Here is a 112,136-nt window from a genome sequence, read left to right as displayed (position 1 = left end):
GACCAACTCGCCGGCGAGATCATCGGCGGGACCGATCCGCTGGTGGCCGATCAGGTGGTCGATGCGTTGCTCAACCAGGAAAGTTCGTTCTTCCGCGACGCCGCCGTGCTCGACATGGTCGGAGCGGCGATCCAGGAGATGCGTGCGCAATCGCCGACGCGCAACGTCCGGGTCTGGTCGGCCGGCTGCTCGATGGGGCAGGAGCCCTTGTCGCTGGCAATGCTGTTCGCCGAACAGGTCGAGACGCATGGTGGTCGCATGCCGGAAATCGTCGCCACCGACGTGTCGGAAGCGGCGCTGGCGCGTGCGCGGATCGGGCGCTTCTCGCAATTCGAGATCCAGCGTGGCCTGCCGATCCGGCGCATGATGCGCTGGTTCGATGCGGACGGCGGGGATTGGGCGGCGAAACCCGAACTGGTGCGGCAGATCAGCTTCCGCCGGCTCAATCTGGTCGCCGATCCGCTGCCGGTGGGGAAATTCGACGTCGTGCTGTGCCGCAACGTTCTGCTCTATCTGTCGCCGACGCTGCGCCGCCAGGTGCTTGACCGGCTGGCGAGCGTGATGCGGCCGGGCGGATTGCTGGTGCTGGGCGCCGGCGAAACGGTGATCGGGCAGACCGAGGCGTTCCAACCCGCGCCCGAGCATCGTGGCCTGTACGAGATGATCGCGGGCTAGAACGACCTTCAGCATTTCGCCGTCACCCCGGACTTGTTCGGCGCTTATACCTCTCGAGCAAGTATGAAGCCGTCATCCCCGCGACGGCGGGGATCCATAAGCTCTGACGCCGCTTACGAAGCGAACGGTAAGCCAGTATGGATTCCCGCCTGCGCGGGAATGACCAATATTTGTTCGAAGGGTATAAGCACCGACGCGTTCCGGGGTTCACCGTGCCGCAAGCTCGGTATTCTGTTCACTATCCGTGTCGAAAGCCCTCTGGTGGACCCCGGAACACGTCCGGGGTGACGGTGAGTGGATGCAAAAATCCGCTCCAACCGCTGAGTAACGATCGCCCCTAAGCGTTTACTTTGCGGACCGGCCGTCGCAAGCGGTGGTCGGTGACACAGGCTTCCTCTCCACGCGGTTTCACCCTGCACGATTTTCTCGTCGTTCTGGTGATGAACGTGATGTGGGGCCTCAACATCATCGCGGTGAAGATGGCGGTGATGGCGATCTCGCCGCTGACCGCGGGTTTCCTGCGCCAGGCTCTGGTCCTGCTGGTGTGCGGGACGTGGCTGAAGATCGTGCCGGGGCGGATGCGCGCGCTGACCGCGCTCGGCATCCTGTCAGGCGGAGTGTTCTATATCCTGGTCAACCTGTCGCTGGCGGTGTCGGACAATGTCGGGGCGCTGGCGATCGCCGGGCAATTGGGCGTGCCCTTCTCGATGATCCTGGCGATCATCATCTTTCGCGAGCGCATCCGCCTGCCGCGCATGGCCGGCATCGCGTTATCCTTCGCCGGCGTGGTGCTGCTGGTGTTCGATCCGGCGGCCGCGAACGAGATTCCGGGACTGGCGCTGACCGCCGGGGCGAGCTTCATCTGGGCGATGGGATCGATCATCCAGCGCTATCTGATCGGCGTGCCGGTGCTGACGATCTACGCCTGGATCGGCTTCTGGGGATCGATCGTGCTGGGACTGCTGGCCTGGCAGGTCGAGCCTCGGGCGATGGCGGCGATCCCGGATCTGCCGCTGCACACGCTCGGCTGGGTGGCGTTTTCCGCGATCGGATCGACGGTGATCGGGCAGGGATCGATGTCGTATCTGTTGCAGCGCCATCCGATCAGCATCGTCACGCCGCTGACGCTGGCGGCGCCGGTGATCTCGGTGTTCGCGGCAGCCTATTATTTCGGCACGCCGCTCACCGCACTTATGCTAACCGGCGGAGGGATCGCGATGCTCGGCGTCGCGATCGTGACGATCCGCACCGCGCGGGCAGGGGACAATGCATGACATTATCGGCAAGAACGGTTCGGGCATGGGCATGATCGACACGCCGTCTCCCAATTTCGACGATCGCATGCTGCCGATCACGATGATCGTGCTGCATTATACCGGCATGCCGGACGCGGAGGCGGCGATCGCAAGGCTGACCGATCCGGCGGCGAAGGTCTCCGCGCATTATCTGATCGCCGAGGACGGCACCGTCTTGCAGATGGTCGACGAGGCGAAGCGCGCATGGCATGCGGGCCAGTCGCACTGGCGCGGCATCACCGACGTGAACAGCGCGAGCATCGGGATCGAGATCGTCAATCCGGGGCACGAATTCGGCTATCGCCCGTTCCCGGACCAGCAGATCGACGGCTTGTTGCCGTTGGTCGCGGCGATCAAGGACCGCTACGAGATCGGGCGCGGCAACGTGGTCGGCCATTCCGACATCGCGCCGAAGCGCAAGCAGGATCCGGGCGAGCTGTTCCCCTGGAGCCGGCTGGCGAAACTGCGGCTGGCGTTGCCGCGACCGACCAAGAATTTGATGGATCCGGGCTGGACCGAAGGCGGCTTCCTGCTCGCGCTCGAACGCTTCGGGTACGACGTGTCGGACAAGCTGGCCGCGACGGTCGCGTTCCAGCGGCGCTTCCGCCCCGAACTGATCGACGGCGAGATCGACATGGAATGCCGCTGCATCCTGCTCGCGTTGCTGCTTCCCAAACCGACGGGGGATGAGTAGAGCGCTCCTCGCCAGAGGGTCGGGCGACCGCGGGTGTCTTCAGGATGCGCGAGGAAAGTCCGGGCTCCACGTAACGACGGTGCCGGGTAACGCCCGGCCGGGGTGACCCGAGGGAAAGTGCCACAGAGAGCAGACAGCGAACCGCTTCGGCGACGCGAAAAGTGAAAGGGTGCGGTAAGAGCGCACCGCGCGCCTGGTAACAGGGGCGGCACGGCAAACCCCACCGGGAGCAAGACCGAATAGGGGCGGCACATGAGCATCGTTGCTGCTCGTCGCCCGGGTTGGTCGCTTGAGCCTGTATGCGAGTGCAGGCCTAGAGGAATGGTCGCCCATCCCGCCTCGGCGGGGGGACAGAACCCGGCTTACAGACCCTCTGGCGCTTATCCTCGTGATATAGGATGGTCGGCTCCTGACGAGGGATGGGGGCGGACGATGGTGCAGTCGCGGATGATTCTGCTTGGGGCGGCGATTGCGGTGGCCGCTCCTACGCTGGCGCAGCAGGCGGCCAGGACGACGGTGCAGCAGGAGTTCGACGCCGCGACCGCATTGCAGGACAAGCGCGATTTCGTCGCGGCGCTCGCGGCCTGGACGGCGCTGGAGGGTCGGGTCAAAAATCCCCGGACCCGCGCGCTGGTGCTGGCGCGCAAGAGCGGCGCCTTGCTGTCGCTCGATCGCAAGGACGAGGCCGCGGCGGCGGCGCGCGCCAGCCTGGCCGGTCTGCCGGCCGGCGATGCCAGCGTGCAGGAGGACCGCTTCAACGCGTTCATCGCGCTCGGCCGGATCGCCGAAGCCGCGCTCGATTATGCCAGCGCGGCGCAGGCGTTCGGCGAGGCGGAACGGATCGCGCAGGACCCGGTCGCGAAGATCGTGGCGGGACGGGGTCTGGTCCAGACGCAGACGTTCGTGGATCCGGCGGCGGCGGCGCAGGCCCTGACCCGGCTGGACGGCGCGGTCGCCAGCGTGCCGACGGACGCCGGGGTCAAGGCGACGGTGCAGAAACTGCGCGGCCAGCTGCTGCTCAACCAGGGCGCGTTCGCCGCCTCGCGCCAGGCGACGGGCGAGGCGGTGAAACTGCTCGGCGGGCTGACCGCCAAGACGAACCTGGACGATGTCGAGGTGCGATCGAACTATGCGATCGCGGCGTTGCTGGAAGGGCGCAAGGACGAAGCGCGCCAATATATGGCGATGACCGGGGCGGGGCGGATCGAAAAGGGCAGCTTCGACCCCGGCCCGCAAATGAAGGTGCCGGAATGCGGCGGCGAGGCGGGGCTGAAGCCGGCCGATGTCGCGGTGGTGGACTTCAACATTGGCGATGACGGCGTCGTGCGGGACAGCGCACCGGTCTATGCCGCCGGCGGCGGGCAGGTCGCGCTGGAATTCGCGCGCGCCGCGCGCAACTGGAGCTGGACGCCGGAGCAGGTGACGAAGATGCCGCGCTTCTTCCGCTATCGCGTGCGGGCGGAACTGCGCTGTTCGACGGCGTTCGAGCGACCGTCGATCGCCAGCTATCTCGATGGCGAACTCGGCGCGTGGCTGGAGCTGAAGAAGGTCGCACCGCCGCCGATGCTGACCGGATCCGACGCGGCGATACTGCCGCAGCTTCGCGTGCAACTGGCCGAGGTGGAGCGCGCGGAGGGCGGCAGCGCGCTGGCGCTGGTGCCCATCCTGCATCAACTCGTCGCCAACAATGTCGTCGGGCGGGAGGAGGCGGGCCAATTCGCCCGGCGCGAACTGGCGATCCTGATAGCCAACGGCGCCCCTCCGGTCGCGCGATTGTCGATCGAGCCGGCGACGTTGCTGGCCGATACGACCGAAGGCTGGAAACCGGCCGTCTACGCGCGGATCATCACCCCGCTGCTGACCGCGCAGCCCTATGCCGCCGACCCGGAGGCGCGATCGGCGATCCGGCTGATGATCGCCGACAAGGTGCGCGAGGATCGGCCGCGCGCGCGCCTGCTGCTGGGCGAGGTCGGGGCGGAGTCCGCCTTGCCCCAGAACCATCCGTTCCGCGTGGGTGCGCTGGTGCGGCTCGCGTCGCTGGAACAGCAGGCCGGCGATTCGGCCGCCGCCACGGCGGCGTTCGCGAAATCCGGGCTGTCGGCGCAGCAATGCGCGCTGGTAGATTCACAGCCGCGCATGCTGGGCTACAATGGCAGTGGCGACCAGTTCCCGCTTGAAGCGCAGATGTGGGGGTTCGAGGGCTGGACCGCGATGCAGTACGATATCTCGGCCGAAGGCAAGGTGGTCAACCAACGCGTCGTGGTCGCTTATCCGCCATTCGTGTTCGGCGATGCCGGATTAGGCCTGATCAAGACCGCGCGTTACGAGAAAAGCTATCGCCCGGACGGTGGCCTGGGGTGCGGCGGCAGCAGCCTGCGGGTCAATTTCCGCCTGCCGCACTGACCGCCGCGCTTGCGCTCTCGCCCCCGTCGCTTATGTCGGGCCGATGGCGCGTTCCTCGACACGATCTACCGACTGGGGCTTCCCCCGCTGGCGCGCTTATGGCGAGGCGGGCAGCGAGGCGGTGACCGTGCGGTTGTGCGACCGGCACGGCTGCACCGAGAAGGGCGATTGCCCGGCACCGAAATCCCCCAACAGCCCGGAGCGCTGGTATTTCTGCCAGGATCATGCCGGCGAATATAATCGTGGTTGGAATTACTTCGAGGGCCTGACCGCCGAGGAAGCCGCCGAGCGCGAGCGGGCGGAGACGCAGACGGCGGAGGGCTATACCGAATCCCGCCACAACCAATGGGCCGGGCCGGGCGATGGCAGCCGGTCGCGCGACGAGATGCGCGCGCTCGAGGTGCTGGGGCTGGATCCGGACGTGGATTTCGCGGCGATCAAGCTGGCGTGGCGGAAACTCGCCAAGGACAGCCATCCCGATCTCCGGCCCGGCGACGCCGAGGCGGCGAAAAGGTTTCAGGCGGTGCAGGCGGCATATGACGTGTTGCGCGCGGCCGAAGAGATGCGCGAATGGAAGCCGACCGTTTGACGTCCGCCACGTGAGATCGGTCGTATGAAGGTCGTCCGGTCGGATTGGTCGCGGGCGCTGCTGGTGTGCGGCAAATGCTCGAAGAAACTGGACGGCGGGTTCGGGCCGAAGGGCCGCGAGAGCCTGGCCAAGGCGTTGCGCCGGCATCTCGGGCTGGAGAAGGGGCGGAGGGCGGCGATGGGGGTGATCGAGGTGAAATGTCTCGGCATCTGCCCGAAGCGCGCGGTGACGGTGATCGATGCCGACGATCCGCATGCCTGGAGGTTGGTCGACGAGGGGGCGGATCTCGATGCGGTCGTGGAAACTCTGGGCCTGATCCGGCGTTGAACGAACGCGGGCAGGGCAGAATTCAGGCTATATTCACGCCGGTTCTGCGATCCTGCCGGCTTATCGAGGAATTCGCCATGAAGCTCGTTCATCTCATCGTCGGCAGTGCTCTTCTGATGGGCGCTGGCATGTCCCAGGCACGGACGCGGCTGACCCCCGAACAAAGGCTGGAGAAGATCACCGCAGGCCGGACCGCCGGCAAGCCGGTGAATTGCATCTATCTGCGCGATATCCGCTCGACCGAGATCATCGACCGGACGGCGATCGCGTACACCACCAACAATGGCACGGTGTATGTCAACCGGCCGAGCGGCGCGAGCTTCCTCGACGACGATGATATTCTGGTGACCAACACGTTCGGCAGCCAGTTGTGCAGCATCGACATCGTGCAGCTGGTCGATCGGAGTACTAGATTCCCGAGCGGTTCGCTGGGGCTGAGCGAATTCGTGCCGTATCCGAAGCCGCCCAAGGTGAAGGCCGCCTCGTAGGATTACGCGGCGTAGCGTTTCGCGGTGTCGCGGATCAGTGCGATCATGTTCGGAATGCCCTGCGTCCGGTTCGAACTGAGCTGGTTCTTCAGGTCGAATGGCGCGAGCGCGTCCGGAATGTCGGTGTCGAGGATTTCGGCTGGCGCCTGATCCTGTACCGTCAGCAGCACGAGCGCGATGATCCCCTTGGTGATGGCGGCGTTGCTGTCGGCGAGGAAGTGGAGATGCCCGTCGTCGCGAACGGTGGGGTAGACCCAGACCGAGGCGGAGCAGCCGCGGACCAGCGTGGCGTCGGTCTTGAGCGGCTCCGGCATCGGTTCGAGTTCGCGGCCGAGATCGATCAACAGGCGATAGCGATCGTCGGCGTCGAGGAAGCCGTATTCGTCCTGCAGATCGGTGAGGCTGGGCATGGGGGGGCTATAGCGCTGCTGCGGCTCATGCCAACCTTTCCTAGTTCATCCCAAGGTAGCCTTGGTCATCCCGGGCTTGATCCGGGATCCCGCTGCCGTGCCCCGCACTCAGAAGAAGAAGCGGGATCCCCGCTTTCGCGGGGATGACGCGGGGGGCGGCGGGTCGCCTTAAAGATCCACACCCGCCGCGATCGCTTCCAGTTTGCGGATGCGTTCCTTGAGGTCGGCGATCTCGATCCTGGCGCTGGCGTTGGGCAGCGCCTGGACCGGGCCGACATCGCTGCCCGCTTGCAATTCCTGGTGCTTCAGGGCGAGCCAGCCGCGCCAGCCGGTGAGGCCGGCGAAGGTGACCATGCCGATCGCGCCTAGGCCGGCGGCGGCAAGGGTGATGTAAAGGTTCGGGTCGATCATCATGATCCCAACTCCTCTTGCGGGTCAGCTGCGGTCGCGGAGCCGGTCGATCTCGCGATCGAGGCGGGCGCCGCTGTCGTTGTTGTCGGTGGCGATGCGTTCCAGCACGGCCAGGCGTTCCTTCATCGCCTTCACTTCGTCGCGCAGCAGCCGGTTCTCGGCTTCGATCGCGGCGTCGTCGTTCTGGCGGTAGCTGGTTTCGTTGCCGAACTTGTCCTTCACCACGCCGTACTTCGCGCGCAGGACGCTGCCGATCGTGACGATGACGACGATGGCGACGACCATTTCAAACGGGTTCATCGACATATCTCCCTTATTATAGTTTTTGCGAAAACGAGTGGTTCAGAGCGCCCGGCGGGCTTCGCGTTCGAGCCGTCGGGCCGGGCGGTCGACCCGCTCGGTCAGCCAGGTGCCGATCGCGGCGATGCTGACCATGACACCAAGAAAAACGATCATCGGTCCTTATCCTTCAGTTGAGAGGCGCGCGGTCGTCGCGCAGCCGTTCGATTTCATCCGCGACACCGATGCCGCGATCGGTGACGATCCGTTCGAGTACCCGGACCCGCTGTTCGAGCCGTTCGGTCTGGGCGGCATATTGCGCCGCCTTTTCCGCAGTCTGGGCATTCAGGGCCTCGCCCATCTTCTCCCGGTGGCTCAGCCAGCGCTTGAACATGCTGCTGCCGATTCCGAGGATCACCGGCAAACCGATGACAACGAAGGTCAGCATGAAGATCGTGAAGCCGCTTTCAGTTTCCATGGTCGTTCTCCCTCAGCGGTCGCGCAGCGCTTCGATGTCGCGCGCAGTGCGCTCGGCGGGATCGGTGGCGATGCGTTCCAGCACTGCGATCCGCTCCTCCAGCCGGCCGATCTGACCGACCAGCCGCTCGTTCTCGCTGGAGAGCAGGCTGATCTTGCGTTCGGCGCCGGCGTCCACGTCCCGGCGGCTGCTCTTGCCGGACCATTCGTCTTCCAGCGGATAGCCGTGCCGGGCACGGATCCAGTTGTTGACGATCCATCCGGCGTAGGAAATCGCGATGATCGCGATGACGAAACCCGGTCCACCCCAATTCATTGCCCGTCTCCCTGTTGGGCAGCCTGCGTCTTAGCGCAGGCTGTCGATCTCGTTGGCCAGGCGGCTGTTGCGGCTGGTGTAGAAGGTCTCGATATCGGCCAGCCGGCGATCGATGTCGCGGAAGCTGGAGCGAATTTCCGCGGTCGAGCGCCTCGGGTTGGAGCGTACGCCCTGCCAGAACTTCTGCTCTTCGGCATTGTCGTACAGGCCGTAGGGCTTGGCGTCGGCCATCCAGTTGACCAGCCAGTAGGCGAGGATCGTCCAGGGGAAGCCCCCGGCCACGGTGAGGATCACCGCGCCGACCCGGACCCAGGTGACGTCCACCCCGGTATAGTCGGCGATGCCGGCGCAGACCCCGAGCCATTTCTTGTTCTGCTTGTCGACGTAGAATTTGGTGCGGCTGGCGGACATTTCAGTTCCTCCTCGTGCTGTAGTCGGTGGACTGGACCGCCGGCAGGCCGGGCTTCCAGTCGGGATTGTCGGCGGCGACGATGCGTTCGACGGTGTTCAGGCGGTCTTCGAGACGGCGCGAGAGCGAGTAGAGCTCGTCGAGCAGGCCTTCGTCCTCCTGCGTGATCTTGGGCGCGGTCCTCCACTTCGTGACGTAGTGGAGGATCAGCCAGGGCAGGGCGATGAAGATCGACGTGATCGGCACCGCGATGGAGATGAAATCGTCCATCTTACCCCTCCCGGCCGATACGAGCCTTCATCGCGGCGAGTTCGGCATCGACCTTCTCGGCCGACTTCAACTCGGCGATTTCCTCGTCCAGCGTCTTCGGCGCACCACCCAGGCCGGCAGCCTCGGCGCGGCCCTCGGCCAGATCGACGCGGCGATCGAGAATGTCGAAGCGCGAGAAGGCGTCCTCGACCTTCTGGCCGGCATACATCTCGCGGACCTTGAAGCGGTTGTGCGCGCTTTCCAGGCGGGTGACGATCTGGTTCTGCCGGGTGCGGGCCTCGCTCAGCTTCTTCTGCAGCTTGGCGATATCCTCTTCCGAGCTGCGCAGCGCGTCGTCGAGCACGGTGATCTCGGTTTCGAGCTGGACGGCCATGTCGGCGGCCTTCTGCTTTTCGACCAGAGCGGCCTTGGCGAGATCCTCGCGATCCTTGGAGAGCGCCAGCTCGGCCTTCTCGGTCCAGCTGTCCTGCAGCTTGTCGAGCTTCGAGATGTGGCGACGCATTTCCTTCTGGTCGGCGATGGTGCGCGCGGCGGAGGCGCGAACCTCGACCAGGGTCTCCTCCATTTCGAGGATGATCATGCGGATCATCTTCGAGGGATCTTCCGCCTTGTCGAGCAGGTCGGAGAAGTTGGCGGCGACGATATCGCGGGTGCGGGAGAAAATGCCCATTGGAGGACTCCTGTTAGAACTGGGGCGAAGGGGGCGCCGGGACGGGCAAGGGGTTGGAGCGCCGTCCCGGCTTCGTGCTGCCGTTACGCTGCAGCGACGATTGCGGGGGCCGAGAGGTGCGCCGGGCCGACGGCGGCCAGCACGGTGACCGTGCTGAACATGACGGCGAAGAACATTGCGGCGACGTTGCGGCGGAGATTGCTAGTCTGTGCGTACATGGTGGAAACTCCCTGTTTCGTGTCTCGATGCTCGTCGTTGCGACGATTGCCTTGGGTATTGCAGGGAGCGTGCCAGTTTCGAGAATGGCGGAAATGCGCGGCTTTTGCGTATTTTGGGCGGGGCGGGCGATTTTCTATCTTGCGAAGGCTTGGGAAAATACGCCAAGCATTGGGAATGGATCGCACCTCCCAGGTCATCGGCCAATCGAACGTCTTTCTCGACGTGCTGGAGCGCGCCAGCCGCGCGGCGGCGCTCGATCGCCCGGTGCTGGTGATCGGCGAGCGCGGGACGGGCAAGGAACTGGTCGCGGAGCGGCTGCATCGGCTGTCGCCGCGCTGGGATCATCCGCTCGTCGTCATGAACTGCGCGGCGCTGCCCGAGACGCTGATCGAGGCGGAACTGTTCGGGCACGAGGCGGGGGCGTTCACCGGCGCGACCAAGGCGCGGGTCGGACGGTTCGAGGAGGCGGACGGGGGCACGTTGTTCCTCGACGAGCTCGGCACGCTGTCGATGGGCGCGCAGGAGCGATTGCTGCGCGCGGTGGAATATGGCGAGATCACGCGGATCGGATCCTCGCGGCCGATGCGCGTCGATGTGCGCATCGTCGCGGCGACCAACGAACATCTGCCGGCGAAGGTGGAGCGCCACCAGTTCCGCGCCGATCTGCTCGATCGGTTGAGTTTCGAGGTGGTGACGCTGCCGCCGCTGCGGGCGCGGCCGGGCGACGTGATGGTGCTGGCGGATCATTTCGGGCGGCGCATGGCGGCGGAACTGGGGCGCGACGCATGGGCCGGGTTCGGCCGCCACGCGATCGATGCGCTGGTCGACTATCAATGGCCGGGCAACGTGCGCGAACTGCGCAACGTGGTGGAACGCGCGGTGTATCGCTGGGAACAGGCCGGGCCGATCGAGCATATCGAGTTCGATCCGTTTCATTCGCCCTATCAGCCGGCCGGGATCGCCTCCGCCGCGCCGGTTGCGGCGACGGTGGCGGAGGCCCCCGCCGCGCACTGTCCACCGGCTACGTCAGGCGATTTCAAGACGCGGATCGCGCGGTTCGAGTGCGAGTTGCTGGAAAAGGCGCTGGCGGAAAACCGCTTCAACCAGCGCGCCACGGCCGAGGCGCTGGGGCTGAGCTACGACCAGCTGCGTCATGCGCTGAAGCGGCACGGGTTAATTTCGGCGGGGGTTTCCGAATCGGTTGCGTAACGAAGTCGGCGGACCCATTTCGACGGGCAGGCGTTGCCCAATCATCCCGAAATTCACAGGAGAAGACTCATGGCTTTCGAACTCCCACCGCTGCCTTATGCCTATGACGCGCTGGAACCGACGATCTCCAAGGAGACGATGACCTTCCATCACGACAAGCACCACGCGGCCTATACCGCGAAGCTGAACGAAGGCGTGGCGGCGGACCCGAAGCTCGAGGGCAAGACGATCGAGGAGATCCTCGGCATGATCTCGTCGCAGCCGCCGTTGGTGCGCAACAATGGCGGCGGGTTCTGGAACCACGCCTTCTTCTGGAAGATCATGGCGCCGGAGGGCTCGACCAAGCCGTCGGGCAAGCTGGCCGAGGCGATCGAGACCTATGGCGGGCTCGACAAGCTGAAAGAGGATTTCAACGGCAAGGGCGCGGGCCAGTTCGGATCCGGCTGGGCGTGGGTGATCGCGGACGACAGCGGCGCGCTGAAGGTCGTCTCGACGCCGAACCAGGACAATCCGCTGATGGACGACGCCAAGGACAAGGGCACGCCGATCCTGGGCAACGACGTGTGGGAGCACGCTTATTACCTGACGTACATGAACGACCGGCCGGGCTATCTGAAGGCCTGGTGGAACGTCGTGAACTGGGACGAGGCCGGCAAGATCTACGACGCGGCTGTCGGCTGATATCGAGAGGGGCGGGTGCGATGATGCATCCGCCCCTATCAATTATTCATCGATGCGGTCGAGCCAGTAGAAAACGGCGAGCGGTATCGACGGTGACGCGATAAGTACCCAGTTCAACGGCGACTGAAAGAATGGGTACTCGGAAAACACTGCGATGAGCAGCGAGAGAAACAGCGCGATCATCATCCAGACTACCGATGCGATCATCGCCACTATCTTCAACGTGCCGAGCATCACCCCTCCGGTGGGACCGGCGTATCTTCCGCCACCGTCAATCCATGGCGCAGCAGCATCGGGATGTTCGCGAAGGCGAACAGCAAGGTCAGCGGGATCGCGCCCCACAGTTTGAAGCCGACCCAGAAATCCCAGCTGGTCGATCGCCAGACCAGCTCGTTGAGCAGCGCCATCGCGCAGAAGAACAACGCCCAGTTCCGCGTCAGCTTGCGCCAGCCCACCGCGTTGAGGCCGGGATAGGCGGTTTCCAGCAGCGATTGCAGCAGGGGGCGGCCGGTCAACAGACCGAAACCCAGAGTGCCGCCGAAGATCAGATACACGAAGGTCGGCTTCATCTGGATGAAGCGCGGGTCGTGGAAATAGAGCGTCAGGCCGCCGAACACGACGACCAGGATGCCGGAAATCCACAGCATCGGCGAAATGCCGCCGAGCTTGACGCGCGAGAGGATCATCGCCGCGATCGTGGCGATGATGAAGGCGATCGTGGCGACGACGACCTTGGCGACGACCAGCGCGGCGACCTTGTCGACGCCGTCGAGGAACGGCGTGGTGCGCGCCACCAACTGCATCGCGAGCGGCGCGGGGAGCAGGAAATTGGTCGCGAAGAAGACGATCAGCGGGCCGTAATCGAGCGCGAGGCGCATGCCGGGCGACGCGGGCGTCTTGTGGGTGGTGGTGGTCATCACAGCGCCCCTTCCACGCCGGCGATGATCCGCGCAACCTCGTTCGGATCGAACGGCCTGAGGTCGCCCATCTGCTCGCCCACCCCGATGGCGTGGATCGGCAAGCCGTATTTCTCGGCCGCCGCGACCAGCACGCCGCCGCGTGCGGTGCCGTCCAGTTTGGTCATGACGAGGCCGGTCACGCCGGCATCCTTGCTGAACACCTCGATCTGGCTGAGCGCGTTCTGGCCGGTGGTGGCGTCGAGCACGAGCACCACGTCGTGCGGCGCGGCGGGATTGAGGCGGCCGAGAACGCGGCGGATCTTGGACAGTTCGTCCATCAGCTCGCGCTTGTTCTGCAGGCGGCCGGCGGTGTCGACGATCAGCACGTCGGTGCCGATCGCGGTCGCCTGCTTGACCGCCTCGTAGACGATCCCGGCCGCGTCGCCGCCTTCCTTGCCGCTGATGATCGGCACGCCGACCCGCTCGGCCCAGGTGGCGAGCTGCCCGATCGCGGCGGCGCGGAACGTGTCGCCGGCGGCCAGCATTACGGCGTAATCCTGCTCCATCAGCAGATGCGCGAGCTTGGCGATCGTGGTCGTCTTGCCAGAACCGTTGACGCCGATGACGAGGATCACCTGCGGGCGCGGAAACGCCTCGATCTCGAGTGGCCTGGCGACCTTGGCGAGGACCTTCTCGATCTCCTCGGCGACGATCAGGCGGATGCCGAGTTCCTCCATGTTGCGCTCGAAGCTGCCCTCGGCGAGGCGGGCGCGGATGCGCGCGGCGGTCTCGGGGCCGAGATCGGAGGCGATCAGCGCTTCCTCGATGTCATCGAGCTGAGCGTCGTCGAGGCGCGCCGCGCCCAGGCCGGCGAGGTTGCCGATCAGGCGATCGGACGTGCGCTTGAAGCCGCCGAGCAGCTTGTTGTGCCAGGCGGTGCTCATGCCAAAGCCTCCCGCTTCGCGTCACCCCAGCGCAGGCTGGGGTCTCGTGGGGTGGGCGTCAACCTCGCCTCATCGAGATCCCGGCCTTCGCCGGGATGACGATGGTGGGTGGAGAGGGCCTTGGCGAGGAGATGGGTGTCGGTCATTCCGGTGATGCTTACTTCCTGGATGCTGCCGACGGCGAGGGTGTCGCAGCGCACTTCGGCGAAATTGGGGGTGTGGCCACGGTCGCCGGGCCGCTCGATCAGAATCTCTTGTGTCGTGCCGATCATGCCCCCCAGCCACGCCGCCCGACGTTCGGCACCGGCCGCGCGCAACCGGGCGGCGCGTGCCTTGCGCACCGGGATCGGCACTTGCGGCATCCGCGCGGCGGGCGTGCCGGCGCGCTCCGAATACGGGAAGATGTGCGCGTGAACGATGTCGCAATCGTGGATCAGCGCCAGCGTGTTGGCGGCCATCGCATCGTCTTCGGTGGGAAATCCCGCGATCAGGTCCGCGCCGATCGCGATCTCCGAGCGGGCGGTCTTGAGCCGTTCGACCAAAGCCACCGATTGCGCGCGGGAGTGGCGGCGCTTCATGCGCTTGAGGATCATGTCGTCGCCCGCCTGAAGCGACAGGTGGACATGCGGCATCACGCGCGCCTCTCCGGTCAGCAGGTCGAACAGCCGGTCGTCGATCTCGATCCCGTCGAGCGAGGACAGGCGCAGGCGTTCGAGGCTCGGCACGTGGCGCAGGATGCGTTCGACCAGCAGGCCGAGCGTCGGTGCGCCGGGCAGGTCCGGGCCGTAGCTCGTCAGGTCCACGCCGGTCAGCACGATCTCGCGGTGGCCGGCATCGACCAGACCGGCGATGCGATCCACCACCGCGCCGGCGGGCACCGAACGGCTGTTGCCGCGCCCGAACGGGATCGCGCAGAAGGTGCAGCGATGATCGCAGCCATTCTGCACCTCGACAAAGGCGCGGGCATGCGCGGCGAACGCGGCGGCGAGGTGCGGGGCGGTATCGCGCACCGCCATGATGTCGCCGACGATCACCGCTTCGCGCGAGGCCCAGGCGGCGGGGGTCAGCTTTTCGGCATTTCCGACGACGCGGTCGACCTCGGGCATCGCGGCGAAACCCGCCGGATCGATCTGCGCGGCGCAGCCGGTCACCACGATCTCCGCGCCGGGCCGATCGCGCCGCGCCTTGCGGATGCGGTCGCGAGTCTCGCGCACGGCATTGTTGGTGACGGCGCAGCTGTTGACGACGACCAGGTCGCGCCCGGACACGAGCGCGCGGATCGTTTCGCTCTCCGCGATGTTGAGGCGGCAGCCGAGACTGATGATGTCGGGATCGGCGCCTGTTGCAGCCGGGGAGATGGACATGGCCGGTGATCTAGTTGCGAACCCAGGCGAAGTCCACGACGACGCCCTCGAGGTGATCGACTTCTGGTTCGGGGAAGTTCCGGAAGACAAGTGGTTCGCCCGCGACGATGCGCTCGATGCGGCGATCGCGGATCGATTCGCGCGCGTCCGCGACGGAATCGTGGCGAGCCGGGCGGAGGGATGGCGCGGCGATCCGGAGACGCTGTTGGCTGCCGTGATCGTCCTCGATCAATTCTCGCGCAACCTGTTTCGCGGGCAGGCCGAAGCGTTTGCCGCCGATCCGCTGGCGCTGGACCTGACGCGGATGGCGATCTCGAAAGGCTGGGACCGCAGCGTGCCGCCCGAACAGCGCGCATTCCTCTACATGCCGTTGATGCATGCCGAGGATGAGGAGGCGCAGGCGGAGAGCGTCGCGTGCTTCACCGCGCTGGGTAACGCGAACAACCTGAAATATGCGCGCGACCATGCCGACGCGATCGCGCGGTTCGGGCGGTTTCCGGGGCGAAACGCGGCGCTTGGCCGGGTGTCCACCGATGACGAAACCGCGTTCCTGGCCAGCGGGCAGGGGGATTGGTAGCGGCGGGTCAGCCGGTCCGGCGCTGGTCCGGCCGCATGGTCTCGCCGGCGGCATCGCCACCGGTGCGCAGCAGGCGCTTCTCGGCGAGCAGGCGGCGGACGTTCGAAACGCTCATCGGCCGGCCGTAGAGATAACCCTGGCCCTTCGCGCAGCCCAGCGCGCGCAGGCGTTCCTCGACGCTCGCTTCCTCGATGCCCTCGGCGGTGATCGGCAGGTTCAGGCTGTCGCCCAGCCGGGTGATCGCGTTGACGATCGCCGCGCTCTCGGCATTGTCGTTGATCGACATGATGAAGCTCCGGTCGATCTTGATCCGGTCGAACGGCAGCGCGCGGAGATGCGCGAGGCTGGAATAGCCGGTGCCGAAATCGTCGAGCGCGAGGCCGATGCCCTGGTTCTTCAGGCTGCCGACGATCGACTGCGCCAGTGCGAGATTGTCGAACAGCGCACTTTCGGTGATCTCGATCTCCAGCCGGTTGGCGGGGAAGCCGGTTTCGGTCAGCACCTTGATGATCTTCTGCGCCAGCCACGCGTCCTTGAGCTGCCACGGCGAGATGTTGACCGACAGCGACAAGGCGGGATCCCAATCGCGCGCGGCCAGGAACGCCTGGCGCATGATCGACAGCGACAGATCGGCGATCATGCCGGTTTCCTCGGCGATCGGGATGAAGCGATCCGGCAGGATCAGCCCGCGCACCGGATGTTCCCAGCGCGCCAGCACCTCGAAGCCGCTGAGGCGACCGGTGGTGAGATCGATCTGCTGTTCGAAATAGGGCACGATCTCCTGCCGTGGGATCGCCGCGCGAAGGCCGCTTTCCAGATCGTTGCGCGCCTGCAGGTCGCGCTCCATCGACTGATCGAACCAGGCGAAGCGGTTGCGGCCCGAATTCTTCGCCGCATACATCGCGATATCGCCCGAACGCATCAACGCGTCGATGCTGCCGCAGTCGAAATCGGAGCGCGCCACGCCGACCGAGGCGGAGATGTGCACCTGCAGCCCATCGACATGCAGCGGCTGCGCGATGCGGCTGATCAGGCGTTCGGCGACGCGCTCGACCGTATCGGGATGTTCGGGATCGAACACGAACGCACAGGCGAATTCGTCCCCGCCGAGCCGCGCGGTGAGCGCGACCGAGGGCATGGCGGCGGCGATCTCGTCCGCCACCAGCTTGAGCAGGGCGTCTCCGGCGGCGTGGCCGTGCATGTCGTTGACGGTCTTGAAGTGGTCGAGATCGAGCATCATCAGCGCCATCGCCTTGCCGCGCTTTTCGGCGCGGACGAACATCGCGGCCCCCTCCTCGGCCAGGCAGCGGCGGTTGAGGAAGCCGGTCAGCGGATCCTTGGAGGCGAGGGTCTGCGCGCGTTCCTCGGCGGCGGTGCGCACCGTCACCTCCTGCGCCAGTTCGTGATGGCGGCGCCAGCCGAACAGGATCAGCGCGACGTTCAGCAACAGGGCGATGACCAAGGTCTGGTCCGGTCCGTTCTGACCGGCGAAGTAATTGCGCAGCATCATCGACAGGACGGCGGACCCGGTGCCGACGAACAGCAGGATCGCCGCGACGGTGATCGCGCCGTTCAGGACGTCGCGGCGCGCGGTGGTGCGGGGTGGCGGGCTGCCGGGCAGATCATCTGGGTCTAACGCCATGCGGTTGCGTGCCTTATGGTCGGTGAAGCGTGTTCTGTGCGGCAGGCAGAGTATAGATGGGGTTAAAGCGGGTGGAGGTTGCGCCCGCATCCGACTTCCGCTAACAGCCGCCGCGACCGCTTGTCCCCGGACAGAAGCGTGAAAGGCAGCCCAAGGGCTACGCCGGCCGACGAGGTTTCGTCCGCCGGCGTCTTTTGCGTTCGATCGAAGACGGGTGGATCGAAACGAAAGGTTCTTGATGTTCGAAAGCCTGAGCGACCGTCTTGGCGGTGTGTTCGATCGGTTGCGCGGCCGCGGTGCGCTGACCGAGGCGGACGTGCGCGCGGCGATGCGCGAGGTTCGCGTCGCTCTGCTCGAGGCGGACGTCGCGCTGCCGGTGGCGCGCGACTTCGTCGAGAAGGTGACGGAACAGGCGATCGGCCAGAACGTGTTGCGCTCGGTCACGCCGGGGCAGCAGGTCGTCAAGATCGTCAACGATGCGCTGGTCGAGATGCTCGGCTCGGATGCGTCGGAACTGGAACTCGGCGTCACGCCGCCGGCCGTGATCATGATGGTCGGCCTGCAGGGCTCGGGCAAGACGACAACGACCGCGAAGATCGCTTTGCGGCTGAGCGGGGGCAAGGCTGGGCGCGAGCGCAAGAAGGTGCTGATGGCGTCGCTCGACGTCAATCGCCCGAACGCGCAGGAACAGCTCGCCGTGCTGGGCACGCAGGCCGATGTGCAGACGCTGCCGATCATCACCGGGCAGCAACCGGTGGAGATCGCCCGCCGCGCGCTGCAGGCGGCGAAGCTGCAGGGCTATGACGTCCTGATGCTCGATACCGCCGGCCGACTGCATGTCGATCAGGCGCTGATGGACGAGATGCGCGCCGTCGCCGATGTCGCGCAGCCGACCGAGATCCTGCTGGTCGTCGATGCGCTGACCGGCCAGGACGCGGTCAACGTCGCGAAGAACTTCTCCGATCAGGTGCCGCTGACCGGTGTCGTGCTGACCCGGATGGACGGCGATGCGCGCGGCGGCGCGGCGCTGTCGATGCGGGCCGTGACCGGCAAGCCGATCAAGTTCGCCGGCATGGGCGAGAAGCTGGATGCGCTGGAGGCGTTCCACCCGTCGCGCGTGGCGGGCCGCATCCTCGGCATGGGCGACGTGGTCGGGCTGGTCGAGCGCGCGGCGGAGGCCGTCCAGCAGGACGAGGCCGAGGCGATGGCGGCGAAGCTCGCCAAGGGCCAGTTCGACATGAACGACCTGCGCAGCCAACTCGCGCAGATGCGCCGAATGGGTGGGCTGGGGGCACTGGCCGGCATGATCCCCGGCATGGCCAAGGCCAAGGCGGCGATGGCCGGCGGCGGCGTGGACGAGAAGATCCTGCTGCGCATGGATGCGATGATCACGTCGATGACGCAGAAGGAGCGGACCAAGCCCGATCTGATCAACGCCAAGCGCAAGATCCGCATCGCCAAGGGCAGCGGCACGACCGTGCAGGACGTGAACAAACTGCTCAAGATGCATCTCGAAATGTCCTCCGCCATGAAGAAGATCCGCAAGATGGGCGGGCTGAAGGGCATGGCGGCGATGTTCGGCAAGGGCGGTGGTGGTTTCGGCGGCGGTGGCATGGGCGGGGCCGGTGGGCTTGGCGGCCTAGGCGGCCTCGGCGGTGCCGGCGGCGGGGGCCTTCCCGGCCTCGGCGGCGGTCAGGCCAAGTTGCCGCCCGGCTTCGAAAATCTGCTCAACAAGAAGAAATAACCCCCAGCCGCTGTCGTCATCCCAGCGCAGGCTGGGATCTCAAACGGCAATGGCGCGACCTACAACCCAAAGACCCCAGCTTTCGCTGGGGTGACGAATAGAAGAAGAAGGAAGTAAAATGGCAGTCAGCATTCGCCTTACCCGTGGCGGTTCCAAGAAGCGTCCGTATTACAAGATCGTCGTCGCCGATGCCCGCGCACCGCGCGACGGCAAGTTCATCGAGAAGATCGGCACCTACAACCCGCTGCTCGCCAAGGACGACGAGAAGCGCGTCGTGCTCGATTCCGATCGTGCCAAGCATTGGCTGAGCGTCGGCGCGCAGCCGACCGATCGTGTCGCCCGCTTCCTCGACGTCGCCGGCGTCCGTGAGCGCGCGGCCCGCGTCAACCCGAACAAGGGCAAGCCGGGCGAGAAGGCCACCGAGCGCGCCGAAGAGCGTGCGACCAAGCTGGCCGAGGCCGAGGAAGCCAAGACCGCGGCACAGGCTGCCGAGGCCGAAGCCGTCGCTGCCGCCGAAGTCGAAGCTGCGACCGCAGAACCGACCCCGGAAGCCGAAGCGGTTGCCGAAGCCGCCGCCGCCGAGCCGACCGCGAACGAGGCGACCCCGGACAGCGATGCCGGTGACACCGCCGACACCGCAGAGGGCAAGTCGGCCCAGGCACCGGCCGAGGGCTGATGCAGCCTGAAATCCCTTCCGCAAGCGGAAAGGGTGGGGATTCCCCCGTTACGCTCGCCGTCGTGATCGGCGCGCATGGCGTGACGGGGGAAATCCGTCTCAAGCTCTTCACCGAGGACTTGAGCGCCTACAAAAGCTTCAACGGCGGCACGCTGACGTTGAAGAGCACGCGCCATGGCAGCAACGGGACGATCGCGCGCATCGCCGAAGTCAGCGATCGCAACGCCGCCGAGGCGATGCGCGGTACGGAACTGACCGTGCTGCGATCAGAGCTACCGCCGCTGGCGGAGGGCGAATATTACCACGCCGATCTGCTGGGCCTGTCCGTAGTGTCGACCGAGGGAGAGGCGCTCGGCACCGTCGTGGCGATCGACGATTTCGGGGCGGGGGACGTGATCGAGGTCGAGCGGCCGTCGGAGGGCGGCAAGGCCGGCAAACGCTTCATGGTGCCGATGAATGCCGATGCGGTACCGGACTGGAACGGGGACCGGCTGGTGGTTGACGGGGCGTATATCGTCTAGTATATACATTGCGTGTATACGGAGGCCGTCATGGGTGACGAATATCTCGGTAGGACGTTCAAATCGGGCAATTCGGTCGCTTTGCGTCTGCCCAAGGGCATGGGCATCGCCGAGGGCACCGAATTGCGCATGATCCGCGAAGCTCCGATGTCGTTCCGGATCGAGCCGGTCGAGGCCCCCAGGCGCAAGGTGGATCTGACCGGGATCTGGGGATCATGTCCGGGTCTGGAACCGCTTTTGCGGGAGGATCGCGTGTTCGATCACTCGCCGCGCGGCTGGGATGATCCGGACTGGCAGGGGTGGTCGAACGACCGGAAATGAAGTTCCTGCTCGATTCCAATACGATCATCGATCTGTTGATCGGCACCAAGCCCGCCTTGTTTACTCGCGTGACGGCGTGCGAGGCGGGCGACCTCGCCGTATCGACGATCAGTCTCGGCCAGGTGATACAGAATTCTGTGCGGCGTAAGGCACCGCTGATGGAAGTGCTGGAGACTTTTCTGCGCGAAGTAGCGCTGGTCGAGTTCGATCGCGATTCCGCGCTCCGCTATGCGACATTGCCGTTCAAACGCAACAGCTTCGATCGCCTGATAGCCGCACATGCCTTGTCGCTCGGCCTCACGCTAGTCACTAACAACGTTCACGATTTCGCCGATATCGCCGGTCTTCGGGTCGAGAATTGGACCGTGTGACATCGGCTGACACCCTGTCGGCTCAACAATGAAGGAATTGGCGATGGACCTGATATTCGGCTTGATCATCATTGCGCTCGCCCCCGTGATCAGCCTGGGCGTCCGGCGCTTCCGGCCGCTCTGGCCGCCGTTCAAGATCGGTTGGGTGTCGGCGGCGATCCTGCCGGGGATCATCCTGCTGTTGTGCGCCTTCGTGTTCGCCTCCGCCAGCATGGCGAGCCCGGAGCGCTGCGCCGGGAATTCCTGCAAGCAGGCGATGGCGATGGCGTTCGTCTTCGCGATCGCGGCTGTCGTCGAGTTCCTGCTCGGCTGGCTCGCAACCTTCTATTTCCAGCGGTGGCTGGCGCGGCGATGACCTTCGCGGCGACCGTCCTGACGCTGTATCCGGAGATGTTTCCCGGACCGCTCGGCACGTCGCTGGCCGGGCGGGCGCTGGGCGAGGGGATCTGGAGCCTCGATGCGGTCAACATCCGCGACTTCGCGACGGACAAGCACAGCACGGTGGACGGCACGCCTGCGGGCGGCGGGGCGGGGATGGTGCTGCGCGCCGATATCCTGGCGGCGGCGATCGACAGCGCGCCGGCGGGTCGCCCGATCCTGGCCATGACACCGCGCGGCATTCCGCTGACGCAGACGAAAGTACGCGATCTTGCGGCGGGCGAGGGCGTGACCATCCTGTGCGGGCGGTTCGAGGGGTTCGACGAGCGGATCTTCGAGGGGCGGGCGGTCGAGCAGGTGTCGATCGGGGATTATATCCTGTCCGGTGGGGAGATGGGGGCACTGGTGCTGCTCGACGCTTGCATTCGGCTGCTTCCCGGCGTAATGGGCGCGGCTTCCAGCGGCGTGGACGAGAGCTTCGAAGGGGGCCTGCTCGAATACCCGCAATATACCCGACCATATGAATGGGAAGGGCGCACGATCCCCGAAGTGTTGCGATCGGGGGATCATGCGAGGATCTCGGCATGGCGCAAGTCGATCGCCGAGACCGACACACGGCTAAGGCGGCCGGATCTTTGGGAGCGTCATGAGGGCGCTCGGGTCCAGTCGCCCTCTGGCGCGCGACGACGAATGAAGGACGAATGAGATGAATCTCATCCAGACGATCGAAGCCGAGAACATCGCGAAGTTTCTCGAGACCAAGAAGATCCCCGACTTCCGCCCCGGCGATACGCTGAAGGTCGGCGTGAAGGTGGTCGAAGGTGAACGCACCCGCGTCCAGAATTACGAAGGCGTGTGCATCGCGCGGTCGAACAAGGGCATGGGCAGCAACTTCACCGTGCGCAAGATTTCGTTCGGCGAAGGCGTGGAGCGCGTGTTCCCGCTTTATTCGCCGAACATCGACAGCATCGAAGTCGTCCGCAAGGGCGCCGTGCGTCGTGCCAAGCTGTATTACCTGCGTGGCCGCACCGGCAAATCGGCACGTATCGCCGAGCGCCGCGACACGCGCCCGGCCAAGGGTGCCGCCGCCGCCGAGTGATTTCAGACGCGGTTTCGCTGAGATAAGTGAAGGGCGTCGGGACTACGGTTCCGGCGCCCTTTTCGCTGCCAACGATTCCGCGCGTGGCGCGTTGGGCCCGTATGAGCTTTGCCCAATCCGGCAGGAAAGACCGTGTCAGGGGTGCGATCCTGGCGATCGTCGTACAGGCGGGGTTAGGCTATGCGTTGATTGCCGGGCTGGCGGTGCATTTCCCGCAGGTCGCGCGCGACAGCCTCGCGGCGTTCAACTTGCTGCCGCCGCGACCGCCGCCGCCGAAGGAAATTCTGAAACCGCACAAGGTCGTCAGTCGCAAGGCCGAAGGCGCGGCCTCGCCCCCCAATCTGCGATCCAAGGCGACCGAGGTGGTCGCGCCGCAGCCGATCATTCCACCGCCGGTGCCGCCGCCTATCCCGGTCGCGGAAAAGCCCGGCGTGGGCAATCAGGCGACGGCCGGCAAAGCCAATGTGATCGGGCCCGGCACGGGCAGTGGCGGGCAGGGGGATGGCACCGGCAACGGCCGATCCGGCGACGGCGATGGCGACGGCGGGCGCGAAATCCCGCCGCGTCAGACCAAGGGCGAGATCGGACGTGGCGACTGGCCGTTCGACATCGCGGAAGCCGGAATCGGCGGGAAGGTGTCGGTGCGCTACCTCGTCACCCTGTCCGGCCGGGCGGCGAACTGCGTGGTGACCCGATCGAGCGGCAGCCGCGAGCTGGATCTGCTGACCTGCCGGCTGATCGAGCAGCGCTTCCGTTTCAAGCCGTCACGCGACGCGAACAACCGTCCGGTCGAATCGCAGATCGTCCAGGACCATTACTGGATCAACCAGCCCGGCGAGTGATCAGGTCACCCGCCAGACGATGCACAGGATGGTGACGATCATCGCCGGGGCGGCGGCGAGGGCCAGGCGATCGCGCGACACTGGGGCGCCACCGAACACGTCGGAGCCGGCGATCACGACCGCGATCGCCGCCGCGAGCAATGTCCAAAGATGATAGCGCAGTTCGGCGGCCACGCTGAACACCCCGTAGCCGAGCCCGTACAGCAACGCCGATAGCGCGACCGGCACGACGATGCGCCGCGATGGCAGGTCCAAGGCGATCGTCAGCACGCCGAAGGCCAATGCGATCCACACGATCGGCCAGCCCAGCGGGGTATGCGCGCTGGCCAGCGTCGCCGCGTCAATCGCCGACAGGATCGCGTTGGGCGTGACGTGATAGCCCCAGTCGTTCGGCGGACCCTCGACCTGGACGGGGCGTTCGATTTCGTCCGCCACGAGGAAGCGCGTGTTGATGTTGAAGTGCGCCAGCCGGTGTTCGGCATAGGCGAGCGGATGCGCGAGGATCGCGCGAACGTGGAAGGCGTAGGGGCCGATATGGCGCGCCTTCAGCGCCGCACCGACAGTCTCGAACCCGATCGGGCAGGGATCTTCGACCCACCAGGCATAGGGATCCCATTTCACCGGAGAGTAGCAACGATGGTTTACCGCGACGGGATCGGAGATGCCGGGAAGCGCCGGGAAGGCATCCACGCCGCTATGGTCGGTGATGCCGCCGAGATCGAAGATCACCAGCGACAGCTCCACGCCGCTCGATCGCGCGCCGATCAGGCGGTTGGCGACGGGCAGGGCGGCCAGCAGGATGGCGGTCGCGACGAGCGAGGTGGCGGCCAGGCGAAGCTTCGTACGTCGCGCCGCTTCGGGCATCAGCGCGACGAACACGGGAGCCCCGGCGAGGAAGGCGTTGAAGCGCAACGTCGCGGTGGCGATCAGCAGCAGCAGCGCGAGCCCGGCGAGGATCGCTGCGCGATGTCCGCGCGCCTCGATCCGCCACGCGAGCAGGCCGGTGACGGCGAGCAGCGTGCCCGCCATCAAGCAATCCTTCAACACCGCGCCCATCAGCGCCAGACACAGCGGCACCATCCCGCAGGCGACCAGCGCCACCGCCAGCCCGCGGCGCTCGCGTCGCAAGGCCCAGGCCGCGAGCATGGCCAGCCCGCCCCAGAACAGTGCCAGTTGCAACGCCAGCATCGGTGCCGGCCCGGCATGGAGCGGCACGAATTGCCGCCACAGCCATTCCATCGCCGGCGGATGCCAGTCGTCGAACTCGCCGCTCAGCGCCTGATCGTATTGGCGGATCGCATCCCAGGTCATCAGACCGGGACGATAGGCCAACGCCGTCGCGCCGGCCGCGCACACCATCGCGCAGGCGAGCAGGATCGCCGGCCCGGCCTCGCGCTTCAGCCAGCCGGTGGCGGACTGCTCCCGCGGCGGGGCGATCGTGGTTTCCTGCTCCATCGCGCTCGCCAATGCCCTATAGGCTTGCCGTCCGCCAGAGCCGCATATCGGCGGGGAGAGGGAAATATCATGACCCGAACGCGCTGCCCCTGGGCGGAGTCGACACCGGTGATGCAGGCCTATCACGACGAGGAATGGGGCGTGCCGGAGCGCGACAGCCGGGCGCTGTGGGAAAAGCTGCAACTCGACGGGTTCCAGGCCGGGCTGTCGTGGAGCATCATCCTCAACAAACGCGATGCGTTTCGCGAGGGGTTCGCCGGCTTCGATCCCGAGAAGGTCGCACGGTTCGACGACAGCGACGTCGCGCGGCTGGTGGTCGATCCGCGTATCATACGTTCCCGTGCGAAGATCGAGGCGGTGATCGGCAATGCGCGCGCCTATCTCGCGATGCGGGACGCGGGCGAGGATTTCTCCGCCTTCGTCTGGGGCATGGCCGGCGGCGCCCCGATCCGCGGCGACGGACTACATGCGCCGGCCAAGACGCCACTGTCGGAAGAGATGTCCAAGGCCCTGAAGGCGCGCGGATTCAAGTTCGTCGGGCCGGTGATCGTCTATGCGTGGATGCAGGCGTGCGGAATAGTGGACGATCATGTCGCCGGTTGCTGGCGACGCTAGGATGCAGTGGTCAATTGGAGCAGTTTGAGGCGCTCCGATCGTCACCCCGGACTTGTTCCGGGGCCCACCAAGCGGCTTTCGACACTTATCGAAATGTAGTCGGCGTGCTGCCGGCACAGTGGGCCCCGAAACAAGTCCGGGGTGACGATATATGTATTGTCTTGCCGGATACGTTATTTTTCGCGGCATTCATCGCCACCATTGCGGGGTCGTACCGATTTTGATTATCTTTCGATCACGAGATTTGCGGGGGGATACGCGATGAACGACGTGACGATGACGACGGCCACCGAACCGGACGGCGCGCCGCGCGTCGCCGGGCTGGATATCCTGCGGGGGATCGCGATCCTCGGCATCCTGTTCATGAACATCAACGACATGGGCGGATCGCTCTGGGCGTCGTTCGACGACCCGCGCCATCTCGGCTGGAGCCAGGCGGATCAGGTCGCGTGGTTCATGCGCGACATATTCGCCAACGGTACCGCGCGCTGCATGCTGGAAATGCTGTTCGGCGTCGGCATGGTGATCCTGACGGATCGCGCGGCGGGTGCGCTGCAGACGTCGGCGGAGCGACCGGACGGCTGGTTCCGCACGTCGCTGCATGTCCTGTTCGGCGACTGGGCGGTGATGCGCAGCTATTATGCGCGCAATCTGGTGCTGTTCCTGTTCGGGCTCGTGCACATCTTCATCCTGCTCTGGCCCGGCGACATCCTGCACACCTATGGCATCGCCGCCCTGGTCGCTTTCCTGTTCCGCCGGCTGGGGCCGAAGACTCTGCTCGGGCTCGGGCTGATCATGGCCGTGATGCAGTTGTGCGGCGGCGGGTACAGCATCTATCAGGCGCAGACGCGCATCGCGATGTCCGCGCAGTTGCAGGCCAAGCGCGACGCCGGGCAGAAGCTGACGCCGAAGGAAACCAAGGACCTCGCCAAGGCGACCGAAAAGAAGACGGAGCGCGCGAAGAACAAGGCGGAGACCGCCAAGCGCGTCGGGCTGGAAGACAAAGCGCGTCTGGACGCCACCGGCACCTTCATGACCTGGGCCGCGTCCGCCTGGGGCGTGATCCTGTTCATCTGGGGCGTCGGCGACAGCGTCGGGCCGGGCATGTTCCTGGAGCCGTTGTTCGTGTGGGAAGCGGCCAGCACGATGCTGATCGGCGCGGCATTGTTCAAATGGGGCGTCATCCAGGGGCAGCGATCGCGCGGCTTCTATCTGTGGACGATGCTGATCGCCTATGCGGTCGGCTTCGGCGGGCGCGCCTATACCGCCTATCTGACCACGAGATGGGACGATTACCCGCACATGATCTATTCGACGGGCGAGGTGACCCGCCTGTCGACCACGCTCGGCCATATCTCGGCGGTGTATCTGCTGCTCGGCACCGCGTTCGGCGCGAGGCTGCTCAAGCCGTTCGAGGCGGCCGGGCGGACCGCGCTGACGATCTATATCGGTCAGACGATCATCTGCCTGTGGGTCCTGTACCCGCCGTTCGCGCTCGGCCTGTATGGGCAACAGGGGTGGATGGCGCTGATGCTGACGGCGCTGGCGGTGAACGCCTTGCTGCTGCTGGCGGCGAATTGGTACGTGCGCAACTACGCGATCGCGCCGGTCGAATGGGCGTGGCGATCGATCATCGCGCGGCGCGTGCTGTCGATCGGCAAGCGTCGTAAAACAGGCGACAATCCCTTGCCCGGCGCTATACCCGCGAGCTGAATAGAGCTGCACGGGATTGGAGATGAGGGATGGCGAAATCATGGATCGTGGCGGGGGTGATGCTCGCCGCGATGGGATCGCCGGCCTTGGCTGCTGAGACCGCAGCGTCCGCCCAGCCGCAGACGCAGGGCCAGAAGCTGACGCTGAAGCGCGTGTTCGGATCACCCGATCTGTCGGGGCCGCAGCCGCAATCGCTGAAGCTGTCGCCCGACGGGACGTTGCTCACGTCGCTGAAGCCGCGCGCCGACGAGAAGCAGCGCTTCGACCTGTGGGCGCTCGATACGCGCACCGGCAAGGAACGCATGCTGGTCGATTCGAAGAAGGTCGGCAGCGGCGCGGAACTGTCCGAGGCCGAGAAGATGCAGCGCGAGCGCGATCGCAGCATCAGCGGCAAGACCGGCATCGTGTCCTACGAATGGTCGCCGGACGGCAAGACGATCCTCGTGCCGATCGACGGCGACCTGTATCTTGCGACATTGGACGGCAATGTGACGCGGCTGACCGAGAATGTCGGCGGCGCGCTGAACCCGAAGATCAGCCCGGCGGGCGGATACGTCTCCTATGTCCGCGACCAGAATCTCGTAGTCCAACCGCTGGGCGGTGCGCCGCGCGCATTGACCGAGGATGGCAGGGATACGATCCATTGGGGTGAGGCCGAATTCGTCGCGCAGGAAGAGATGGACCGGCGCACCGGCTATTGGTGGGCGCCGGGCGACACGCGGGTGGCGGTCGAGCGGTTCGACGAAGCCCCGGTCGGGGTGATCACCCGCGCGGCAATCGGCGCGAACGGGACCAAGACGTACAACCAGCGCTATCCCGCCGCCGGCACGCCGAACGTGGCGGTCGAGCTGTACGTGATGAAGCCCGATGGCACAGGCCGGGTGAAGGTCGATCTCGGTAGGGAGACCGACATCTATCTGGCGCGTGTCGACTGGGCGCCGGACGGCAGCGTTTTGTACGTGCAGCGCCAGAACCGTGCGCAGACGGTGCTGGACATGCTCAAGGTCGATCCGGCGACGGGCAAGTCCAGCGTGTTGTTCAGCGAGAAGGCGCGGGCGAACTCCTGGGTCAACCTGAGCAACGCCTATCAGTTCCTAAACGACGGCAGCCTGATCTGGACGTCGGAACGCGACGGTTTCGCGCATCTGTATCGCTTCAAGGCGGGCAAATGGACGCAGCTGACCAAGGGCGACTGGGTGGTGATGGACCTGGCCGGAGTCGACCAGGCCAAGGGTCGCATCTACTTTACCGCCAACAAGGACGGGGTGCTGGAAAAGCATCTCTATGCGATCGATCTGGCCCATCCCGCCGCGCCGGTGCGGCTGACCGAGCCGGGCTGGTGGAACGGCGCGACGATGGACAAGGCGGCGTCGCGGATCATTGTGTCGCGCTCCAACCCGGATCAGCCGACCCAGGTGTATCTGGCGGATACGAGCGGCAAGCGGCTGTCGTGGATCAACCAAAACGCGCTGGTCGCAGGGCATCCGTATTTCCCGTTCCTCAAGCAGCATCAGGCGACGAAGTTCGGCACGCTGAAGGCGGCAGACGGCAGCACGCTGTATTGGGAGATGATCACGCCGCCGCTGGAGCCGGGCAAGAAATATCCGGTGTTCTTCGAACATTATGGCGGGCCGCATTCGCAGACAGTGTCGAGGAACTGGGGCGGGGCGCTGCACCAATATCTGGTCGATCAGGGCTATATCGTGTTCATGATCGACAATCGCGGATCGGCCAATCGCGGCGTCGCGTTCGAAAGCCAGCTTTATCGTGCGGCGGGCACGGTCGAGGTCGCGGATCAATTGGCCGGTGCGAAATGGCTGAAGGAACAGCCCTTCGTCGATCCCGCCAAGATCGTCACCTATGGCTGGTCCTATGGCGGGTACATGACGCTGAAGATGCTGGAGGCGGCGCCGGGCGTGTTTGCCGCGGGCGTGGCGGGCGCGCCGGTGACGAAGTGGGAACTCTACGATACGCATTATACCGAACGCTATATGGGCGACCCGAAGAAGGACGCGAAAGCCTATGCCGCGTCCAGCGCGCTGACCGATGCGCCGAAGATCGCCGATCCCATGCTGCTGATTCACGGCATGTCGGACGACAATGTGTTCTTCGAGAACTCGACCGCGCTGGCGGCACGGATGCAGGCGGCGTCCACGCCGTTCGAGATGATGTTCTATCCCGGCTTCACGCACCGCGTCGGGGGCCCGGTGGTAGGCGAGCATCTGTGGACGACGATCCTGGATTTTTATGGACGGCACATGGGGAAATGGGGTTGCCCTAGCCAGATGCACTAACCGTCATCCCGGGCTTGATCCGGGATCCAACGTGCAACAATCGACGCCATCGCAAGTGGTGAGTTGCACCCCGGATCAAGTCCGGGGTGACGGTTTCGGATGGGGTAGCGGGGTCAGGCCCCCGCCGCGCTCAGCCGATCGAGCTGGTCCGCACTCAACTCCAGCGTGATCGCGCCGAGCAGGTCCTCGACCTGCTTGACGCTCGTCGCGCTGGCGATCGGGGCGGTGACGCCGGGTTGTGCGGCGAGCCACGCCAAGGCGATCTGCGCCAGGCTCGCGCCGGTGTCCGCAGCCACCGCGTCCATCGCCGCCAGCACGTCCGCGCCCTTGCCTTCGAGCAGGTCGCCCATCCGGCCGCCGCGCACGCTCTGGCCGAGATCGTCCTTGCTGCGATACTTGCCGGTGAGGAAACCGGAGGCGAGGCCGTAATAGGGCACCACGCCGACATTGTTGGTGATGCAATAATCCTGCAACTCGCCTTCGAACTTGTGACGGCTGACAAGATTATATTCCGGCTGGAGCACCTGATAATGCGGCAGACCGTGCGCGACCGCGGCATCGTGCGCCGATTTCAGGCGCCTGGCGTGAAAGTTCGATGCGCCGAGCGCGCGGACCTTGCCGGCGTCGATCAGCTTGGCGAAGGCGGCGAGCGCATCCTCCTGCGCGACGGCATCATCGTCCTGATGCGCGAAATAGAGGTCGATCGTCTCGACGCCGAGCCGTTTGAGCGAAGCGTCGCAGGCCGCCGCGATCCGCGCGGGGGCGAGCTTTTCGCCACCCTCGCCGGGCAGCATGCCGACCTTGGTGGCGATCAGCACGTCGTTGCGCTTGCCGCTCGATTTCAGCCAATCGCCGATCATGCTTTCGGACTCGCCGCCCTGATGGCCCGGCACCCAGGCCGAATAGACGTCGGCCGTGTCGATCATCGTGCCGCCCCCGGCGACGAACGCGTCGAGCACGGCGAAGCTCGCATCCCTGTCGGCGGTCCAGCCGAAGACGTTGCCACCGAGCACCAGCGGCGCGATGTGCAGATCGGTCGCGCCGAGGCGCCGGTTGGTCGTCATGGGATGAAATACCTTGATGAGAGCAGGGTCTTTAGAGTGGCTTATCGCGGCTGAGCCTCGTTTTCGCCTCCGATCGCGACGGCGTTGGCATCCACGCTGTTGGCGTCGAGCATCGCCGCCGCGTCGTTCAGGGACTGTGCCTCGCTCGCGCTGACCGAGCCGGGCGCGTCGCTATGCGATCCGCACGCGGCGAGCAGCAGCACCGGGAGCAGGGGGGCGAGGCGCATCATCCGATCGATCCGCGCCACCTCAATCCTCGATCGCGTTGCCGGCGTCCTTCAGTGCGGCACCGGTCTTGTCGGCGGCCTTGTCCGCTGCATTGCCGATCGCCGCGCCGGCATTGTCGAGCTTCGCTTCGGCCGAGCCGAAGGCGCGATCGGCGGCGGCATCGGTGTCGTTGACGGCGGCGCTCATCGTCGCATTGGCGTCGGCGGAGATCTGGTCGGCGGCCTCGGCGGTTTCGTTCTGAGCGGCGGGCGAGCAGGCGGCAAGCATGGCGACGGTTGCGATGGCGACGAGCGTCTTCACGGATAATTCTCCTGGAAGTTGGCAAAGGTTGCGCCGGTAACGCTAACGGCAGGGTGTTGGGTCCGCAACTTATCGCGCGTTGACCTCATATAAAGATATCTTTATATGTATTGAGGCAATGACCCTGGCCCTCGACATCTTCCGCGCGCTTGCCGATGCGACGCGGCTGCGCATCCTGGCGCTGCTGCGCTCGATGGAGCTGTCGGTCGGTGAATTGGCACAGGTTCTGGGCCAGAGCCAGCCACGGGTGTCGCGCCATGTGAAGATCCTGTGCGACGCGGGTCTCGCGGAGCGGCGCAAGGAGGGCAGCTGGGTGTTCGTCGGCGTCGGCAGCGCGGCCAAGGTCGCGCCGGTCGTCGCCGCGCTGGACGCCTGGAACGGGATCGAGCCGGACCATTGGGCGGTGGCCGATGCGGCGCGGCTGGCGGCGGTGCGCGCCGATCGCGCAGCGTCGGCGGCGATGTGGTTCGAGGCGAATGCGGGGCAATGGGACGCGATCCGGTCGCTGCACGTCGCCGAAGAGCAGGTCGAGGCGGCAATTTCCGATGTGCTGGGGGAGGCCCCGATCGGGCGGCTGATCGATATCGGCACCGGCACCGGGCGGATGCTCGAACTGTTCGCGGGGCGTGCGAAATATGCGCTGGGAATCGATCGGTCGTCGGAAATGCTGCGGCTGGCGCGGGCCAAGCTGTCCGAACGCGGCCTCGTCAATGCCGAACTGCGTCAGGCCGATCTCTACGCGCTGCCGCTGGGCGACGACGAGGCGGATGCGGCGATCATCCACCACGTGCTGCATTTCGCGCAACAGCCCGGCGCCGCGATCGCCGAGGCGGCGCGGGTGCTCAGCCCCGGCGGCCGGCTGCTGATCGCGGATTTCGCCAGCCACGACCGCGAGGATCTACGCGCGCGCGATGCGCATACCCGCCTCGGTTTTTCGGACGAGCAGATCGCCGTCTGGTTCGCCAGCGCGGGCCTCGCGCCGGCGCGGACCGAGACGCTCGAGGGCGGTGAACTGACGGTGAAATTGTGGCTCGGGCGCAAGCTCGGGTCGCCGCTACATGAGGTGAAGGCAGCGTGATGGTTTCGGTCAAGGACATGCAGGAAGCGCGACGCGCTCTGGCGACTCCGATGTTCGCGGACGTCGGCGGCAGCGATGCTCGGGTGAGTTTCGAATTCTTTCCGCCCAAGACCGAGAAGATGGAAGAGACGCTGTGGGAATCGGTGCAGACGCTGAGCCCGCTCGGTCCGCGCTTCGTGTCCGTGACGTACGGGGCGGGCGGCACGACGCGCGAGCGGACGCACGCCACGGTGGCGCGGATCGCGCGCGACACGAACATCCCGGCGGCGGCGCACCTGACCTGCGTCGAGGCGACGCGCAAGGAGATCGACGCGGTCGCCAACGATTACTGGGAGGCCGGCGTGCGCCACATCGTCGCGCTGCGCGGCGATCCGCCGGTGGCGGGCGCGAAGTTCCAGTCGCCGGTCGGCGGGTATGAGAATGCGGCGGCTTTGGTCGCGGGCCTGCGCAAGCTGCACCCGTTCGAGATCTCGGTCGCGGCCTACCCCGAATGCCACCCGGATTCACCCGATCCGGTGGCGGACCTCGACAATCTCAAGCGCAAGCTCGACGCCGGCGCGAGCCGCGCGATCACGCAATTCTTCCATGAAGCGGAGACGTTCTTCCGGTATCGCGACGCCGTGGCCAAGGCCGGGATCGATGCCGAGATCGTGCCGGGGATCATGCCGATCATGAATTTCGGCGCGGTGCAGCGCATGTCGGCGATGTGCGGCACGGTGGTACCATCCTGGATGGGGACTTTGTTCGAGGGGCTGGACGATCATCCGGCGGCGCGGCAACTGGTGTCGGCGACGATCGCGGCGGAACTGTGCCGGCGGCTCTATGCCGGCGGCGTGCGGGATTTCCATTTCTACACGCTCAACCGCGCGGAACTCAGTTTCGCGATCTGCCATCTGCTCGGGATCCGGGCGAAGGGTGTGGAGCGGGCCGAGGCGGCGTAGCCACAAGCGTCATCCCAGCGAAGGCTGGGATCTCAAGGGGCTAGGGCGCGCCGGACAATACAAAGACCCCAGCCTTCGCTGGGATGAAGAAGGGATTTTCAAGTCATGAATATCCGAGAAAAATTCCTCGCCGAAGCGGCCAAGCGCGTGCTGATCACCGATGGCGCGTTCGGGACGGAGATCCAGAACTGGAAGCTGAACGAGGCGGATTATGCCGGCGATCTTGGCCTCGCCAAGGACCAGAAGGGCAATAACGACATCCTGGCGCTGACCAAGCCCGAGGTGCCGGAGACGATCACGCGCGAATATCTCGAGGCGGGATCGGACATCGTCTCGACCAACACCTTTTCCGCGAACCTGATCAGCCAGGCCGATTATGCCGCGGAGCATCTGGTGAAGGAGATTAACCTCGCCTCGGCGCAGATCGCGCGCCGGCTGGCCGACGAATATGCCGCGAAGGACGGGCGCCCGCGCTTCGTCGCCGGGGCGATCGGGCCGACCAACAAGACGCTGTCGCTGTCGCCCGACGTCAACGATCCGGGCTTTCGCGAGATCGATTTCGATTACCTCAAGACCGTGTACCGCGAGCAGATCGACGCGCTGATCGAGGGGGGCGTCGATTTCATCCTGATCGAGACGGTGTTCGATACGCTGAACGCCAAGGCCGGAATCATGGCCGCGCTGGAAGCGTCGCACGACCTTGGCCGCGACGTGCCGATCATGATGTCGATGACGCTGACCGACCTGTCCGGGCGCAACCTGTCGGGCCATACGGTCGAGGCGTTCTGGCACGCGGTGCGGCATGCCAGACCGGTGACGATCGGGCTGAACTGTTCGTTCGGGGCGGAGCAGTTGCGGCCGCATGTCCGCACGCTCTCCGACATCGCGGACACGCTGATCATGGTCTATCCCAATGCCGGCCTGCCCAACGAGCTGGGCGAATATGACGAGATGCCGGACACGACCGCCGGGCTGGTGCTGGAATGGGCGCAGGCCGGGCAGGTGAACGTGCTCGGCGGATGCTGCGGATCGACCCCGGCGCATATCGCGGCGATGGCCAAGGCGGTGGCTGGGTTGCCGGCGCGGCAGGTGGCGCAGCCGGCCGTGCGGACGAAGCTTGCCGGGCTGGAGCCGATGACGATGGCGGCGTAAAAATTCCCCTCCCGCTTGCGGGAGGGGTTAGGGGAGGGCAGTGCCTCCCAAGCATCGCCTGATGTCGGTCAGGCCCTCCCCCGACCCCTCCCGCACGCGGGAGGGGGGAAGAAAAGATAGATGACCACCAATTCCTCCGCCAATTTCGTCAATATCGGCGAGCGCACCAACGTCACCGGCTCCGCGCGCTTCAAGAAGCTGATCATGGCGGGCGACTATCCGGCCGCGGTCGAGGTGGCGTTGCAGCAGGTGGAGAGCGGCGCCCAGGTGCTAGACGTCAACATGGACGAGGGGCTGCTCGACGCCGAATACGCCATGACCACGTTCCTGAAGCTGATCGCGGCGGAACCGGACATCGCGCGCATCCCGTTCATGGTCGACAGCTCCAAGTGGAGCGTGATCGAGGCGGGGCTGAAATGCGTCAGCGGCAAGCCGATCGTCAATTCGATCAGCATGAAGGAAGGCGAAGAGCAGTTCCTGGAACATGCCCGCAAGTGCAGGAATTACGGGGCGGCCGTCGTCGTGATGGCGTTCGACGAGGTGGGCCAGGCGGACACCAAGGCGCGCAAGGTCGAGATCTGCGAGCGCGCCTACAAGTTGCTCCTCGGCATCGGCTTCCCGCCCGAGGACATCATCTTCGACCCCAACGTGTTCGCGGTGGCGACGGGGATCGAGGAGCACAACAATTACGGCGTGGATTTCATCGAGGCGTGCGCCGAGATCAAGGCACGCTGCCCGCACGTGCACATCTCGGGCGGGCTTTCCAACCTGAGCTTCAGCTTCCGCGGCAACGAGCCGGTGCGCCGCGCGATGCACTCGGTGTTCCTCTATTACGCCATCCCGCAGGGCATGGACATGGCGATCGTCAATGCGGGGCAACTCGACGTGTACGACACGATCGACCCCGAACTGCGCACCGCCTGCGAGGATGTGATCCTCAACAAGGATCCGGACGCGACCGAGCGGCTGATCGCGCTGGCCGAACGCTACAAGGGTACCGATGCGGTGGCCGAGAAGGCGGCGGCGGAATGGCGTTCGCTGCCGGTCGCCAAGCGGCTGGAATATGCTTTGGTCAAGGGCATCGACGCGCATGTCGTGGACGATACCGAGGAATGCCGGCAGCTTTTCGACCGCCCGATCGAGGTGATCGAGGGGCCGTTGATGGACGGCATGAACGTGGTCGGCGACCTGTTCGGATCGGGCAAGATGTTCCTGCCGCAGGTCGTGAAAAGCGCGCGCGTGATGAAGAAGGCGGTGGCGCATCTGCTGCCCTTCATCGAGGCGGCGAAGGAGCCCGGCGCGCGCGGCAAGGGCAAGATCATCATGGCGACCGTGAAGGGCGACGTGCACGATATCGGCAAGAACATCGTCGGCGTCGTCCTGCAGTGCAACGGCTTCGATGTCGTCGACATGGGCGTGATGGTGGCGTGGCCGGATATCCTGAAGGCGGCGAACGAGAACGATGCCGACATGATCGGTCTGTCGGGCCTCATCACGCCGTCGCTGGACGAGATGGTCACGGTGGCGGAGGAGATGAAGCGCGCCGGGATGACGATGCCGTTGCTGATCGGCGGCGCGACGACCAGCAAGGTGCACACCGCGCTGCGCATCTCGCCGGCATATGACGGGCCGGTGGTGCACGTGCTGGACGCGAGCCGAGCGGTGGGCGTGGCATCGACCCTGGTGTCGGACACGATCCGCGACGATTTCGTCAAGAAGACTTCGGACGAGTATGAGGCGGTGCGCCTGGCGCGGGCCAACAAGGGGCAGAACGATCTGCTGCCGCTGGCCAAGGCGCGCGCCAATCCGTTCGTCGCGGACATGGCGCTGAAGCCGGCCGCGCCGCTGAAGCCGGGCGTGCACGTGTTCCGCGACTGGGATCTGAAGGATCTGCGCGAGCTGATCGACTGGACGCCGTTCTTCCGCGCCTGGGAACTGGCGGGGAATTATCCGGCGATCCTGACCGACCCGGTGGTCGGCGAGAGCGCGACGTCGCTGTTCGCCGATGCGCAGGCGATGCTCGACAGGATCGTGAACGAGAAGTGGCTGACGGCGCGGGGCGTTTGCGGCCTGTGGTCCTGCGCGCGGCACGACGACGACGTGATCGTGGACCTGAAGGGCGATTTCAACGCCGAGGAACTGCGCGGGCTCGACATGCTCAACCTGGTGGAGGGCACGGACGTGGTGCGCCTGCCGTTCCTGCGCCAGCAGATCGCCAAGCGGGAAGGGCGGGCGAACATGTGCCTGGCCGATTTCGTCGATCCCAAGGGTGACTGGATCGGCGGGTTCGCGGTGTCGATCCACGGCATCGAGCCGCATCTGGCGCGCTTCAAGGCGGGGATCGACGATTATTCCGACATCCTGCTGAAGGCGCTGGCGGACCGGCTGGCCGAGGCGTTCGCGGAACGGCTGCACCAGCATGTCCGGCAGGAACTGTGGGGCTATGCGCCCGACGAGCAACTGACCAACGAAGCGCTGATCCGCGAGCAATATCGCGGCATCCGTCCGGCACCGGGCTATCCGGCCTGCCCGGAGCACAGCCTGAAGATCCAGCTGTTCGAGATGCTCGACGCGCACAAGGCGACCGGCGCGACGCTGACCGAGAGCTTCGCGATGCTGCCGACGGCGGCGGTGAGCGGTTTCTATTTCGGGCACCCGCAGGCGGAATATTTCGGCGTGGCGCGGATCGGCCCGGATCAGGTCGAGGATTATGCCGCGCGGCGCGGGGTCGACCTGCCCACCGCACAACGCTGGTTGCGGCCGAATCTGGATTAACCCTCAATTCGGGTTCACGGGCGCGGTATCCGGGGGCATGTATCGACCAAGATGCGTGCGCGGGCCTGTCCCCGTTCGCCCTGAGCCTGTCGAGGGGCCGTTCTTCTTCCCGAGCGTTGACGAGAAGAACGGTGCTTCGACAGGCTCAGCACGAACGGGGATGGGTTGGCGTGCTTCGCCGAGATCGATTTGAAAGTCTCACAATGCGCCGAATGCTCCCCTTGTTCGCCATCGCCCTCGGCGCGTCCGCCTCCGCCCAGACGCACCGCGCGCCCTTCACGATCGCCGAGACCGGCAGGGGCTTCGCCACCCTCGATGAGGCGGTGCAAGCGGTGCGGATGGGGACGGCGACGATCCTGATCGCGCCGGGCACCTATCGCGAATGCACCGTGCAGGCGGGCGGGCGGATCACGTTCAAGGCGGTCACGCCCGGCACGGCGATCTTCGACGGCACGGTGTGCGAGGACAAGGCCGCGTTCGTGCTGCGCGGCAACGGATCGGTGGTCGACGGGCTGGTGTTCCGCGGCTTCAGCGTGAGCGACGGCAACGGCGCCGGCATCCGCGCCGAGATGGGCGACCTGACCGTGCGCAATTCCATGTTTCTCGACAGCCAGGAGGGGATCCTCGGCGGAGAGCCGCGCGGGCAGCGGATCGTGATCGATCGCTCGACCTTTTCCGGCCTTGGCCAATGCGACCAGGCGGTGAATTGCAGCCACGCAATCTATCTCGGCAACAATGGATCGGTGACGATCACCAATTCGCGTTTCGAACGCGGCACCGGCGGGCATTACGTCAAGCTGCGCGTGCCCAACGTGACGATCAGCGGCAACAGCTTCGACGATACCCGCGGCACCAGGACCAATTACATGATCGACCTGCCGGAGGGCGCGACCGGGGTGATCGCCGGCAACACCTTCGTGCAGGGCCGGGCGAAAGAGAATGCCGGCGCGCTGATCGTCGTCGGGGCCGAGGCCAGGACCTATCCGTCGGCGGGCCTGAACATCGCGGACAACGACGCGCGGATGGCCCCGGGTGCGCGCGGCAATCCGGCGTTCGTGGCGGATTACAGCCATGCGCGGCTGGCGATCGGGGCGAACCGGCTGGGGCCGGGGATCAGGGCGTTCGAGACGCGGTAGACGCCCGCCGTTTCAGGTCAGCGTGATCGGTTCGGCCCGCTGCTGCGACGGCGGGCTCGGAGCCTCGACCGGCGGCTGCGGCGCGAAATCGGCTGGGGGCGCGACATCGGCCGGGGGCGGGGCGGCGGTGGAGGGCGAGGTGCCGACGACAGCGGGTGCGGGCGCGCCACCGACGGTCTCGCAGGCGACGCCGTTCATGTTGGCATCCAGCGCCGGGCGATACCCCGGCTGACCGGCGCGCAGGGGAGCCGCGTTGGCGGCGCGCACCGCGTTGCAATCGGCATACATCACCGCTTCGGGGGAGGCGGGAGCGGCATCCGCCTTTGCCGCCGGTCGCGGCAGCGATGCGGGCGCGGTCAACGCGAAGATCGCGGCGAACATGAAGATGCAGGCGGCGAAGGTGGTGATGATGAAACGCTGGTTCACGGCGTTCGCAGATAACGCCGATCCGTTGCCGTCAGGTTACCGGCGATGACGCCGCGCGATCATTTGCACGGCGCGCCTCCGGCCTTCAGATCCAGGCACCTGCCGTCCACGCCCGGCACTTTCAGGCCGATCGTATGGGCCAAGGTCGGCGCGATATCGACCGTTTCGACGCCGGCGGGATGTTCGAACCCCGTCATGCCCTTGCGCCAGAACAGGATCGGCACGCGACGATCGTAATCATAGGGGCTGCCGTGAGTCGCGACATAGCCGCCGCCGGGGTTCGGGATCGGCGTGACGCGCGGCTTGAGGAATACGATCAGGTCGCCCGAGCGGCGGGCGTAAAACGAGGCGCGGGCCTTCTGGATCAGGCTCCACGTTTCGGGCGCGCCGCTCGGCATCGGCGTGGCGGCGATCTGCGCGGCGGTCAGCACGGCGGCGACCTGCGGCAGCGCCTTGTAACGCGCGATCGCCTCGGCCTGCACGGCCGTGCGCTGCGCCGGCGTGATCGCGGTTGAGATCCACACGTCGCCATTCGGGATGTCGCCGAACAGCACCGGCGTGGTAAGGCCGAGCTTCTCGCCGATCGCCTTGCCGATCACGGCAGGCGCGAGCGCGACGTCGGCGCGCTGCGCCTCGGGAATGTTCGACAGGATTTCGCGTTCGGGCAGGTCGTTGCCGCCATGATCGGCGGTCAGCGCGACCTCGTAATCGACGCCGCTCGCGTCGAGCACGTCGAGGAAGCCGCCCAGATTGCGATCGAGTTCGGTCATCTGGATGCACATCTCGACCCCCTCGGTGCCGTAGGTGTGGCCGATATAGTCGGTGGCTGAGGCTCCGACGGTGATGATGTCGGTCTGCGGCCCCTGGCCCAGCTTCATGTCCTGCACCAGCCCGGCGGCGAGCGCGAAGATGCCGGTATCGAAGGCGGGCGAGGCGCGGAAGGCCTTGGCGTCGCCGGCGGCACGGTCGAAATGCCCGGTGCCGACGGACTTGCCGCCGCCGAGCGCGACCGCCTTGTCGCGGGCACCGCAACTGGCGGGGATCGGCAAGGCCGGCTGCGGTTTGGCCAGCACGGCGGCGAGCGCGGTGTTGGCGCGCGTCACCACCGCCGGCGTCGCGCGGCCGGCGTAGCTGACGAACGCCTTGCCGTTCCACCACCAGAGTTCGTCGACCGTGTGGCCGCCCATCATCACCGCCGCGCGATCCTTGCCCGCGACCGATACGACCCGGGTGCGCGGATCGGCCGCCTTCATGCGTTCGCCGAGCGTCGGCACGAGCAGATGCTTGTCGGACACGGTATAGTTGGACGAATCGGTGCCGAAAACGCTCTCGTCCTCGGCGCAATAGACCGTCTTGTCCTTGCGCGGCGCGCTTTGATCCACCCAATTGTTGGCGATGATGCCGGTATGCGCCGGGCGATATCCGGTAGTGATCGTGGAGTGGCCGGGGCAGGTCTCCGTCGCGGCGTGGCTCTGATAGCCCGAGGGGAACACGCCGCCCTGCATCAGCTTGGCGAAGCCGTCGTCGTAGCTCTTGCGGTATTCGCCGAACAGATCGGCGGAGAATTGATCGACCGAGACGACGACGATCAGCTTGGGCGCGCCCCTGGGGGCGGGGGCGGGGGCAGGGGTCGGCGCGGGTGCCGGGGCGCTTTGCGCGAAGACCGCCGTTCCGGCCAGCGTAATGGCGATGATGGCGGCCAGGCTGGCGGGCACTTTCAGTTTTAGGGCCACTGGAATTCCTTCGGGTGCAAAGCGGGGACGGCCCCGCTATGGGCAAGACGATCGATGCCGACAAGATCGTTGCAGGCCGACGTTACAGACTGGGATTCCGATGCGCGCGTTTTGGGTCATGATTGTGACGGTGCTGGCCGTTTTCGCCGCACCCGCCTCGGCGGAAGGCCCGGGCGCGCTGGGGGCGGGGCCGCATCTCGCGATCCGGCTGGTGGCGGAAACCGCCCGGCCCAAGGCGGGAAGCGAGGTGACGCTGGCGCTCGACACGCGGCCGCAAAAGGATTGGCACGGTTACTGGTCGAACCCCGGCGATGCCGGGTTTCCGGCGAAGCTGGACTGGACCCTGCCGCAGGGCGTGACGGCCGGTGCGCCGGTCTATCCGGTGCCGGGCACGCTGCTGATCGCCGGGCTGATGAACTATGTCTACGAGACGCCCTATGCGCCGCTGGTGACGCTGAAGGTGCCGGCGGGACTCGCGGTGGGCACGAAGCTGCCGGTGCGGCTGAAGATGGATTACCTCGTCTGTACCAGCACGGTGTGCGTGCCGGAGCGGGCGGAACTGGCGACCGATCTGGTGGTCGGCGACGGTTCGGTCGCGCCGGACGTGCGGGCCGAATTCGATGCCTGGCGGCGTGCGATCCCCAGACCGCTGGATGCCAAGGCGACGTTGCAGGTCGAGAATGGCAAGGCGACGATCGCGGTGCCGTATCCGGCCGGCGCGCCGCTGGCCGACGCCTATTTCTTCCCGCTGACCACCGGCGTGATCGATTACGCCGCGCCGCAGACGGTGACGCGCGAGGGCGACCGGCTGGTGATCTCGACCAAGGCGACGAACGGCGGCGTGCCGATCGAGGGCGTGTTGCGGATCGGCAAGGATCAGGCGCTGGCGGTGTCGGCGGTGCCGGGCACGGTGGCCGCGGGCGATGCTCCGGCGAGCGAAGGCTGGTTGCTGGGCGCGCTGATCGCGTTCGCCGGCGCGGTGCTGGGCGGGTTGATCCTGAACGTGATGCCGTGCGTGTTTCCGATCCTGAGCCTCAAGGCGCTGAGCCTCGCGCGCGGGCATCTCGACGAGGGCGCGGCGCGGCGCGAGGCGCTGGCCTATGCGGCGGGCGTGATCGCGGTGTGCCTGGCGCTGGGCGGGCTGATCCTGGGCCTGCGCGCCGGGGGCAGTGCGGTCGGCTGGGCGTTCCAGTTGCAGGATCCGCGCGTGGTGGTGCTGCTCCTGCTGCTGACCGTGGCGATCGCGCTCAATCTGGCCGGACTGTTCGAGATCCCGACGCCGCGCTTCGTCAATCAGGCGGGCGGCGTCGGCGGGGCGTTCGCGACCGGCGCGCTGGCGGCGTTCATCGCCACGCCGTGCACCGGGCCGTTCATGGGCGCGGCGCTGGGCGCGGCCCTGGTGCTGCCCTGGGCGGCGGCCTTGGCGGTGTTCGCGGGGCTGGGGCTGGGGCTGGCCTTGCCGTTCCTGGCGCTCGGTTTCGTGCCGAGCATGCGGCGGCTTCTGCCCAAGCCGGGGGCGTGGATGGAGACGTTCCGGCATGTGCTGAGCGTGCCGATGTGGCTGACGGCGCTGGCGCTCGCATGGGTGCTGGGGCGGCAGGCCGGGGTGGACGGGCTGACGCTTGGGCTGGGCGCGGCGCTGGCGGTGGCGTTGGTGCTGTGGGTTTCGGGGCGGCGGCAGGCGCGGGGACTGGGCTTCGGCATCATCGGCGCGATCGTATTGGTCGCGGTCGGAGTCGCCTCGGCAGCGCTGGTGCACCCGGCGCCGGCGCAGGCCGCGCAAGCCACGGGTGCCGAGGCGTTCAGCGAGAAGAAGCTCGCCGACCTGCGCGCGCAGGGCCGGCCGGTATTCGCCTATTTCACCGCCGATTGGTGCCTGACGTGCAAGGTCAACGAGGCGGCGGCGATCGATACGGACGCCACTCGCGCGGCGTTCGCCAGGAACAACGTGGCGGTGCTGGTCGGCGACTGGACGGACGGCGACGCGACGCTCGGGCGGTTCATCGAGCAGCATAACCGCGCGGGTGTGCCGCTGTACCTGTATTATGCGCCGGGGGCGAAGGCACCGCAGGTGTTGCCGCAGATCCTGACGCCGGGAATTCTGGCGGGGCTCGCTTCCTAGCGGCGAGACTCGCCTTGCTCGGCGAGCGCTGGCTGAAATGTGCCCCCGGCACATTTCTTGCCGCCAGCACTTGTGCACCGCAGCGATCCGTTACAGCATGGAACCACTTCGGTTTGAGGGGCATTACGGACTAGATGGGGAAAGCTTACGCGTTCGATGAAATCATGGGGCAGCCCGGCAGCAAGAAGCCGCGCCCGGAACTTGCCAGCCTCGGGCAGTGGATCGAGGATACCCCCGCCGCCGAACTCGGTCGCCGCCAGCAAAGCGCCGAGGCCACTTTCCGCCAGCTCGGCATCACGTTCGCGGTCTATGGCGAGAGCGATGCGAGCGAGCGCATCATTCCGTTCGACATCGTGCCGCGCATCTTCCTGGCCGACGAATGGCAGCGGCTGTCGGAAGGACTCATCCAGCGCGTCGAGGCGATCAACGCGTTTCTCGACGATATCTACGGCGCCCGGCGCATCCTCGATGCCGGAGTGCTGCCGCCCGACCTGATCTTCGGCAATCCGCAATTTCGCCCGGAGATCGCCGGGATGCGCCCGCCGCATGGCATCTGGGCGCATATCTGCGGGATCGATCTGGTGCGCACCGGGCCGGACGATTTCTTCGTGCTGGAAGACAATGCGCGCACGCCTTCCGGCGTCAGCTACATGCTGGAAAACCGCGAGGCGATGTTGCGGCTGTGCCCCGAACTGTTTCGCGAGTTCCGCGTGGCGGCGGTGGATTCCTATCCCGACCGCCTGCTCGAGACGATGAAGTCGGTCGCGCCGCACGGCGTGCACAATCCGGTATGTGTCGTGCTCACGCCGGGCCATTACAATTCGGCCTATTATGAACACAGCTTCCTGGCGGATTCGATGGGCATCGAACTGGTCGAGGCGGCGGATCTGGTGGTGGACGACGATATCGTCTGGATGCGCACGATCGCGGGCCGCGTGAAGGTGGATGTGATCTATCGCCGGATCGACGACGATTATCTCGATCCGCTCGTGTTCCGCCCGGATTCGATGCTCGGCGTACCCGGGCTGATCGCGGCCTATGCGGCGGGCAATGTCGCGTTGCTCAATGCGCCGGGCAACGGCATCGCCGACGACAAGGCGATCTACAGCTATATGCCCGAGATCGTGAAATTCTATTCGGGCGGCGAGGCGAAGCTGCCAAACGTGGAGACGTGGCGCTGCCGCGAACCGCAGGCGTTGAAGTACGTGCTCGACAATCTGGCGGACGTGGTCGTCAAGTTGGTCGATGGATCGGGCGGATACGGCATGCTGGTCGGGCCGACCGCGTCCAAGAAGGAGATCGAGGATTTCCGCGCGGCGCTGATCGCCGAGCCGCATCGCTACATCGCACAGCCGACCCTGGCGCTGTCCACCGTGCCCACCCTGGCGGAAACCGGGCTGGCCCCGCGCCACGTCGATTTCCGGCCGTTCGTCCTGACCGGATCCAAGGGCATCCAGGTCGTGCCCGGCGGTCTCACGCGCGTCGCGCTGAAGGAGGGGTCGCTGGTGGTGAACTCCTCGCAGGGCGGGGGGACGAAGGACAGCTTCGTGCTGATGGACAATGGCCAGCAGAGCCAGCAGCAGACGATGGGCGGAATGACGCAGGGGCAGAGACAATGACGGGGGCCATCACGCTCCTCTGCGGGCGGATTTCATGCTGATGCTGTCGCGCACCGCATCGTCGCTCTACTGGCTCGGCCGTTACATCGAGCGGGCGGATTTCATCGCCCGGCTGGTCGAGGCGACCGTGCGGCTGGACGTGCTGTCGCCGCGCCCGGCCGGCGAGGCGGCATGGCAGAGCGCGCTGCGCGTCACCGAGACGGACGATGCGTTCGAGGCGTCGGGCAACGACGTGACCCAGCACCGTGTCGCGCAATTCCTGACGTTGGACAGCACCCACCCGGGCTCAATCGTCCGTTGCCTCGACATGGCGCGCAACAATGCGCGCGCCGTGCGCACCGCGCTGACCCGCGAGGCGTGGACGGCGATCAACCGCGCCTGGCTGATCTTCGACAAGCGCGCCTCCGCCGGCGGCGCGGTCGCGACGCTCAATCTCGTGGAAATGGTGCAGACCGAGGCACGCGGCTTCGAGGGCGCGATCCACAAGATGCTGCGCAACCAGACGACGCAGTTCATCCGCCTGGGCCAAGCGGTCGAGCGGGCCGACAATACCGCGCGCCTGCTCGACGTGAAATATCATCTGCTGCTCCCCGAGGGCGAGCAGATCGGCGGCGTGGTCGATCGCGATCAGTGGACGACGATCCTGCAGACGGTGTCCGCCGTCACCGCCTATCGCTGGCTCTATTCCGAAGGGCTGCGGCCCGCCAACGTGATCGACCTGCTGATCGCAAGGCAGGAACTGCCGCGCAGCCTGGCCGCCTCGGTCGAGGAGACGGTGGAGATTTTGAGCCTGCTGGCGAAGCGCACCGGTCTGCATGGGGAAGCGGATCGGATGGCGCGGATGCGGCATACGCGGATGGCCAAGACACGCACGGGGGAGGTGATCGTGAACGGACTGCACCAATATCTACAAGCGTTCCTGACGGAGAATGATCTGCTGCACGCGGCCATCGGCCGGCAGTACAAGTTCACCTGATGCGGCTGTCGATCGACCACCGCACCACCTACCGCTTCACGGTGCCGCAGGGGCGCCTCACCCAGATGCTCCGGCTGACGCCCGAGGATACCGACGACCAAACCGTGGCGTCATGGCATCTGCACGTCGATTGCGACGCGCGGCTGCGGCCCGGGCGCGACGGGTTCGGCAACAAGGTGACGATGCTCTACGCCGAGGGGCCGATCGACACGATCGAGATCGCGGTGTCGGGCGAGGTGCTGACGAACAGCGCGGACGGGGTGATGCACGGCACGCATGAAGTGCTGCCGCCGGCCTTGTTCCTGCGCGCGACGCCCTTGACCCTGCCCGACGATGCGATCGTGGCGTTCGCGCTAGACGTTGCAGGCAAGGGCGATGCGATGGAATGCCTGCAACGCGTGAATGCCGCACTGTCGGGCAAGTTCGCCGGCGATCGCGCCAAGCCCGTTGCCGGTCTGACCGCGGCTGAGGCGTTCGGCAGCGACAAGGCGACGCCGCGCGATATAACGCACATCTTCCTCGGCGCGGCCCGGTCGCTGGGCGTGCCGGCGCGCTACATTTCCGGCTACAGCACGCACGACTTCGGCGGCGAACACCGCCCCGCGCCACATGGTTGGGCGGAGGCGTTCGTCGCGCCGATCGGCTGGGTCGCGTTCGATCCGTTCGAAGGGCGGCTGGCGGACGAAGCATATGTGCGAGTCGCCGTCGCGCTCGATGCGGTCGGCGCCGCGCCGGTCGCCGGATCGCGGCTCGGCGAGGGCAATGAGGAAATGGATGTCGACGTTACGGTCGCGCCGGCGGAACAGTAAGGAGGAGCGTCATCCTGAACTTGTTTCAGGATCCAGGCGCGTTCCTCCGCCACATGGGCACCGTCATTGGGATGTGCTGACCGCGCCTGGATCCTGAAACGAGTTCAGGATGACGGTATGTCGGGGGCGACGATTACGCCAATTCCCCCTCGAGCGCGGCCTGCGTCTTCGCCGACACCGCCACCGGTTCCTCCGCCAGCAATGTCCAGCCGGCCGGCCCCAGCACCTCGAGCGGGCGATAGCGCGTCTTGTATTCCATCCGCGCCGAACCCTTCACCCAATAGCCGAGATAGACATAGGGCAGCCCGGCGGCGCGGGCGCGCAGGATGTGGTCCATGATCACGAAATTGCCCAGGCCCGGCCGATTCTCGACCTCGGAGTCGAAAAAGCTGTAGATCATCGACAGGCCGTCCGCCTGCTGGTCGGTCAGGCACGCGCCGATCAGGCGGCCCGGACGGCCGTCCTTGGCCGGTTCGCGATATTCGACGATGAAGCTGTTGACCGGCGAATGTTCGACCATGTCGGCATAATCGCCCTCGTCCATGCCGGCCATGCCGCCGCCGGGATGGCGCTGCGCCAGATAGCGGCGGAGCAGCTGGAACTGCTCGTCGGTCGCCCAGGGGCGGCAGGCGGTGACCTCGATATCGCCATGCCGCTTGATCAGCTTGCGCTGCGTGGCGTTGGCGACGAAATCGGAGGCGACGACGCGGACCGAGACGCAGGCGGTGCAGCCCGCGCAGCTCGGGCGGTACGCGACCGACTGGCTGCGGCGGAAACCGATCCGGCCCAACGCATCGTTCAGTTCGCCGGCATGCGGGCCGTTCAGTTCGGTGAACACCTTCCGCTCCTGACGCCCGGGCAAATAGGGGCAGGGCGACGGGCTGGTCACGAAGAAACGCGGAAAACGAAAGGGCGCAGTCACCGCCGGCAAATCCCTATGTTCGACCGGCAATTGCACGGCGTGACACCGTTATTGCGCAGCCGGGCGATGATGAAAAGCGGCTTTACCACGATTGAAGGTTAACGTGGCCGAGACGAATTACGCCAGTTCGACCGGGCTCGCTTCGTAGCCGGCATCGTTCAATGCCCGCATCAGCCGGTCGAGATGCGCGCGATCGCGCGTCTCGCATTCGATGTCGGTGATCAGGCCCTTCGCCGGCAGCGTGGTGAACACGCGCTGGTGATAGATTTCGATGATGTTGACGCGCTGCTGTTCGAAGATCCGCGCGACGTTGAACAACGCGCCCGGCTGATCCTGCAACCGGATGCGGAGGCGCGCGAGGCGGCCCGACCGCGCGAGATCGCGCAGCAGCACGTTGGCGAGCAAGCGCGTGTCGATATTGCCGCCGCACAGCACGACGCCGACCGTCTTGCCCTTGAAGCGGTCGGGATGCTGGAGCAGCGCGGCGAGGCCGGCGGCGCCCGCACCCTCGACCACGGTCTTCTCGATCTGGAGCAGCAGGCTGACCGCTTCCTCCAGGCTGCGTTCGCTGACCAGCACGATATCGTCGACCAGTTCGCGCACCATCAGCGACGTGATGCCGCCCGGTTCCTTGACCGCGATGCCCTCGGCCAGCGTATCGCCCGCGCAGGGGTAGGACGTGCCGTTGATGCGGTTGTACATCGACGGGAACAACTCCGCCTCGACGCCGATCACCTCGATCGCCTTGTCCGCAGCACGCGCGACCGTGGCCATGCCGGAGATCAGGCCGCCGCCGCCGATCGGCGTGATCAGCATGTCGATCGCGGGGACGTCGGCGAGCATCTCGATCGCGACGGTGCCCTGGCCGGCGATGACGCGGATATCGTCGAAGGGATGGACGAAGGTCAGGCCGCGCTCGGTCTCCAGTTCGCGGGCATGCGCATAGGCGGCGTCGAACGTGTCGCCGTGCAGCACGACGGTGGCCTTGTGCCCTTCGGTCTGCGTGACCTTCACGGTCGGCGTGTTGGTCGGCATCACGATCGTGGCCGGGATGCCGAGCCGGTGCGCGTGATAGGCGAGGCCCTGCGCGTGATTTCCGGCCGAGGCGGCGATGACGCCCGGCGTGCCGGCGGGCAGTTGCAGCAGCGTGTTGAGCGCGCCGCGCTCCTTATAGGCCGCCGTGAACTGCAGATTCTCGAACTTCAGATATACGGTCGCGCCGGTCAGTTCGCTCAGCGTGCGGCTGATGAAGGTCGGCGTGCGCACGATCTGGTCGGCGATGCGCGCATGGGCGGTGCGGATATCGTCGATCGTGACGGGCATCGTGGCATGCGGTGTGGATTGGGTCGCCATGGTTTCTTCCGTTCGCCCCGAACGTGTCGAAGGGCCGTTCCTCTTCGCCCGCATCCTGAAAAAGGACGGTGCTTCGACAAGCTCAGCACGAACGGGGTCGGGGGAGCGCCTAGACCATCTGGCGCGCGCGGGAAACACCGCTTATCGCGTGGCCCCATGACAAGAATAGCTTTCATCGGAACCGGCGTGATGGGTGCGCCCATGGCCGGACATCTCGCCCGGGCCGGACACGACGTCACGGTCTACAATCGCACGCGCGCCAAGGCGGAGGCGACCGGGCTGAAGGTCGCCGATACGCCGGCCGAGGCGGCGCGGGACAAGGATGCGGTGATCACCTGCGTCGGCAACGACGACGATCTGGATGCGGTGACGCTCGGCCCGGACGGCGCGTTCGCGGCGATGCGCGAGGATGCGGTGTTCATCGATCACACCACCGTCTCGGCGGGAATCGCACGGCGGCTGGCCGAGGCGCGCGCGCTGCCGGTCGACGCGCCGGTCTCGGGCGGGCAGGCCGGGGCGGAGAACGGCAAGCTCTCGATCATGTGCGGCGGCACGCCGGAAGCGATGGCATTGGCCGAGCCGATCATGTCCGCCTATGCCGCGCGGATCGTGCATGTCGGCGCGGCGGGCGCGGGGCAGACGACCAAGATGGTCAACCAGATCGCCATCGCCGGGGTGTTGCAGGGCCTGAGCGAGGCATTGAGGTTCGCGCAGGCGAGCGAACTCGATCTGGCCAAGGTGTTCGAGGCGATCTCCGGCGGCGCGGCGCAAAGCTGGCAGATGGTCAATCGCTGGGAATCGATGGGGCAGGACCGCTTCGATTTCGGCTTCGCGGTGGATTGGATGCGCAAGGATCTGGGCCTCGCGCTGGACGAGGCGAAGACGAACGGCGCGGTGCTGCCGGTCGCGGCGTTGGTCGATCAGTTCTACGCCGAAGTGCAGAAGATGGGCGGCGCACGGCAGGATACCAGCGCGCTGGTGAGGAGATTGGCGAAGTGAGTTTCCTTACACCCCGTCATCCCGGACCTGTTCCGGGATCCAACGTGCCGCGCACCGATCGGCCGTTGCTTTTGCGGGCCGTTGGATCCCGGATCAAGTCCGGGATGACGGCATTGGGGTTGGGCCTCGCCCTCATGCCATCCCCCGTCCTCGCCGACGCGTTGGTCGACAACGTCGCCGGCATCACGCTCGACAAGGACGGCAAGCCGATCCAGTTCACCGGGCTGCTGATGACGCCGGGCGGCAAGGTGACGAAGCTGCTCCAGCGCGGCGACAAGCGCCCGGACAAGCTCGATTGGCGCGCCGACATGAAGGGCAAGGTGCTGCTGCCCGGCTTCGTCGATGCGCACGGCCATGTCATGGAACTCGGCTTCCGCGCGCTGGCGCTCGATCTGTCGGACACCAAGACGCTGGACGAGGCCAAGGCGAAGATCGCCGCGTACGCTGCCGCCAATCCCGATCGCCGCTGGATCCTGGGCGGCGGGTGGAACCAGGAAATCTGGGGTCTCGGCCGCTTTCCCACCGCCGCCGATCTCGAAGGCGTGGCGGGGGATCGGTCGATCTGGCTGAGCCGGGTCGACGGACATGCCGGTTGGGCCAATGCCGCCGCGATGAAGGCGGCCGGCATTTCGGCCAAGAGCGTGTCGCCTCCGGGCGGGCGGATCGAGAAGACCGGGCTGCTGCCGAACGGTGTGTTCGTGGATGCGGCGCAGACCCTGATCGAAAAGGCCCTGCCGCAACCACTGCCGAGCGATCGCAACGCCGCGTTCCTGAAGGCGCAGAGCATCCTGCTCGGCTTCGGCATCACCGCGACGGCGGACATGGGGACGAGCCTGGACGATTGGCTCGCCTATCGCCGGATGGGCGATCTCGGCGCGATGCGCGTGCGGGTGATGAGCTATGCCAGCGGCGTGGATACGGCGGTGCAGATCGCCGGGCGCGGGCCGACGCCGTGGCTGTATGGCGACAAGCTGCGCCTCGGCGGCGTGAAGCTGTACGCCGATGGCGCGCTCGGATCGCGCGGCGCGTGGCTGAAGGCGCCGTATAGCGACGCACCGAGACAGAGCGGCCTCGGCTTCATGGCCGAGGACGTGATCCGCAACCTGATGAGCCGAGCTTCGCTCGAGGGTTTCCAGGTCGCGGTGCATGCGATCGGCGACAAGGCCAATGCCCAGGTGCTCGATGCGATCGACGCGATGGTCGATACCTATAAAGGCGACAGGCGCTGGCGGATCGAACATGCGCAGATCGTCGATCCCGTCGACCTGCCGCGCTTCGGCAAGAACGGCATCATCGCCTCGATGCAGCCGGTCCACCAGACGAGCGACCGCATCATGGCCGAAGCCCGGCTGGGGCCGGCGCGGCTGACCGGGGCCTATGCGTGGAACTCGATGCTGAAGAACGGCGCACACCTCGCGTTCGGATCGGACTATCCGGTCGAAAGCCCCGATCCGTTCGCCGGCTGGGCGGCGGCGTTCACGCGCATGGACGCGGCCGGGCAACCGTTCGGCGGCTGGCGGCCGGAAGAGGCGATCACGCGCGAACAGGCGTGGTGGGCGTTCACGCAAGGCGGCGCTTATGCCGGCTTCGCGGAGGACAAGTTCGGGCGTCTGGCGGCGGGGCAGCGGGCCGACTTCATCATCGTCGACCGCGATCCGCTGCTGGCGTCCCCGACCGAACTGCGTGGCACCAAGGTGCTGGAGACCTGGGTCGGCGGCGAGAAGGTGTGGGAGCGGAAGTGAGGGTTCGCTAAGCTCTCCACCGTCATGCCGGACTCGATCCGGCATCCAACGTGCGGCTGAAGAGGTGGCAAGTGCGGGAACGCGAACCTTGCGTCTATCTGATGGTCAACCGCCGCCTGGGCGCGATCTATGTCGGTGCTACCTCGAACCTGATCGGGCGGGTGATCCAGCATCGTGAGGGCACGTTTGACGGCTTCACCAAGCGGCATGGGATCAAACGGCTCGCTTGGTACGAGGCCGGCGAGACGATGGACGCCGTCATTGCGCGTGAGAGGGCGATGAAGAACTGGCTGAGGGATTGGAAGATCGAGCTGATCGAGCAGGACAATCCCGCCTGGAACGACCTTGCGGTGGGATTGGGACTGAACCCGCTGCCATAGCGTTTTCGGCGCGTTGGATCCCGGATCAAGTCCGGGATGACGGAGTCGGACAACCCCCCCAAAAAAAACGAAAGGCCGCGGCACCCCCCGATGCCGCGGCCTTACTCCCTGTACGGGGAGCGGAAAATCCGTTGGTCAGGCGACCGCTACGGCGGCGGCACCCACTTCGTCGGGCTCGCGCAGCACATAGCCGCGGCCCCAGACGGTTTCGATGTAGTTCTCGCCTTCGCAGGCCATGCTCAATTTCTTGCGCAGCTTGCAGATGAACACGTCGATGATCTTCAGTTCCGGCTCGTCCATTCCGCCATACAGATGGTTGAGGAACATTTCCTTGGTCAGCGTGGTGCCCTTGCGCAGCGAAAGCAGCTCGAGCATCGCATATTCCTTGCCGGTCAGATGGACGCGGCTGCCATCGACCTCGACCGTCTTGGCGTCGAGATTGACGGCCAGCTTGCCGGTGCGGATGACCGACTGGCTGTGGCCCTTCGAGCGGCGCACGACGGCGTGGATGCGGGCGGTGAGTTCTTCGCGGTGGAACGGCTTGGTCACGTAATCATCGGCACCGAAGCCGAACGAGCGGACCTTGCTGTCCATCTCGTTGATGCCGGACAGGATCAGCACCGGGGTCTGGACGCGCGCGACGCGCACCTTCTTCAGCACATCGTACCCGTGCATGTCAGGCAAATTGAGATCGAGCAGGATGATGTCGTAATCGTAAAGCTTGGCGAGATCGAGGCCTTCCTCGCCCAGATCGGTCGTATAGACGTTGAAGCCTTCGGTCGTGAGCATCAGTTCGATCGCCTTGGCGGTCGTGGGCTCGTCTTCGATCAACAGTACGCGCATCTGGCCGTCCCCTGTTCGCTCGCAGACGCCGATGCCCCCGTTGGCTCGACCCGGCTGCGCATAAACCATTAACCTGATCGTTGATGAAGGTAAAAGGTTAATTTCCGATTAATCGGCCTGACTCCGCGAGTCGCCGAGCGAGGTTCGGTTAGATTCGGTGCACACTCCCTTAAGACGCTCGGCCAGAAACGCGATCAGCGTCTCCACGCGCGCGGGCCTGAGGTTGCTCGGCGGGGTCAGCAGATGCAGCGCGATCGGCGGCAGCGTCCAGTCGGTCAGGATCGCCTCCAGCGCGCCGCTCGCCAGATCGGGGCCGACGATGAAATCGGGCAGCACGCCGATGCCGAGGCCTGCGCGCAGCGCCGGGAGCAGCGCGTCGCCGCTATTGGCGCGCAGCGGCCCGGTCGGGCGCAGCGCCGCTTCGCTGCCGTCGGGGCCGTGGAAACGCCACGGGCCGGTGACGTTGGTATAGGCGAAACAGGGGCGCTCGCCGAGCTGTGCCGGATGCGTCGGCCGGCCGTGCAGCGTGAGATAGGCCGGGGCGGCGACGACATGCGTCGGGATCGGGCCCAGCCGGCGGGCGCGCAGCGAACTGTCCGGCAGATCGGCGATGCGCAGCGCGATGTCGAAGCCTTCCGCCACGATATCGACCTTGCCGTCGGTCAGGTTGAGATCGATCTCGATGCCGGGATGCGCGGCGAGGAACTCGGCGACCAGTGGCGCGATCGCGAGCAGGCCGAGCGTCATCGGCGCGGTCATGCGCACCAGGCCGGTCGGCGCGGTGGCGGCGTCGCGCGCCGCTTCTTCCGCCGCCTGCGCCTCCGCCAGGATCCGCGCGGCATGTTCGGCGAGGCCCTTGCCGCTCTCGGTCAGCGTCAGGCGGCGCGAGGTGCGGTGGAACAGCGACTGGTTGAGATGCGCCTCCAGCCGCGTGATCGCCTTGGACACGGTCGCCTTGGACACGCCGATCGCCTCCGCCGCGCCACTGAACGAGCGATGCTCGACGACTTGCGCGAAGATCGCCCAGGCTTCGAAATCGGGTAGTCGCATCTCTTCCTCCGTCACCCGTCACCCTGAACTCGTTTCAGGGTCCAGGCGCGGTCACTGCACCACAGACACCGTCATTGGGTCCGCTGACCGCGCCGGGATCCTGAAACAAGTTCAGGATGACGGCAAGAGGTGAAACGATCGGTTTCCAGCGTTTCCATTTACGGCATGATCGAAAACCCTATCTTGGCCCCAACGGAATACAGCCTTTTGGGAGACCAACGATGATCGAGAAAAGATCGTTCGAAAGCCTGGGCCATGCCGATCACGGCTGGCTCAATGCGCGCCACCATTTTTCGTTTGCCGATTATTACGACCCCCAGCGGATGGGCTGGGGCGCGATCCGCGTGTGGAACGATGACGAGATCGGCCCGAACAGCGGCTTTCCGGCGCATCCGCATCGCGACATGGAAATCGTGACCTATGTCCGCAGCGGCGCGATCACGCATCAGGATTCGCTCGGCAACAAGGGCCGCACCGGCGCGGGCGACGTGCAGGTGATGAGCGCCGGCACCGGCGTGCGCCATGCCGAATACAATCTCGAATCCGAGACGACGACCTTGTTCCAGATCTGGATCGAGCCGACCCGCAAGGGCGGCGCGCCGAGCTGGGGGGCGAAGCCGTTTCCCAAGGACGCCCGTGACGGCCGGTTCGCCGTGCTGGCGAGCGGGTTCGCCGAGGATGCGGACGCCCTGCCGATCCGCGCCGATGCCCGCGTGCTCGGCGCGACGGTCAAGGCGGGCGAAAGCCTGACGCACACGGTCGGTGCGGGGCGGCATGCCTATCTGGTCGCGGCGACCGGGCGGATCGAGATCGACGGCGTCGCATTCGCGGCCCGCGACGGTGCGGCGCTGTCGGGCGGGAACACCTACGCGATTCGTGCGCTGGACGATGCCGAGATCGTGCTCGTCGACAGCGAGTGAACACCGAAGCGATGCCAACCCCGAACCGTCACCCCAGCGTAGGCTGGGGTCTCTAAGGGGCAGGTGCTGTGCCCGCCCCGTGAGACCCCAGCCTGCGCTGGGGAGACGGACAGATTTTAAACAGGAGACCTCCCATGACCAAAGTCCTCGTCCTCTATTACTCCTCCTACGGCCATATCGAACAGATGGCGGACGCCGTCGCCGAGGGCGCGCGCGCCGGCGGGGCCGAGGTGGACATCCGCCGCGTGCCGGAGACCGCCCCGGCCGAGATCGCCAAGGCCGCCGGCTTCAAGGCCGACACCGCGCACGAGACGATCGAAGGCCCGGATGCCCTGGCCGGCTACGACGCGATCATCGTCGGCGCGCCGACCCGCTTCGGGCGCATGCCGAGCCAGATGGCGGCGTTCTGGGACACGACCGGCGGCCTGTGGTTCAAGGGCGCCTTGGTCGGCAAGGTCGGCGGCGCGTTCACGTCGACCGCGAGCCAGCATGGCGGGCAGGAGACGACCCTGTTCTCGATCATCACCAACCTGCTGCATCACGGCCTGACGATCGTCGGGCTCGATTACGGTTTCCAGGGCCAGGGCGGCGTGGACGAGGTGAAGGGCGGATCGCCCTATGGCGCGACCACGATCTCCGACGGCGACGGCAGCCGCCAGCCGAGCGCGGTGGAGCTGGACGGTGCCCGCTATCAGGGCAAGCGCGTCGCGGAAACGGCGGCGAAGCTGGCCGCGTAAAGCGCGACTGCCATCCTCAACCTCCGTTCGGGCTGAGCCTGTCGAAGCCCAAGCGCCGGGCCATGCCCTTCGACAGGCTCAGGGCGAACGGAGGCTAGTGTTTACCGCGCCGCCAATTTCGCCGGCGGCTTGGGCGGGAGCGCCGGCACCCGATCCACCTGCGCCACGCGCCGGCGGTCGGTCATGTCGGTGATCGCCGGACTGGCCGGAAAACTGTACCGCGCCACGGCGAACACGGCGCGCGCCCGCGACGCGCCCCGTGCGGTGATCGCATTGCCGACCCAGCGCCAGTGCCACGGCTCCCATGTCACGTTCTGCGCGTTGCCCGACGGGAAGGACAGTTCGAACCCGAAGCCCGGCGCATTGGCCAACAGCCATCTGCCCGGCACGGTCGCCGCGATGCAGGAATCGACGTCGGCGCAGCCGCGCGACGGGCGGATGCCGAAATCGATCGCATAGCCGGTCGCGTGTTCGCTGAACCCCGGCGGCCCGACCGCCCGGGCGCGCTCCGCCGCGTCGGCGCAGCGCTTGCCCGGCCCGATCTGGCTGCAGAACACGCCCCGCTGGTGCACGATCGTGCGATAGCAGGAGATCGCGCGCAACTGCCCCGCCACGCCCGGCACCCCGGCGGCGGCGTGGAGCAGGCGCGCGAGATCGGGCGCGGCATCGCGGTGGATCAGGCAGGGCTGGCCGAGCGCGAAACCCTTTGGCGCCGGCACGAGATCGCTGGCACCGACCTGGATATAGGGCAGATGGCCGAGCACCCGGCCGTCCGGGCCGGGCTGGACCAATTGCCCGGCGCACAGCTGCTCGGGCGCGGCCACGGCGATCGCCGGAACCAGCGCCACGCACCAAGTTGCGACCCGGATCGCGCGCTTTCGATGTCTTACCACAAGGTGTTTCTCTGGCATGCGTCCCCAAGCGGTGGCAAGGGGGCGGGATGCTGGCAAATCATGTTCTTTTTCTCGACGGCGAAGCGCTGGTCATCGACAAGCCCGCCGGGCTGCCGGTCGACCGGCCGCGCGATGGCTCGATCAGCCTCGAAAACCATCTCGACGGGCTGAAATTCGGCTTCCGCCGCTGGCCGCATCCGGTCCACAGGCTGGATCGCGACACGTCCGGCTGTCTGCTGATGTCGCGCAATCCCAAGGCGCATGCGCGCTTCCAGCAGGCGTTCGAACAGGGGCTGGTGACGAAACGGTATCTGGCGGTGCTGGACGGCGTGCCGGAGGGCGAGAGCGGGATGATCGATCTCGCTTTGGCCAAGATCAGCAGCGCGGAGGAAGGCTGGCGAATGATCGGTTCGCCCGAGGGCAAGGCGGCGCGCACCGGCTGGCGCGTGCTGGCGGTAAAGGACGGGCGCAGCTTCGTCGAGTTCCTGCCGCAGACCGGACGTACCCACCAGATCCGCGTCCACGCCGCCGAGGCGCTGGGCGCGCCGGTGGTCGGCGATCCGATCTACGGCTCGGGCGGCAAGCACACGCTGCTGCATGCCGCCGAACTGACCGTGCCGCGCGAGGGCAAGGATCCGATCGTCGCCAAGGCCCCGCTGCCCGAACGCTTCGCCGAGGCGGGCTTCGCGGCCGAGCCGGGATCGGAAGGCTGACAGGCGGGCGATGGTCGCGATCCCCGTCACCCGCACGATCGCGATCGACGATAGCGAACTGATCGAGACGACGACGCGCTCCGGCGGGCCGGGAGGGCAGCACGTCAACACCACCGACAGCGCGGTGATCCTGAAGTTCGATGTCGGCAATTCCCCCGGATTGCCGCTGGCGGTCAAGAACCGCATCGCCGTGCTGGCCGGATCGCGGCTGACGCGAGACGGCGTGCTGGTGCTGCGCAGCGAAGGCTCGCGCTCGCAATTGCTAAACCGTCAGGAAGTGCGGGAGCGGTTGATCGAGCTGATTCGGGAGGCGACGATCGTGCCCAAGAAGCGCCGGCCGACCAAGCCGAGCAAGGCCGCGAAGGCCCGGCGCGTGGATGCGAAGAAGGGCCGGGCGAACGTGAAGGCGGGGCGGGGCAGGGTGACGCTGGATTGAGTTTGGCCGGCTACCGGAAGTCTTCTCCCCTCCCTGGAAGGGAGGGGGCGGGGGTGGGTCGCTCTCGACGGAACGCTGGGCCCGGCCCATACCGACCGACCCCCATTCCTCCCTTTCAGGGGGGGAAGCAGCGAGAAATACGAGAAAGCATCATGTATCAGTTCGACATCGCCACCGGCACCAAATCCGAACTCTATCGCGATCTGCTCGCCGCGCTGGATGCGCTGACGGCGGACGAACCGGATCCGATCGCCAACATGGCCAACGCCGCCGCTTTGGTGTGGGAATATCTGCCCGATCTCAACTGGGCCGGCTTCTATCGCGCGGTCGACGGCGAACTCGTGCTCGGGCCGTTCCAGGGCAAGGTGGCGTGCATCCGCATCGCGATCGGCGCGGGCGTGTGCGGCGCGGCGGCGGCTACCCGGGAGACGCAACTGGTCGCGGACGTGCACGCCTTTCCCGGGCACATCGCGTGCGACGCGGCGAGCCGGTCCGAACTGGTGGTGCCGATCGTTCATCAAGGCGAGCTCATCGGCGTGCTCGATCTCGACAGCCCGGAACCGGCGCGCTTCGATGCCGGGGATGCCGCCGGGTGCGAGGCGCTGGTCGCGCTGCTCGGCCCCAGATTGGTCGGCTGACGGTGCGCCTGATCCGTTTCGGGACAGGTCGTAAACCATAGCTTGGTCTGGAGGCGCGCCGGGGGAAATGGTAACCGATTGCTTAAGATTGTCCGACACTGCCCGGGGGGCGTGGCGTCACAACAGGAGCGTTTACCATGCGGACCTTCACCATTGCTGCCCTTTTAGTGTCGTTGGGGGTCGCGCCGATCGCCGCCGACGCTCAGCGAATCGCCGGAACCACGGCCGGAACGACCGTGATCCGCAGCGCGCCGACCGTCACGACCACGACGGGCGGCGCCTGGAACCAGGCGCGCGCCGGCAATTGGAACGCGCCTCGCCCCGGCCAGGGCGGTACCTGGAACGGCCCACGTCCCGGGCAGGGCGGCAATTGGAACGGTTCGCGTCCCGGCCAGGTGCGCCAGCCGCGCTGGGGCGGCAACGTCAACGGCCATTGGTATGCCGGCATGCATGCGCCCGGCGGCTGGAACGCCTACCGCCGCCCGGCGCGCGGCTGGACGCTGCCGCGCTACTGGATCGCGCCGAGCTTCTATATCGGCGACTACACGACCTACGGCCTGTCGACGCCGCCCTATGGCTATAGCTGGTCGCGTTATTATGACGACGCCGTGCTGGTCGACCAGCGCGGCCGCGTGTGGGATTCGGTCGGCGGGATCGACTGGAACCGCTACGATGACGGCTATTATGCCGATGGCGGCTATCAGGACGGCGGTTATTATGCGGACGGCTATGCCGCCGGCCAGTCCGATTACTATTCCGGCCAGCCGCAATATCAGGGCCAGTATCGCGATCGTCGCGACAACGGCGTCGGCGGCGCGGTGATCGGTGGCGTGGTCGGTGCCGGCGCGGGTTACGCGATCGGCGGCCGGGGCAACCGCGTGGCGGGTTCGCTGATCGGTGCCGGCGTGGGGGCAGCGGCCGGCTATGCGATCGACAAGGCGGAGGATCGCCGCCGTTACGACGCGCCCCCGCCACGCGATTATTATCAGGAACCGGGCGTCAGCTACGCGCCGCCGCGCGAAGTGGTCCAGTCGGGCGGCTATTCCACGAGCAGCTACAGCACGGACTATCAGCAGGGCGGCTATGTCAGCGGCGGCTATTGGTATCCGCCGACCACCCGCACCGTCGTGACGGTCGGCTCGGCCCCGATCGAGACGACGACCACGACGACCGAATATGTCGAAACGACCTACGCCGCCCCGCGCCGCGTGTGGAAGAAGAAGGCGGCCTGGAAGCCCCGGCCCAAGCTGCGGTCCTGCACCTGCGCGTGCGCGTGCCGCTGAGGGGTTCTTTCTTCTGACCAGAACGATCCCCGGGCCGAAAGGTGCGGGGGTTCTGGTTGGTGAACTCAAGCCGTCACCCCGGACTTGTTCGGCGCTTATACCTCTCGAGCAAGTATGAAGCCGTCATCCCCGCGAAGGCGGGGATCCATAAGCTCTGACGCCGTTCACGAAGCGAAAGGTAAGCCAGTATGGATTCTCGCCTGCGCGGGAATGACGAATACGTGTTCGAAAGGTATAAGCACCGACTTGTTCCGGGGTCCGCCAAGCGGCTTTCTCTGCAGACTATTGGAGATCGTGGCGTTGGCGGCACGGTGGACCCCGGAACACGTCCGGGGTGACGGGGAAGAAATCGGGTTAGACCTGCTGCTCGTAGATAGGCCCTCGCAACAACCTATCACCGCTTCCCGCGCTCTCCGAACGTAACCAGGCTCTCCGCGCCGTCCGCCGCCACGGCCGACACGCCGATCAGATTGTCGTCCACCGGCACGTTCCTCAGCACGGTCTCCGGCCCCGACACCGTGACGCTGTCGGTCCAGTCGCGCGCATCCGATCGGCGCCAGCGGACGCGGTAGGAGATCGCGCCCGGAATCGCTGCCCACACGACCTTCGTGTCGCGCGACAGATCGCCCGAGATCGTAACCTTGTCCGGCGCGGCCGGCGCGGCGGCGAGGCGACGGATCGTGGCGACGTTGATCGCGGTCACCTTGGCAAGATAGGCGAAGTCCATCCGATCGATCATGTCGCCGAACACCACACCCTTTTCGGTGCGCAGATCCTGATGCTGCGCGTCCCAATTCTCCACCGCCGAGGTGAAGCGGACCGCCGGAAAGCCGAGTTTCAGGAACGGTTCGTGATCGCCGCCGCGGCCGAAGCGATCCGGCCGGCGATCGACGAACACGTCGAGCCCGCCGGGTACAGTGCCGGCGATCCCGTCGATCGCCTTGGCGAGGCTGCGCGACGGGCCGTCATCCTCGCCGCCATTGCCGCGCCGCGCGATCTGCGCGGGCAGGTCCTCCGACGCGCGGATGCCTTCGGAAAAGACGCGCACGGTCTTGACGTCGCTCGCGCCGCCCTGGCCGATCGAATTGCCGACGATGTCGTTGTTGAGCATCGCGGTGACGACCCAGTTCTTCCCCTTCGCCGTCTCGGCCAGCAATTGCCCGCCGAGCAACCCCTGTTCCTCGCCCGACAGCAGCGCATAGACGATCGTCGCGCGGAACTTCTGCTTCGACAGGATCCGCGCGGCCTCCAGCACCAAGGCCGACCCCGAGGCATTGTCGTTCGCGCCCGGCGCGTCGCTCTTCGCGTCCATCACGTCGCTGACGCGGCTGTCGATATGCGCGGCGACGATCACCACGCGCCTGGGGTCGCTGCCCTGCTGGAAGCCCAGCACGTCGACGATGTTGGCCCCGTCCGGCGTGCGCGGCGAGACCATGGTGCGCGCGATGTTCGACACGACGATGCACCCGCCACAGGCATCGGCGATGCGAGTCATCTCCGCGCCGCCCCAGGCCCGCGCCGCGCCGATGCCGCGCACCGGATCGTCGGGCGACGACAGCGTGTGGCGCGTGCCGAAACTCACCAGCTTGGCGACGGTTGCTTTCAGGCGGACTGGATCGGGTCTGTCCTGCGCCGTGGCGGGCATGGCAAAGGCTAAAGCGAGCAGAGGCAGGTAACGCATCAGGACAGCCGATCGATATCGTCGCGGGTCAGCGAACCGGGGATGATCATCAGCGGGATGGGCAGGGCGCCCGCATCCGCGCCGGCGAAATGGGTAACCAGCGGGCCGGGCGCACCAATCGCCGCCGCGCCGAGCACCAGCGCCGCGATATCGGGATTGGCGGCGATCATCTCGCGGATGATCTTGGGGCCGTCGCCCTGTTTCAGCGTGATCGACGGGCGCAGGCCGGATTCCTCCAGCAGAGTGCCGGCCGCGCCGGCGACCAAAGCCTCGGCATGGACGCGCGCCTCTTCCTCGATCGTCGCCTGCACCCCGCCCCAGGGCCCGAATTCCGACGGCGGCATCAGCGTCAGGATCTCGACCCCGCCGCCGGTCTTAACCGCCCGGCGCGCGGCGAAGCGCAGCGCGATGCTCGCTTCGGGCGTCTCGTCCACCACCACCAGATAGATGCGCATGCTCGCTCCCCCCACCCGTCGTGGATTATCGCGTATAGGTGCCGCTATGCGGCTTTTGGCGCAAGGGCCGGTCTTGACCTCGGCGAACGCGGAGACGAAGGATCGCCGGCGCACCGGAATCGACCCCCTCCCCAGGAATCGACCCGCGGCACCGAGCAAGAGGAAGCCCATGCCGATCGAGATCAAGATGCCCGCTTTGTCCCCGACGATGGAGGAGGGCACGCTCGCCAAGTGGCTGGTCAAGGAAGGCGACACGGTCAAATCGGGCGACCTGATGGCCGAGATCGAGACCGACAAGGCGACGATGGAGTTCGAGGCGGTCGACGAAGGCACGATCGGCAAGATCCTGATCGCCGAGGGCACGGATAACGTGAAGGTCGGCACGGTCATCGCCACCCTGCTCGAAGAGGGCGAAAGCGCCGATGCCGCGCCCAAGGCGGAGGCTGCTTCTTCCCCTCTCCCATCGGGAGAGGGGCAAGGCGCGCACGCGCCGCGCGGTGAGGGCGGCACGCCGACACCCCCGTCACCCTCGACTTCGCCCTCGCCCCCCGCCGCTGACGCGGCTCCCTCCTCTCCCAAGGGGAGAGGGGAAGGCGAACGCGTGAAGGCCAGCCCGCTGGCGCGCCGCCTCGCCGCCGAAAAGGGCATCGAACTGTCCGCGCTCACCGGGTCCGGCCCGAACGGACGGATCGTGAAGGCCGACCTGGACGGTGCCGAGGCCGGCGCCGCACCCGCGCCGAAGGCCGACGCATCCGCGCCGGCTGCAGCGCCCGCCGCCGCAGCACCTGCTCCGACGACCGCCGCCAAGCCCGCCGCGATCCCCGACATCCCGCACGAGGCGACCAAGCTCAGCAACGTGCGCAAGACGATCGCGCGCCGCCTGACCGAATCCAAGCAGACCGTGCCGCACATCTACCTGACGGTCGACATCCGGCTCGATGCGCTGCTCAAGCTGCGCGGCGAACTGAACGCCGCGCTTGAGGCGCGCGGCGTGAAGCTGTCGGTCAACGATCTGCTGATCAAGGCGCTGGCCGTCAGCCTGATCCAGGTGCCGTCGTGCAACGTGATGTTCACGCCGGACCAGCTGATCGCGTTCGGCCGCGCCGACATCTCGGTCGCGGTCAGCGCGCCGTCGGGCCTGATCACCCCGGTCATCACCCATGCCGACACCAAGACGCTGAGCCAGATCTCGACCGAGATGAAGGATCTCGCCGCGCGCGCCCGCGATCAGAAATTGAAGCCTGAGGAATATACCGGCGGCACCGCGAGCATCAGCAACATGGGCATGTTCGGGATCAAGAATTTCGACGCCGTCATCAACCCGCCCCAGGCGATGATCATGGCGATCGGCGCGGGCGAGAAGCGGCCGTACATCGTCGACGGAGCGCTCGGCGTGGCGACGGTGATGTCGGCGACCGGCAGCTTCGATCACCGCGCGATCGACGGATCGGACGGCGCGCAGCTGATGCAGGCGTTCAAGGCCCTGGTCGAAAACCCGCTGGGCATGGTGGCCTGACATGTCCGCTTTCGGGGGCAGGCGAACGCTCCTGGAGCTGCTGCACATCGTGACCGGCGTGATCGCCACCGGCGTGTTCGCCTCGCTCGCGGCCTGGGCCGTGCCCCACGCCCATGACGCGATCTGGGCCGTCGCCTGGGCATCGGCGGCGGTGATCATCTTCATGGGGATTCGGCCGTTGCGCCAGGCCCGCCGCGCCGACGACAGCTCGGCAAATGGCGACCGGAACCCGGTCGATTGAGTTGGCAGGCGAAAAGGTGTAACCTTACGTTACACCGACTGGAGATTCACTGATGATGCTCGGCGTCAAAGAGTTTCGTGAGCGCTTCAGCGAGATCGCGGAAGGCAAGGAACAGGTGTTCGTCACCAAGAACGGCAGGATCGTGGGCGAATACAAGCCAATGCGCGATACGGCTGAGCGCGTACGCGATTGGGCAGAGATCGAAGCGCGGTTGGATGCAGTTCGCGAAGAATGGAAGGCACGCACGCCCGATTGGGAACAGCGCATGAAGGATTACGGTTTAGGCCCCGACGGTGAAATCCTGGATTCGTGAGGCTGGTTCTCGATTCCAATATCGTCATCAGCGCCATCGTGGGTCGAACCGATCCGATCGCCGTTCTGGTGGCGGAAGGCGCGGAGTTGTTGATCCCCGAGGCGCAGGCATTTGAGGTTTTGAAGGTGCTGCAACGGCATTTCGGGTTCGACCGTTCCGGCGCGGATACTGCCGTCGGACAGATCCTCAGTCGTGTCAGGATGATCGAGTCCACGGCTCTGCAACCGTCCGAGGATATCGCTCGCAGACGCTTAGACGCGCGAGGACAACCCGATTGGCCGGTACTGGCCGCTGCTATCGAACTGGACGCCGACATCTGGTCACACGACCGGGATTTCTTTGGCGTAGGCGTCCCGGTGTGGAAGACGCGTAACATTCTCGCCGCGGTCGGTATGGCATGAGTGAACTGTATCCCCAAACCGCCCCCGCGATCCGGGCGACCGCGATGGCGGTGGATGCCAATCCCTATGGCAAGATCTTCGTCGGCTGGCTGATGGGACAGATGGCGCTGGCGGCGGGGTCGGTCGCGTCGCGGCATAGCGGCGCGCGCTGCCCGGTCGTCGCGGCGGACGCGTTCAGCTTCACCGCGCCGGTCAGCATCGGCGAGGAAGTGTCCTTCCATGCCGAGATCGTCGCGACGGGCCGCACCTCGATGACCGTCGCGGTGGACGTCTGGCGGCGCGACCGCCACGGCGAAGGTGCGTCGAAAGCGGCGACCGGCAGATTTACACTGGTGGCGATGGGCGACGACGATCGCCCCCGCCCGATCGAATCCCGCCCGATCGAATCCCGTCCGATCGAACCCCGTCCGATCGACCATATCGCACCCTCAGAAGGAGCCTCTCGTGGCTGATACTTATGACCTCATCGTGCTCGGTTCCGGCCCCGGCGGCTATGTCGCGGCGATCCGCGGCAGCCAGCTCGGCCTCAAGGTGGCGATCGTCGAGCGCGAACTGCTCGGCGGCATCTGCCTCAATTGGGGCTGCATCCCGACCAAGGCGCTGCTGCGCTCGGCCGAGATCCTCCACTACATGCAGCATGCCAAGGATTACGGGCTGGTCGCCGAGAAGATCGGCGCCGATCTGGACGCGGTGGTGAAGCGCTCGCGCGGGGTCGCGAAACAGCTCAATCAGGGTGTCACGCACCTGATGAAGAAGAACAAGATCGCCGTGCACATGGGCAATGGCAAGCTGGCCGGGAAGGGCAAGGTCAGCGTTACCGCCGCCGATGGCAAGACGACCGAACTGACCGCCAAGAACATCATCGTGGCGACCGGCGCGCGCGCGCGCGACCTGCCGTTCGCCAAGGCCGACGGCAAGCGCGTGTGGACCTATCGCCACGCGATGACGCCGGCCGAAATGCCGACCAAGCTGCTGGTCATCGGATCGGGCGCGATCGGGATCGAATTCGCCAGCTTCTACAACGATATGGGGGCGGAAGTGACGGTGGTCGAGATGCTCGACCGGATCGTGCCGGTCGAGGATGCCGATATCTCCGCGCATCTCGAAAAGGCGCTGAAGAAGCAGGGCATGACGATCCTGACCGGTGCTGGCGTGGACCAGCTCGAGGTCGGCGGCACGTCGGTGAAGGCCGCGATCAAGGCTAAGGACGGCAAGGTCACCAGCGCCGAGTTCAGCCATGTGATCGTCGCGATCGGCATCGTCCCCAATACCGAGGAGATCGGGCTCGAGGCGCTGGGCGTCGAGATCGATCGCGGCTTCCTGAAAACCGGGCCGGATTGCCAGACCAACGTGCCCGGCCTCTACGCGATCGGCGACATCACCGCGCCGCCCTGGCTCGCGCACAAGGCGAGCCACGAGGGCGTGATCGCCGCCGAGGCGATCGCCGGCAAGCACCCGCACGCAATGGACCCGCGCAACATCCCGGGCTGCACCTACTGCCACCCGCAGATCGCCAGCGTCGGGCTGACCGAGGCGAAGGCGAAGGAGGCCGGGCACGAGGTCAAGATCGGGAACTTCCCCTTCATCGGCAACGGCAAGGCGATCGCGCTCGGGGAGGCGGACGGGTTCGTGAAGACGGTGTTCGACGCGAAGACCGGCGAACTGCTCGGCGCGCACATGATCGGTGCTGAAGTGACCGAGTTGATCCAGGGCTATACGATCGGCAAGACGCTAGAGACGACCGAGGCGGAACTGATGGAAACCGTCTTCCCGCATCCGACGATCAGCGAGACGATGCACGAAAGCGTCCTCGCGGCATACGGGCGGGCGTTGCATATCTGAGGAGGGCGGGGGCGTTCGCTGTCTTTGGAAGTTCTGCCCCCATTTCTCGCGTCACCCCGGACTTGCTCCGGGGTCCACCAACCGGCTTTCGATACGAACAATGGTAACGGCCCAGCCTGCGGCACCGTGGACCCCGAAAACAAGTCCGGGGTGACGGTCGAGCTGGGAAATTGCTGTCGCGGTCGCCCGAAAGCTGAATGTCGATCCGTCCTGACACAGGCATTCAGCGTACTTGCCCGATCGGGATAAGCACCGCACAAGTCCCGTGATGACGGGTAGATGCTGAAGTCCGATTTTCCCGGGGCGGGTGGGCCATTCGCGATCGGCGGGGCAGCGCTGGCGCTGTGCGTCGCCACGCTGGCGATCTGCTGGCCGGGCGTCGCGATGTACGACAGCGTGTGGCAATATCAGCAGGCGTTGAGCGGCCATTACAACGATTGGCACCCGCCGGTGATGGCGCGGTTATGGGCGTTGCTGCACCGGCTCGGGCCGGGCGCGGCGCCGATGTTTCTGGCGCAGATCGTCTTGTATTGGCTGGGGCTCGGCCTGTGGGGCGTGGCGCTGGCGCGGGGCGGGCGCGGGATCGCCGGGTTGGTCGTGCTGGCGATCGGGGCGTGCCCGGTGTTTCTCGGCTGGCAGGTCACCGTGCTGAAGGATGCGCAGATGGCGGCGGCGATGCTGGCCGCGACCGGGCTGATCGCGTGGTGGCGGCTGGCGGGGCGGGCGGTGCCCGTCGCGGCGACGGTCGCGGCAGGCATGCTGCTCGCCTATTCGGTGCTGGTGCGCAGCAATGCGGTGTTTGCGGTCGTACCGCTGGCGGTGATGCTGACGCGGTGGAGCGCCGGGCGGAAACTTGTCGTGGGCGCCATCGGCGTCGTGCTGGTGCTGGCGGTCTCGCCGCTGATCAACCACCGCGTCTTCGGCGCGGTGCAGAGCGGAGTCACGCGCGCCCAGCCGCTCTACGACATGGCCGGCATCGCGCATTTCTCGCGCACGATCGAGACCGGTGGATTGCTGCCCGAGGAACTGGCGCTGATCGAGGCACGGCATTGTTACAAGCCGTTCTTCTGGGATTCGCTCGCCGATCCGCGACGGTGCGGCGTCATCACCGAACGCCTGGAAACGGTCGGCATGGGGGCGGTCGGCGCGGCGTGGGCGCGCGCGATCCTCTATCATCCGCTGGCCTATGCCGAACACCGCATCGGCCATCTCAACATGACATGGCGGTTCATCGTGCCGGCGCATGTGCCGAGCGCAGCGCCGCCGGAGGGGGGCGAGCCCAACACGATCGGGCTGATCAATCCGGGCAAGGCGCATGTCACGCTGGCGCGGGCCGGCGCGTGGGTGGCGGAGACTCCCGTTGGCTGGCCGATCATGTGGATCGTGGTGGCGGGCGGCGTGATGTTCGCGGCGCGAAGCTCGACGGGACCGGCACGCGATCTGGCGGTCGCGCTGGCGATCTCGGCGCTGGTGCTGGAGGCGAGTTTCGCGGTGATCAGCATCGCGTCGGACCTGCGCTATCATCTCTGGGCGATGATCGCCTCGGCCTTGGCGGCGGTGCTGATGGCGGGATACGCTCTGCCACGACGCGCTTTGTGGATCGGCGGTGGGGCACTCGCGCTGGTCGTCGCGGCGGCGACGGCGGCGCGCATCGCATTGCCGCCCGGCCCGGCGACGTACGATGGGATGCTGGGGTGAAAGCTGACGAGCCTTTGGTCCGAACCTCACCCTCCCTCCGTTCGTTTCGAGCGAAGTCGAGAAACCGTGGCGCAACGCTTGAGGCCTGTTTCTCGTCTTCGCTCGAAACGAACGGAGCGGGAACCGTCCATTCCAGCAGGTTGGCTATCCGGGAGACTGGTATCGATCGGAAATCCGCGTATCGATACATGCCTGCGACGAAAAGGGAGCCTGCCGTCCGATGTTGAAATTCCTGGGCGCGGCGTTCGCGCTGATCGCCGCCGTGCCGGCCTCGGCCGAAACCGTGATCGTCACCGCCGACCGGATGATCGACGTGATCTCGGGCAAGACGGTCGAGCATCCCGCCGTGACGATCGTCGACGGGCGCATCACCGGCATCGCCGATGCGCGGACGATCAAGTTCGGCGGCGACGTCAGGCATATCGATCTCGGCGGCAGGACGATCCTGCCCGGGCTGATCGACATGCACGTCCATCTGACCTCGCTCGCCGAGATCGGCGGCTATCGCGGGCTGCAATATACCGATGCGTTCTGGGGCGCGGTCGGCGTCGCCAATGCGAAGAAGACGCTGGAGGCCGGCTTCACCTCGGTGCGCAACGTCGGATCGAGCGACTTCCAGGATGTCGGCCTGCGCGAGGCGATCGACGGCGGCTGGGCGGTCGGGCCGCGCATCACCACCGCGACCTATGCGATCGGTGCGACCGGCGGGCATTGCGACAACAACGCGCTGCCGCCCTCGCTCGACCGCAAGGAAGCGAGCGTGATCAATTCGCCCGAGGAGGCTCGCGCCAAGGTGCGCTTGCTGCACAAATACGGCGCGCAGGTGATCAAGATCTGCGCCACCGGCGGGGTGTTCTCGCTCGGCGACAGCGTCGGCGGGCAGCAGCTCAGCCTGGAGGAGATGAAGGCGATCGCCGACGAGGCGCATATGCTGCACCTGAAGGTCGCCGCGCACGCGCATGGCGACGAGGGCATCCGCACCGCGATCCTCGCCGGGATCGATACGATCGAACATTGCAGCCTGGCCTCGGACGAGACGATCAAGCTCGCCGTGGCGCGCAGGACCTGGTTCGACATGGATATCTACAATGACGACTATATCCTCGCGACCGGCACCGCCAATGGCACCGAACAGGAAAGCCTCGACAAGGAGAAGATGATCGGCCTGAAGCAGCGCCAGACCTTCCAGCGCGCGGTGAAGGCCGGGGTGCGGATGATCTTCGGCACCGATGCCGGCGTCTATCCGCACGGCGACAACGGTCGGCAATTCGCCAAGATGGTCGAATGGGGCATGACGCCGTTGCAGGCGATCCGCGCGGCGACGTCCGACGCGGCCGAGGCGCTGGGCAAGACGAACGATGTCGGCGCGATCGCCGTCGGCCGCTACGGCGATATCGTCGCGGTGGACGGCGATCCGCTCGCCGACGTGCGCGTGCTGGAGCGGGTGAGCGCGGTGATCAAGGGCGGCGTGCAGGTGAAGTGAGGCCTTAAGCCCCCCTAAATGGGAGGGGCTGGAAATTCACCGACCGGCAAACTCGGCCAGCAGCGGCCCGAACTCCTCCATCTCCGGGAACGTCGCGAAACTGTGCGCCGCCCCCGTCTTCGCCCAGGGCAGGGCCTCGCTCGTATAGGTCTCCATGAACGGCGCGAACCAGCGCGCATCGTCCAGCATCGTCGCGCGCACGTTGACGAACGGCATCTGCGGCGGGAGGCGGGTGAAGATCCAGCTCTTGCACCAATCGCAATGATGATGCCGCGATTCGTCGCCGTGCAGCCCGCCGATCACCGGCTCCCCTTGCGTCACGGCGAAGCCATCGACCGGCACGCAGATCGTGGTCGAGAACGCGCTGCCCGACATGCGCTGGCACCCGGTGCAATGGCACACGGCCGTGAACAGCGGCGCGGCGGAAATGGCGAAGCGCACGCGGCCGCAGCGGCAGCCACCCTCCATCGGCCCAAGTTCCATTTGCGCGGTCCATTCCGCCATTGACGCTCTCCTCTTCCGGTCGGACAAAGATGCCATAATCGGAGGAGGGTGCAATGAACACGATCGCGATCCTGTGGCCGACCTTTGCGCTCGTCGCCCTGGTGTTCGCGGTATGGTTCACGCTGTTCGTGCAGCGCACCCGCCACATGAAGCGCAATCCGCCGAGCGGGAGCGACTTCGCCAGCGGCGAGGCGGCCCTGCGCTATTTCCGCCCGGTGGAGATGCCGGCGAACAACCTCGCCAACCTGTTCGAGATGCCGGTGCTGTACTTCGCGCTCGTGCCGCTGCTGATGATCACGCATCACGCCGGCCATGTTCAGGTGCTGCTGGCCTGGGCCTTCGTCGTCTGTCGCGCCGTGCACAGCTTCATCCAGATCGGGCCAAAGAAGGTGCGGCCGCGCTTCTTCGCCTACCTTCTGTCCTGCGTCGCCCTGTCGGCGATGTGGATCGGCTTCTTCGTCGATATGCTGGCCGCCGCAAGCGCCCTGTCGGGCACCTGACCCCGCGAGCGCATGGCGACTTCCAACCGACCCGTTCGTCGCGATCGGCGGCCGAGCGTGTCGGACGCGCGTGTCGCCGGGCAGGCGCCATGCGGTTCGGCCGTGCGGCGCGATCCGGGCGCGGCCTCGCCGTAGCGGAAGGCGGGGAACGCGGTTGCGCTGCCCCTGCGCCTGTGTTGAGGTGCAAAGAAAAGCGGAGAGCATCATGGCGTCAGCGGCGGACCTTGGCCAAGATACCGGGCGCACCAGCGTCCCGTCGCCCCCCGGACTCCCGGTCGTCGGGCATCTCCACCAGATCGCGCGCGCCGGGCTGATCGGCTATCTGCTGCGCGTCAGCCGCGATTTTCCTGCCGGCATCTTCAAGCTGAAATTCGGCAGCCGCGTCGGCCTGTTCGTCACCAACCCCGATCTGGTCGAGGAATTGTGCGACGAGACGCGCTTCCGCAAGATGCCCGGGCCGGGGCTGCGTGTGGTGCGCAAGTTCGCCGGCGACGGCCTGTTCACCGCGTTCAGCGAGGAGCCGAACTGGGGCAAGGCGCACCGCATCCTGCTGCCCGCGTTCAGCCAGCGCTCGATGCGCGGCTATTACGACATGATGCTGGAGGTCGCTGACCAGTTGGTCGCCAAATGGTCGCGCCTGTCGGGCACCGACGTGCTGGTCGCCGACGACATGACCCGCTTCACGCTGGATTCGATCGCCATCGCCGGCTTCGGGCACCGCTTCGCCAGTTTCGAGCGCGAGGAACTGGACAGCTTCCTGGAGGCGCTCGCCCGCGTGCTGGGGGAATCGCTCAACATCATCACGCGCATGCCGATCCAGCAGCGCTTCGCCAAGAAGGCCGAGCGGCAATATGCCGCCGACATCGTCGAGATGAACGCTCTGGTCGACGGCATCATCGCCGAACGCCGCGCCAATCCGAACGACGGAAAGGATCTGCTCAACCTGATGATCAGCGCGATCGACCCGGAGACGGGCGAGGGGCTGGACGATATCAACATCCGCTATCAGGTGCTCACCTTCCTGATCGCGGGGCACGAGACGACCAGCGGATTGCTGACCTTCTCGCAGCATCTGCTGCTGCGCCATCCGCATGTGCTGGCCCAGGCCTATGCCGAGGTGGACCGCGTGCTGCCGGGCGACAAGCGGCTCGATTATGCCGACGTCGCCAAGCTGGAGGTGATCGAGCGCATCCTGAAGGAGGGGCTGAGGCTCTGGCCGACCGCGCCGGCCTTCACGCTCGCGCCGTTCGAGGACGAACTGATCGGCGACAAATATCATTTGCGCAAGGATCGCCCGGTCAACGTGTTCGCGCCCGGACTGCATCGCGATCCGGCGGTGTGGGCCGATCCCGACCAGTTCGACATCGATCGCTGGTTGCCCGAAGCGGAAGCGGCGCGGCATCCGCATGCCTACAAGCCGTTCGGCAATGGCGAGCGCGCCTGTATCGGGCGGCAGTTCGCGATGGTCGAGGCGAAGATGGCGCTGGCGATGATCCTGCAGAAGTTCGCGATCAGCGATCCGCACGCCTATAAATTGCGCATCAAGGAAACGCTGTCGATCAAGCCGGACGAATTCTACATGCGCGTCCGGCTGCGCCAGCCGCACGAACGGCTGAGCGTGACGGCCGCCCCGGAACCGACGGTCGAGGACGTGCCAGTCGCCGCCATCTCGGGCACCGGACAGCGCTTCGCCGTGCTCTACGGATCGAGCCTCGGCACGGCGCGCGACATCGCCGAGGAGATCGCGGCGCGGGCCAACCTCGACGGCTTCGACACCGTCGTGCGCTCGCTGGACGAGAGCTTCAAGGGCGGCGCGGTGCCGGAAGACCGGGTGATCGTGATCGTCACCGCGACCTATAACGGCCGCGCACCCGACAGCGCGGTCGAGGTGGAACGCGCGCTGGACGCCGGGGCGTTCGAGCATGCCGACTGGACCGGCGCGCGGTTCGCGGTGCTCGGCATCGGCAATTCGCAATGGCCGAACTATCAGAACTTCCCCAAGCGCGTGGATGCCGCGATCGAGGCGGCCGGCGCGACCCGCCTGCTGCCTCGCGCCGAGGCCGACGGGCAGGGCGATTTCGACGGCGCGGTTGCCGGTTTCGTGCGCGATCTGTGGAAGGCGCTCGGGTCCGAAGCCGCCCCGAGCGAAACCACCTCGACGCTGTCGCTGCACATGCTCGACACCAAGGAGGTGCGCGCGCAGGCGCTGCCCGAACACGCGCAACTGCTCGAGATCGTCGGCAATGACGAGATGGTCCTGCCGGCGGACGGGCTGTGGGATTTCGCGAAGGAGCCGCCACGCCCGTCGACCCGCTTCATCCGCATCCGCCTGCCGGCGGGGCAGGAGTATCGCACCGGCGACCATATCGCGGTCTATGCGCGCAACCGGCCGGACCTGGTGACGCGGACGATCGAGCGGCTCGGGCTGGCCGGCGCGGCGCAATTGCGGCTGAACGGGCAGGGCGGGCGCTTCCGCCACCTGCCGCTAGGCCAGACGGTGACGGTGCGGCAATTGCTCACCGATTTCGTCGAACTGTCCGATCCGCTGCCGAGGCGCGCACTGGCGGTGATCGCGGCGCAGACTCGCTGCCCGAACACGAAGCGCGAACTGGCGCGGCTGGAGGGCGTGTTCGAGGAGGAGATCGCGGGCAAGCGGCTGACATTGGTCGATCTGCTCGAACAGCATCCGGCGGCCGAACTGTCGCTCGATGCGCTGGTCGAACTGTCGGCGGCGATCGCCCCGCGTTTCTACTCGATCGCCTCGAGCCCCCTGGTGTCGCCGGACGTGGCGGAACTGATCGTCGGCACGATGGCCGCGCCGCATTGGTCCGGCCTGGGCGAGCATCGCGGGTTCGCCAGCGGCTATATGCAGGAAGTGGCGGCGGGCGATCAGGTGTTCGGCTATGTCCGCCGCCCCAATCCGCCGTTCGCGCCGCCGCTCGATCCGCGCATCCCGATGATCCTGATCGGCCCCGGCACCGGCTTCGCGCCGCTACGCGGCTTCGTTCAGGAGCGCAGCAGCCAGAAGGCGGCGGGCGCGGACATCGAGACGAGCCTGTTGTTCTTCGGCTGCCGCCACCCCGACCACGACTGGTTCTGCCGTGCGGAGGTCGAGGCTTGGGCGAAGCAGGGCGTGATCGATCCGTACATCGCCTTCTCGGCGGTGGAGAGTCATCCGTGGAAGTTCGTGCAGGACGCGCTGTGGGCCGAACAGGAAAAGGTCTGGGCCGCGATCCAGGCCGGCGCGCAGATCTTCCTGTGCGGCGACGGCCGCTTCATGGCCCCCGCGGTGCGCGACACGCTGATCCGCATCCAGATGCAGCAGAGCGGCGACGAACACGCGCAAGGCTCGGCTTGGCTGGAACAGATGATCGAGGACGGCCGCTTCCATCAGGACGTGTTCGGTTTCGGGAAGTAAGCGGGGCGGCGTTCGGCCGGTTTTAGACATGGAGGCTTCGTCACCCCGGACTTGTTCCGGGGTCTGCCAGGCTCCAGATACTGAAGGCGATGATCGAGCGGACACCGTGCGTTTACATCCTGGCCAATCGCTACAACGGCGCGATGTATGTCGGCGTCACCTCAAATCTGATTGGTCGCGTGCTTCAACATCGGGAAGGGCGATTTGATGGTCATACGAAAAAGTACGGCATTTTGCGGCTGGTGCATTTCGAGATCGCCGACACGATGGATGCTGCGATCACGCGTGAGAAACAGCTGAAGCGCTGGCGACGCGAATGGAAGCGCAACTTGATCGAAGCGCACAACCCGATGTGGAACGATCTTGCGGTGGGGTTCGGTCTGCCGTCGCTGCCCGTAGCGCTCGATCGCACGGCGGACCCCGGAACACGTCCGGGGTGACGACTCTGCTTTGATACGTCGCATCAACCCCGACCGCCACGCTGTCCTACACGCCGCCCTTCCGCTACGCTGACCCCCGCTCTTTCACATCTCCGCATATCCCCCCAGCGCCCGCCACGTTCAGGCCCCAGACCGTGTGACCTTGTGTGAACTTAGCCCCATCCGAGCCGTCGCCACCCCCAATATCGCGTGACCTTGTGTGAACTTCGCCGATTCGCCCCTTGCCCCCGTCGGCATGTCGGTTAACCTCGTGTCCCAGGCGCGACAGACGCCGCAGGAGAGAGATATGCTGCAACTGAGCGGGCAGGACGCGTCGTTCGTCTATCTGGAGACGCCGCACACGCCGATGCATATCGGCTCGGTCGGCATCTACGATCCCTCCACCGCGCCGGGCGGCTTCGTCCGGTTCAAGGATATCCTGAAGTTCATCGGCGAACGCCTGCAGGGCGCGCGCAGCTTCCGGCAGCGGCTGGTGCGCGTGCCATTCGATCTCGATCATCCCTATTGGATCGAGGATCCAGAATTCGACATCGAATATCACGTGCGGCACATCGCCTTGCCCAAGCCGGGCGACTGGCGGCAGCTCTGCATTCAGGTCGCCCGGCTGCACGCGCGGCCGATGGACCTGAACAAGCCGCTATGGGAATTCACCATCGTTGAGGGGCTCGACAATGTGGAGGGCCTCCCGCCGGGCTGCTTCGCGCTGGTCAGCAAGGTGCATCATGCGGCGATCGACGGCATGTCGGGCGTCGAGATGTCCGCGGCGGTGCACGATCTCGATCCCGGCATGACCCCGCCCGAAGGCGAGGATCAATGGGGGCCGGAAGACATGCCCAATGTCGCCGATCTGCTGATGCGCAGCTACTTCAATTCGCTGCGCCAGCCGATGAAGATCGTCGAGACGATCGGCCGCTCGCTGCCCGGCATGGCCAAGCTGACCGCCAGCGTGAGCAAGGGCGACGTCAGCCTCGCCAACACCAAGATGGCGCCCAAGACCCGCTTCAACGCCAAGGTCTCGGCCCACCGCGTATGGGACGCGGTGCCGTTCAAGCTCGCCGATGTGCGGGCGATGAAGGAGGCGGTGCCGGGCGCGACCGTCAACGACGTGATCCTGGCGGTGGTCGGCGGCGGCCTGCGCAAATATCTCGACGACAAGGGCGAACTGCCGGTGGAATCGCTGACCGCGATGGCCCCGATTTCGGTGCGCGGCGAGGGCGAGAAGGCGGCGCTCGGCAACCTCGTGTCGGCGATGGTCGTGCCGCTGGGCACGCAGATCGCCGATCCGCTGGAGCGGCTGCGGTATGTGCACGAGGCGGCGGTCAATTCGAAGGAGATGACCAACGCGGTCGGCGCGCGGACGCTGGCCGATTACAGCCAGCTGGTCCCGGCGGGCCTGGCCGGGCTGGCGGCGCGGCTCTACACGCGGGTCGGCGCGGCGAACGCGCATGCGCCGGTTTACAACACCGTCGTCACCAACGTGCCGGGCAGCCGCGTGCCGATGTATTTCTGCGGTGCGAAGATGGTCGCGATGTACGGCACCGCGCCGGTGTTCGATTCGATGGGGCTGATCAACCCGATCTACTCCTACGGCGACACGATCGCGATCTCGTTCACCTGCGATCGCGCGATGATGCCCGATCCGGACGCCTATGCCGATGCGCTCCGTCATTCGTTCGCGGCGCTGAAGGCGGCGACAATGGACCGCCCGGCACCGGTGGCCGAGGCGGTGAAACCCGTTACGGCGAAAAAGCCGACCGCAGCCGGGCGGAAGCCGGCAGTCAAGCAAGGAGCAGCGTGATGGCCGATACGAAAAAGACCGCCGACAAGGTGAAGGACACGATCAACGAAAAGATCGTCGATCCGGCGAAGAAGGCGGGCGAAGCGATGCGCAAATCGGGTGCCAAGGTCGCCGAGGGCGGATCGACCGTCAGCATGAAGCTGATCGACCAGGCCGAACAGAATGCCCGCGAAGCCTTTGCCGCGCTGCGTGCCGCGGCCGGTGCGAAGGATCTGTCCGAGGTGATGAAGGTCCAGGGCGACTATCTGCGCGAACAGGGCTCGCGCAGCATGACCCAGGCGAAAGAGATCGGCGAGCTGATCGTGAAGATCGGCCAGGATTCGGTCGCGCCGCTGCGGGGCAAGGACTGAGTTTGCTAAGCCCCTCCCCTCTTGGGGAGGGGCTCGAGGTTCGTCACGCGTGCCCGGCGAACGGGTACACCAAAGCTTTCAGTCCCTTGCGCTCGAAGGGATGCCAATCGTCCTCGGCCTGCGCCAAGCGATCGGCGACGGCATACAGCACGGCCGGGTTCACCCCGAGGCCGCAATGGCTGCCATGCACCTGGATGTTGTCGGTCTCGGCCCCCAGCGGCTCGATGCAGTTCTGCCACGCGACCACCCCGTCCTCGCGGGTGAAGATCGAGGTGGAGGGCACGGGCGGCGCACATTCGCTTTCGCTCATCTGCGCACGGGCATCCTCGCCGTCGATCTTGTGGCCGGTCAGCGCCTCATAGGCCCGCCAGGCATTGGTGGCGCGCGGCGAACCGGTGAAGGGCGATCCGAGCGTGATGACCTGCCGCACCGCATCCGGCGTGCGGCGCGACAATTGCCGCGCCATGACACCGCCGAGGCTCCAGCCGACGATGCTGACCTTCTTGCCCGTCAGTTCGTGCACCGCCTGCAACCGCGCGGCGAGCTTCTCGCCTTCGCGTCCGATCGCCTTGGGGCCAAGATTGCGGCCGAGTTCCCAGGCATGCGCATCGTAGCCCAACCCCTTGAGGAAGGACCGCAGCACCCGAGTCGACACGTCCGTCGTCACGAAGCCGGGCAGCACCAGCACCGGATGCCCGTCGCCGCGCGGCGCGCTGGCGAGGATCGGCGCGGCCAGCCCGAGCGAGCCGAATTCGGCGATGGCGCGGGGCAGTTCGGTCAGTGCCAGAATGGCCGACGGCGGACGAATGGTCGCCGCAGGTACTTGAGTTGCCATTGTTTCGTCTCCTGTGGCTCCGGTCTTAAACCCGCCGGATGTCGATATTGTTCATTCCTCCAGCCCGAAGGCGCGATGGTGTGCGGCAACACGGGCGACATCATAGGCCAGAATGGCGAGATCGTGCGGCTTTCCGCCGCGATCGCGAACATGGTCCTTGAGCAACGCCTCGGCGCGAAAGCCCAGGCTTTCGAACAGCATCACCGACCCGATCTGATCCGGCGTCATCTGCGCGGTAAGCTTGGCGATGCCGCGTTCGATCGCGATGGCGAAGATGCCCTCGAGCAGATCGCGCCCCAGCCCGGCCCCGCGCTTGGTCGGCGAGACGAGCAGGCGGATCTCGCCGACATGCGCGCTCCACCCCAGCGGATCGCGCACCAGCGCCGCCGTCCCGACGAACGCGCCGTCATCCTCGGCGACGAGGCTGTCGATCCAGCCCTCCTCGATCGCGGATTGCCAGGCATCGACCACGCGGGGATGCTTCAGGTCGCGGCCCAGGAACAGCAGGTCGTGTTCGGGCAAGCCGTCCGCGAAGGTCAGCATCGCGTCGCGATCTGTCGGTTCGAACCGTCGGATACGATAACTCACGTCGAACGATCCCCCAGCCAATCCACCAATTTCGGCCATAGCCGCTTGATCGCATTCCCACCGGCGACGAGGCTGACATGCCCGCCCTTCATTGTCACCTGTTCCTTGTCGGTGGATCCGATCATCCCGATCAGCGGGTCGGAGGCGGCGGAGGGAACGATGTGATCGTGCTCGGCGGTGACATGCAGGAACGGCGCGGTGATCCGGGCGAGATCGACCGGGCGTCCGGCGACCTCCATCGTGTTTTCGTTGAGGGCGTTGGCCCACATCAGCTTTTTGGTCGTCTCGCGAAAATACTCGCCGGCCAGTGGCAGCGTGTCGCTCGCCCAGCGATCGAACATGCGGAAGGAGCGTACGAATTCGTCGTTCCACAGATTGTCGAGCAGGCGGATGTTGCCGGCGATCTTCGCGCCGGGCCGCAGCATGTCGAAGGCGGAATAGAGATAGTCGGCGGGGCAGTTGCCGAACGTGTCGACCAGGCGATCGACATCGAAGAAACGCTGGTCGGCCCAGGCCTGGAACATCTCCATCTGCGCGAAATCGACCGGGGTGGTGAAGCAGACGAGGTTCTTCATCGGCGCATCGGGATGCAGCGCGGCCCAGAGCAAGGACAGCACGCCGCCGAAGCAATAGCCGACCAGGCTGAAATCCTCCTCGCCCGTCTCGGCCTGCACCCGAGCGATCGCGGTGGGAATGAAGTCCAGCACGTAATCGGCAAGCGTCAGCGTCTTCTCGTCGGCACGCGGCGGCGTCCAATCGAGCATGAATACGTCGTATCCGGCCTTGAGCAGATATTCGACGAGGCTCTGCCCCGGCACCATGTCGAAGATATAGCCGCGATTGGTCGTCGCCATCACGAGCAGGAGCGGTACGCGGTACACGTCGTCCGTCATCGGGCGATAGTGATACAGGTTCATCGTGCCGCGCTGGATCAGCAGATCCTTGGGCGACGCGCCGAGCACCGGGGCGGGCGAGGCGAAATAGTCCAGCCCCTTGAAGTTGCGCTGGATCGCGCGGTCGAACAACGCGCGGGCCTGTTCGAAGGCGTCGGGGGCGGTGGTCTCGGTCATCGCGCCCGCTTCAAGGATGACGGAGACGAATGAGCGATCAACCCGTCTTCGCCGGCGGCTTGCGATTGCGGCTGGGTTTCGGCCGCTCCGGCGGCTTGATCCCGGCCTGAGCCATTAGCAGCGCCTCGATCCGCGCCACGCTGTCCTCGATTCCGCGCAGGCGAGCGGAGAGATCCTCGACCTCGCTGCGGCTCGGCATGTTGGCGGCGGCGAGGGCGCGGTCCATCGCCTGATGCACGGCATTCTGTGCGTTCATCGTCGCGGCATTGGCACCCTGCATCGCACGCGAGAATTCGCCGGACTTCATCACCTGGCCGCCGAACTGGTTGGCCATCTTCTCCCACTGGCCGAGCATTTCACGGAAGAAGGCGCCGGGGTCTGGGGGAGAAGTCGTCATGCTGCCGGCATCCTTTACCGCCCGGACCGATCCGTCAAGCGATGCCGTCGCGGCAGCATTGTGCGCAGCATCGGCGCAGCATCACGGCTTTGGCGTGGCATTCACCGGGACAGGCCCGGCCGGCGTCGCCTCGAGCAGCGCGTCGCCGCCGAGCACGCGATACAAAGTGACGAGGTTGCTCGCGGCGGTGAGCTGCGTCGCGACCAGCGAGCGTCGCGCGGAATAGAGCGAGCGCTGCGCATCGAGGCTTTGCAGGAACGTGTCGATCCCGCCGCGATACCGCGCGTCCGAGAGGCGGTAATTGTCCGTTGCCGCTGCCGCCAGCGATTGCGCGGCCCTGGTCTGATCCGTGATCGTGCCGCGCCGGGCAAGCGCATCGGACACTTCCTGAAACGCGGTCTGGATCGATTTCTCGTAGGTGGCGAGTGCGGCGTCGCGCTGCGCCTCCGACAGGCGGACATTGGCCCTGGCCGCGCCCGCCTGGAAGATCGAATAGCTGGCCGACGGCGCGACCGAATAGTTGAAGGCGCCACCGGTGAACAGGCCGGACAGCGCATTGCTGGCAAGACCGAGGACCGCGGTGAGCGAGATGCGCGGGAACAATGCCGCGCGCGCTGCGCCGATCTCGGCATTGGTGGCGCGCAATTCGTATTCCGCCTGCAGCACGTCGGGGCGCCGCAGCAGGATGCCCGAATCCAGGCCGGCGGGAAGTTCGGACAGGTTCCTGCCTGCATCCTCGATATCGGCCGGCAGCAATGCGGCATCGACCGGCGCGCCGACGAGCAGTTGCAGTGCGTTGATGTCCTGCGCCAGTGCGGTGGTCTGTTCGGCGAGATCGGATTGCGCCTGCGCCAGCACCAGTTGCGCCTGCGCCAGATCGGTACGCGGCGCGACCCCGCCGTCTAGCCTCGCCTTGGTCAGCTTCACGCTGCTGCCAGCGCTGGCGACCGTGTCCTGCGCGATCTTGAGCAGGCTCTTGTCCGCACCATAAGTGGCCCAGGCGGTGGCGATATCGCCGACCAGCGTCAGGCGCGTCGCGCGGGCGGCGGCTTCGGTGGCGAAATACCGGTTCTGCGCGGCGGTGCTGAGCGAGCGGATGCGGCCGAACAGGTCGATCTCGAACGCGGTGATGCCGATATCGGCCGTATAGCTGGTGCGTGCGCCGCCGGTGACGGTCGCGCCGCCATTGTTGGTGCGACCGGTGCCGGCATCGGAGCGCGTGACGTTGGCGGTCGCATCGACCTGCGGCAGCAATTCGGCGCGCTGGATGCGATATTGCGCGCGTGCCGCCGCAATGTTGGCGGCGGCGACCCGCAGGTCGCGATTGTTGACCAATGCCTGTTCGACAATCCGCTGCAGGCGCGCATCGCGGAAGATGTCGCGATAGGATACGCTGGGGAGGGCGGCCTCCGATCGCTTGAGATACGCGTCGCCGACCGGCCAGGAGGGCGGGACGGGAAGTTCGGGCTGAACGTATTTCGGCGCGAGGCTGCACGCGGACAGGCCCGCGCCTGCTATGGCCAAGGTCAGGATGGAACGCTTCATGCCGCCGGCTCCGGTTTCGGCTCGCCGGCATGCGGCTCGTCCGGCTTTTCGTGATGCAGCTTGGCGAGCATTTCCCGCGTGCCGCGCCGCACCAGCACGAAGAACAACGGGATATAGAAGATCGCCAGAATGGTCGCGGTCAGCATACCGCCGATCACCGCGGTGCCGATCGCGACGCGGCTGTTCGCGCCCGCACCGGTCGAGATCGCCAGCGGCAACACGCCGAAGATGAACGCCAGGCTGGTCATCAGGATCGGACGCAGGCGCAGGCGGGCCGCCTCCAGCGCCGCGTCGATGACGCGCTTGCCCTTCTTCTCGGCCTGTTCGGCGAACTCCACGATCAGGATCGCGTTCTTGGCGGCGAGGCCCATCGTGGTGAGCAGACCGATCTGCAGATAGACGTCGTTTTCCAGGCCGCGCAGCGTCACGGCGAATACCGCCCCGACCAGGCCGAGCGGAATGACCAGCAGCACCGCGACCGGGATCGACCAGCTTTCGTACAGGGCGGCGAGGCACAGGAACACGACGAGCAACGAGATCGCGTAGAGGAACGGTGCCTGACCCGAGGACAGCCGCTCCTGGAACGACAATCCGGCCCAGGCAACCGTGGTGCCCGGGATCTGCGCGGCGAGTTCGGTCATCTTGTTCATCGCATCGCCCGAACTCTGGCCTTCGGACGGCTGGCCGGAAATCTCGTAGGATTGCACGCCCTGGAAGCGTGCCATGCTCGGCGGCGCGGTGGACCAGGAGATGGTCGAGAAGGCGGAGAACGGTGCCATCTGCCCGTCGGACGCGCGGACATACCATTGCGCCAGGTCGGTCGGGGCGTGGCGGAACGGTGCGTCGCCCTGGACATAGACCCGCTTCACGCGGCCGCGATCGTTAAAGTCGTTGACGTAACGCCCGCCCCAGGCGGTGGAGAGCGTGGCATTGACATCGGCCTGCGACAGGCCGAGCGCGCTCAGCTTCGCCTGGTCGATGTCGATCTTCAGCGTCGGCTGATCCTCGAGATCGGTCAGGCGGATCGCCTGCAACGTCGGCTCGGCGCGGGCGGCGGCGACGAGCTTGTCACGCGCCGCCTTGAATTCGGGGCGACTTAGGCCGCCTGAATTGAGCAATTCCATCGTGAAGCCGGCGGACTGGCCGAGGCCGCGCACGGCCGGGGGCACGGTCACGTAGATTTCGGCATCGCGCAGGCCGCTTAGCGCCTTGGTCGCGCGACGGGTAATCGCGTCCGCCACGTTGGCGGCACCCTTGCGATCCGCCCAGTCGGTGAAGGCGATGAAGCCGCGACCGGTATTCTGCCCGGACGCGCCACCGCCGCCGCCGCCGGCATTGGTGAACAGCACGCTGGTGTTGCTCTTCTCGTTCTCGAGGAAATAGCGCTCGATCTGCTTCTGCACCGCAACCGTGCGGGCCTGCGTGGCACCCGGCGGCAGGTTGAACTGCACCTGCGCACCGCCCTGATCCTCGGACGGGAGGAAGCCGGTCGGCAAGCGGACGAACAGGACGGCGAGCAGGGCGACCACGCCGGCATAGATCAGCAGGAAAAGCCACTTGCGATCGACCACCTTGCCGACGGCACCGACATATTTTTCGGTCGTGCGATCGAAACGGTCGTTGAACCAGTCCCTGGCACCTTGTGATTTTCGCGCGAACCAGCTGTCGCTTTGCTTTTCCTCGTCGCGCTGCTTGAGCAACGTCGCGGTCAGCGCGGGTGTCAACACCAGCGCGACAACCACCGACAGGATCATCGCCGAGACGATCGTGACCGAGAATTGGCGATAGATCACTCCGGTCGATCCGCCGAAGAACGCCATCGGCAGGAACACCGCCGACAAGACGAGCGCGATGGCGATCAGCGCGACGGTGATCTCGTCCATCGACTTGATCGTAGCATCGCGCGGACTCATGTCCGGATTCTCGTCCATCAAACGTTCGACATTCTCGACCACGACGATTGCGTCATCGACCAAAAGGCCGATCGCGAGGACGAGGCCGAACAGGGTCAGCGTGTTGATCGAGAAGCCGGCGATCGCGAAGATCGCGACCGTGCCGAGCAGGACCACCGGCACGGCGATCGTCGGGATCAAGGTCGCGCGCCAGTTCTGCAGGAATACGAACATGACGATGACGACGAGGATCACCGCCTCGATCAGCGTCTTCACGACCTCCTCGATCGACAATTCGATGAACTGCGTGGAATCGCGCGGGAAGGCGTATTTGAACCCTGCCGGGAAAGACTTGGCCGAATTCTCGATCTCGGCCTTGACCAGTTCCGACGTCTTGAGCGCGTCGGCACCCGGCGCGAGCGAGATCGCGATGCCGGCACCGGGATGGGCGTTGATGCGGCTGACCACACCGTAAGTCTCCGCGCCCAATTCGATCCGGGCGACATCCGACAGGCGGACGATCGATCCGTCGCGCGCGGTCTTGACGATGATGTTGGCGAATTGCTCGGGCGTCTGCAGGCGCGATTGTGCCGTGACCGTCGCATTGAGCATCTGCGTGTCGGGCATCGGCTGGCCGCCGATTTCGCCGGCTGCGATCTCGGTATTCTGCGCGGTCACCGCGGTGATGATGTCCGATGGCATCAGCGATACGCTGGCCAGCTTGTCCGGCCGCAGCCAGATGCGCATGGCATATTGCGACCCGAAAACGTTGGTGTCGCCGACACCCTCGATACGGCCGAGCTTGTCCTGGAAATTGGCGATCAGGTAATCGGACACGTCCTGGTTACTCAGGCGATCGGATTCGTCGTAGATCGCGACCAGCAACAGGAAATCGGGGTTGGATTTGGTGACGGTCAGGCCCTGTTGCTGCACCTGTTGCGGCAGGCGGCTGATCGCCTGCTGCACCTTGTTCTGCACCTGCACCTGCGCGATGTCGGGATCGATGCCCTTCTCGAACGTCGCGGTGATCGTGACGGAACCGCGCGACGAACTGCTCGACGCGAAGTAGAGCAGCCCGTCGATGCCGGTCAGCTGTTGCTCGATCACCTGCGTGACGCTGTTTTCGAGTGTCTCGGCCGAGGCACCGGGATAAGTGGCGCGGATGTTGACGTTGGGCGGCGCGACATCGGGGAACTGCTCGATCGGCAGCGTGTAGATCGCGCCGATGCCGCCAAGCATGATGATGATCGCGACGACCCAAGCGAAGATCGGCCGGTCGATGAAGATACGCGAGACCATGCGCCGATCAGTTCTTGGTCTGGGCGGATTTGTCCCCGCCCTTGGCAGGCGCGGTATTCAGTTTCTGTGCGGATCCAGCCGGCACCGGCTTAACCGCCTGGCCGATCTTGGCGCGCGCGCCGCCTTCGGTGATCACCTTGTCGCCGGGTTTCAGCCCATCGGTGACGACCCAATTGGCCCCCACGACACGGGTGGCATTGACCTTTCGTTCGACCGCCTTGTTGTCCGCGCTGACGACCAGCACCGTAGCGGACCCCTTGGGATCACGCTTCACGCCGGCCTGCGGTACGAGATAGGCGTTATTGTCGACCGACTGCGCGAAGATCGCGCGAACGAACATGCCGGGCAGCAGCAACCCCTGCGCGTTAGGAAAGCGCGCGCGGAGCGTGACCGTCCCCGTGCTTTCGTTAACTAAAGCTTCGGCGAATTCGACAGTTCCGGTCTGGCCGTAATCGCTGCCGTCCTCCAGCTTCAGGCGCACGGCCGCGCTGGAGGGCGCAAGCCCCCCCGAGGCAAGCGCGCGACGCAGCGCCAGCAGATCGGCCGACGATTGCTGGATATCGACGAAGATCGGGTCGAGCCGCTGGATCGTCGTCAACGGATCGGTCTGGCTGGCGGTCACGAGCGCGCCTTCGGTGAACAGCGACCGCCCGATCCGCCCGGTGATCGGGGCGGGCACGTTGGTGAAGCGCAGATTGATCCGCGCGGTCTCCAATGCCGCGCGGGTCTGCCCGACGGTCGCGGCGGCCTGGCGTGCCTGGGCGGCGGCGTCGGTGTAATCCTGCTTGGCAACCGCCTGGATCTCGGCGAGCGGCTTGTAACGGTCCGCCTTGATCCTGGTGGCCTCGGCGTTCGCCTGCGCGCTGGTCAGGTTGGCACGCGCCTCGTTGGTCGCGGCGCGGTAGAGGCTGGGATCGATCTGGTAGAGCGTCTGGCCCTTCTGTACGATCGCGCCTTCGGTGAAGAAGCGCCGCTGGATCACGCCCGACACCTGCGGGCGCACCTCGGAACTCTGGTAAGCGGTGGTGCGCCCGCCGAGATCGGTCGTGATCGGGACACTCGTCGGCTGTACGACGACATAACCAACTTCGGGCGTCCCCTGCTCACGACCGGGCTTCTTGTTCGAATTGCCGCACGCCGAGAGGGCAAGCGCCGCCAATATCATGGAAAGAGACGCCGCCGGGCGAATATTTGGCGTCAACCGGTCATCCAACAGCATTCGATATCCTACCGATTCCAGTCGCGTCGGCAGTATCGAAGCATACGCGCATTGGCGCACAACCCTGCCGGTTGAAGTTTGTTCCTGATGCGCATCATCTTGGTGCACTGCAACGATTTAAGTGTATCAGAAATGTATCAGCAACGTTTCAACCTGACGATCGCCTGATCGAGCGCGGACAGGAAACGCGAGCGATCGGTCTTCGAAAACGGTGCCGGGCCGCCGATCACGTCTCCGCCGGCGCGCAGATCGGCCATGATCGCGCGCGTGGCGATCGCGCCGCCGATCGAGGCGTTGGTGAACGGCTTGCCGGTCGAGGACAGCACCGTTGCACCCGCCTTCAGGCAGCGATCGGCGAGCAGGATGTCCGCAGTGATGACGATACTCTTCGCGTTGGCCTGTTCCGCGATCCAGTCGTCGGCGGCATCGAAGCCGTCGCTGACGACCATGCGGTCGATCAGCGGATGTGCGGGGATGCGGAAATGGCTGTTGGCGACGATCGTGACCGGCACCTCGGTACGGTAGGCGACACGGTAGATCTCGTCCTTGACGGGGCAGGCGTCGCCATCGACGAGGATGCGGATATTGGAGGGCGGCGTTGAGGACATCCGGCGCTACTTAATCTGTCCCATTGAGGACCAGGGCGGAAGATCACCGCGCCCGGTCGTTGGTCCGGCGATAGGTCTTGGTCTTGTGCCGCGTCGGGGCGGGGCCGCTCGGGCGTGCGCTGGGGGTGAGGCGCGGGCGATGTTCCGCCGTGCGCGGTTCGCCCTCGACCGCTTCGATGCGGATCGCATTCTCGTCCTGCCCGTCGAAATTCGCCGTGCGGGCGACCGAGGCGGCGAACTTGTTGGCGATCGCGCGCGGCACCTGGAACATCGTCTCGCCGGCCGAGATCCGGATCGCGCCGATCTCGTTCTTGGTGATGTGCCCGCGACGGCAGATCAGCGGCAGGAGCCAGCGCGGATCGGCATTCTGGCGACGCCCGATATCCATACGGAACCAGACGATATCCTCGAAGCCTTCGCGATGTCCGTCGTTGCGCGGCGCACCGGCGGATTCCTTGGACGAGGAGATCAGTTCCTCCGCCACCGGCATCCGCGCGCGATGGGCGCGCACCAGCAACGCGGCGATATCTTCCGCGCTCTTGGTCTCGAGCAGCTTGGCACCCAGTGCGCGATCGTCGTCGTCGATCTCCACCTCTTCCATCAGCGTGGTCAGCAGGCGCTCGCGATCCTTTTCGCGAATGTCCTCCAGCGTCGGCGGGTTGATCCAGTCGGCGTTGATCCGCGCGCCCTTGAGCATCGACTCGACGCGGCGGCGGCGGGGATAGGGGACGATCAGGATCGCGGTGCCTTTGCGACCGGCGCGGCCGGTACGGCCGGAGCGGTGCTGCAACGTCTCGGCATCGCGCGGCAGTTCGACATGCACGACGAGGCTGAGCGTCGGCAGATCGATCCCGCGCGCGGCGACGTCGGTCGCGACGCAGATACGCGCACGCTGGTCGCGCAGCGCTTGCAGGGCGGCGTTGCGCTCGTTCTGGCTATGCTCGCCGGACAAGGCCACGGCGCTGAAGCCGCGTTCGATCAGCCCGGCATGGAGATGACGGACATTGTCGCGCGTCGCGCAGAACAGCATCGCCGTTTCCGCTTCGTGGAATCGCAACAGGTTGACGACGACGTTCTCGATATCGGCCGGGGCGCAGGTCACCGCCTGATACTGGATGTCGCCGTGGCCACGATCCTCGCCGACGGTCGAGATACGCACCGCATCGCGCTGGTAGCGCTTCGCCAGCGCCGCGATCGTCTTGGGGATCGTCGCCGAGAACATCATCGTGCGGCGTTCGGTCGGCGTGCCATCGAGGATCTGTTCGAGATCTTCGCGGAAGCCCATGTCGAGCATTTCGTCGGCCTCATCCAGCACGGCGACGCGCAGCGACGAAAGGTCGAGCGCGCCACGTTCGAGGTGATCGCGCAAGCGGCCCGGGGTGCCGACGACGATATGCGCGCCGTGGTTCAGCGCGCGGCGTTCCTTGGAAGCGTCCATGCCGCCGACACAGGTGACGATGCGCCCGCCGGTCTTGGCATAGAGCCACATTAGTTCGCGGCTGACCTGCAACGCCAGCTCGCGCGTCGGCGCGATGACCAGGGCGAGGGGGCCCTTCTGCGGCAGCTTGCCGTCCTCGCCCAACAGTTCGGCGGCCATCGCCAGGCCGAACGCGACGGTCTTGCCGGAACCGGTCTGTGCCGAGACGAGCAGATCGCGGCCGATCGCTTCGGGTTCGAGAACGCCGGCCTGAACCGGAGTGGGGGCGGCATAGCCGCGTTCGGTGAGCGCTTCGGTGAGAAGCGGGGGCAGAGCTGAAAAGGGCATGAATCTCTCAAATCAATTAGGATGCGGCACCACCACGGCATGTCGCGCATCGGGGTTGTCAGGCTGTCAGATGGACTGGCCCGCGGCCCATCCGCTCGCCCATGCCCATTGAAAGTTGTAGCCGCCCAGCCACCCTGTGACATCGACCGCTTCGCCGACCGCATACAGGTTTTGTACGCGTTTGGCTTGCATTGTTTGCGATGACAGGTCTGCGGTGCTGATTCCGCCCGCTGTCACCTCGGCTTTCGCATAGCCTTCGGTGCCGTTGGGGGAGAAAAGCCAGTCGGACAGGCGGCGTTCCGCTTCTGCCAGTTGGGCATCCTTGATGTTGTGCAACTCGCCCGAAATTGCAAGCCGCTCGGCCAACGTCTCGGCGAGGCGGGCGGGGAGGGCGGAGGCCAGGGCGGCACCGAACTGCCCGCGCGGCCGGGCGCGCTTCGCGGCGGCGAGCCAGCCGGTGTCGTGGCCGGGGAGGAAATCGATCCCGACCTGCTGACCCGATCGCCAATAGCTGGAAATTTGCAGGATGGCGGGGCCGGACAAGCCCTTGTGGGTAAAGAGCGCGGCCTCGCGAAAGGCGGTCTTGCCGCATTTGGCGACGATTTCGGTCGCGACGCCCGACAGCGATCGGAACAGGGTCTCGTCGCCACCGAGCGTGAGCGGAACGAGGGCGGGGCGTGGCTCGACGATCGTCAGGCCGAACCTGCGGGCGATGTCATACGCGAACCCGGTCGCGCCCATCTTGGGGATCGATGGCCCGCCGGTGGCGAGGACGAGCGAGGTGGCGGTGGCTTCGCGGGTGCCGATCTTGACACGGAACAGGCCATCGGCGTGCTCGATCGCGGTGATGGGTCGGGTGAGGGAATGGTCGACATCCCCCCGGTCGCACTCGTCCAGCAGCATGCCGACGATCTGCCTGGCGGATCCATCGCAGAACAGCTGGCCGAGCGTCTTTTCGTGCCATGCAATGCGGTGGCGATCGACGAGACCGATGAAATCCTGCGCGGTATAGCGGCCGAGCGCGGACTTGGCGAAATGCGGATTGGCGGAGAGATAGCGATCGGGCGCGGTGTGGATGTTGGTGAAGTTGCACCGCCCGCCGCCGGAGATGAGGATCTTCTTGCCCGGCTGATCGGCGTGGTCGACCAGAAGCACGCGCCGGCCCCGTTGCCCGGCAACGGCGGCGCACATCAGGCCTGCGGCACCAGCGCCGAGGATGATCGCGTCGTAAGGAAGGTTTTGAGGCACGGCTCACCCATTTAATCGTCACCCCGGACTTGGTTCGGGGTCCACTGTGCCAAAAGGACATCAGGCATTGCGTTTGCGGCACGGTGGACCCCGGAACAAGTCCGGGGTGACGATCGGGGGGAAGAAGTGGATGCCCTACCGCAATTTCGCGATGTTCAGCCCGTCTTCCTTGGCCTTGTCCTTCACCGATTCTTCGGTACGGGTCAGCGCCTTGGCGATCGCCTTCAGGCCCATGCCCTTCTTCGCGAGCGTGTGCAGTTTCTGAACCTCGTCCTGTTTCCAGGGCTGGCGGTGGCGGGCGAAGGTCTCGGCCATGATCAATCCTCCTGTGGCGATATCGCGAGGATCTTGATCGCATCCTCGACACCGTTGAATTCCACGCGCTCGCCGATCTCGCCGCCGATCAGCGCCTGTGCGAGCGGGGCCTGGAACCCCACCCGGCCGGTTGCCGGATCGGCTTCGTCACCGCCGACGATCTCCACGATGCGCTCCGCCTTGTTCATCCGCACCGTCACGCGCGATCCGATCCCGACCGTGCCGACCTCCGGCGTCGGTGCGACCTCCGCCGTGGTCTGGCGCGTATGCCAATAGCGTAGGTCCCGCTTCAGGGCGTCGCGCGCCACGGTGTCGGCCTCCGCCGCCACCGCCGCCTCGATCTCGGCGACCTTTTCGTCCAGCAGTTTCAGGCCGCGCGCCGTCACCAGATTCGGCCCGGGCGCGATCGGCCGTTCGAACTTCGGCTCCAGATGTTCCTCGTCGCTCTCGCGGCGGAACGCGACGCTCATGATGCTTTCCTCATAACCGCCCTAACGCACATCTCCGCCCCTTGGGGCAAGCCGCACCCTGTGCTAGGGGCGCTCGCCATGCTGAATATCAATGGTATCACGGTGCGGCTTGGCGGCCGCATGATCCTCGACCGCGCGAGCGCGTCTCTGCCGCCCAAGAGCCGCGTCGGGCTGATCGGGCGCAACGGCGCGGGCAAATCCACGCTGATGAAGGTGATGATCGGACAGCTCGAGCCGGACGACGGCGAGATCGAGATGCCAAAGAAGACGCGCATCGGCTATCTCCAGCAGGAAGCGCCGCACGGCCAGACCACGCCGATCGAAACGGTGCTGGAAGCCGACAAGGAGCGCGCCACGCTGCTGATCGAGAGCGAGACGTGCGAGGACCCCGATCGTCTGGGCGAGGTCTACGAGCGCCTGATGGCGATCGACGCCTATACCGCGCCTGCGCGTGCCGCGAGCATCCTGGTCGGCCTGGGCTTCGACGAAGAGATGCAGAACCGTCCGCTCGACAGCTATTCGGGTGGCTGGAAGATGCGCGTCGCGCTGGCGGCGTTGTTGTTCTCCGAGCCAGACCTGCTGCTGCTCGACGAGCCTTCGAACCATCTCGATCTCGAAGCGACGCTGTGGCTGGAGAATTTCCTCAAGGCCTATCCGAACATGATCGTGATCATCAGTCACGAACGCGATCTGCTCAACAACGTCGTGGACAACATCCTGCATCTCGAGGGCGGCAAGGTGTTCCTCTACACCGGCGGCTACGATTCGTTCGAACGCCAGCGCGCCGAACGCGCCGCGCAGCTGGCGGCAGCGAAGGCCTCGCAGGACGCGCAGCGCGCCAAGCTCCAGGAATATATCGCCAAGAATTCCGCCCGCGCCTCGACCGCGAAGCAGGCCCAGTCGCGCCAGAAGATGCTTGCGAAGATGCAGCCGATCGCGTCGATGGCCGAGGATCCGACGCTGTCGTTCGACTTCCCATCGCCCGAGGAACTGCGCCCACCGCTCGTCACGCTCGACATGGCCAGTGTCGGCTACACGGCGGGCAAGCCGATCCTGCAGCGCCTCAACCTGCGGCTCGATCCCGACGATCGCGTCGCGCTGCTGGGTCGCAACGGCAATGGCAAAACGACGCTCGCGCGCCTGCTCGCAGCGCAACTGACGCCGATGGACGGCGAGATCTCCGTCTCTGGCAAGATGCGCGTCGGATATTTCACGCAGTATCAGGTCGAGGAACTCGATACCGAGGATACACCGCTCGAACACATGACCCATCTGATGAAGGGCAAGACGCCGGCGGCGGTACGCGGTCAGCTCGGGCGGTTCGGCTTTTCGGGCGAGAAGGCGACGACGAAGGTCGGCAAGCTGTCCGGCGGCGAACGTGCCCGCCTCGCGCTCGCGCTGATCACGCGCGATGCGCCGCACATGCTGATCCTCGACGAGCCAACCAACCATCTGGACGTCGACGCGCGCGAGGCGCTGGTGCAGGCGCTCAATGCCTATAGCGGCGCGGTGGTGATCGTCAGCCATGACCGGCACATGATCGAGCTGACCGCCGACCGGCTGGTGCTGGTCGATGCCGGGCAGGCCAACGAATATGGCGGCAGTCTGGAGGATTACACCGACTTCATCCTGGGGAAGAACCAGCCCAAGGCGGATGGCCAGAAGTTCGGCAAGAAGGACAAGAAGGCCGCCGCCGCCGCGCGCGAGAAGGTGTCGGACCTGCGCAAGGCGGCGCAGGATGCCGAGGGCAAGACGGTGAAGCTCACCGCCGAGGTGCGTGCGCTCGATCAGGCGATGTTCGACCCATCCAAGGCGGAAAGCTATCTGAAGAAGCTGTCGATGGGCGAACTTTCCAAGCGGCGCGCCGAGGCTGCGGCGAAGCTGGAGGCGGCGGAGGCGGCCTGGCTGGAGGCGAGCGAGGCGGTGGAGGGGGCGGGTTGATCTAGCCTTCGTCACCCCGGACTTGTTCCGGGGTCCACCAAGCGACTTGGTTCAAGTTAGATGATTTTTGCGCTGGGTTCGCGGCACAGTGGACCCCGGAACAAGTCCGGGGTGATGATATTTAAGTCGATCTATCTACCGCAACCGCGCCGCCACCACCGCCTTCGCCTCGCGCGCCTGCCAGATCACCAGCGTAGGCAGCCCGATCGCCAATTCCCGCGCGCGCTTCACCAGCGACAGCGCCAGTGCCATTTCCGCCGGCAATCCGAACAAGGGCGCGGCCAGCGCATAGGTCGCCTCCTGCACGCCGATCGCGGCGGGGATAAAAAAGGCGACGCTGCGCAACGTGAAGATCAGGCTTTCCAGCGACAGCGCCGACCAGACCGAAACGTCCGCGCCCATCAGGTGCAGGACCAGCCACGCGCCGAATGCGCTGGCGACCCAGCCGACCAGATTGAAGGCGAAGGCCGCGATCACCCGACTTCGCGTGGCATAGGTCGCGCGCAACGTATCGAGCAGGCCGGCCATCGTCGCCGCCGATCCCGGCAGGAAATGTCCCGCGATCCGCTCCGCCAGCATCAGCGCCGGGCGCTGCGCAACGAAGAACAGGATCATCACCGCGATCATCGCCGCGGTGCCGCCAAAGATCATCGGGCGCAACGCGGCGGCGGAACTGCCCATCAGGATCGACGCCATCAGCGACAGACCGAACAACGTAAAGACGAGTTGCGCCGCCATCTCGGTCGTCATGTCCACGACCAGCGAGGCATAGACCCGGGTCGGCGCGATCCCGGCGTGCAGCAGCGATCGCGTACCGATCACGATCCCGCCGATCTGCGAGAAGGGCAGCAGATCCGACACCGCCTCGCGCAGCACGCGCGCCCAGCTGAACAGCCAGACCCGCGATGCAGGTTCGCCCGGTGCCGCCACCAGCCACGCCGCACCCAGGGGTACAAACCCCGCGAGCGAATACACGCAGAACGCCACGAAACCGCCCGGCCCGACGCGGGCGGTCGCCGCCAGCACGTTGGCGAAGCCGGCCGACCCGAACGCCCAGATCGCCGCCGCCAGACCCGCCAACGTCGCCAGCAATATGCCGACGCGGGCATATCCGCTCAGGCTGTGGCTCCCTTGGGCGTGCCCGCGAAGCGCAACGCCAGCCGCATCATCGCCGGGACGAATTTCGGGCGGATCAAGCGCTGGTCATACGGTGCCAGCCGCCGGTCGTTCTCGGCCAGACAGATGCGCGCCAGTTCCGGAAACGTCACTTCGACGCCCAGCTCCTTCGAGCCGTTGAGCGTGAAATTGTTCTCCTGCGCCTTGGTATTGTCCTTGCCCATGCCCTTGGCCATGCTGATCCGCTCTCCGATCAGGAACAGCCAGACGACGAGCACCTTCGCCTCGAAATAGGGCCGGCGCCACCACGGCATCGTGCGGCGCCACCACGCGACCCAATTGACGAAGAACAATATGTGCCGCCCTTCCTCGCGCATCACCGGCTCGAACGTGTCGATCAGCTCGTCGGGGAAGAAACCGGTATCCTTGGCGATCTTGAACAGGCCGAAGCCGAAGAAGCTGTCGATGCATTCCGAATAACCGGTGCGCATGAAGGCGAATTCGGGGTCGCGCGGGCGCACGTACGCGGGCTCGGGTTCGAGCTCGATGCCGTAAGCCTGCACCATGTCGGCGAGGACGATCTTGTGGCGGCGTTCCTCATAGGCGTTCATCCCGATCGCCTCGTGCAGCAGGGGATCGTCGATCGATTCGTTGAACGTCTTCACGTTCATCGACGCGCGGCCCTCGGTCTGCACCGCGATGTCCCAGATCGGCAGGCTGACGATGCGGTTGCGGGTCTCGTCGTCCAGCTTGGGCCAGTGGATCAGCGCGGGCCGATAGGCATCGTGCGAATCGAGCATCATGCGCGACAGCAGGCTGCGATGTTCGGGCGACCCCAGCCGGATCGGGCGTTCGGGCGGCGGCGGGGCTTCGAAGCTCGGCGGCGAGATCGCCAGCGGTTCGAGATCAGGATGCCGGCGCGAAGTGAGAGAAGTTGCCATGCGAAACTCCATCGCGCACGATTGTGGCCTTCGCAAGATCGTCCTTGAGCGCGACGAGTTCGTCGCGGTACCGATAACCGGGCGCGGAACCCGGCCAGACATCATCGGTCGCGGGGTGGGTGTAGATTTCGGTCAGCCCTGGCGGCAATTCGGCCAGCGCAGCGCGCATCCGATCGGAATCGAACGCACCGGTCCAGGCGAGACCGACGACCTGATCGGGCACCAGCATCCCCTCGCGGCGCAGGCGGCGTTGCAGGCGGGTCGCCCACCAATATTCCAATCCCGGCGTGCCGCGCTCGATCGGCGCGCGGACCGACGTCATGCCGTAGCTCCGGCCGATCTCGATCACGGCGGACGCGATCATCGGGTGGAGATGGAAATGCTTGTGCGCATTGACGTGATCGAGCGGCAGGCCGGTCGCGGCGAAGGCGGCGAATTGTGCGTCGATCTCGGCGCGAAGCTGGCGGCGGGCGGCGGGCTTCAGTGCGATGGCAAACGCGGTGCGGACCATGTTCGCACTGAAATTCCCGCTGGCATCGACCAGATCGGGAAGCCGTTCGGGGGGCAGGGTGGGCCGCCCCTCCACCAGCACGAGATGCAGGCCGACACCCAACGCAGGCATGGCCTTCGCCCGCGCGACGCCGTCGGCGGCGGCGTTGCCGGAAACCATCAGGCTCGCGGCGGTCAGGATGCCGCCGCGATGCGCCTGTTCGACCGCCTCGTTGACGGCAAGCGACGCGCCGAAATCATCCGCGGTGACGATCAGGCCGCGTGCCGGGTTGGAAAAATCCGCCATATCTGGGCCTTAGCATTGAAATTCGGGGCGCGGCCGAAACCTTGCCCTCGGTTAAACGATCCGTTCATGAAACAATCAGCGCCGATGGGTATTATAAGGGCACATTACCCAGGAGAACCCGCATGAAAAAGATCCTAGCCGCTGCCCTGATGGTCGCCGTCGCCGCTCCGCCGATGGTCGTCGCACCGACCGCCGCGTCCGCTCAGTCGCGCGAATACCGCACCTATAAGGGCAAGGATGGCCGCTATCACCGCTCTTACTATCGCTGCAAGAAGAGCAGCGGCACGACCGGCGCGATCGCCGGTGCAGCCGGCGGCGGCGTGCTCGGCAACGTGCTCGGCGGTGGAACCGTGGGCACGATCGCCGGTGCCGTCGGTGGTGGTCTGCTCGGCCGTCACCTCGACAAGAAGCACGATTCGGCTCAGAACCGCCGCAACGGTTGCTGAATTGACCAGCCCCCGGGTCGGTAGTGCGCTGCCGGTCCGGGGTTCGCCAAGAGCCTAACCGCAGGCTCCGAAATAGAAACGCCTCCCTGGCTCGGCCGGGGAGGCGTTTCTTTTGATGTCCTGCGTCAGGCCTGAGCGTCCTTGCGTCGTCGCAGGAAGTCGAAGAACTCCACGCCTTCGCGCAGACGCCGCTTCATCATGTTCCAGTCGCGCAGCATCTCGCTGACGATCGACCAGATCTTGGACGGGCGGAAGTAAAAGCGCTTGTAGAACTCCTCGACCTTGTCGAAGATCACCGCCGCCGGCAGATGCGGGTAGCTGAGCTGGGCGATCTGATTGCCGCCATCGGTCAGCAAGTGATCGGTGCCGTCGAACCACCCATTCTCGGTCGCCTGCTTGAACAGGAACGTGCCGGGGTAGGGCGCGGCCAGCGACACCTGGATCGTGTGCGGATCGATCTCCTTGGCGTAATTGATCGTCTCTTCGATCGTCTCCTCCGTCTCGCCGGGCAGACCGAGGATGAAGGTGCCGTGGATGACGATGCCGAGCGCGTGGCAATCCTTGGTGAACTGCCGCGCGACATCGGTGCGCAGGCCCTTTTTGATATTGTGCAGGATCTGCTGGTTGCCGCTTTCATACCCGACGAGCAGCAGGCGCAGGCCGTTCTCCTTCAGGATCTTCAGCGTCTTGTACGGCACATTGGCCTTGGCGTTGCACGACCAGGTGATACCGAGCTTGCCCAATTCCATCGCCAGCGCTTCGACGCGCGGTAGATTGTCGGTCAGCGTGTCGTCGTCGAAGAAGATCTCTTTGGTCTGCGGCATTTCCCGCATGACGTACTTCACCTCTTCGATGACATGCGGGATCGATCGGGTACGGTAATTGTGCCCGCCCACCGTCTGCGGCCAGAGGCAGAATGTGCAGCGGCTCTTGCACCCGCGCCCGGTGTAGAACGACACATAGGGGTGGAGCAGATAGCCGCCGAAATACTTCTCCATCACCAGATCGCGCTTGTAGATCGGCGAGACGAAGGGGAGGCTGTCCATATTCTCGAGGACCGCGCGATCCTTGTTGTGGATGATCGTGCCGTCATCGTCGCGCCACGATATGCCCTCCACCTCGCGCAGCGGCATGCCGTTGGCCACGTCGAGAATCGTGAAGTCGAATTCGTTGCGCGCGACGAAATCGATCGCGGTCGATGTTTCCAGCACCTTTGTCGATTCGACCGCCGCCTTTGCACCGATGAAACCGATCCGGATCGCGGGGTTGCGCTGCTTGATCAACTCCGCAGTGCGCACGTCCTGGCCGAAGCTGGGCGTCGAGGTGTGCAGGATGACGAGATCGCGCTCGTCCATCTCGTGCTTGATATCGTCCCAGCTCTGGTCGTGGGCGGGGGCGTCGATCAGCTTGGAGCCCTCGACCAAAGCGGCGGGCTGCGCGAGCCAGGTCGGATACCAGAACGACTTTACTTCGCGCTTCATCTGATAGCGCGCGCCGGCACCGCCGTCATAACCATCGAAGGAAGGGGCCTGCAAAAACAAGGTGCGCAACGTCATGCGGAAATCTCCGGGCCGGAAGAAACTTGGCCATCCCGCTCCATTCTAAGCGTGCTGCCGCGCCAATCAACCGATGTCGCGAAGAAGCTTGCGATAAATCCTGCGAAAGTCAGGCAATCGCGCACCGGAAGCAGGAGCGGCGGGACCGGCCATTGGCCGGAAACGCGACGGATCGCGGCGATCAGAATGAGGCGGGAGGCGAGGGCGGCAAGCAGCGCCCAGCCGCCGATCGCCGGGATCAGCGCGGTGGCGAGCAGCGCGATCGGCACCGGCATGGCGATCACGCCAGCGGTATATCCGATCGGCTCGACGCCGAGGATCGTCGCGCCCCAGCGCACCTCGTGCCGCCAGAGATCGGCGAAACTCGCGTCGATGCCGGCATGGGTGACAAGCATCGGCGGCACGACGACCTTCTGTTCTTGCGCGAGGATCGCTTGGCCGATCGCGTAATCGTCGGCCAGCGTGTCGGCGAATGCCGCGAACCCGCCGATCGCCGCCAGCGTTTCGGCGCGAAGCGCGATCGTCGATCCCATGCACGGCGTGGCGAGGCCCCTGCTCGCGCCGAAGATGACGCCGGGGAGCAAGTGCCAGTCGAGCCCCGCCGCGCCGAATCGCGACCAGAACCCGGCATCGCCGCGCCCGACATAGGCGGCCGTCACCGCGCCGACGTCTGGCGCATCGAGCGCGTCGAGCAAGCGTGCGAGGTAATCTGGCCTGACGGCGATGTCGCTGTCGCTCAGGATCAGGATCGGGTGCCGGGCGTGCGGGGTCATGTTGATCAGGTTTGAGATCTTGCCGTTCGCGCCGTGCCGGGTGGGGTCGATGACAAGATCGATCTGCGCGCTCGGATAAGCAGATCGCAGGCGATCGACCACCGCGATCGCTGCATCGTCGGCGCGCTGCACGCCGAGCAGGAGTTGGACCGGGCCATCGTGATCGAGCTTGAGGAAAGTTGCGAGATTATCGAACAGCCGGGGTTCTACGCCGTAAAGCGGTTTGAGCAGGGTGACGGCATCGCTCCTGCTCGGGGCAGGCAGCGCCCGGGCGAAAAAGCGTGCGAACACGACTGCCGCTGCCACAGTGTAGAGCGCGCCAACCACCACGATCACCACCAGGATCCAGCCGAAAATGGCGGCAATGTGCGCTGGCGTCATGCCTGCTCTCTATCGCGCCGCGCGCGTCCTGTGTAGACCGCGCACCGTGAACGAAGCGTCGGATATCATTCTCGTCACCGGGGTTTCGGGGTTCGTGGGATCGGCGGTCGCCCGCGCCCTCGCCGCGAAGGGCTATCAGGTGCGCGGACTGGTGCGCGCATCCAGCCCGCGCGCCAATCTGACCGACTTTCCCGGCACGTTGATCGAAGGCGATGCGCTCGATCCCGCCGCCATGGCGCGGGCGATGTCCGGGGTGCGACACCTGTTCCACGTCGCCGCCGACTACCGCATCTGGGCACCCGATCCGGAGGAGATCGTGCGCAACAATCTCGCCAGCACGCGCGTGGTGATGCAGGCGGCGCTGGGTGCCGGGGTCGAGCGGATCGTCTATACCAGCAGCGTCGCGACGTTGCGCCCCGATCCCGCCGGACCGGCCGACGAGACCCGGCCCGCCACGCCGGAACAGGCGGTCGGCGCGTACAAGCGCAGCAAGGTCGTCGCCGAACGGCTGGTCGAATCGATGGTCGCGGACGGGTTGCCGGCGGTGATCGTCAATCCCTCCACGCCGATCGGCCCGCGCGACGTGCGTCCGACGCCGACCGGGCGGATCATCGTCGAGGCGGCGAACGGGCGGATGCCGGCGTTCCTCGATAGCGGGCTGAACCTCGTCCATGTCGACGACGTGGCAGCCGGGCACATCGCGGCGTGGCAGCGCGGGCGGATCGGCGAGCGCTACATTCTCGGCGGGCAGGATGTGAGCCTCGGCGCGATGCTGGCGGAGATCGCCGCGCGGGTCGGGCGCAAGCCGCCGACGATGGCGATCCCGCGCCGCCCGCTATTCCCCCTGGCCTATGCCAACGAGGCGCTGGCGCGGATCACCGGCAAGGAACCGTTCCTGACGATCGACTCGCTGCGCATGGCCAAGCACAAGATGTTTTTCAGCTCGGCCAAGGCCGAAGCCGAACTCGGCTACACCGCGCGCCCCTGGGCCGAGGCGGTCGGTGACGCGCTGGACTGGTTCCGCGCTGCCGGAGCGATCGCATGATCGCCATCGGCATCGTCTCACTGGCGATCTGGCTGGTGCTGGTGTTCGCGCGGCACGGTTTCTGGCGGACGCGTGAGCGCGACACGCGCGATCTGCCCCCGCTGCCGGCGCACTGGCCCGCCGTCACCGCGATCGTCCCGGCGCGCGACGAGGCGGAGGTGATCGCCGAGTCGATCGGCAGCCTGTTGGCGCAGGACTATCCGGGCGAGTTCCGCGTCATCCTCGTGGACGATTCGAGCAGCGACGGGACGGCCGAGATCGCGCGCCGGTCGAGCGGGGCAGGGCGGCTGGAGATCCTGAGCGGCCAGCCGCTGCCGCGCGGGTGGACCGGCAAGCTCTGGGCGGTGTCTCAAGGCGTCGAACAGGCAGGCGAGACGCCCGAACATCTCTGGCTGACCGATGCTGACATCGCCCATGCGCCCGACACGCTCGCCACACTCGTCGCTCGCGGCGAGGCCGGCGACCTCGCGCTCGTTTCCCTGATGGCGAAGCTCCGCTGCACGAGCTTCGCCGAACGCGCACTGATTCCGGCGTTCGTGTTCTTCTTTCAACTGCTCTATCCGTTCGCCCGCGTAAACCGCCCCGGCGGGATCGGCGCGGCGGCGGGTGGTTGCATGCTGGTGCGACGCGAGGCCCTGGCCGCGGCGGGCGGTATCGCCGCGATCCGGGGCGCGCTGATCGACGATTGCGCCATGGGCGCGGCGCTCAAGCGGCAGGGGCCGATCTGGCTCGGCCTGACCAATCGGTCGCGCAGCATCCGGGCCTATGATACCGCCGACACGATCGCGGCGATGATCTCGCGTTCGGCCTATGCGCAACTCGGCTATTCGCCGCTCCTGCTGGTCGGCACGCTGGTCGGGCTCGCCTTGGTTTACGCCGCGCCGCCCGCGCTAACTTTTTTTGGCCATGGCTGGACACAGGCATGCGGGCTGGCCGCCTGGGCGCTGATGGCGCTGGCCTTCCAGCCGATGCTGCGTTTCTACCACCGTTCGGCCCTCTGGGGTGTCGCGCTGCCGGGAATCGCGGCTTTCTACGCCGGCTGCACCTTGCTATCGGCGTGGCAATATTATCGTGGGCGTGGCGGAACTTGGAAAGGTCGTACACAGGCGAACGCATGACCAATGTCGGCCCCGATCTCGCCTCCGGCAAGGGGCATCGCGACGAGAATTTCCCGGTCGCCAGCGTCCTGCTGAGCGCCGAACATCGCGCTCCGATCATGGCGTTCTACCGCTTCGCACGGGCGGCCGACGACATCGCCGATCATGAGAGCGCCACGCCGGAACAGAAGCTCGCCCGGCTGGCGTTTATGCGGGCCGGACTGGACGGTGCCGCGAACGGCGCGCCCGAGGCGTTGGCGTTGCGAAACGTCATGGCCGAGCGTGGGCTCGATGCCGTCCATGCCCGCGACCTGCTCGTCGCGTTCGAGCGTGACGTGACGGTCGATCGCTGTGTCGATTGGGCCGCGTTGATCGACTATTGCCGCTACTCGGCGATGCCGGTCGGGCGCTTCGTGCTGGATGTCCATGGCGAGGATCGCGCGATCTGGCCGGCCAACGATGCGCTGTGCGCGGCGTTGCAGGTCGTCAATCATCTGCAGGATTGCGGCAAGGACTATCGCACGATCCGCCGCGTCTATCTGCCGCTCGACACGCTGGCCGAGCATGGCGCGCGCGTGGAGGATCTGGACGCGACACATGCGACACCGGCGTTGCGTAGTGCGATCGTCGCGCTTGCCGGGCGGACGCGCGAACTGCTCGCCCAATCCGCGCCGTTCGCGCGCCTGATTCGCGATCGCAAGCTTGCCGCCGAAGTGGCGGTGATCCAGCGGCTGGCGGAAAGCCTGGCCGAGCGGCTCGAGCATCGCGATCCGCTGAGCGAGCGCGTGCATCACGGCAAGGCCGAGGCCGCATTGCTCGCCGCCCGCGCCGCCTTGCCCGTCCTGTTCCGGCGCGCGGCATGAACCCGGATTCCACCCCCGGCGCACTGCAGAAGCAGGTTTCCGGCAGTTCCTTCTACGCGGGCATGCGCGTGCTGCCCAAGGCCGAGCGCGAGGCGATGTACGCGATCTACGGCTTCTGCCGGCTGGTCGACGACATCGCCGACGACGAACGGGGCAATCGCGCGGAACGTGCCGCCGCGCTCGACGTCTGGCGGCGCGACATCGCCTCGCTCTATGCCGGCGGCGATCCGGGGCAGGCGGAACTGGTTGCAAAAGCGGTGCGCCGTTTCGGGCTGAAGCAGGAGGATTTTCTTGCCGTGATCGACGGCATGGCGATGGACGTGGCGCGAGATATCCGTTGGCCCCCCCTCGTGGAACTCGATCTCTATTGCGACCGCGTCGCCTCGGCGGTCGGGCGGCTGTCGGTGCGGGTGTTCGGGATGGACGAGGCGCCGGGCATCGACCTCGCCTTCCACCTCGGGCGCGCGCTGCAACTCACCAACATCCTGCGCGATCTCGACGAGGACGCCGCGATCGGGCGCGTCTATCTGCCGGCCGAGGCGATCATCGCGGCAGGCATCACGTTCACCACGCCGGTCGAGGTGGTCGGCGACCCCCGCATCGATCTCGCCGCCCGGCAGGTCGCCGCGATCGCGCACGGGCATTATGCCAAGGCACACGCGATCCTCGCCACGCGCCCGCGCGGGCATCTGCTCGCGCCGCGCCTGATGGAGGCGGTCTATGCCAAGGTGCTGGCGCGAACCGAGGCGATCGGCTGGGCACCGCCGCGTATTCGCGTCAAGATGTCCAAGCCGGAATTGCTATGGACCGTCGTGCGTCTCGGCCTGACGCGTTGAGCATCGCGCGCGTGACGATTGCCGGGGCGGGGCTGGCAGGGTTGTCCGCCGCCGTCGCGTTGAAGCAGGCCGGGCTGGCGGTGCGGATCTCGGATTCGGCCGCGCAGCCCGGGGGGCGGTGCCGGTCGTATTTCGATCCGCAGCTTGGCCAGACGATCGACAACGGCAATCACCTCGTCCTATCGGGCAACCAGGCGGTAGCCCGCTTTCGGTCGGCGATCGGCGCGGATGTGCCGCTGGCCGGGCCGGAGCAGGCCGATTTCGACTTCTGCGATATCGTCAGCGGCGCGCGTTGGACGGTGCGGATCAACGACGGGCGCGCGCCGTGGTGGGTGCTGGACAAGCACCGTCGCGTGCCGGGCAGCGGCCCGATCGATTATCTTCCGATCCTGCGCCTGCTGATGGCGCGCAAGGGGCGGGTGGACGAACATTTCACCACGATCGGGCCGGTCTGGGATCGGTTGCTCGAACCGGTTCTGCTCGCCGTGCTCAACACCGCCGCCGGCGAGGGATCGGCGCTGCTCACCCGCAATGCCCTGCGGGAGACGGTCGCGGTGGGCGGCGCGGCGATGCGTCCACTGATCGCCGAGCCGACTTTGGCGGCAGCGTTCGGCGATCCTGCCTCGACCTGGCTGGCGGGGCAGGGGGCGCCAGTGGAAATCGGGCGCCGATTGCGCGCGATCGGGTTCGATGGCGATCGCGTCGTCAGTCTCGATTGGGGGGCGGGCGTGGAGCCGGTCGAGGCCGACGAAGCAGTGATCCTCGCCGTACCGCCCTGGGTCGCTACGGCTCTGGTTCCGGATCTCGAAGCGCCCGACGAATTCCGCGCGATCGTCAACGGACACTTCGCGTTCCCCGCGCCGCACGATGCCCCGAAGATGCTCGGCCTGATCGGTGCGACGGCCGAATGGGTGTTCGCCTTTCCCGATCGATTGTCCGTGACGGTCAGCGCCGCCGATGCATTGGTCGATCGCGACCGTGAGGAACTGGCGCGCATCTTCTGGGCGGACATCTGCACGGCGCTGAAGATCGATGCGCTCATGCCGGCATGGCAGATCGTCAAGGAAAAGCGCGCCACCTTCGCCGCGACGCCGGAGCAGGATGCCAAGCGCCCGCCCGCCGCCACGCGCTGGCGCAACCTGTTCCTTGCCGGGGATTGGACGCAGACCGGCCTTCCCGCGACGATCGAAGGCGCTTTGCGGTCGGGCGAAACCGCAGCACGCTTGGCGATCGGCGCGCGGTCAGGGTAACAGGCCCGATGCACGCGCCGCTCGACCCCATGACCGCCCTCGACCGATCGATCGATCGCGCCACCGCCGCCTTAGCGCGGGCGCAGCAGCCGGACGGCCACTGGGTATTCGAGCTGGAGGCCGACGCAACGATCCCGGCGGAATATGTGCTGCTGCGACATTATCTCGGCGAGGCCGTCGATGCCGTGCTGGAGGCGAAGATCGCCACCTATCTGCGCCGCATCCAATCTGCCGAGCATAGCGGTTGGGGCCTGTTTCACGGCGGCGCGTTCGATGTCAGCGCCAGCGTGAAGGCTTATTATGCGCTCAAGATGATCGGCGACCCGGTGAATGCGCCGCACATGGCTAGCGCGCGTGCCGCGATCCTCGCCGCGGGCGGGGCGGCGGCGAGCAACGTCTTCACGCGCATCCAGCTCGCTTTATTCGGTGCCGGTCCCTGGGCGACCGTGCCGACCATGCCGCCGGAACTGATCCTGCTGCCGCGCTGGTTCCCGATCCATTTGTCGAAGATGTCCTATTGGGCGCGAACCGTGGTGGTGCCGCTGCTGGTGCTAGGCGCGGTGCAGCCGGTCGCGCGCAATGCGCTCGGGGTGACGGTCGACGAACTCTATACCGGCGCGAAGGTCCGGGCCGGAAGCAAGGCGGCGGACCCGAAATGGCTATGGACCAAGGGGTTCAACGCGCTCGATCGGATGCTGAAGGCTGGTAACGGATTGTGGCCCAAGGCGCTCCGCCAGCGCGCGATCGATACCTGCGTCGCGTGGGTCCGCGAGCGGCTGAACGGTGTGGACGGGCTGGGCGCGATCTACCCCGCGATGGCGAACAGCGTGATGATGTTCGATTGCCTCGGCATCGGCGCGGACGACCCGCGCCGCGCCATCGCGCGGGAATCGGTCGAGCGGTTGTTGGTGATCGGCGATGACGAGGCCTATTGCCAGCCCTGCGTGTCGCCGGTGTGGGATACGGCGCTGGCCGCGCATGCGATGTTGGAGGCGGGCGGCGACAACGAACCGCTGGCCGATCGCGCGCTGGAATGGTTGAGGCCGCGTCAAGTGCTCGACGTCTCAGGCGATTGGGCGGAGGAACGCCCGGGGGTCCGGCCCGGCGGCTGGGCATTCCAGTACAATAACGATCACTATCCCGATCTGGACGACACCGCCGTGGTGGTGATGGCGATGGATCGCGCGCGTGGGCGCTCCGGCGAGTACGACACGGCGATCGACCGTGGCGTCGAATGGACCGTCGGGCTGCAATCCAAGGATGGCGGGTGGGGGGCGTTCGATGCCGACAACGCCTATACCTATCTCAACAACCTGCCCTTCGCCGATCACGGTGCGCTGCTCGACCCGCCGACCGCCGACGTCACCGCGCGCTGCGTGTCGATGCTGGCGCAACTCGGCGAGCGCGATAGCCCTCGCATGAAAGCCGCGCTGGCATGGCTGGAGCGCGAGCAGGAGCCGGACGGCAGCTGGTTCGGGCGCTGGGGCGTGAATTACGTTTATGGCACATGGTCGGTGCTGTGCGCGCTCAACGCCGCCGGATTGCCGCCGGAACATCCGATGGTCGCCAGGGCGATAGGCTGGCTGAAGACGATCCAGAACCCGGACGGTGGCTGGGGCGAGGATTGCGACAGCTACGCGCTCGATCGCACCGGTCATGTGCCCGCACCGTCCACCGCATCGCAGACGGGCTGGGCGTTGCTCGGCCTGATGGCGGCGGGAGAGGTCGATGCGGAGGCGGTCGCACGCGGCGTGGCCTGGCTGGCCCAACATCAGCAGGACGAAGGGCTTTGGGGACAGGAGATGTACACCGGCGGCGGCTTCCCGCGCGTATTCTATCTACGCTATCACGGCTATCCGAAATATTTCCCGCTCTGGGCGATGGCGCGCTATCGCAACCTCAAGCGGTCCAATTCGGCGCGCGTGGAGTGCGGAATGTGAGGTTTGAAGCTTTGACCCCGTTCGGGCTGAGCTCGTCGAAGCCCAAGTGCGGCGCGTGCCCTTCGACGGGCGCATGTCGAACGGATGTTGGAATGGCGAGGAAATGATCGGCCACGTCGTCGTCGCCACCGGGTTCAACCGCGAGGTCGCCACACTTCGCCAGTCGGGCATCGTCGTCGTCGCTGGCGGAGGCGATCCGGTTGGGTTGCGCGCGAAGATCGAGGCCGCGGCAGCCGGCGCGGCCGGTATCCTGAGCTACGGGATGACCGGGGCGCTCGCTGACGGGCTGGCGATCGGTGACTGGGTGGTCGGGAATCGGCTGTCCGGCGCGATCGACATTGAGTGCGATCCCGACTGGGCCTCGGCGTTGCAGGCGCGGCTGCCCGGGGCGCGGCTCGGTGGGTTTTTCGCCGATGGGCGCATGATCGATAGCGTTGCCGAGAAACTGGCGCTTGGCGTGACGCACGAGGCGCTGGCGGTCGATATGGAAAGCCACGTCGCCGCGGCCGTCGCCATGCAACGCGGCCTGCCGTTCGCGATCGTACGCTGCATCTCGGACGGCGCGCGCCACATGCTGCCGCATGCGATCACGGTGTCGATGCGCCCCGATGGCGGTGTGGACGCGAAGGCGATGCTGCGCTCGCTCGCCGCCCGGCCCGGTCAGGCGGCGGACATTGCCCGGACCACCGCGGGCTTTACCAGGGCGATGCGCGAATTGAAGCGCGGGGCGATCATGATCGGTCCACGGATGGCCTTGCCTCGCTGAAGCTAATTGACTTTGGTTTGAGCCGCCTTCCCCCCATCGTCATTCCCGCGAAGGCGGGAATCCATACTGGCTGAACCAAGTGAGTCTCACAAAGTGCAATGATTACGGATTCCGCCTTCGCGGGAATGACGGAGGATGTGGTTCAACCTCATGTCATCACGCTCTAGGCAGCGGTCGCCGGCAGCGTCATTTCTTGGCCGGCGGCGGCGCGGGGTTCGCCTTCTGGATTTCCATCGCGATGCCCTGCATCATGCGCTGGTTTTCCTGGAGGACCTTCGCACAGGCGGTCATCACCGGCCCGCTATTGTCCTTGTTGAGCGTCTTCGCCTGCGCGACGATCTGCGCTTTGATCTGGGCGGGCGACATGCGCGCGCTGATGCGCCCGGAAAAATACAATCCGGTCGCCTGAGCCACCGCCTTTTTCTTCACGTCCGGCTCGACCCGCGAAAAGACGTTCGAGACGAGGATGCAACGCACGTCCGACCCGGCGTCCTGCGCCGAGGCCGGGGTGGCGAAAACCAGGCCGAGGCTCAGCGCCACGGACGATACGATACAAGTCCGCATATGCTTGATCCTTCAAAACGAAAAAGTCGGGGCGATTACGCCGCGCGCTGTACCCGCTTGAACCCTTCCGGGTCTGCCGCCTTGATCTTGGCCAGTTCGCGCTCGACATGGGTCGAATGCACATCCTCGGCGCGGCGCTGGTTTGAGATGTCGATATCGGGTGCCATCGGGCCGTCGGTGCGCACGCCCTTGCGCCCGATCTGGAACATCTTGAGCGGATGGCGGATCGAATCCGTCGCGGCGGTGCCTTCGAAGCCGCAATGGACCATGCAGTCGGCGCACTTCTCGTACTTGCCGACACCGTATTGATCCCATTCCGTGCCTTCCATCAACTCGGCGAAACTCTGCACATAGCCTTCGCCGACGAGGTAGCACGGCTTCTGCCAGCCGAAGACGGTCTTCAGCGGCATCGACCAGGGTGTGCATTCGTAGGTCTGGTTGCCCGCGAGGAAATCGAGGAACAAAGGCGAATTGGTGAAGCTCCACGCCTTGCCGCCGTCGCCCTTGGCGAACACGTCGCGGAAGAATTGCTTGGTGCGCGTGCGGTTGAAGAAATGCTCCTGATCGGCGGCGCGCTCGTAAGCATAGCCCGGCGAGATCGTGATCTCGACGCCATGCTCCTCCATCGTGTCGAAGAAGGCGGCGAGCCGATCCGAATTCGCGCCGTCGAACACCGTGCAATTGACCTGAACGCGGAAGCCCTTGGCCTTGGCCAGCTCGATCGCCTCGATCGCCACCTCATACGTGCCGTCCTGATCGACGGCATGGTCGTGCATGCCCTTGTCGCCGTCGAGATGGATCGACCAGGTGAAGAAGGGCGACGGCTTATACTGGTCGATCTTCTTCTTCATCAGCAATGCGTTGGTGCACAGGATGACGAACTTCTTCTTGGCGATATAGCCTTCGACGATCTTCGGCATGTCGCGGTGGAGCAAAGGCTCGCCGCCGGCGATCGACACGGCGGGGGCGCCGCATTCGTCGATCGCGGCCATGCATTCGTCATAGCTCAGCCGCTGGTTGAGGATCGCGTCCGGATAATCGATCTTGCCGCAGCCGGGACAGGCCAGATTGCAGCGCAACAGCGGCTCGAGCATGAGCACGAGCGGATACCTGCCGCCCTTGATATGGTTCTTGAGCGTGTAGGCGCCGATGCGCACCAGCGGGGACAGAGGAAGGGTCATGCTTGTTGTCCTACGGCGCGCGCTTCGCGCATCTTCTGGGGCCGCAGTTCGGGCGGCAGGCTGAATTCGACATTCTCTTCTACGCCATCCAGTTGCGAAACGCGAACGTTGCGGAAGGTGGAAAGCGCGGCGATGACGCTGTCGACCAGTTCGTCGGGGGCGGATGCGCCCGCCGTGATGCCGACGGCGGCAACACCCTGCAACCAGGCCGGATCGACCTCGCTGCCATCGGCGACCAGATAGCTGGGCAGGCCCATCTCCACGCCGATCTCGCGCAGGCGGCTGGAATTGGAGCTGTTCGATGCGCCCACCACGATCAACAGGTCGCTGACCCGCGCCAGGTCGCGCACCGCGGTCTGCCGGTTCTGCGTGGCGTAGCAGATCTCGGACACGTCCGGCCCGATCACGTCGGCGAAGCGATCGTTCAGCGCGGCGATGACGCTGCGGGTATCGTCCACGCTCAGCGTAGTCTGCGTGACATAGGCGATCGGCGTGTCGAGCGCGATCGGCAACGCGACGACATCGGCGACGGTGGAGACGAGATGGATTGGCGCATCCACCTGGCCCATCGTGCCTTCGACCTCGGCATGGCCTTCATGCCCGATCAGTACGAGCGTGCGGTTCGACTTGGCATAGCGACGGCCCTGGATATGCACCTTGGTGACGAGCGGGCAGGTGGCGTCGATCACCGGCAGGCCGCGCTCCGCCGCCTCGGTTTCCACCGCGCGCGCCACGCCGTGCGCGCTGAAGATAGTCAGCGCGCCGGCCGGAATCTCGGACAGTTCGTCGACGAAGATCGCACCCTTGCGGCGGAGCTTGTCCACGACATGCCGGTTGTGGACGATCTCGTGCCGGACGTAGACCGGTGCCTGTTCCCGCTCCAGCGCGCGCTCCACGATGTCGATCGCCCGCACCACGCCGGCGCAGAAGCCGCGGGGCTTCGCCAGGATGATCTGCAGAATGTCGTCCGTGCCGCGGCCGGTCGCACTGCCCTGCGTATTGGTCGTCCGTTCGTGCAAGTCGAGCACCCTTCCGTCGTGTCCAAACCGGCTGATGCCGCATTGATATGCCCAGATTATGGCAAGTCGGAATCGAAACGCCAACCTCGCAGCGTGACAATTTTTTGCATCGCAGCAACATGTCATTATTTGACCTCGCGCAGGCTGGACCATGTTTGGGGCGGGCCGTATGGGGAGGACGATTAGAGGAGCTGAGTAAAATGCGTCATCTTTTCATCGCCATGGTCGCGCTGCTCGGCCCTGTTGCCGCACCGGCCGGCGCATCGGCTCAGGCGGCCGATCCCGCCCAAGCGACGGTCAAGGCGCTCGACGACGGTCTGATCGCGATCATGAAGGCCGGCAAGGCGGCGGGCACGAAGGGGCGCGCCGCTACGATCGGTCCGGTGATCGACCGGGCGTACGACCTGCCGTTGATGACCCGCCTGTCGATCGGATCGGTCTGGACGACGATCAAGCCGGCCGATCAGGCCGCACTGACCGCGGCGTTCCGGCGCATGACGATCGGCCAATATGCCACGAATTTCAACGATTTCTCCGGCCAGTCCTTCACCATCGATCCCAAGGTCGAAGTGCGTGGCGGCGACCGGCTGGTGCGCACGACGCTGAACGATCCGAAGGGCGAGAAGGTCGCGATCTCCTATCGCCTGCGCAATTCGGGCGGCGCATGGAAGATCATCGACGTCTTCTATCGCAATTCGATCAGCCAGTTGGCGATCCGGCGGTCCGATTTCGCCGGTGTGCTGCAATCGGGTGGTGCGAAGGCGCTCGTGGCGCATCTCGACGCCCTGTCGTCCAAATCCGAATCGGCGAAGGCCGGCGGTTGACGCTTTCGGCGTTGATTCCCGCGCTGTTGCTGGTCGGCGCGCCGGCATCTGGGGACGCGCGCCCCGCCGTGGTCGCGGCTAGCGCCGAGGCGGCAAAGCTGTCCGAACAAGCGCAGGATGCGCCGCCGGCACCCGTCGCGGAGGTCGCGGCGCCGGTGGAGCCCCTGGTCTCCACCCCGCGTCATCACGCGAAGGGCGACCCGTTGGAGGGCTTCAACCGCGGCATGTTCGGCGTGCATCAGAAGTTCGATCGCGCGATCTTCCGGCCCGCCGGCATGGGCTACAGGAAGGTCGTGCCCAAGCCGGTGCGCGGCGGACTGCGGCATTTCTTCAGCAATCTCGGCGAGCCGATCGTCTTCCTGAACTATCTGCTGCAATTGAAGCCGGGCAAGGCGATCGAGACGCTGGCGCGCTTCTCGATCAATTCCACGCTCGGGCTGGGCGGCGTGCTGGACGTCGCGAAATTGCCGGGCGTCAGCCTCCCGCATCGCGACAATGGCCTGGGCGATACACTCGGTTATTACGGCGTGAAGCCAGGGCCGTACCTTTTCCTGCCGCTGGTCGGACCGAGCAGCCTGCGCGATTTTCTCGGCGGGCAAGCGGACGGCTTGGTCCTGCCGCTGGCGGTGGGCAAGCCGTTCGATCGGTTGGAATATCAGGTGCCGAGGGCGGTGATCACCGGCCTCGACCTGCGCGCCGAATCCGACGACGAACTCAAGGCGCTGTTCGACGGCGCGGTGGATCCCTACGCCACGCTGCGCTCGGCCTATCAGCAGAGCCGGCAGGGCGAGATCGACGCGTTGCGCGGCAAGGCGAGCGCTGCGGGTCCGGCGGAATTGGGCGACGATCTCGCCGATCCGGCGGCCGGGCAGGGCGCTAAGCCCGCCACGCCGGAATTGTCCGATCCTATGACCGATCCGGCGGCTCCGCCTGCGACCGATGCGCCAAAGCCCGAAGCCGCGCCGAAGGAACTGGCCGATCCGCTAGCCGACCCGGCTCAACCCGCGCCTAAACCCTGACCACCTCATTCTGAGGTGCCTTCCCCTCCGTTCGCCCTGAGCCTGTCGAAGGGCGTGTTCGGGGCATGTGCTTCGACAGGCTCGGCACGAACGGTGGGGGGCAGTGCAGTGTCAGATCACCGTCGCTTGGCGGGCGGCCCGAGCAACGCCGGCTCGAAGATCAGCGCGCACACCAGGGTCCACGCTAGCGAGATCATCAGGATCTTGCCCATGCTCGCGGTGCCCGGGTGGTGCGACAACCACAGGCTCCCGAACGCGGTACCGGTTGCCAGCGCGCTGAACAGCACGGCGCGCGCCAGGCTCGATTGCAGCAGGTCGGTCGCCCCGCCGCGCCAGGCCATCACGAAATAGATGTGAAACGCCACGCCCACCCCGAACAACAACGGAAGCGCGATGATGTTGGCGAAGTTGATCGGCTGTCCGATGACGACGCAGGTGCCGAGCGTGAGGAAGATCGACAGGATCACCGGTGCGAGCGTGAACGCTACCTCGCGCACGTCCCGCAGCACCGCGAACAGCAACAGGCTGACCAGCACGAACGCGATCACCCCGGCCTGCACGAAGGCCCCCGCGATTGTCGCCGCCGCCGCCTGAGTCGCGACCGGCAGGCCGGAGACGTTCGGCGTCACCGTGCCGACCGCCGCGCGGAAGCGCTTCATCACGGCATTGTCGTTGGCATCGCCCGAGGGGAATACCTCCAGCCGATAGCGCCCGTCCGGCGTTCGCCAGTCGCGCGCCATATCGGCAGGCAGCGAAGCGAGCGTTACCGGCTCGGCCTGCAACAGGCCGCGGATCTGGTCGAGCATCGTGCCGAGCGGCTGGGCGAGCATCGCCTCGACCTTCGCACGTTGCTCCGCCTTACCGCGCGCGAGACGTCCGAACGCGGCGGACAGCGCGCGCGCCTCGCTCGCGCCCGGCCCCGGATGAGCGGACGCCGCCTGGGCGAGCCGGGTCGAAAGCGCGGTCAGCGCCTGCACGCGCGCGGCATCGTCAGGTGCGGGTGCGATGTCGAACGGGTTGATCGTGACGTCGAGCAGCAACGCCGCATCCGAGATTGCGGCCAGCTTGGGCGGCTGATCCTCCGGCACGAAGCTGTCGAGCGAGACGACCTGCTTGACCTCGGGCAGGGCCGACAACCGCTTCGCCAACGCGCTCGCCGTCGCCTTGTCGGGGGCCAGCACGCCGATCGTATTCGGTGTACGGTCCGGATCGCGCGTCAGGTCGGTCAGCGTGCGCATCGCCGGGCTGGCCGGATCGCGCAGGTCGAGCGGGTTGAAGTCGAACGTCACCCACGGCAGCAGCGCGATGCTCAGCGCCATCGACGCGGCGAACGCCCACAGCACCGTGCGCCGCCGCCGTTCCAGCCAGCAATCGACCGGTGCCATCGCCGCGAACCCGACCTCTCGGTGTGGCGCGCCCGGCCGCAACAGCATCACCAGCGCCGGCAGCAAGGTGACGCTGAACGCCAGCGCGATGACCATGCCGATCCCGGCGATCACGCCCAGTTCCGCGATGCCGATATAGGCGGTGGGCAGAAACGCCCCGAAGCCGAGGAACACCGCGCCCGCCGCCAGCAACAACGGCACGCCCAGCGCAGCCGCCGCCCGCTGCAATGCTTCGCCGAGGCTTGCGCCCTCGGCCTGCTCCGCGTTGAACCGCACGCAGATCTGCACCCCGAAATCCACGCCGAGCCCGACGAACAGCGGAATGAAAGCGATCGAGATCAGGTTCAGCCGCCCCACCGCCATCAGCCCCGCCGCCAAAGTTGCGATCAGGCCGATCACGATCGTTGCGATGATCGCGGCGACCAGTTTCACCGATCGTGTCGCCAGCCACAAGGTCAGCAGCATCGCCGCCAGCATCACGCACGCGACCAGCCCGATATTGTCCTGCAACGTGGCGAATTCCTCGTCGGACAGCGGCACGTCGCCGGTCAGTCGTACCGTTACGCCATGCGCCTCGTTCAGTCCGAGCGCTTTGGCGGTGGCATGGACCGCCGCGCTCGCATTCTCGCCGGGCATCAGCGATCCGTAGTCGAGCACCGGCCGCACCAGGATCAGCCGCCGCGTCGGGGCGGCGAGGCTCGATCCGCCGGCCGCGAACAATGCCTGCCAGGAAAAGAAGATCGGCTCGCCCGCCAGCGACGAATCGGTCGCCTCGGCCAAGGCCCGCATCGGCGCGCGGATGTCGGCCAAGCTGGCCTGCCCGGCATCGACCCCGTCGAGCATTGTGGTCACCGCCCCCGCCACCCCGCGCAGCGACGGATCGGCGGCCAGCGGGCCGAGCAGCGGCTGGGCCTTGACCAGCGCCGCGATGGTCTGGCGCACTTCCGCCTCGGACCCGAACAGCAAGCCTTCGCGCGCGAAAAACTCGCCGCCATCGGGCCGGCGCACCGCGCGAAAATGCTTGGGATCGGCGGCGAACTTCGCAGCCAGTTTCGCCGCGCCATCTTCGGCCAGCTCGGGCGTCTTGCCGTCGATCACCACCACCATCGCATCCCGCAATTGCGGGAAGGCGTCGTCCATCGCGCGCTCGTGCTGCCGCCAGTCGACATCGGGCGAGATCAGTTCGGCAGTGTCGGTGGTCATCGCGAAATGCGATGCGGTGAACAGCAGCGCGCCGGCCGCCACGACCAGTGCGATCAGCAGGGTGATCCAGGGCCGGACGATGCTCGCCGCAACGGCGCGCGGAACGATCGCGCCGAGCTTCACTTCGCCGCCGGGCCAGACGCCCCGAGGAAGTAGCGCATGTTGAGCGCGATCGTCTGGTCGGCGCCGTTGAACGCGAACACGGCCGCGGCCCATTTCGGCGGGCTCAACCGGATCGGCGCATCGTTGGAGAAGCCGACGCCCTCCTTGGGGATGCCGAACAAAGCGCGGTCGACCTTCTTGTTGGAATTCTCGTCATGGAATGCCTGCACGGCGTAGCGCCCGGCGGGAATATTGTGCGCGACGACGATCGTCATGCCCGCGCGTGCCGGCGCATTGGCGACATAGGGGCAGTCGTCCTTCAGGAAATACGGCTCCGGGCAGATGTCGATATGCATGATGCCCTTGTCGTTGCGCACGTTACCGACCCGCACGGTCAGCGTGCCGAGTGGGGTGGGGGCGGCGCCGATGCAGGCGAGGGCGATTGCCGCCAACCCGCCTGCCATCGCCGGCCGCTTCATGCAGACGCCCCGACCACTCCAGTCGCATTATGCCTGAGTGCGGTGAGGACGGTTTCGACGATGGCGTCGGCGTCGAGCCTGGCGGCGGCATATTGCAGTTCGGGCTTGTCCTGGTCCTGGAACGCGTCGGGCAGGCGCATCGTGCGCAGTTTCAGGCCGTTGTCGATCAGCCCCTCG

At 66.3% G+C, this 112,136-nt stretch carries 115 protein-coding genes and 1 other RNA gene (1 of these 116 running past the window's edge); 65 read left to right on the top strand and 51 right to left on the bottom strand.

Annotated elements, in window-relative coordinates:
• The 8 genes from ASG11_RS17140 to ASG11_RS17110 all read left to right on the top strand — a co-directional run.
• Positions 1–675: the 3' portion of a CheR family methyltransferase gene (locus tag ASG11_RS17140; RefSeq protein WP_055783606.1), read on the top strand. Its footprint begins 120 nt before the window's first position; only the last 675 of its 795 coding nucleotides appear in the window; the start codon falls outside the window, past its left edge; the stop codon is at positions 673–675.
• Positions 676–1,055: 380 nt separating this feature from the next.
• Positions 1,056–1,949, top strand: coding sequence for a DMT family transporter (locus ASG11_RS17135; RefSeq protein ID WP_236697577.1), 894 nt, complete (start codon positions 1,056–1,058; stop codon positions 1,947–1,949).
• Between the two features lie 25 nt (positions 1,950–1,974).
• Positions 1,975–2,664, top strand: a complete 690-nt coding sequence (locus ASG11_RS17130; RefSeq protein WP_055783605.1) for an N-acetylmuramoyl-L-alanine amidase — start codon at positions 1,975–1,977, stop codon at positions 2,662–2,664.
• Positions 2,665–2,675: 11 nt separating this feature from the next.
• Positions 2,676–3,045: RNase P RNA component class A (gene rnpB, locus ASG11_RS18165), an RNA gene on the top strand.
• Between the two features lie 66 nt (positions 3,046–3,111).
• The gene (locus ASG11_RS17125) at positions 3,112–5,067 is read left to right on the top strand and encodes a hypothetical protein (protein ID WP_156363859.1); all 1,956 of its coding nucleotides are present in this window, start codon (positions 3,112–3,114) and stop codon (positions 5,065–5,067) included.
• Between the two features lie 43 nt (positions 5,068–5,110).
• Positions 5,111–5,656, top strand: a complete 546-nt coding sequence (locus ASG11_RS17120) for a J domain-containing protein (protein ID WP_055783154.1) — start codon at positions 5,111–5,113, stop codon at positions 5,654–5,656.
• Between the two features lie 24 nt (positions 5,657–5,680).
• Positions 5,681–5,983: a hypothetical protein gene (locus ASG11_RS17115; protein ID WP_055783151.1), complete on the top strand. Its 303-nt coding sequence runs from the start codon at positions 5,681–5,683 to the stop codon at positions 5,981–5,983.
• A gap of 77 nt (positions 5,984–6,060) precedes the next feature.
• Positions 6,061–6,471 carry a hypothetical protein gene (locus ASG11_RS17110; protein WP_055783148.1) on the top strand — a complete coding sequence of 137 codons (411 nt, stop codon included), beginning with the start codon at positions 6,061–6,063 and terminating at the stop codon, positions 6,469–6,471.
• A 2-nt stretch (positions 6,472–6,473) separates the two neighbouring features.
• On the opposite strand, the gene ASG11_RS17105 is transcribed toward ASG11_RS17110, so the two are convergent.
• The 9 genes from ASG11_RS17105 to ASG11_RS19385 form a co-directional block, all read right to left on the bottom strand.
• The gene (locus ASG11_RS17105; protein WP_055783145.1) at positions 6,474–6,881 is read right to left on the bottom strand and encodes a SufE family protein; all 408 of its coding nucleotides are present in this window, start codon (positions 6,879–6,881) and stop codon (positions 6,474–6,476) included.
• A gap of 168 nt (positions 6,882–7,049) precedes the next feature.
• On the bottom strand, positions 7,050–7,292 hold the full coding sequence (locus tag ASG11_RS17100) for a hypothetical protein (RefSeq protein WP_055783142.1): 243 nt from the start codon (positions 7,290–7,292) through the stop codon (positions 7,050–7,052).
• Between the two features lie 24 nt (positions 7,293–7,316).
• On the bottom strand, positions 7,317–7,592 hold the full coding sequence (locus ASG11_RS17095) for a hypothetical protein (protein ID WP_055783603.1): 276 nt from the start codon (positions 7,590–7,592) through the stop codon (positions 7,317–7,319).
• 169 nt (positions 7,593–7,761) lie between these two features.
• Positions 7,762–8,049: a hypothetical protein gene (locus ASG11_RS17090; protein WP_055783140.1), complete on the bottom strand. Its 288-nt coding sequence runs from the start codon at positions 8,047–8,049 to the stop codon at positions 7,762–7,764.
• Positions 8,050–8,061: 12 nt separating this feature from the next.
• The gene (locus tag ASG11_RS17085; protein ID WP_055783138.1) at positions 8,062–8,364 is read right to left on the bottom strand and encodes a hypothetical protein; all 303 of its coding nucleotides are present in this window, start codon (positions 8,362–8,364) and stop codon (positions 8,062–8,064) included.
• A gap of 30 nt (positions 8,365–8,394) precedes the next feature.
• A complete protein-coding gene (gene pspC / locus ASG11_RS17080; RefSeq protein WP_055783134.1) occupies positions 8,395–8,775 on the bottom strand; it encodes an envelope stress response membrane protein PspC in 381 nt (126 codons plus the stop codon).
• Between the two features lies 1 nt (position 8,776).
• Positions 8,777–9,043: an envelope stress response membrane protein PspB gene (pspB, locus tag ASG11_RS17075; protein WP_055783131.1), complete on the bottom strand. Its 267-nt coding sequence runs from the start codon at positions 9,041–9,043 to the stop codon at positions 8,777–8,779.
• Position 9,044: 1 nt separating this feature from the next.
• Positions 9,045–9,713 (bottom strand): phage shock protein PspA, encoded by a 669-nt coding sequence (gene pspA / locus ASG11_RS17070; RefSeq protein ID WP_055783129.1) that lies wholly within the window; start codon positions 9,711–9,713, stop codon positions 9,045–9,047.
• A gap of 83 nt (positions 9,714–9,796) precedes the next feature.
• Positions 9,797–9,931: a hypothetical protein gene (locus ASG11_RS19385; RefSeq protein WP_269083406.1), complete on the bottom strand. Its 135-nt coding sequence runs from the start codon at positions 9,929–9,931 to the stop codon at positions 9,797–9,799.
• A gap of 175 nt (positions 9,932–10,106) precedes the next feature.
• Between ASG11_RS19385 and pspF the strand changes: the two genes are divergently transcribed.
• Both pspF and ASG11_RS17060 read left to right on the top strand, forming a co-directional pair.
• Positions 10,107–11,141 (top strand): phage shock protein operon transcriptional activator, encoded by a 1,035-nt coding sequence (gene pspF / locus ASG11_RS17065; protein ID WP_055783126.1) that lies wholly within the window; start codon positions 10,107–10,109, stop codon positions 11,139–11,141.
• Positions 11,142–11,210: 69 nt separating this feature from the next.
• Entirely contained in the window at positions 11,211–11,822 is a 612-nt protein-coding gene (locus tag ASG11_RS17060) for a superoxide dismutase (RefSeq protein WP_055783123.1), read from the top strand.
• 42 nt (positions 11,823–11,864) lie between these two features.
• Here the strand turns inward: ASG11_RS17060 and ASG11_RS17055 are convergent, their stop codons facing one another.
• Genes ASG11_RS17055 through mtaB form a run of 4 tightly spaced genes read right to left on the bottom strand, consistent with a single transcriptional unit; the run spans position 11,865 to position 15,029 of the window.
• Positions 11,865–12,056, bottom strand: a complete 192-nt coding sequence (locus tag ASG11_RS17055) for a hypothetical protein (RefSeq protein WP_156363858.1) — start codon at positions 12,054–12,056, stop codon at positions 11,865–11,867.
• Entirely contained in the window at positions 12,056–12,739 is a 684-nt protein-coding gene (locus ASG11_RS17050; protein ID WP_055783118.1) for an inner membrane-spanning protein YciB, read from the bottom strand. Before ASG11_RS17050 ends, ASG11_RS17055 begins: the two co-directional genes overlap by 1 nt.
• Complete coding sequence (gene ftsY, locus ASG11_RS17045; RefSeq protein ID WP_055783115.1) at positions 12,739–13,665, bottom strand: signal recognition particle-docking protein FtsY; 927 nt, start codon at positions 13,663–13,665, stop codon at positions 12,739–12,741. Before ftsY ends, ASG11_RS17050 begins: the two co-directional genes overlap by 1 nt.
• Positions 13,662–15,029 (bottom strand): tRNA (N(6)-L-threonylcarbamoyladenosine(37)-C(2))-methylthiotransferase MtaB, encoded by a 1,368-nt coding sequence (mtaB, locus tag ASG11_RS17040; protein WP_055783111.1) that lies wholly within the window; start codon positions 15,027–15,029, stop codon positions 13,662–13,664. The genes ftsY and mtaB overlap by 4 nt, the downstream gene beginning before the upstream one ends.
• Here mtaB and ASG11_RS17035 point away from each other — a divergent pair.
• Positions 15,028–15,606, top strand: a complete 579-nt coding sequence (locus tag ASG11_RS17035; protein ID WP_055783108.1) for a DUF924 family protein — start codon at positions 15,028–15,030, stop codon at positions 15,604–15,606. The genes mtaB and ASG11_RS17035 overlap by 2 nt on opposite strands.
• A 7-nt stretch (positions 15,607–15,613) precedes the next feature.
• Here the strand turns inward: ASG11_RS17035 and ASG11_RS17030 are convergent, their stop codons facing one another.
• On the bottom strand, positions 15,614–17,248 hold the full coding sequence (locus ASG11_RS17030) for a putative bifunctional diguanylate cyclase/phosphodiesterase (protein WP_055783105.1): 1,635 nt from the start codon (positions 17,246–17,248) through the stop codon (positions 15,614–15,616).
• Between the two features lie 238 nt (positions 17,249–17,486).
• On the opposite strand from ASG11_RS17030, the gene ffh reads away from it, so the two are divergent.
• The 9 genes from ffh to ASG11_RS16985 all read left to right on the top strand — a co-directional run bounded on the left by ffh (position 17,487) and on the right by ASG11_RS16985 (position 23,200).
• Positions 17,487–18,992 (top strand): signal recognition particle protein, encoded by a 1,506-nt coding sequence (ffh, locus tag ASG11_RS17025; RefSeq protein WP_055783102.1) that lies wholly within the window; start codon positions 17,487–17,489, stop codon positions 18,990–18,992.
• Between the two features lie 118 nt (positions 18,993–19,110).
• The gene (gene rpsP, locus ASG11_RS17020; RefSeq protein WP_055783099.1) at positions 19,111–19,668 is read left to right on the top strand and encodes a 30S ribosomal protein S16; all 558 of its coding nucleotides are present in this window, start codon (positions 19,111–19,113) and stop codon (positions 19,666–19,668) included.
• Positions 19,668–20,189 carry a ribosome maturation factor RimM gene (rimM, locus tag ASG11_RS17015; RefSeq protein WP_055783096.1) on the top strand — a complete coding sequence of 174 codons (522 nt, stop codon included), beginning with the start codon at positions 19,668–19,670 and terminating at the stop codon, positions 20,187–20,189. Before rpsP ends, rimM begins: the two co-directional genes overlap by 1 nt.
• Positions 20,190–20,219: 30 nt before the next feature.
• A complete protein-coding gene (locus tag ASG11_RS17010) occupies positions 20,220–20,510 on the top strand; it encodes a hypothetical protein (RefSeq protein WP_055783094.1) in 291 nt (96 codons plus the stop codon).
• Positions 20,507–20,881 carry a type II toxin-antitoxin system VapC family toxin gene (locus ASG11_RS17005; protein ID WP_055783091.1) on the top strand — a complete coding sequence of 125 codons (375 nt, stop codon included), beginning with the start codon at positions 20,507–20,509 and terminating at the stop codon, positions 20,879–20,881. Before ASG11_RS17010 ends, ASG11_RS17005 begins: the two co-directional genes overlap by 4 nt.
• Before the next feature lie 43 nt (positions 20,882–20,924).
• A complete protein-coding gene (locus ASG11_RS17000) occupies positions 20,925–21,236 on the top strand; it encodes a hypothetical protein (RefSeq protein WP_156363857.1) in 312 nt (103 codons plus the stop codon).
• The gene (gene trmD, locus ASG11_RS16995; RefSeq protein WP_055783602.1) at positions 21,233–21,964 is read left to right on the top strand and encodes a tRNA (guanosine(37)-N1)-methyltransferase TrmD; all 732 of its coding nucleotides are present in this window, start codon (positions 21,233–21,235) and stop codon (positions 21,962–21,964) included. The genes ASG11_RS17000 and trmD overlap by 4 nt, the downstream gene beginning before the upstream one ends.
• A 1-nt stretch (position 21,965) precedes the next feature.
• A complete protein-coding gene (gene rplS / locus ASG11_RS16990; protein WP_055783085.1) occupies positions 21,966–22,358 on the top strand; it encodes a 50S ribosomal protein L19 in 393 nt (130 codons plus the stop codon).
• A gap of 101 nt (positions 22,359–22,459) precedes the next feature.
• Positions 22,460–23,200, top strand: coding sequence for a TonB family protein (locus ASG11_RS16985; RefSeq protein WP_082472939.1), 741 nt, complete (start codon positions 22,460–22,462; stop codon positions 23,198–23,200).
• Here ASG11_RS16985 and ASG11_RS16980 read toward each other — a convergent pair whose 3' ends face one another.
• A complete protein-coding gene (locus tag ASG11_RS16980; protein ID WP_236697576.1) occupies positions 23,201–24,655 on the bottom strand; it encodes a hypothetical protein in 1,455 nt (484 codons plus the stop codon). It lies immediately after the preceding gene.
• A 69-nt stretch (positions 24,656–24,724) separates the two neighbouring features.
• On the opposite strand from ASG11_RS16980, the gene ASG11_RS16975 reads away from it, so the two are divergent.
• The 3 genes from ASG11_RS16975 (at position 24,725) to ASG11_RS16965 (ending at position 29,277) form a co-directional block, all read left to right on the top strand.
• Positions 24,725–25,270 (top strand): DNA-3-methyladenine glycosylase I, encoded by a 546-nt coding sequence (locus ASG11_RS16975; protein WP_055783083.1) that lies wholly within the window; start codon positions 24,725–24,727, stop codon positions 25,268–25,270.
• 261 nt (positions 25,271–25,531) lie between these two features.
• Positions 25,532–26,983, top strand: coding sequence for a DUF418 domain-containing protein (locus tag ASG11_RS16970; protein ID WP_055783081.1), 1,452 nt, complete (start codon positions 25,532–25,534; stop codon positions 26,981–26,983).
• A 29-nt stretch (positions 26,984–27,012) separates the two neighbouring features.
• Positions 27,013–29,277 (top strand): S9 family peptidase, encoded by a 2,265-nt coding sequence (locus ASG11_RS16965; protein ID WP_055783079.1) that lies wholly within the window; start codon positions 27,013–27,015, stop codon positions 29,275–29,277.
• A gap of 113 nt (positions 29,278–29,390) precedes the next feature.
• Here ASG11_RS16965 and ASG11_RS16960 read toward each other — a convergent pair whose 3' ends face one another.
• From ASG11_RS16960 to ASG11_RS16950, 3 genes are read right to left on the bottom strand one after another with little or no spacing between them, the layout of a single operon-like run.
• Entirely contained in the window at positions 29,391–30,341 is a 951-nt protein-coding gene (locus tag ASG11_RS16960) for an aldo/keto reductase (RefSeq protein WP_055783076.1), read from the bottom strand.
• Positions 30,342–30,382: 41 nt separating this feature from the next.
• The gene (locus ASG11_RS16955; RefSeq protein ID WP_055783597.1) at positions 30,383–30,571 is read right to left on the bottom strand and encodes a hypothetical protein; all 189 of its coding nucleotides are present in this window, start codon (positions 30,569–30,571) and stop codon (positions 30,383–30,385) included.
• 19 nt (positions 30,572–30,590) lie between these two features.
• On the bottom strand, positions 30,591–30,869 hold the full coding sequence (locus ASG11_RS16950; protein WP_236697575.1) for a hypothetical protein: 279 nt from the start codon (positions 30,867–30,869) through the stop codon (positions 30,591–30,593).
• A 118-nt stretch (positions 30,870–30,987) separates the two neighbouring features.
• On the opposite strand from ASG11_RS16950, the gene ASG11_RS16945 reads away from it, so the two are divergent.
• The 5 genes from ASG11_RS16945 to ASG11_RS16925 all read left to right on the top strand — a co-directional run bounded on the left by ASG11_RS16945 (position 30,988) and on the right by ASG11_RS16925 (position 37,951).
• Entirely contained in the window at positions 30,988–31,947 is a 960-nt protein-coding gene (locus tag ASG11_RS16945) for an ArsR/SmtB family transcription factor (RefSeq protein ID WP_055783073.1), read from the top strand.
• Entirely contained in the window at positions 31,947–32,888 is a 942-nt protein-coding gene (gene metF, locus ASG11_RS16940; RefSeq protein WP_055783070.1) for a methylenetetrahydrofolate reductase [NAD(P)H], read from the top strand. Before ASG11_RS16945 ends, metF begins: the two co-directional genes overlap by 1 nt.
• 105 nt (positions 32,889–32,993) lie before the next feature.
• Positions 32,994–34,040 carry a homocysteine S-methyltransferase family protein gene (locus tag ASG11_RS16935; protein WP_055783067.1) on the top strand — a complete coding sequence of 349 codons (1,047 nt, stop codon included), beginning with the start codon at positions 32,994–32,996 and terminating at the stop codon, positions 34,038–34,040.
• Positions 34,041–34,160: 120 nt separating this feature from the next.
• Complete coding sequence (gene metH, locus ASG11_RS16930) at positions 34,161–36,815, top strand: methionine synthase (RefSeq protein ID WP_055783063.1); 2,655 nt, start codon at positions 34,161–34,163, stop codon at positions 36,813–36,815.
• Positions 36,816–37,018: 203 nt separating this feature from the next.
• Positions 37,019–37,951: a right-handed parallel beta-helix repeat-containing protein gene (locus ASG11_RS16925; protein ID WP_055783060.1), complete on the top strand. Its 933-nt coding sequence runs from the start codon at positions 37,019–37,021 to the stop codon at positions 37,949–37,951.
• Between the two features lie 12 nt (positions 37,952–37,963).
• On the opposite strand, the gene ASG11_RS16920 is transcribed toward ASG11_RS16925, so the two are convergent.
• Both ASG11_RS16920 and ASG11_RS16915 read right to left on the bottom strand, forming a co-directional pair.
• Positions 37,964–38,377: an excalibur calcium-binding domain-containing protein gene (locus ASG11_RS16920; RefSeq protein WP_055783056.1), complete on the bottom strand. Its 414-nt coding sequence runs from the start codon at positions 38,375–38,377 to the stop codon at positions 37,964–37,966.
• A gap of 59 nt (positions 38,378–38,436) precedes the next feature.
• A complete protein-coding gene (locus ASG11_RS16915) occupies positions 38,437–40,110 on the bottom strand; it encodes an alkaline phosphatase family protein (RefSeq protein WP_055783054.1) in 1,674 nt (557 codons plus the stop codon).
• A gap of 100 nt (positions 40,111–40,210) precedes the next feature.
• Between ASG11_RS16915 and ASG11_RS16910 the strand changes: the two genes are divergently transcribed.
• From ASG11_RS16910 to ASG11_RS16895, 4 genes are all read left to right on the top strand, one after another.
• Positions 40,211–42,232 (top strand): protein-disulfide reductase DsbD family protein, encoded by a 2,022-nt coding sequence (locus ASG11_RS16910; protein WP_055783051.1) that lies wholly within the window; start codon positions 40,211–40,213, stop codon positions 42,230–42,232.
• Between the two features lie 134 nt (positions 42,233–42,366).
• Positions 42,367–43,851: a circularly permuted type 2 ATP-grasp protein gene (locus tag ASG11_RS16905; protein ID WP_055783048.1), complete on the top strand. Its 1,485-nt coding sequence runs from the start codon at positions 42,367–42,369 to the stop codon at positions 43,849–43,851.
• Positions 43,852–43,891: 40 nt separating this feature from the next.
• Complete coding sequence (locus ASG11_RS16900) at positions 43,892–44,827, top strand: alpha-E domain-containing protein (RefSeq protein WP_082472953.1); 936 nt, start codon at positions 43,892–43,894, stop codon at positions 44,825–44,827.
• Entirely contained in the window at positions 44,827–45,636 is an 810-nt protein-coding gene (locus ASG11_RS16895) for a transglutaminase family protein (protein ID WP_055783042.1), read from the top strand. Before ASG11_RS16900 ends, ASG11_RS16895 begins: the two co-directional genes overlap by 1 nt.
• A gap of 133 nt (positions 45,637–45,769) precedes the next feature.
• On the opposite strand, the gene ASG11_RS16890 is transcribed toward ASG11_RS16895, so the two are convergent.
• Together ASG11_RS16890 and ASG11_RS16885 are read right to left on the bottom strand one after the other, a co-directional pair.
• Positions 45,770–46,558, bottom strand: a complete 789-nt coding sequence (locus tag ASG11_RS16890; RefSeq protein WP_055783594.1) for an arginyltransferase — start codon at positions 46,556–46,558, stop codon at positions 45,770–45,772.
• 117 nt (positions 46,559–46,675) lie between these two features.
• Positions 46,676–47,911, bottom strand: coding sequence for a threonine ammonia-lyase (locus ASG11_RS16885; protein WP_055783039.1), 1,236 nt, complete (start codon positions 47,909–47,911; stop codon positions 46,676–46,678).
• A gap of 156 nt (positions 47,912–48,067) precedes the next feature.
• On the opposite strand from ASG11_RS16885, the gene ASG11_RS16880 reads away from it, so the two are divergent.
• The 3 genes from ASG11_RS16880 to ASG11_RS16870 all read left to right on the top strand — a co-directional run bounded on the left by ASG11_RS16880 (position 48,068) and on the right by ASG11_RS16870 (position 51,032).
• Complete coding sequence (locus tag ASG11_RS16880) at positions 48,068–48,910, top strand: NAD(P)-dependent oxidoreductase (RefSeq protein ID WP_055783036.1); 843 nt, start codon at positions 48,068–48,070, stop codon at positions 48,908–48,910.
• 134 nt (positions 48,911–49,044) lie between these two features.
• Positions 49,045–50,652, top strand: a complete 1,608-nt coding sequence (locus tag ASG11_RS16875) for an amidohydrolase (RefSeq protein WP_236697574.1) — start codon at positions 49,045–49,047, stop codon at positions 50,650–50,652.
• A gap of 71 nt (positions 50,653–50,723) precedes the next feature.
• Complete coding sequence (locus ASG11_RS16870; RefSeq protein WP_055783030.1) at positions 50,724–51,032, top strand: GIY-YIG nuclease family protein; 309 nt, start codon at positions 50,724–50,726, stop codon at positions 51,030–51,032.
• Between the two features lie 135 nt (positions 51,033–51,167).
• Here ASG11_RS16870 and ctrA read toward each other — a convergent pair whose 3' ends face one another.
• Together ctrA and ASG11_RS16860 are read right to left on the bottom strand one after the other, a co-directional pair.
• Positions 51,168–51,875: a response regulator transcription factor CtrA gene (gene ctrA / locus ASG11_RS16865; protein ID WP_055783027.1), complete on the bottom strand. Its 708-nt coding sequence runs from the start codon at positions 51,873–51,875 to the stop codon at positions 51,168–51,170.
• Between the two features lie 108 nt (positions 51,876–51,983).
• Complete coding sequence (locus tag ASG11_RS16860; RefSeq protein ID WP_055783023.1) at positions 51,984–52,925, bottom strand: LysR family transcriptional regulator; 942 nt, start codon at positions 52,923–52,925, stop codon at positions 51,984–51,986.
• 221 nt (positions 52,926–53,146) lie between these two features.
• On the opposite strand from ASG11_RS16860, the gene ASG11_RS16855 reads away from it, so the two are divergent.
• Positions 53,147–53,845 (top strand): pirin family protein, encoded by a 699-nt coding sequence (locus ASG11_RS16855; RefSeq protein WP_055783020.1) that lies wholly within the window; start codon positions 53,147–53,149, stop codon positions 53,843–53,845.
• Positions 53,846–53,979: 134 nt separating this feature from the next.
• Positions 53,980–54,582: an NAD(P)H:quinone oxidoreductase gene (wrbA, locus tag ASG11_RS16850; protein WP_055783017.1), complete on the top strand. Its 603-nt coding sequence runs from the start codon at positions 53,980–53,982 to the stop codon at positions 54,580–54,582.
• A gap of 101 nt (positions 54,583–54,683) precedes the next feature.
• On the opposite strand, the gene ASG11_RS16845 is transcribed toward wrbA, so the two are convergent.
• Positions 54,684–55,475, bottom strand: coding sequence for a M15 family metallopeptidase (locus tag ASG11_RS16845; RefSeq protein WP_236697573.1), 792 nt, complete (start codon positions 55,473–55,475; stop codon positions 54,684–54,686).
• 47 nt (positions 55,476–55,522) lie between these two features.
• On the opposite strand from ASG11_RS16845, the gene ASG11_RS16840 reads away from it, so the two are divergent.
• From ASG11_RS16840 to ASG11_RS16825, 4 genes are all read left to right on the top strand, one after another.
• Positions 55,523–56,188: an RluA family pseudouridine synthase gene (locus ASG11_RS16840; RefSeq protein WP_055783012.1), complete on the top strand. Its 666-nt coding sequence runs from the start codon at positions 55,523–55,525 to the stop codon at positions 56,186–56,188.
• 10 nt (positions 56,189–56,198) lie between these two features.
• Complete coding sequence (gene arfB, locus ASG11_RS16835) at positions 56,199–56,624, top strand: alternative ribosome rescue aminoacyl-tRNA hydrolase ArfB (protein WP_055783009.1); 426 nt, start codon at positions 56,199–56,201, stop codon at positions 56,622–56,624.
• 152 nt (positions 56,625–56,776) lie between these two features.
• Entirely contained in the window at positions 56,777–57,262 is a 486-nt protein-coding gene (locus ASG11_RS16830) for a GAF domain-containing protein (RefSeq protein ID WP_055783006.1), read from the top strand.
• Between the two features lie 137 nt (positions 57,263–57,399).
• Entirely contained in the window at positions 57,400–58,545 is a 1,146-nt protein-coding gene (locus ASG11_RS16825) for an RcnB family protein (RefSeq protein WP_082472937.1), read from the top strand.
• Positions 58,546–58,939: 394 nt separating this feature from the next.
• Here the strand turns inward: ASG11_RS16825 and ASG11_RS16820 are convergent, their stop codons facing one another.
• Both ASG11_RS16820 and ASG11_RS16815 read right to left on the bottom strand, forming a co-directional pair.
• Entirely contained in the window at positions 58,940–60,226 is a 1,287-nt protein-coding gene (locus ASG11_RS16820; protein ID WP_055783000.1) for a M28 family peptidase, read from the bottom strand.
• Positions 60,226–60,681 (bottom strand): universal stress protein, encoded by a 456-nt coding sequence (locus ASG11_RS16815; RefSeq protein WP_055782997.1) that lies wholly within the window; start codon positions 60,679–60,681, stop codon positions 60,226–60,228. The genes ASG11_RS16820 and ASG11_RS16815 overlap by 1 nt, the downstream gene beginning before the upstream one ends.
• Positions 60,682–60,850: 169 nt before the next feature.
• Here ASG11_RS16815 and ASG11_RS16810 point away from each other — a divergent pair, with 169 nt between their 5' ends.
• From ASG11_RS16810 to ASG11_RS16775, 8 genes are all read left to right on the top strand, one after another.
• Complete coding sequence (locus ASG11_RS16810; RefSeq protein ID WP_055782994.1) at positions 60,851–62,197, top strand: pyruvate dehydrogenase complex dihydrolipoamide acetyltransferase; 1,347 nt, start codon at positions 60,851–60,853, stop codon at positions 62,195–62,197.
• Position 62,198: 1 nt separating this feature from the next.
• Positions 62,199–62,438, top strand: a complete 240-nt coding sequence (locus ASG11_RS16805; RefSeq protein ID WP_055782991.1) for a hypothetical protein — start codon at positions 62,199–62,201, stop codon at positions 62,436–62,438.
• A gap of 52 nt (positions 62,439–62,490) precedes the next feature.
• Positions 62,491–62,751, top strand: a complete 261-nt coding sequence (locus ASG11_RS16800; protein WP_055782988.1) for a hypothetical protein — start codon at positions 62,491–62,493, stop codon at positions 62,749–62,751.
• Positions 62,748–63,152, top strand: a complete 405-nt coding sequence (locus tag ASG11_RS16795) for a PIN domain-containing protein (protein WP_055782985.1) — start codon at positions 62,748–62,750, stop codon at positions 63,150–63,152. The genes ASG11_RS16800 and ASG11_RS16795 overlap by 4 nt, the downstream gene beginning before the upstream one ends.
• A complete protein-coding gene (locus tag ASG11_RS16790; RefSeq protein WP_082472936.1) occupies positions 63,149–63,604 on the top strand; it encodes an acyl-CoA thioesterase in 456 nt (151 codons plus the stop codon). Before ASG11_RS16795 ends, ASG11_RS16790 begins: the two co-directional genes overlap by 4 nt.
• Positions 63,597–64,994, top strand: coding sequence for a dihydrolipoyl dehydrogenase (gene lpdA / locus ASG11_RS16785; RefSeq protein WP_055782984.1), 1,398 nt, complete (start codon positions 63,597–63,599; stop codon positions 64,992–64,994). Before ASG11_RS16790 ends, lpdA begins: the two co-directional genes overlap by 8 nt.
• A 279-nt stretch (positions 64,995–65,273) precedes the next feature.
• A complete protein-coding gene (locus ASG11_RS16780; protein WP_055782980.1) occupies positions 65,274–66,692 on the top strand; it encodes a hypothetical protein in 1,419 nt (472 codons plus the stop codon).
• Between the two features lie 220 nt (positions 66,693–66,912).
• Positions 66,913–68,175, top strand: coding sequence for a Xaa-Pro dipeptidase (locus tag ASG11_RS16775; RefSeq protein ID WP_055782977.1), 1,263 nt, complete (start codon positions 66,913–66,915; stop codon positions 68,173–68,175).
• 36 nt (positions 68,176–68,211) lie between these two features.
• Here ASG11_RS16775 and ASG11_RS16770 read toward each other — a convergent pair whose 3' ends face one another.
• A complete protein-coding gene (locus ASG11_RS16770) occupies positions 68,212–68,679 on the bottom strand; it encodes a GFA family protein (protein ID WP_055782974.1) in 468 nt (155 codons plus the stop codon).
• A 53-nt stretch (positions 68,680–68,732) separates the two neighbouring features.
• On the opposite strand from ASG11_RS16770, the gene ASG11_RS16765 reads away from it, so the two are divergent.
• The 5 genes from ASG11_RS16765 to ASG11_RS16745 all read left to right on the top strand — a co-directional run bounded on the left by ASG11_RS16765 (position 68,733) and on the right by ASG11_RS16745 (position 75,185).
• On the top strand, positions 68,733–69,179 hold the full coding sequence (locus ASG11_RS16765; protein ID WP_055782971.1) for an MAPEG family protein: 447 nt from the start codon (positions 68,733–68,735) through the stop codon (positions 69,177–69,179).
• Positions 69,180–69,384: 205 nt separating this feature from the next.
• Positions 69,385–72,597, top strand: a complete 3,213-nt coding sequence (locus ASG11_RS16760) for a bifunctional cytochrome P450/NADPH--P450 reductase (RefSeq protein ID WP_055782969.1) — start codon at positions 69,385–69,387, stop codon at positions 72,595–72,597.
• An 89-nt stretch (positions 72,598–72,686) separates the two neighbouring features.
• Positions 72,687–73,037 carry a GIY-YIG nuclease family protein gene (locus ASG11_RS16755; protein WP_055782967.1) on the top strand — a complete coding sequence of 117 codons (351 nt, stop codon included), beginning with the start codon at positions 72,687–72,689 and terminating at the stop codon, positions 73,035–73,037.
• A gap of 286 nt (positions 73,038–73,323) precedes the next feature.
• Entirely contained in the window at positions 73,324–74,835 is a 1,512-nt protein-coding gene (locus ASG11_RS16750) for a WS/DGAT/MGAT family O-acyltransferase (protein WP_055782964.1), read from the top strand.
• A complete protein-coding gene (locus ASG11_RS16745; RefSeq protein ID WP_055782961.1) occupies positions 74,835–75,185 on the top strand; it encodes a phasin family protein in 351 nt (116 codons plus the stop codon). The genes ASG11_RS16750 and ASG11_RS16745 overlap by 1 nt, the downstream gene beginning before the upstream one ends.
• A 43-nt stretch (positions 75,186–75,228) precedes the next feature.
• Here the strand turns inward: ASG11_RS16745 and ASG11_RS16740 are convergent, their stop codons facing one another.
• The 12 genes from ASG11_RS16740 to ASG11_RS16685 form a co-directional block, all read right to left on the bottom strand.
• A complete protein-coding gene (locus tag ASG11_RS16740) occupies positions 75,229–76,020 on the bottom strand; it encodes an esterase/lipase family protein (protein ID WP_055782958.1) in 792 nt (263 codons plus the stop codon).
• A gap of 51 nt (positions 76,021–76,071) precedes the next feature.
• Entirely contained in the window at positions 76,072–76,608 is a 537-nt protein-coding gene (locus tag ASG11_RS16735) for a GNAT family N-acetyltransferase (protein WP_082472935.1), read from the bottom strand.
• On the bottom strand, positions 76,605–77,678 hold the full coding sequence (locus tag ASG11_RS16730; protein WP_055782953.1) for an alpha/beta fold hydrolase: 1,074 nt from the start codon (positions 77,676–77,678) through the stop codon (positions 76,605–76,607). Before ASG11_RS16730 ends, ASG11_RS16735 begins: the two co-directional genes overlap by 4 nt.
• Before the next feature lie 37 nt (positions 77,679–77,715).
• Positions 77,716–78,075, bottom strand: coding sequence for a poly(R)-hydroxyalkanoic acid synthase subunit PhaE (locus tag ASG11_RS16725; protein ID WP_156363855.1), 360 nt, complete (start codon positions 78,073–78,075; stop codon positions 77,716–77,718).
• Positions 78,076–78,156: 81 nt separating this feature from the next.
• Entirely contained in the window at positions 78,157–79,620 is a 1,464-nt protein-coding gene (locus ASG11_RS16720) for an efflux transporter outer membrane subunit (protein ID WP_055782946.1), read from the bottom strand.
• Positions 79,617–82,811 (bottom strand): efflux RND transporter permease subunit, encoded by a 3,195-nt coding sequence (locus ASG11_RS16715; protein ID WP_055782944.1) that lies wholly within the window; start codon positions 82,809–82,811, stop codon positions 79,617–79,619. Before ASG11_RS16715 ends, ASG11_RS16720 begins: the two co-directional genes overlap by 4 nt.
• A 7-nt stretch (positions 82,812–82,818) precedes the next feature.
• A complete protein-coding gene (locus ASG11_RS16710) occupies positions 82,819–83,976 on the bottom strand; it encodes an efflux RND transporter periplasmic adaptor subunit (protein ID WP_236697572.1) in 1,158 nt (385 codons plus the stop codon).
• Positions 83,977–84,167: 191 nt separating this feature from the next.
• Positions 84,168–84,614, bottom strand: a complete 447-nt coding sequence (locus ASG11_RS16705; protein ID WP_055783592.1) for a YaiI/YqxD family protein — start codon at positions 84,612–84,614, stop codon at positions 84,168–84,170.
• Between the two features lie 67 nt (positions 84,615–84,681).
• Entirely contained in the window at positions 84,682–86,403 is a 1,722-nt protein-coding gene (locus ASG11_RS16700; RefSeq protein ID WP_055782938.1) for a DEAD/DEAH box helicase, read from the bottom strand.
• Positions 86,404–86,469: 66 nt separating this feature from the next.
• Positions 86,470–87,651, bottom strand: coding sequence for an NAD(P)/FAD-dependent oxidoreductase (locus ASG11_RS16695; RefSeq protein WP_055782935.1), 1,182 nt, complete (start codon positions 87,649–87,651; stop codon positions 86,470–86,472).
• Positions 87,652–87,786: 135 nt separating this feature from the next.
• The gene (locus ASG11_RS16690) at positions 87,787–87,966 is read right to left on the bottom strand and encodes a hypothetical protein (RefSeq protein ID WP_055782933.1); all 180 of its coding nucleotides are present in this window, start codon (positions 87,964–87,966) and stop codon (positions 87,787–87,789) included.
• A gap of 2 nt (positions 87,967–87,968) precedes the next feature.
• Positions 87,969–88,436 (bottom strand): GreA/GreB family elongation factor, encoded by a 468-nt coding sequence (locus ASG11_RS16685; RefSeq protein ID WP_055782930.1) that lies wholly within the window; start codon positions 88,434–88,436, stop codon positions 87,969–87,971.
• A 78-nt stretch (positions 88,437–88,514) separates the two neighbouring features.
• Here ASG11_RS16685 and ASG11_RS16680 point away from each other — a divergent pair, with 78 nt between their 5' ends.
• Complete coding sequence (locus tag ASG11_RS16680) at positions 88,515–90,377, top strand: ABC-F family ATP-binding cassette domain-containing protein (protein ID WP_055782927.1); 1,863 nt, start codon at positions 88,515–88,517, stop codon at positions 90,375–90,377.
• 135 nt (positions 90,378–90,512) lie between these two features.
• On the opposite strand, the gene ASG11_RS16675 is transcribed toward ASG11_RS16680, so the two are convergent.
• The 3 genes from ASG11_RS16675 to hpnK all read right to left on the bottom strand — a co-directional run bounded on the left by ASG11_RS16675 (position 90,513) and on the right by hpnK (position 93,230).
• Entirely contained in the window at positions 90,513–91,469 is a 957-nt protein-coding gene (locus ASG11_RS16675) for a lysylphosphatidylglycerol synthase domain-containing protein (RefSeq protein ID WP_082472933.1), read from the bottom strand.
• A 23-nt stretch (positions 91,470–91,492) separates the two neighbouring features.
• Positions 91,493–92,296 carry a ferritin-like domain-containing protein gene (locus tag ASG11_RS16670; protein WP_236697592.1) on the bottom strand — a complete coding sequence of 268 codons (804 nt, stop codon included), beginning with the start codon at positions 92,294–92,296 and terminating at the stop codon, positions 91,493–91,495.
• A gap of 103 nt (positions 92,297–92,399) precedes the next feature.
• Positions 92,400–93,230 carry a hopanoid biosynthesis-associated protein HpnK gene (gene hpnK, locus ASG11_RS16665; RefSeq protein WP_055782918.1) on the bottom strand — a complete coding sequence of 277 codons (831 nt, stop codon included), beginning with the start codon at positions 93,228–93,230 and terminating at the stop codon, positions 92,400–92,402.
• Between the two features lie 122 nt (positions 93,231–93,352).
• Here hpnK and ASG11_RS16660 point away from each other — a divergent pair, with 122 nt between their 5' ends.
• Positions 93,353–93,676 carry a glycine zipper 2TM domain-containing protein gene (locus ASG11_RS16660; RefSeq protein ID WP_055782915.1) on the top strand — a complete coding sequence of 108 codons (324 nt, stop codon included), beginning with the start codon at positions 93,353–93,355 and terminating at the stop codon, positions 93,674–93,676.
• 125 nt (positions 93,677–93,801) lie between these two features.
• On the opposite strand, the gene hpnJ is transcribed toward ASG11_RS16660, so the two are convergent.
• Positions 93,802–95,232 carry a hopanoid biosynthesis associated radical SAM protein HpnJ gene (gene hpnJ, locus ASG11_RS16655; RefSeq protein ID WP_055782913.1) on the bottom strand — a complete coding sequence of 477 codons (1,431 nt, stop codon included), beginning with the start codon at positions 95,230–95,232 and terminating at the stop codon, positions 93,802–93,804.
• Complete coding sequence (gene hpnI / locus ASG11_RS16650; RefSeq protein ID WP_055782910.1) at positions 95,229–96,386, bottom strand: bacteriohopanetetrol glucosamine biosynthesis glycosyltransferase HpnI; 1,158 nt, start codon at positions 96,384–96,386, stop codon at positions 95,229–95,231. The genes hpnJ and hpnI overlap by 4 nt, the downstream gene beginning before the upstream one ends.
• On the opposite strand from hpnI, the gene hpnA reads away from it, so the two are divergent.
• From hpnA to ASG11_RS16615, 7 genes are all read left to right on the top strand, one after another.
• Complete coding sequence (hpnA, locus tag ASG11_RS16645) at positions 96,385–97,431, top strand: hopanoid-associated sugar epimerase (RefSeq protein ID WP_082472932.1); 1,047 nt, start codon at positions 96,385–96,387, stop codon at positions 97,429–97,431. The two genes, hpnI and hpnA, sit on opposite strands and share 2 nt — an antisense overlap.
• On the top strand, positions 97,428–98,549 hold the full coding sequence (locus ASG11_RS16640) for a glycosyltransferase (protein WP_055782905.1): 1,122 nt from the start codon (positions 97,428–97,430) through the stop codon (positions 98,547–98,549). The genes hpnA and ASG11_RS16640 overlap by 4 nt, the downstream gene beginning before the upstream one ends.
• Complete coding sequence (gene hpnC / locus ASG11_RS16635; RefSeq protein WP_055782901.1) at positions 98,546–99,391, top strand: squalene synthase HpnC; 846 nt, start codon at positions 98,546–98,548, stop codon at positions 99,389–99,391. Before ASG11_RS16640 ends, hpnC begins: the two co-directional genes overlap by 4 nt.
• Positions 99,388–100,227 carry a presqualene diphosphate synthase HpnD gene (gene hpnD, locus ASG11_RS16630; protein ID WP_055782898.1) on the top strand — a complete coding sequence of 280 codons (840 nt, stop codon included), beginning with the start codon at positions 99,388–99,390 and terminating at the stop codon, positions 100,225–100,227. Before hpnC ends, hpnD begins: the two co-directional genes overlap by 4 nt.
• On the top strand, positions 100,224–101,477 hold the full coding sequence (gene hpnE / locus ASG11_RS16625; protein WP_236697571.1) for a hydroxysqualene dehydroxylase HpnE: 1,254 nt from the start codon (positions 100,224–100,226) through the stop codon (positions 101,475–101,477). The genes hpnD and hpnE overlap by 4 nt, the downstream gene beginning before the upstream one ends.
• A 29-nt stretch (positions 101,478–101,506) precedes the next feature.
• On the top strand, positions 101,507–103,417 hold the full coding sequence (gene shc / locus ASG11_RS16620; protein WP_236697570.1) for a squalene--hopene cyclase: 1,911 nt from the start codon (positions 101,507–101,509) through the stop codon (positions 103,415–103,417).
• 103 nt (positions 103,418–103,520) lie between these two features.
• Positions 103,521–104,183 carry a phosphorylase family protein gene (locus ASG11_RS16615; RefSeq protein ID WP_156363854.1) on the top strand — a complete coding sequence of 221 codons (663 nt, stop codon included), beginning with the start codon at positions 103,521–103,523 and terminating at the stop codon, positions 104,181–104,183.
• Positions 104,184–104,369: 186 nt separating this feature from the next.
• Here ASG11_RS16615 and ASG11_RS16610 read toward each other — a convergent pair whose 3' ends face one another.
• The 3 genes from ASG11_RS16610 to ispH are packed head-to-tail and all read right to left on the bottom strand — an operon-like array spanning position 104,370 to position 106,890.
• Positions 104,370–104,747 (bottom strand): hypothetical protein, encoded by a 378-nt coding sequence (locus tag ASG11_RS16610; RefSeq protein ID WP_082472930.1) that lies wholly within the window; start codon positions 104,745–104,747, stop codon positions 104,370–104,372.
• Between the two features lie 35 nt (positions 104,748–104,782).
• A complete protein-coding gene (gene hpnH / locus ASG11_RS16605; protein WP_055782887.1) occupies positions 104,783–105,928 on the bottom strand; it encodes an adenosyl-hopene transferase HpnH in 1,146 nt (381 codons plus the stop codon).
• Entirely contained in the window at positions 105,925–106,890 is a 966-nt protein-coding gene (gene ispH, locus ASG11_RS16600; protein WP_201781374.1) for a 4-hydroxy-3-methylbut-2-enyl diphosphate reductase, read from the bottom strand. The genes hpnH and ispH overlap by 4 nt, the downstream gene beginning before the upstream one ends.
• 257 nt (positions 106,891–107,147) lie before the next feature.
• Here ispH and ASG11_RS16595 point away from each other — a divergent pair, with 257 nt between their 5' ends.
• Both ASG11_RS16595 and ASG11_RS16590 read left to right on the top strand, forming a co-directional pair.
• Complete coding sequence (locus tag ASG11_RS16595; RefSeq protein WP_055782882.1) at positions 107,148–107,771, top strand: ABC transporter substrate-binding protein; 624 nt, start codon at positions 107,148–107,150, stop codon at positions 107,769–107,771.
• Positions 107,768–108,790, top strand: coding sequence for an MlaA family lipoprotein (locus tag ASG11_RS16590; RefSeq protein WP_055782880.1), 1,023 nt, complete (start codon positions 107,768–107,770; stop codon positions 108,788–108,790). Before ASG11_RS16595 ends, ASG11_RS16590 begins: the two co-directional genes overlap by 4 nt.
• A 116-nt stretch (positions 108,791–108,906) precedes the next feature.
• Here the strand turns inward: ASG11_RS16590 and ASG11_RS16585 are convergent, their stop codons facing one another.
• The 3 genes from ASG11_RS16585 to ASG11_RS16575 all read right to left on the bottom strand — a co-directional run.
• Positions 108,907–111,501, bottom strand: coding sequence for an MMPL family transporter (locus ASG11_RS16585; RefSeq protein ID WP_055782877.1), 2,595 nt, complete (start codon positions 111,499–111,501; stop codon positions 108,907–108,909).
• A complete protein-coding gene (locus tag ASG11_RS16580) occupies positions 111,498–111,944 on the bottom strand; it encodes a DUF2141 domain-containing protein (RefSeq protein WP_156363877.1) in 447 nt (148 codons plus the stop codon). The genes ASG11_RS16585 and ASG11_RS16580 overlap by 4 nt, the downstream gene beginning before the upstream one ends.
• 11 nt (positions 111,945–111,955) lie before the next feature.
• A partial coding sequence (locus tag ASG11_RS16575; protein WP_156363853.1) for a hypothetical protein occupies positions 111,956–112,136 on the bottom strand: 181 nt, incomplete at its 5' end.

Source organism: Sphingomonas sp. Leaf357 (genome assembly GCF_001423845.1).
In the GTDB taxonomy this organism is placed as follows: domain Bacteria; phylum Pseudomonadota; class Alphaproteobacteria; order Sphingomonadales; family Sphingomonadaceae; genus Sphingomonas.
This window is presented reverse-complemented; position numbering and strand designations above follow the sequence as displayed.

Coding starts and splice junctions, on each gene's coding strand:
- ASG11_RS17130 (WP_055783605.1), top strand. CDS start 1,975: ATGGGCATGATCGACACGCCGTCTCCCAATTTCGACGATCGCATGCTG.
- ASG11_RS17125 (WP_156363859.1), top strand. CDS start 3,112: ATGATTCTGCTTGGGGCGGCGATTGCGGTGGCCGCTCCTACGCTGGCG.
- ASG11_RS17120 (WP_055783154.1), top strand. CDS start 5,111: ATGGCGCGTTCCTCGACACGATCTACCGACTGGGGCTTCCCCCGCTGG.
- ASG11_RS17115 (WP_055783151.1), top strand. CDS start 5,681: ATGAAGGTCGTCCGGTCGGATTGGTCGCGGGCGCTGCTGGTGTGCGGC.
- ASG11_RS17110 (WP_055783148.1), top strand. CDS start 6,061: ATGAAGCTCGTTCATCTCATCGTCGGCAGTGCTCTTCTGATGGGCGCT.
- ASG11_RS17105 (WP_055783145.1), bottom strand. CDS start 6,881: ATGCCCAGCCTCACCGATCTGCAGGACGAATACGGCTTCCTCGACGCC.
- ASG11_RS17100 (WP_055783142.1), bottom strand. CDS start 7,292: ATGATCGACCCGAACCTTTACATCACCCTTGCCGCCGCCGGCCTAGGC.
- ASG11_RS17095 (WP_055783603.1), bottom strand. CDS start 7,592: ATGAACCCGTTTGAAATGGTCGTCGCCATCGTCGTCATCGTCACGATC.
- ASG11_RS17090 (WP_055783140.1), bottom strand. CDS start 8,049: ATGGAAACTGAAAGCGGCTTCACGATCTTCATGCTGACCTTCGTTGTC.
- ASG11_RS17085 (WP_055783138.1), bottom strand. CDS start 8,364: ATGAATTGGGGTGGACCGGGTTTCGTCATCGCGATCATCGCGATTTCC.
- pspC (WP_055783134.1), bottom strand. CDS start 8,775: ATGTCCGCCAGCCGCACCAAATTCTACGTCGACAAGCAGAACAAGAAA.
- pspB (WP_055783131.1), bottom strand. CDS start 9,043: ATGGACGATTTCATCTCCATCGCGGTGCCGATCACGTCGATCTTCATC.
- pspA (WP_055783129.1), bottom strand. CDS start 9,713: ATGGGCATTTTCTCCCGCACCCGCGATATCGTCGCCGCCAACTTCTCC.
- ASG11_RS19385 (WP_269083406.1), bottom strand. CDS start 9,931: ATGTACGCACAGACTAGCAATCTCCGCCGCAACGTCGCCGCAATGTTC.
- pspF (WP_055783126.1), top strand. CDS start 10,107: ATGGATCGCACCTCCCAGGTCATCGGCCAATCGAACGTCTTTCTCGAC.
- ASG11_RS17060 (WP_055783123.1), top strand. CDS start 11,211: ATGGCTTTCGAACTCCCACCGCTGCCTTATGCCTATGACGCGCTGGAA.
- ASG11_RS17055 (WP_156363858.1), bottom strand. CDS start 12,056: ATGCTCGGCACGTTGAAGATAGTGGCGATGATCGCATCGGTAGTCTGG.
- ASG11_RS17050 (WP_055783118.1), bottom strand. CDS start 12,739: ATGACCACCACCACCCACAAGACGCCCGCGTCGCCCGGCATGCGCCTC.
- ftsY (WP_055783115.1), bottom strand. CDS start 13,665: ATGAGCACCGCCTGGCACAACAAGCTGCTCGGCGGCTTCAAGCGCACG.
- ASG11_RS17035 (WP_055783108.1), top strand. CDS start 15,028: ATGGCCGGTGATCTAGTTGCGAACCCAGGCGAAGTCCACGACGACGCC.
- mtaB (WP_055783111.1), bottom strand. CDS start 15,029: ATGTCCATCTCCCCGGCTGCAACAGGCGCCGATCCCGACATCATCAGT.
- ASG11_RS17030 (WP_055783105.1), bottom strand. CDS start 17,248: ATGGCGTTAGACCCAGATGATCTGCCCGGCAGCCCGCCACCCCGCACC.
- ffh (WP_055783102.1), top strand. CDS start 17,487: ATGTTCGAAAGCCTGAGCGACCGTCTTGGCGGTGTGTTCGATCGGTTG.
- rpsP (WP_055783099.1), top strand. CDS start 19,111: ATGGCAGTCAGCATTCGCCTTACCCGTGGCGGTTCCAAGAAGCGTCCG.
- rimM (WP_055783096.1), top strand. CDS start 19,668: ATGCAGCCTGAAATCCCTTCCGCAAGCGGAAAGGGTGGGGATTCCCCC.
- ASG11_RS17010 (WP_055783094.1), top strand. CDS start 20,220: ATGGGTGACGAATATCTCGGTAGGACGTTCAAATCGGGCAATTCGGTC.
- ASG11_RS17005 (WP_055783091.1), top strand. CDS start 20,507: ATGAAGTTCCTGCTCGATTCCAATACGATCATCGATCTGTTGATCGGC.
- ASG11_RS17000 (WP_156363857.1), top strand. CDS start 20,925: ATGGACCTGATATTCGGCTTGATCATCATTGCGCTCGCCCCCGTGATC.
- trmD (WP_055783602.1), top strand. CDS start 21,233: ATGACCTTCGCGGCGACCGTCCTGACGCTGTATCCGGAGATGTTTCCC.
- rplS (WP_055783085.1), top strand. CDS start 21,966: ATGAATCTCATCCAGACGATCGAAGCCGAGAACATCGCGAAGTTTCTC.
- ASG11_RS16985 (WP_082472939.1), top strand. CDS start 22,460: ATGAGCTTTGCCCAATCCGGCAGGAAAGACCGTGTCAGGGGTGCGATC.
- ASG11_RS16980 (WP_236697576.1), bottom strand. CDS start 24,655: ATGGAGCAGGAAACCACGATCGCCCCGCCGCGGGAGCAGTCCGCCACC.
- ASG11_RS16975 (WP_055783083.1), top strand. CDS start 24,725: ATGACCCGAACGCGCTGCCCCTGGGCGGAGTCGACACCGGTGATGCAG.
- ASG11_RS16970 (WP_055783081.1), top strand. CDS start 25,532: ATGAACGACGTGACGATGACGACGGCCACCGAACCGGACGGCGCGCCG.
- ASG11_RS16965 (WP_055783079.1), top strand. CDS start 27,013: ATGGCGAAATCATGGATCGTGGCGGGGGTGATGCTCGCCGCGATGGGA.
- ASG11_RS16960 (WP_055783076.1), bottom strand. CDS start 30,341: ATGACGACCAACCGGCGCCTCGGCGCGACCGATCTGCACATCGCGCCG.
- ASG11_RS16955 (WP_055783597.1), bottom strand. CDS start 30,571: ATGATGCGCCTCGCCCCCCTGCTCCCGGTGCTGCTGCTCGCCGCGTGC.
- ASG11_RS16945 (WP_055783073.1), top strand. CDS start 30,988: ATGACCCTGGCCCTCGACATCTTCCGCGCGCTTGCCGATGCGACGCGG.
- metF (WP_055783070.1), top strand. CDS start 31,947: ATGGTTTCGGTCAAGGACATGCAGGAAGCGCGACGCGCTCTGGCGACT.
- ASG11_RS16935 (WP_055783067.1), top strand. CDS start 32,994: ATGAATATCCGAGAAAAATTCCTCGCCGAAGCGGCCAAGCGCGTGCTG.
- metH (WP_055783063.1), top strand. CDS start 34,161: ATGACCACCAATTCCTCCGCCAATTTCGTCAATATCGGCGAGCGCACC.
- ASG11_RS16925 (WP_055783060.1), top strand. CDS start 37,019: ATGCGCCGAATGCTCCCCTTGTTCGCCATCGCCCTCGGCGCGTCCGCC.
- ASG11_RS16910 (WP_055783051.1), top strand. CDS start 40,211: ATGCGCGCGTTTTGGGTCATGATTGTGACGGTGCTGGCCGTTTTCGCC.
- ASG11_RS16905 (WP_055783048.1), top strand. CDS start 42,367: ATGGGGAAAGCTTACGCGTTCGATGAAATCATGGGGCAGCCCGGCAGC.
- ASG11_RS16900 (WP_082472953.1), top strand. CDS start 43,892: ATGCTGTCGCGCACCGCATCGTCGCTCTACTGGCTCGGCCGTTACATC.
- ASG11_RS16895 (WP_055783042.1), top strand. CDS start 44,827: ATGCGGCTGTCGATCGACCACCGCACCACCTACCGCTTCACGGTGCCG.
- ASG11_RS16885 (WP_055783039.1), bottom strand. CDS start 47,911: ATGGCGACCCAATCCACACCGCATGCCACGATGCCCGTCACGATCGAC.
- ASG11_RS16880 (WP_055783036.1), top strand. CDS start 48,068: ATGACAAGAATAGCTTTCATCGGAACCGGCGTGATGGGTGCGCCCATG.
- ASG11_RS16875 (WP_236697574.1), top strand. CDS start 49,045: ATGCCATCCCCCGTCCTCGCCGACGCGTTGGTCGACAACGTCGCCGGC.
- ctrA (WP_055783027.1), bottom strand. CDS start 51,875: ATGCGCGTACTGTTGATCGAAGACGAGCCCACGACCGCCAAGGCGATC.
- ASG11_RS16860 (WP_055783023.1), bottom strand. CDS start 52,925: ATGCGACTACCCGATTTCGAAGCCTGGGCGATCTTCGCGCAAGTCGTC.
- ASG11_RS16855 (WP_055783020.1), top strand. CDS start 53,147: ATGATCGAGAAAAGATCGTTCGAAAGCCTGGGCCATGCCGATCACGGC.
- wrbA (WP_055783017.1), top strand. CDS start 53,980: ATGACCAAAGTCCTCGTCCTCTATTACTCCTCCTACGGCCATATCGAA.
- ASG11_RS16840 (WP_055783012.1), top strand. CDS start 55,523: ATGCTGGCAAATCATGTTCTTTTTCTCGACGGCGAAGCGCTGGTCATC.
- arfB (WP_055783009.1), top strand. CDS start 56,199: ATGGTCGCGATCCCCGTCACCCGCACGATCGCGATCGACGATAGCGAA.
- ASG11_RS16830 (WP_055783006.1), top strand. CDS start 56,777: ATGTATCAGTTCGACATCGCCACCGGCACCAAATCCGAACTCTATCGC.
- ASG11_RS16825 (WP_082472937.1), top strand. CDS start 57,400: ATGCGGACCTTCACCATTGCTGCCCTTTTAGTGTCGTTGGGGGTCGCG.
- ASG11_RS16820 (WP_055783000.1), bottom strand. CDS start 60,226: ATGCGTTACCTGCCTCTGCTCGCTTTAGCCTTTGCCATGCCCGCCACG.
- ASG11_RS16815 (WP_055782997.1), bottom strand. CDS start 60,681: ATGCGCATCTATCTGGTGGTGGTGGACGAGACGCCCGAAGCGAGCATC.
- ASG11_RS16810 (WP_055782994.1), top strand. CDS start 60,851: ATGCCGATCGAGATCAAGATGCCCGCTTTGTCCCCGACGATGGAGGAG.
- ASG11_RS16805 (WP_055782991.1), top strand. CDS start 62,199: ATGTCCGCTTTCGGGGGCAGGCGAACGCTCCTGGAGCTGCTGCACATC.
- ASG11_RS16800 (WP_055782988.1), top strand. CDS start 62,491: ATGATGCTCGGCGTCAAAGAGTTTCGTGAGCGCTTCAGCGAGATCGCG.
- ASG11_RS16790 (WP_082472936.1), top strand. CDS start 63,149: ATGAGTGAACTGTATCCCCAAACCGCCCCCGCGATCCGGGCGACCGCG.
- ASG11_RS16780 (WP_055782980.1), top strand. CDS start 65,274: ATGCTGAAGTCCGATTTTCCCGGGGCGGGTGGGCCATTCGCGATCGGC.
- ASG11_RS16775 (WP_055782977.1), top strand. CDS start 66,913: ATGTTGAAATTCCTGGGCGCGGCGTTCGCGCTGATCGCCGCCGTGCCG.
- ASG11_RS16770 (WP_055782974.1), bottom strand. CDS start 68,679: ATGGCGGAATGGACCGCGCAAATGGAACTTGGGCCGATGGAGGGTGGC.
- ASG11_RS16765 (WP_055782971.1), top strand. CDS start 68,733: ATGAACACGATCGCGATCCTGTGGCCGACCTTTGCGCTCGTCGCCCTG.
- ASG11_RS16760 (WP_055782969.1), top strand. CDS start 69,385: ATGGCGTCAGCGGCGGACCTTGGCCAAGATACCGGGCGCACCAGCGTC.
- ASG11_RS16755 (WP_055782967.1), top strand. CDS start 72,687: ATGATCGAGCGGACACCGTGCGTTTACATCCTGGCCAATCGCTACAAC.
- ASG11_RS16750 (WP_055782964.1), top strand. CDS start 73,324: ATGCTGCAACTGAGCGGGCAGGACGCGTCGTTCGTCTATCTGGAGACG.
- ASG11_RS16745 (WP_055782961.1), top strand. CDS start 74,835: ATGGCCGATACGAAAAAGACCGCCGACAAGGTGAAGGACACGATCAAC.
- ASG11_RS16740 (WP_055782958.1), bottom strand. CDS start 76,020: ATGGCAACTCAAGTACCTGCGGCGACCATTCGTCCGCCGTCGGCCATT.
- ASG11_RS16730 (WP_055782953.1), bottom strand. CDS start 77,678: ATGACCGAGACCACCGCCCCCGACGCCTTCGAACAGGCCCGCGCGTTG.
- ASG11_RS16725 (WP_156363855.1), bottom strand. CDS start 78,075: ATGACGACTTCTCCCCCAGACCCCGGCGCCTTCTTCCGTGAAATGCTC.
- ASG11_RS16720 (WP_055782946.1), bottom strand. CDS start 79,620: ATGAAGCGTTCCATCCTGACCTTGGCCATAGCAGGCGCGGGCCTGTCC.
- ASG11_RS16715 (WP_055782944.1), bottom strand. CDS start 82,811: ATGGTCTCGCGTATCTTCATCGACCGGCCGATCTTCGCTTGGGTCGTC.
- ASG11_RS16710 (WP_236697572.1), bottom strand. CDS start 83,976: ATGATATTGGCGGCGCTTGCCCTCTCGGCGTGCGGCAATTCGAACAAG.
- ASG11_RS16700 (WP_055782938.1), bottom strand. CDS start 86,403: ATGCCCTTTTCAGCTCTGCCCCCGCTTCTCACCGAAGCGCTCACCGAA.
- ASG11_RS16690 (WP_055782933.1), bottom strand. CDS start 87,966: ATGGCCGAGACCTTCGCCCGCCACCGCCAGCCCTGGAAACAGGACGAG.
- ASG11_RS16685 (WP_055782930.1), bottom strand. CDS start 88,436: ATGAGCGTCGCGTTCCGCCGCGAGAGCGACGAGGAACATCTGGAGCCG.
- ASG11_RS16680 (WP_055782927.1), top strand. CDS start 88,515: ATGCTGAATATCAATGGTATCACGGTGCGGCTTGGCGGCCGCATGATC.
- ASG11_RS16670 (WP_236697592.1), bottom strand. CDS start 92,296: ATGATGCTCGATTCGCACGATGCCTATCGGCCCGCGCTGATCCACTGG.
- hpnK (WP_055782918.1), bottom strand. CDS start 93,230: ATGGCGGATTTTTCCAACCCGGCACGCGGCCTGATCGTCACCGCGGAT.
- ASG11_RS16660 (WP_055782915.1), top strand. CDS start 93,353: ATGAAAAAGATCCTAGCCGCTGCCCTGATGGTCGCCGTCGCCGCTCCG.
- hpnJ (WP_055782913.1), bottom strand. CDS start 95,232: ATGACGTTGCGCACCTTGTTTTTGCAGGCCCCTTCCTTCGATGGTTAT.
- hpnA (WP_082472932.1), top strand. CDS start 96,385: ATGCCTGCTCTCTATCGCGCCGCGCGCGTCCTGTGTAGACCGCGCACC.
- hpnI (WP_055782910.1), bottom strand. CDS start 96,386: ATGACGCCAGCGCACATTGCCGCCATTTTCGGCTGGATCCTGGTGGTG.
- ASG11_RS16640 (WP_055782905.1), top strand. CDS start 97,428: ATGATCGCCATCGGCATCGTCTCACTGGCGATCTGGCTGGTGCTGGTG.
- hpnC (WP_055782901.1), top strand. CDS start 98,546: ATGACCAATGTCGGCCCCGATCTCGCCTCCGGCAAGGGGCATCGCGAC.
- hpnD (WP_055782898.1), top strand. CDS start 99,388: ATGAACCCGGATTCCACCCCCGGCGCACTGCAGAAGCAGGTTTCCGGC.
- shc (WP_236697570.1), top strand. CDS start 101,507: ATGACCGCCCTCGACCGATCGATCGATCGCGCCACCGCCGCCTTAGCG.
- ASG11_RS16615 (WP_156363854.1), top strand. CDS start 103,521: ATGATCGGCCACGTCGTCGTCGCCACCGGGTTCAACCGCGAGGTCGCC.
- ASG11_RS16610 (WP_082472930.1), bottom strand. CDS start 104,747: ATGCGGACTTGTATCGTATCGTCCGTGGCGCTGAGCCTCGGCCTGGTT.
- hpnH (WP_055782887.1), bottom strand. CDS start 105,928: ATGACCCTTCCTCTGTCCCCGCTGGTGCGCATCGGCGCCTACACGCTC.
- ASG11_RS16595 (WP_055782882.1), top strand. CDS start 107,148: ATGCGTCATCTTTTCATCGCCATGGTCGCGCTGCTCGGCCCTGTTGCC.
- ASG11_RS16580 (WP_156363877.1), bottom strand. CDS start 111,944: ATGGCAGGCGGGTTGGCGGCAATCGCCCTCGCCTGCATCGGCGCCGCC.